At 67.0% G+C, this 110,271-nt stretch carries 116 protein-coding genes (2 of these 116 running past the window's edge); 74 read left to right on the forward strand and 42 right to left on the reverse strand.

Translation table 11 applies throughout. The features are described 5' to 3' along the window. Positions 1-314 carry the 3' portion of an SMI1/KNR4 family protein gene (locus V9K93_RS03510; RefSeq protein ID WP_295377359.1) on the forward strand. Its footprint begins 280 nt before the window's first position, so the window shows 314 of its 594 coding nt (coding positions 281-594); its start codon lies off the left edge, out of view; its stop codon occupies positions 312-314. Between the two features lie 123 nt (positions 315-437). On the opposite strand, the gene murD is transcribed toward V9K93_RS03510, so the two are convergent. From murD to V9K93_RS03525, 3 genes are all read right to left on the reverse strand, one after another. Beyond that, entirely contained in the window at positions 438-1,847 is a 1,410-nt protein-coding gene (murD, locus tag V9K93_RS03515) for a UDP-N-acetylmuramoyl-L-alanine--D-glutamate ligase (RefSeq protein ID WP_337302093.1), read from the reverse strand. Further along, the gene (gene murL, locus V9K93_RS03520; protein ID WP_046985686.1) at positions 1,828-3,180 is read right to left on the reverse strand and encodes a UDP-N-acetyl-alpha-D-muramoyl-L-alanyl-L-glutamate epimerase; all 1,353 of its coding nucleotides are present in this window, start codon (positions 3,178-3,180) and stop codon (positions 1,828-1,830) included. The genes murD and murL overlap by 20 nt, the downstream gene beginning before the upstream one ends. A gap of 79 nt (positions 3,181-3,259) precedes the next feature. Then, positions 3,260-5,854 carry a bifunctional aspartate kinase/diaminopimelate decarboxylase gene (locus V9K93_RS03525; protein ID WP_046985685.1) on the reverse strand — a complete coding sequence of 865 codons (2,595 nt, stop codon included), beginning with the start codon at positions 5,852-5,854 and terminating at the stop codon, positions 3,260-3,262. A gap of 75 nt (positions 5,855-5,929) precedes the next feature. Between V9K93_RS03525 and V9K93_RS03530 the strand changes: the two genes are divergently transcribed. Together V9K93_RS03530 and V9K93_RS03535 are read left to right on the forward strand one after the other, a co-directional pair. After that, on the forward strand, positions 5,930-6,802 hold the full coding sequence (locus tag V9K93_RS03530; protein WP_136638381.1) for a PhzF family phenazine biosynthesis protein: 873 nt from the start codon (positions 5,930-5,932) through the stop codon (positions 6,800-6,802). Positions 6,803-6,897: 95 nt separating this feature from the next. Further along, positions 6,898-7,776, forward strand: a complete 879-nt coding sequence (locus V9K93_RS03535) for a PhzF family phenazine biosynthesis protein (RefSeq protein WP_253079405.1) — start codon at positions 6,898-6,900, stop codon at positions 7,774-7,776. A gap of 46 nt (positions 7,777-7,822) precedes the next feature. Here the strand turns inward: V9K93_RS03535 and V9K93_RS03540 are convergent, their stop codons facing one another. After that, positions 7,823-8,254, reverse strand: coding sequence for an OsmC family protein (locus tag V9K93_RS03540; RefSeq protein WP_014646276.1), 432 nt, complete (start codon positions 8,252-8,254; stop codon positions 7,823-7,825). Positions 8,255-8,625: 371 nt separating this feature from the next. Here V9K93_RS03540 and V9K93_RS03545 point away from each other — a divergent pair, with 371 nt between their 5' ends. From V9K93_RS03545 to V9K93_RS03560, 4 genes are all read left to right on the forward strand, one after another. Next, a complete protein-coding gene (locus V9K93_RS03545) occupies positions 8,626-9,024 on the forward strand; it encodes an HU family DNA-binding protein (protein WP_012510328.1) in 399 nt (132 codons plus the stop codon). Positions 9,025-9,277: 253 nt separating this feature from the next. Continuing rightward, the gene (locus V9K93_RS03550; RefSeq protein ID WP_046985682.1) at positions 9,278-9,586 is read left to right on the forward strand and encodes a DUF3861 family protein; all 309 of its coding nucleotides are present in this window, start codon (positions 9,278-9,280) and stop codon (positions 9,584-9,586) included. 56 nt (positions 9,587-9,642) lie between these two features. Beyond that, positions 9,643-10,173 (forward strand): hypothetical protein, encoded by a 531-nt coding sequence (locus V9K93_RS03555; protein ID WP_046985681.1) that lies wholly within the window; start codon positions 9,643-9,645, stop codon positions 10,171-10,173. 82 nt (positions 10,174-10,255) lie between these two features. Then, a complete protein-coding gene (locus V9K93_RS03560; RefSeq protein WP_046985680.1) occupies positions 10,256-10,852 on the forward strand; it encodes a YceB family lipoprotein in 597 nt (198 codons plus the stop codon). 84 nt (positions 10,853-10,936) lie between these two features. Here V9K93_RS03560 and V9K93_RS03565 read toward each other — a convergent pair whose 3' ends face one another. Next, positions 10,937-11,404, reverse strand: a complete 468-nt coding sequence (locus V9K93_RS03565; RefSeq protein WP_010483549.1) for an SET domain-containing protein — start codon at positions 11,402-11,404, stop codon at positions 10,937-10,939. A 212-nt stretch (positions 11,405-11,616) separates the two neighbouring features. Between V9K93_RS03565 and V9K93_RS03570 the strand changes: the two genes are divergently transcribed. The 5 genes from V9K93_RS03570 (at position 11,617) to V9K93_RS03590 (ending at position 16,920) form a co-directional block, all read left to right on the forward strand. Continuing rightward, entirely contained in the window at positions 11,617-12,072 is a 456-nt protein-coding gene (locus V9K93_RS03570; protein ID WP_046985679.1) for an SUF system Fe-S cluster assembly regulator, read from the forward strand. 20 nt (positions 12,073-12,092) lie between these two features. Next, entirely contained in the window at positions 12,093-13,568 is a 1,476-nt protein-coding gene (sufB, locus tag V9K93_RS03575; RefSeq protein ID WP_046985678.1) for a Fe-S cluster assembly protein SufB, read from the forward strand. 72 nt (positions 13,569-13,640) lie between these two features. Next, complete coding sequence (sufC, locus tag V9K93_RS03580; RefSeq protein WP_004147524.1) at positions 13,641-14,405, forward strand: Fe-S cluster assembly ATPase SufC; 765 nt, start codon at positions 13,641-13,643, stop codon at positions 14,403-14,405. After that, positions 14,405-15,667, forward strand: coding sequence for a Fe-S cluster assembly protein SufD (gene sufD, locus V9K93_RS03585; RefSeq protein WP_046985677.1), 1,263 nt, complete (start codon positions 14,405-14,407; stop codon positions 15,665-15,667). Before sufC ends, sufD begins: the two co-directional genes overlap by 1 nt. Next, positions 15,664-16,920: a cysteine desulfurase gene (locus V9K93_RS03590; RefSeq protein ID WP_012510319.1), complete on the forward strand. Its 1,257-nt coding sequence runs from the start codon at positions 15,664-15,666 to the stop codon at positions 16,918-16,920. The genes sufD and V9K93_RS03590 overlap by 4 nt, the downstream gene beginning before the upstream one ends. A gap of 15 nt (positions 16,921-16,935) precedes the next feature. On the opposite strand, the gene V9K93_RS03595 is transcribed toward V9K93_RS03590, so the two are convergent. Further along, on the reverse strand, positions 16,936-17,586 hold the full coding sequence (locus tag V9K93_RS03595; RefSeq protein ID WP_337302094.1) for a transposase: 651 nt from the start codon (positions 17,584-17,586) through the stop codon (positions 16,936-16,938). A gap of 208 nt (positions 17,587-17,794) precedes the next feature. Between V9K93_RS03595 and V9K93_RS03600 the strand changes: the two genes are divergently transcribed. From V9K93_RS03600 to V9K93_RS03660, 13 genes are all read left to right on the forward strand, one after another. Then, positions 17,795-18,334: a GNAT family N-acetyltransferase gene (locus V9K93_RS03600; RefSeq protein ID WP_295377323.1), complete on the forward strand. Its 540-nt coding sequence runs from the start codon at positions 17,795-17,797 to the stop codon at positions 18,332-18,334. Continuing rightward, positions 18,331-18,663, forward strand: coding sequence for a non-heme iron oxygenase ferredoxin subunit (locus V9K93_RS03605; protein WP_010483575.1), 333 nt, complete (start codon positions 18,331-18,333; stop codon positions 18,661-18,663). Before V9K93_RS03600 ends, V9K93_RS03605 begins: the two co-directional genes overlap by 4 nt. A 201-nt stretch (positions 18,664-18,864) precedes the next feature. Continuing rightward, positions 18,865-19,269 (forward strand): hypothetical protein, encoded by a 405-nt coding sequence (locus V9K93_RS03610; RefSeq protein WP_337302095.1) that lies wholly within the window; start codon positions 18,865-18,867, stop codon positions 19,267-19,269. Positions 19,270-19,434: 165 nt separating this feature from the next. Beyond that, the gene (locus V9K93_RS03615; protein ID WP_046987138.1) at positions 19,435-21,738 is read left to right on the forward strand and encodes a TonB-dependent receptor; all 2,304 of its coding nucleotides are present in this window, start codon (positions 19,435-19,437) and stop codon (positions 21,736-21,738) included. A 69-nt stretch (positions 21,739-21,807) separates the two neighbouring features. Then, positions 21,808-22,527 carry a tetratricopeptide repeat protein gene (locus V9K93_RS03620; protein WP_046987135.1) on the forward strand — a complete coding sequence of 240 codons (720 nt, stop codon included), beginning with the start codon at positions 21,808-21,810 and terminating at the stop codon, positions 22,525-22,527. Between the two features lie 10 nt (positions 22,528-22,537). Beyond that, positions 22,538-23,215, forward strand: coding sequence for a Fe2+-dependent dioxygenase (locus V9K93_RS03625; protein ID WP_136638374.1), 678 nt, complete (start codon positions 22,538-22,540; stop codon positions 23,213-23,215). Positions 23,216-23,379: 164 nt separating this feature from the next. Then, a complete protein-coding gene (locus V9K93_RS03630; protein WP_136638373.1) occupies positions 23,380-23,781 on the forward strand; it encodes a hypothetical protein in 402 nt (133 codons plus the stop codon). 145 nt (positions 23,782-23,926) lie between these two features. Beyond that, a complete protein-coding gene (locus tag V9K93_RS03635; protein ID WP_337302096.1) occupies positions 23,927-26,347 on the forward strand; it encodes a TonB-dependent receptor domain-containing protein in 2,421 nt (806 codons plus the stop codon). A gap of 202 nt (positions 26,348-26,549) precedes the next feature. Continuing rightward, positions 26,550-27,188: a PepSY-associated TM helix domain-containing protein gene (locus V9K93_RS03640; protein ID WP_046987131.1), complete on the forward strand. Its 639-nt coding sequence runs from the start codon at positions 26,550-26,552 to the stop codon at positions 27,186-27,188. 26 nt (positions 27,189-27,214) lie between these two features. Then, a complete protein-coding gene (locus V9K93_RS03645; RefSeq protein ID WP_004147429.1) occupies positions 27,215-27,733 on the forward strand; it encodes a DUF2271 domain-containing protein in 519 nt (172 codons plus the stop codon). A gap of 125 nt (positions 27,734-27,858) precedes the next feature. Then, the gene (locus V9K93_RS03650) at positions 27,859-28,662 is read left to right on the forward strand and encodes a DUF4198 domain-containing protein (protein ID WP_046987130.1); all 804 of its coding nucleotides are present in this window, start codon (positions 27,859-27,861) and stop codon (positions 28,660-28,662) included. 54 nt (positions 28,663-28,716) lie between these two features. Further along, positions 28,717-29,688, forward strand: coding sequence for an FAD:protein FMN transferase (locus V9K93_RS03655; protein ID WP_337302097.1), 972 nt, complete (start codon positions 28,717-28,719; stop codon positions 29,686-29,688). Next, positions 29,685-31,289 (forward strand): sulfite reductase subunit alpha, encoded by a 1,605-nt coding sequence (locus tag V9K93_RS03660; RefSeq protein ID WP_337302098.1) that lies wholly within the window; start codon positions 29,685-29,687, stop codon positions 31,287-31,289. Before V9K93_RS03655 ends, V9K93_RS03660 begins: the two co-directional genes overlap by 4 nt. Positions 31,290-31,378: 89 nt before the next feature. On the opposite strand, the gene V9K93_RS03665 is transcribed toward V9K93_RS03660, so the two are convergent. The 4 genes from V9K93_RS03665 to V9K93_RS03680 form a co-directional block, all read right to left on the reverse strand. Continuing rightward, positions 31,379-31,990, reverse strand: coding sequence for a HutD/Ves family protein (locus V9K93_RS03665; RefSeq protein WP_046987127.1), 612 nt, complete (start codon positions 31,988-31,990; stop codon positions 31,379-31,381). A 34-nt stretch (positions 31,991-32,024) separates the two neighbouring features. Continuing rightward, the gene (locus V9K93_RS03670; RefSeq protein ID WP_012510304.1) at positions 32,025-32,750 is read right to left on the reverse strand and encodes a murein L,D-transpeptidase catalytic domain family protein; all 726 of its coding nucleotides are present in this window, start codon (positions 32,748-32,750) and stop codon (positions 32,025-32,027) included. An 18-nt stretch (positions 32,751-32,768) separates the two neighbouring features. Then, positions 32,769-33,854, reverse strand: a complete 1,086-nt coding sequence (locus V9K93_RS03675) for a L,D-transpeptidase (protein ID WP_136638370.1) — start codon at positions 33,852-33,854, stop codon at positions 32,769-32,771. 352 nt (positions 33,855-34,206) lie between these two features. Continuing rightward, the gene (locus V9K93_RS03680) at positions 34,207-34,533 is read right to left on the reverse strand and encodes a ComEA family DNA-binding protein (protein ID WP_253079414.1); all 327 of its coding nucleotides are present in this window, start codon (positions 34,531-34,533) and stop codon (positions 34,207-34,209) included. Between the two features lie 199 nt (positions 34,534-34,732). Between V9K93_RS03680 and V9K93_RS03685 the strand changes: the two genes are divergently transcribed. The 4 genes from V9K93_RS03685 (at position 34,733) to murU (ending at position 38,363) form a co-directional block, all read left to right on the forward strand. Then, positions 34,733-36,226 carry a M20 family metallopeptidase gene (locus V9K93_RS03685; protein WP_136638432.1) on the forward strand — a complete coding sequence of 498 codons (1,494 nt, stop codon included), beginning with the start codon at positions 34,733-34,735 and terminating at the stop codon, positions 36,224-36,226. 70 nt (positions 36,227-36,296) lie between these two features. Next, positions 36,297-36,566: a GlsB/YeaQ/YmgE family stress response membrane protein gene (locus V9K93_RS03690; protein ID WP_088024918.1), complete on the forward strand. Its 270-nt coding sequence runs from the start codon at positions 36,297-36,299 to the stop codon at positions 36,564-36,566. A gap of 64 nt (positions 36,567-36,630) precedes the next feature. Continuing rightward, on the forward strand, positions 36,631-37,656 hold the full coding sequence (locus V9K93_RS03695; protein WP_337302099.1) for an aminoglycoside phosphotransferase family protein: 1,026 nt from the start codon (positions 36,631-36,633) through the stop codon (positions 37,654-37,656). Beyond that, positions 37,653-38,363: an N-acetylmuramate alpha-1-phosphate uridylyltransferase MurU gene (gene murU / locus V9K93_RS03700; RefSeq protein ID WP_136638368.1), complete on the forward strand. Its 711-nt coding sequence runs from the start codon at positions 37,653-37,655 to the stop codon at positions 38,361-38,363. Before V9K93_RS03695 ends, murU begins: the two co-directional genes overlap by 4 nt. A 534-nt stretch (positions 38,364-38,897) precedes the next feature. On the opposite strand, the gene hda is transcribed toward murU, so the two are convergent. From hda to V9K93_RS03715, 3 genes are read right to left on the reverse strand one after another with little or no spacing between them, the layout of a single operon-like run. After that, entirely contained in the window at positions 38,898-39,605 is a 708-nt protein-coding gene (gene hda, locus V9K93_RS03705; protein ID WP_046982523.1) for a DnaA regulatory inactivator Hda, read from the reverse strand. Continuing rightward, positions 39,605-40,774: an AI-2E family transporter gene (locus tag V9K93_RS03710; protein ID WP_046982522.1), complete on the reverse strand. Its 1,170-nt coding sequence runs from the start codon at positions 40,772-40,774 to the stop codon at positions 39,605-39,607. The genes hda and V9K93_RS03710 overlap by 1 nt, the downstream gene beginning before the upstream one ends. Continuing rightward, entirely contained in the window at positions 40,771-41,910 is a 1,140-nt protein-coding gene (locus V9K93_RS03715) for a DUF2066 domain-containing protein (protein ID WP_046982521.1), read from the reverse strand. Before V9K93_RS03715 ends, V9K93_RS03710 begins: the two co-directional genes overlap by 4 nt. 99 nt (positions 41,911-42,009) lie before the next feature. Here V9K93_RS03715 and purM point away from each other — a divergent pair, with 99 nt between their 5' ends. The 7 genes from purM (at position 42,010) to V9K93_RS03750 (ending at position 46,933) form a co-directional block, all read left to right on the forward strand. Further along, positions 42,010-43,068: a phosphoribosylformylglycinamidine cyclo-ligase gene (gene purM, locus V9K93_RS03720; RefSeq protein ID WP_136640043.1), complete on the forward strand. Its 1,059-nt coding sequence runs from the start codon at positions 42,010-42,012 to the stop codon at positions 43,066-43,068. A 22-nt stretch (positions 43,069-43,090) separates the two neighbouring features. Continuing rightward, positions 43,091-43,579 (forward strand): hypothetical protein, encoded by a 489-nt coding sequence (locus V9K93_RS03725; RefSeq protein ID WP_046982519.1) that lies wholly within the window; start codon positions 43,091-43,093, stop codon positions 43,577-43,579. After that, complete coding sequence (locus tag V9K93_RS03730) at positions 43,576-43,998, forward strand: hypothetical protein (protein ID WP_337302100.1); 423 nt, start codon at positions 43,576-43,578, stop codon at positions 43,996-43,998. Before V9K93_RS03725 ends, V9K93_RS03730 begins: the two co-directional genes overlap by 4 nt. 41 nt (positions 43,999-44,039) lie before the next feature. After that, positions 44,040-44,702, forward strand: a complete 663-nt coding sequence (locus V9K93_RS03735; protein WP_136640040.1) for a DUF2238 domain-containing protein — start codon at positions 44,040-44,042, stop codon at positions 44,700-44,702. Next, positions 44,699-45,358: a phosphoribosylglycinamide formyltransferase gene (gene purN / locus V9K93_RS03740; RefSeq protein WP_136640039.1), complete on the forward strand. Its 660-nt coding sequence runs from the start codon at positions 44,699-44,701 to the stop codon at positions 45,356-45,358. The genes V9K93_RS03735 and purN overlap by 4 nt, the downstream gene beginning before the upstream one ends. 67 nt (positions 45,359-45,425) lie before the next feature. Beyond that, the gene (locus tag V9K93_RS03745) at positions 45,426-46,247 is read left to right on the forward strand and encodes a DUF3108 domain-containing protein (RefSeq protein WP_136640038.1); all 822 of its coding nucleotides are present in this window, start codon (positions 45,426-45,428) and stop codon (positions 46,245-46,247) included. Positions 46,248-46,249: 2 nt separating this feature from the next. Continuing rightward, complete coding sequence (locus V9K93_RS03750) at positions 46,250-46,933, forward strand: DUF3108 domain-containing protein (protein WP_046982514.1); 684 nt, start codon at positions 46,250-46,252, stop codon at positions 46,931-46,933. A 121-nt stretch (positions 46,934-47,054) separates the two neighbouring features. Here the strand turns inward: V9K93_RS03750 and V9K93_RS03755 are convergent, their stop codons facing one another. From V9K93_RS03755 to V9K93_RS03765, 3 genes are read right to left on the reverse strand one after another with little or no spacing between them, the layout of a single operon-like run. Continuing rightward, on the reverse strand, positions 47,055-47,384 hold the full coding sequence (locus tag V9K93_RS03755) for a hypothetical protein (protein WP_046982513.1): 330 nt from the start codon (positions 47,382-47,384) through the stop codon (positions 47,055-47,057). Then, the gene (murA, locus tag V9K93_RS03760) at positions 47,381-48,652 is read right to left on the reverse strand and encodes a UDP-N-acetylglucosamine 1-carboxyvinyltransferase (protein ID WP_136640037.1); all 1,272 of its coding nucleotides are present in this window, start codon (positions 48,650-48,652) and stop codon (positions 47,381-47,383) included. Before murA ends, V9K93_RS03755 begins: the two co-directional genes overlap by 4 nt. A gap of 21 nt (positions 48,653-48,673) precedes the next feature. Beyond that, a complete protein-coding gene (locus V9K93_RS03765; RefSeq protein ID WP_012510288.1) occupies positions 48,674-48,904 on the reverse strand; it encodes a BolA family protein in 231 nt (76 codons plus the stop codon). Between the two features lie 54 nt (positions 48,905-48,958). Between V9K93_RS03765 and V9K93_RS03770 the strand changes: the two genes are divergently transcribed. The 16 genes from V9K93_RS03770 (at position 48,959) to V9K93_RS03845 (ending at position 62,266) form a co-directional block, all read left to right on the forward strand. After that, positions 48,959-49,960, forward strand: a complete 1,002-nt coding sequence (locus V9K93_RS03770) for a KpsF/GutQ family sugar-phosphate isomerase (protein ID WP_136640036.1) — start codon at positions 48,959-48,961, stop codon at positions 49,958-49,960. A 66-nt stretch (positions 49,961-50,026) separates the two neighbouring features. Next, a complete protein-coding gene (locus V9K93_RS03775) occupies positions 50,027-50,575 on the forward strand; it encodes a KdsC family phosphatase (protein ID WP_136640035.1) in 549 nt (182 codons plus the stop codon). Continuing rightward, on the forward strand, positions 50,572-51,147 hold the full coding sequence (lptC, locus tag V9K93_RS03780) for an LPS export ABC transporter periplasmic protein LptC (RefSeq protein ID WP_337302101.1): 576 nt from the start codon (positions 50,572-50,574) through the stop codon (positions 51,145-51,147). The genes V9K93_RS03775 and lptC overlap by 4 nt, the downstream gene beginning before the upstream one ends. A 104-nt stretch (positions 51,148-51,251) precedes the next feature. Continuing rightward, complete coding sequence (gene lptA, locus V9K93_RS03785) at positions 51,252-51,803, forward strand: lipopolysaccharide transport periplasmic protein LptA (RefSeq protein WP_004147320.1); 552 nt, start codon at positions 51,252-51,254, stop codon at positions 51,801-51,803. Next, a complete protein-coding gene (lptB, locus tag V9K93_RS03790) occupies positions 51,803-52,522 on the forward strand; it encodes an LPS export ABC transporter ATP-binding protein (protein WP_004147318.1) in 720 nt (239 codons plus the stop codon). The genes lptA and lptB overlap by 1 nt, the downstream gene beginning before the upstream one ends. Positions 52,523-52,562: 40 nt before the next feature. Further along, a complete protein-coding gene (locus V9K93_RS03795; protein ID WP_337302102.1) occupies positions 52,563-53,987 on the forward strand; it encodes an RNA polymerase factor sigma-54 in 1,425 nt (474 codons plus the stop codon). Between the two features lie 58 nt (positions 53,988-54,045). Continuing rightward, complete coding sequence (hpf, locus tag V9K93_RS03800; RefSeq protein ID WP_004147311.1) at positions 54,046-54,363, forward strand: ribosome hibernation-promoting factor, HPF/YfiA family; 318 nt, start codon at positions 54,046-54,048, stop codon at positions 54,361-54,363. A 21-nt stretch (positions 54,364-54,384) separates the two neighbouring features. Further along, complete coding sequence (locus V9K93_RS03805; protein ID WP_337302103.1) at positions 54,385-54,837, forward strand: PTS sugar transporter subunit IIA; 453 nt, start codon at positions 54,385-54,387, stop codon at positions 54,835-54,837. Next, positions 54,834-55,784, forward strand: a complete 951-nt coding sequence (hprK, locus tag V9K93_RS03810) for an HPr(Ser) kinase/phosphatase (protein WP_004147299.1) — start codon at positions 54,834-54,836, stop codon at positions 55,782-55,784. The genes V9K93_RS03805 and hprK overlap by 4 nt, the downstream gene beginning before the upstream one ends. A 27-nt stretch (positions 55,785-55,811) precedes the next feature. Then, positions 55,812-56,696 carry an RNase adapter RapZ gene (gene rapZ, locus V9K93_RS03815; protein WP_136638887.1) on the forward strand — a complete coding sequence of 295 codons (885 nt, stop codon included), beginning with the start codon at positions 55,812-55,814 and terminating at the stop codon, positions 56,694-56,696. Positions 56,697-57,094: 398 nt separating this feature from the next. Further along, positions 57,095-57,487, forward strand: coding sequence for a PTS sugar transporter subunit IIA (locus V9K93_RS03820; protein ID WP_012510282.1), 393 nt, complete (start codon positions 57,095-57,097; stop codon positions 57,485-57,487). Continuing rightward, entirely contained in the window at positions 57,480-57,749 is a 270-nt protein-coding gene (locus tag V9K93_RS03825; RefSeq protein ID WP_046983647.1) for an HPr family phosphocarrier protein, read from the forward strand. Before V9K93_RS03820 ends, V9K93_RS03825 begins: the two co-directional genes overlap by 8 nt. 2 nt (positions 57,750-57,751) lie before the next feature. Continuing rightward, positions 57,752-59,521, forward strand: coding sequence for a phosphoenolpyruvate--protein phosphotransferase (gene ptsP / locus V9K93_RS03830; protein WP_046983646.1), 1,770 nt, complete (start codon positions 57,752-57,754; stop codon positions 59,519-59,521). A 187-nt stretch (positions 59,522-59,708) separates the two neighbouring features. After that, entirely contained in the window at positions 59,709-61,070 is a 1,362-nt protein-coding gene (gene mgtE / locus V9K93_RS03835; RefSeq protein WP_046983645.1) for a magnesium transporter, read from the forward strand. A 61-nt stretch (positions 61,071-61,131) separates the two neighbouring features. Continuing rightward, a complete protein-coding gene (locus V9K93_RS03840) occupies positions 61,132-61,398 on the forward strand; it encodes a hypothetical protein (protein ID WP_046983644.1) in 267 nt (88 codons plus the stop codon). A 70-nt stretch (positions 61,399-61,468) separates the two neighbouring features. Beyond that, the gene (locus V9K93_RS03845; RefSeq protein WP_046983643.1) at positions 61,469-62,266 is read left to right on the forward strand and encodes a carboxylesterase family protein; all 798 of its coding nucleotides are present in this window, start codon (positions 61,469-61,471) and stop codon (positions 62,264-62,266) included. Between the two features lie 102 nt (positions 62,267-62,368). On the opposite strand, the gene V9K93_RS03850 is transcribed toward V9K93_RS03845, so the two are convergent. From V9K93_RS03850 to V9K93_RS03865, 4 genes are all read right to left on the reverse strand, one after another. Further along, positions 62,369-62,860, reverse strand: coding sequence for an REP-associated tyrosine transposase (locus tag V9K93_RS03850; protein WP_046983648.1), 492 nt, complete (start codon positions 62,858-62,860; stop codon positions 62,369-62,371). 236 nt (positions 62,861-63,096) lie between these two features. Continuing rightward, complete coding sequence (locus V9K93_RS03855) at positions 63,097-64,047, reverse strand: aspartate carbamoyltransferase catalytic subunit (protein ID WP_046983642.1); 951 nt, start codon at positions 64,045-64,047, stop codon at positions 63,097-63,099. 15 nt (positions 64,048-64,062) lie between these two features. After that, positions 64,063-64,557, reverse strand: a complete 495-nt coding sequence (ruvX, locus tag V9K93_RS03860) for a Holliday junction resolvase RuvX (RefSeq protein WP_046983641.1) — start codon at positions 64,555-64,557, stop codon at positions 64,063-64,065. Beyond that, entirely contained in the window at positions 64,550-65,116 is a 567-nt protein-coding gene (locus V9K93_RS03865; protein ID WP_046983640.1) for a YqgE/AlgH family protein, read from the reverse strand. Before V9K93_RS03865 ends, ruvX begins: the two co-directional genes overlap by 8 nt. Positions 65,117-65,207: 91 nt before the next feature. On the opposite strand from V9K93_RS03865, the gene V9K93_RS03870 reads away from it, so the two are divergent. Both V9K93_RS03870 and V9K93_RS03875 read left to right on the forward strand, forming a co-directional pair. Then, positions 65,208-66,995, forward strand: a complete 1,788-nt coding sequence (locus V9K93_RS03870) for a DUF4153 domain-containing protein (RefSeq protein ID WP_337302104.1) — start codon at positions 65,208-65,210, stop codon at positions 66,993-66,995. Continuing rightward, entirely contained in the window at positions 66,992-67,534 is a 543-nt protein-coding gene (locus V9K93_RS03875) for a DNA-3-methyladenine glycosylase I (RefSeq protein ID WP_046983638.1), read from the forward strand. The genes V9K93_RS03870 and V9K93_RS03875 overlap by 4 nt, the downstream gene beginning before the upstream one ends. A gap of 74 nt (positions 67,535-67,608) precedes the next feature. On the opposite strand, the gene V9K93_RS03880 is transcribed toward V9K93_RS03875, so the two are convergent. The 3 genes from V9K93_RS03880 to V9K93_RS03890 all read right to left on the reverse strand — a co-directional run bounded on the left by V9K93_RS03880 (position 67,609) and on the right by V9K93_RS03890 (position 69,165). Then, on the reverse strand, positions 67,609-68,316 hold the full coding sequence (locus V9K93_RS03880) for a YitT family protein (protein WP_012510275.1): 708 nt from the start codon (positions 68,314-68,316) through the stop codon (positions 67,609-67,611). A 93-nt stretch (positions 68,317-68,409) separates the two neighbouring features. Beyond that, entirely contained in the window at positions 68,410-68,859 is a 450-nt protein-coding gene (locus V9K93_RS03885) for a GNAT family N-acetyltransferase (protein ID WP_046987979.1), read from the reverse strand. Positions 68,860-68,955: 96 nt separating this feature from the next. Continuing rightward, positions 68,956-69,165 (reverse strand): DUF4287 domain-containing protein, encoded by a 210-nt coding sequence (locus V9K93_RS03890; RefSeq protein ID WP_088481050.1) that lies wholly within the window; start codon positions 69,163-69,165, stop codon positions 68,956-68,958. 93 nt (positions 69,166-69,258) lie between these two features. Between V9K93_RS03890 and V9K93_RS03895 the strand changes: the two genes are divergently transcribed. Continuing rightward, entirely contained in the window at positions 69,259-70,158 is a 900-nt protein-coding gene (locus V9K93_RS03895) for a LysR family transcriptional regulator (RefSeq protein WP_046987978.1), read from the forward strand. A gap of 71 nt (positions 70,159-70,229) precedes the next feature. On the opposite strand, the gene V9K93_RS03900 is transcribed toward V9K93_RS03895, so the two are convergent. The 4 genes from V9K93_RS03900 to V9K93_RS03915 all read right to left on the reverse strand — a co-directional run bounded on the left by V9K93_RS03900 (position 70,230) and on the right by V9K93_RS03915 (position 74,352). Next, positions 70,230-71,213 carry an aldo/keto reductase gene (locus V9K93_RS03900; protein WP_295382325.1) on the reverse strand — a complete coding sequence of 328 codons (984 nt, stop codon included), beginning with the start codon at positions 71,211-71,213 and terminating at the stop codon, positions 70,230-70,232. 110 nt (positions 71,214-71,323) lie between these two features. Then, a complete protein-coding gene (locus V9K93_RS03905; protein WP_337302105.1) occupies positions 71,324-71,965 on the reverse strand; it encodes a hypothetical protein in 642 nt (213 codons plus the stop codon). 122 nt (positions 71,966-72,087) lie between these two features. Beyond that, positions 72,088-73,230 (reverse strand): PilT/PilU family type 4a pilus ATPase, encoded by a 1,143-nt coding sequence (locus V9K93_RS03910; RefSeq protein ID WP_005408369.1) that lies wholly within the window; start codon positions 73,228-73,230, stop codon positions 72,088-72,090. Between the two features lie 84 nt (positions 73,231-73,314). After that, on the reverse strand, positions 73,315-74,352 hold the full coding sequence (locus V9K93_RS03915; protein ID WP_004147099.1) for a type IV pilus twitching motility protein PilT: 1,038 nt from the start codon (positions 74,350-74,352) through the stop codon (positions 73,315-73,317). Between the two features lie 87 nt (positions 74,353-74,439). Here V9K93_RS03915 and V9K93_RS03920 point away from each other — a divergent pair, with 87 nt between their 5' ends. Both V9K93_RS03920 and proC read left to right on the forward strand, forming a co-directional pair. After that, a complete protein-coding gene (locus V9K93_RS03920) occupies positions 74,440-75,117 on the forward strand; it encodes a YggS family pyridoxal phosphate-dependent enzyme (RefSeq protein ID WP_295382330.1) in 678 nt (225 codons plus the stop codon). An 18-nt stretch (positions 75,118-75,135) separates the two neighbouring features. Then, complete coding sequence (proC, locus tag V9K93_RS03925; RefSeq protein ID WP_136638897.1) at positions 75,136-75,957, forward strand: pyrroline-5-carboxylate reductase; 822 nt, start codon at positions 75,136-75,138, stop codon at positions 75,955-75,957. A gap of 46 nt (positions 75,958-76,003) precedes the next feature. Here proC and V9K93_RS03930 read toward each other — a convergent pair whose 3' ends face one another. Continuing rightward, positions 76,004-76,879 carry a LysR family transcriptional regulator gene (locus tag V9K93_RS03930; RefSeq protein ID WP_046982745.1) on the reverse strand — a complete coding sequence of 292 codons (876 nt, stop codon included), beginning with the start codon at positions 76,877-76,879 and terminating at the stop codon, positions 76,004-76,006. Positions 76,880-76,978: 99 nt separating this feature from the next. On the opposite strand from V9K93_RS03930, the gene V9K93_RS03935 reads away from it, so the two are divergent. Further along, positions 76,979-77,581 (forward strand): short chain dehydrogenase, encoded by a 603-nt coding sequence (locus tag V9K93_RS03935; RefSeq protein WP_337302106.1) that lies wholly within the window; start codon positions 76,979-76,981, stop codon positions 77,579-77,581. A gap of 50 nt (positions 77,582-77,631) precedes the next feature. Here the strand turns inward: V9K93_RS03935 and soxR are convergent, their stop codons facing one another. Continuing rightward, positions 77,632-78,066 (reverse strand): redox-sensitive transcriptional activator SoxR, encoded by a 435-nt coding sequence (gene soxR, locus V9K93_RS03940; RefSeq protein ID WP_046982747.1) that lies wholly within the window; start codon positions 78,064-78,066, stop codon positions 77,632-77,634. 29 nt (positions 78,067-78,095) lie between these two features. Here soxR and V9K93_RS03945 point away from each other — a divergent pair, with 29 nt between their 5' ends. After that, the gene (locus tag V9K93_RS03945) at positions 78,096-79,517 is read left to right on the forward strand and encodes an MFS transporter (RefSeq protein WP_337302107.1); all 1,422 of its coding nucleotides are present in this window, start codon (positions 78,096-78,098) and stop codon (positions 79,515-79,517) included. Between the two features lie 46 nt (positions 79,518-79,563). On the opposite strand, the gene V9K93_RS03950 is transcribed toward V9K93_RS03945, so the two are convergent. Then, entirely contained in the window at positions 79,564-81,588 is a 2,025-nt protein-coding gene (locus tag V9K93_RS03950; RefSeq protein WP_295382339.1) for an esterase/lipase family protein, read from the reverse strand. Then, positions 81,588-82,562, reverse strand: a complete 975-nt coding sequence (locus tag V9K93_RS03955) for an Lnb N-terminal periplasmic domain-containing protein (RefSeq protein WP_337302156.1) — start codon at positions 82,560-82,562, stop codon at positions 81,588-81,590. Before V9K93_RS03955 ends, V9K93_RS03950 begins: the two co-directional genes overlap by 1 nt. A gap of 171 nt (positions 82,563-82,733) precedes the next feature. Here V9K93_RS03955 and V9K93_RS03960 point away from each other — a divergent pair, with 171 nt between their 5' ends. Further along, on the forward strand, positions 82,734-83,138 hold the full coding sequence (locus V9K93_RS03960; protein ID WP_046982751.1) for a GFA family protein: 405 nt from the start codon (positions 82,734-82,736) through the stop codon (positions 83,136-83,138). A gap of 270 nt (positions 83,139-83,408) precedes the next feature. Here the strand turns inward: V9K93_RS03960 and V9K93_RS03965 are convergent, their stop codons facing one another. Together V9K93_RS03965 and V9K93_RS03970 are read right to left on the reverse strand one after the other, a co-directional pair. Then, positions 83,409-86,510: an efflux RND transporter permease subunit gene (locus tag V9K93_RS03965; RefSeq protein WP_337302108.1), complete on the reverse strand. Its 3,102-nt coding sequence runs from the start codon at positions 86,508-86,510 to the stop codon at positions 83,409-83,411. A 4-nt stretch (positions 86,511-86,514) separates the two neighbouring features. Continuing rightward, the gene (locus V9K93_RS03970) at positions 86,515-87,693 is read right to left on the reverse strand and encodes an efflux RND transporter periplasmic adaptor subunit (protein ID WP_136638905.1); all 1,179 of its coding nucleotides are present in this window, start codon (positions 87,691-87,693) and stop codon (positions 86,515-86,517) included. 152 nt (positions 87,694-87,845) lie between these two features. Between V9K93_RS03970 and V9K93_RS03975 the strand changes: the two genes are divergently transcribed. The 3 genes from V9K93_RS03975 (at position 87,846) to V9K93_RS03985 (ending at position 92,081) form a co-directional block, all read left to right on the forward strand. Beyond that, positions 87,846-88,529 (forward strand): response regulator transcription factor, encoded by a 684-nt coding sequence (locus V9K93_RS03975; protein WP_046982754.1) that lies wholly within the window; start codon positions 87,846-87,848, stop codon positions 88,527-88,529. After that, complete coding sequence (locus tag V9K93_RS03980; protein WP_253078957.1) at positions 88,507-89,892, forward strand: sensor histidine kinase; 1,386 nt, start codon at positions 88,507-88,509, stop codon at positions 89,890-89,892. Before V9K93_RS03975 ends, V9K93_RS03980 begins: the two co-directional genes overlap by 23 nt. Before the next feature lie 98 nt (positions 89,893-89,990). Beyond that, the gene (locus V9K93_RS03985) at positions 89,991-92,081 is read left to right on the forward strand and encodes a TonB-dependent siderophore receptor (RefSeq protein WP_337302109.1); all 2,091 of its coding nucleotides are present in this window, start codon (positions 89,991-89,993) and stop codon (positions 92,079-92,081) included. Between the two features lie 157 nt (positions 92,082-92,238). Here the strand turns inward: V9K93_RS03985 and V9K93_RS03990 are convergent, their stop codons facing one another. From V9K93_RS03990 to V9K93_RS04000, 3 genes are all read right to left on the reverse strand, one after another. Beyond that, entirely contained in the window at positions 92,239-93,117 is an 879-nt protein-coding gene (locus V9K93_RS03990; RefSeq protein ID WP_295382348.1) for a LysR family transcriptional regulator, read from the reverse strand. Positions 93,118-93,155: 38 nt separating this feature from the next. Further along, a complete protein-coding gene (locus tag V9K93_RS03995; RefSeq protein ID WP_337302110.1) occupies positions 93,156-94,037 on the reverse strand; it encodes an SDR family NAD(P)-dependent oxidoreductase in 882 nt (293 codons plus the stop codon). A 158-nt stretch (positions 94,038-94,195) separates the two neighbouring features. Beyond that, complete coding sequence (locus V9K93_RS04000) at positions 94,196-95,059, reverse strand: DMT family transporter (protein WP_136638910.1); 864 nt, start codon at positions 95,057-95,059, stop codon at positions 94,196-94,198. A gap of 131 nt (positions 95,060-95,190) precedes the next feature. Between V9K93_RS04000 and V9K93_RS04005 the strand changes: the two genes are divergently transcribed. Together V9K93_RS04005 and V9K93_RS04010 are read left to right on the forward strand one after the other, a co-directional pair. Further along, positions 95,191-96,570, forward strand: a complete 1,380-nt coding sequence (locus tag V9K93_RS04005; RefSeq protein WP_046982760.1) for an aminotransferase-like domain-containing protein — start codon at positions 95,191-95,193, stop codon at positions 96,568-96,570. Positions 96,571-96,667: 97 nt separating this feature from the next. Continuing rightward, positions 96,668-97,342, forward strand: coding sequence for a class I SAM-dependent methyltransferase (locus V9K93_RS04010; protein ID WP_046982761.1), 675 nt, complete (start codon positions 96,668-96,670; stop codon positions 97,340-97,342). Positions 97,343-97,345: 3 nt separating this feature from the next. On the opposite strand, the gene smqnr is transcribed toward V9K93_RS04010, so the two are convergent. After that, the gene (gene smqnr, locus V9K93_RS04015; RefSeq protein ID WP_136638911.1) at positions 97,346-97,993 is read right to left on the reverse strand and encodes a SmQnr family pentapeptide repeat protein; all 648 of its coding nucleotides are present in this window, start codon (positions 97,991-97,993) and stop codon (positions 97,346-97,348) included. A gap of 160 nt (positions 97,994-98,153) precedes the next feature. Here smqnr and V9K93_RS04020 point away from each other — a divergent pair, with 160 nt between their 5' ends. Continuing rightward, on the forward strand, positions 98,154-98,930 hold the full coding sequence (locus tag V9K93_RS04020; protein ID WP_308517389.1) for a DeoR/GlpR family DNA-binding transcription regulator: 777 nt from the start codon (positions 98,154-98,156) through the stop codon (positions 98,928-98,930). An 11-nt stretch (positions 98,931-98,941) separates the two neighbouring features. Continuing rightward, positions 98,942-100,075, forward strand: a complete 1,134-nt coding sequence (locus V9K93_RS04025; protein WP_136638913.1) for an MFS transporter — start codon at positions 98,942-98,944, stop codon at positions 100,073-100,075. Between the two features lie 9 nt (positions 100,076-100,084). Here the strand turns inward: V9K93_RS04025 and V9K93_RS04030 are convergent, their stop codons facing one another. The 5 genes from V9K93_RS04030 to V9K93_RS04050 all read right to left on the reverse strand — a co-directional run bounded on the left by V9K93_RS04030 (position 100,085) and on the right by V9K93_RS04050 (position 104,956). Further along, the gene (locus tag V9K93_RS04030) at positions 100,085-101,584 is read right to left on the reverse strand and encodes a PepSY domain-containing protein (RefSeq protein WP_337302111.1); all 1,500 of its coding nucleotides are present in this window, start codon (positions 101,582-101,584) and stop codon (positions 100,085-100,087) included. Positions 101,585-101,595: 11 nt separating this feature from the next. After that, positions 101,596-103,734 (reverse strand): TonB-dependent receptor, encoded by a 2,139-nt coding sequence (locus tag V9K93_RS04035; protein WP_337302112.1) that lies wholly within the window; start codon positions 103,732-103,734, stop codon positions 101,596-101,598. A 119-nt stretch (positions 103,735-103,853) separates the two neighbouring features. Continuing rightward, positions 103,854-104,249: a DUF2946 family protein gene (locus V9K93_RS04040; RefSeq protein WP_046982766.1), complete on the reverse strand. Its 396-nt coding sequence runs from the start codon at positions 104,247-104,249 to the stop codon at positions 103,854-103,856. A gap of 216 nt (positions 104,250-104,465) precedes the next feature. Continuing rightward, positions 104,466-104,720 carry a hypothetical protein gene (locus V9K93_RS04045; RefSeq protein ID WP_046982767.1) on the reverse strand — a complete coding sequence of 85 codons (255 nt, stop codon included), beginning with the start codon at positions 104,718-104,720 and terminating at the stop codon, positions 104,466-104,468. Positions 104,721-104,731: 11 nt separating this feature from the next. After that, positions 104,732-104,956 carry a hypothetical protein gene (locus V9K93_RS04050; RefSeq protein ID WP_046982768.1) on the reverse strand — a complete coding sequence of 75 codons (225 nt, stop codon included), beginning with the start codon at positions 104,954-104,956 and terminating at the stop codon, positions 104,732-104,734. Between the two features lie 490 nt (positions 104,957-105,446). On the opposite strand from V9K93_RS04050, the gene V9K93_RS04055 reads away from it, so the two are divergent. The 7 genes from V9K93_RS04055 to V9K93_RS04085 form a co-directional block, all read left to right on the forward strand. Beyond that, positions 105,447-107,783 carry a VapE domain-containing protein gene (locus V9K93_RS04055; protein ID WP_136638916.1) on the forward strand — a complete coding sequence of 779 codons (2,337 nt, stop codon included), beginning with the start codon at positions 105,447-105,449 and terminating at the stop codon, positions 107,781-107,783. Continuing rightward, positions 107,783-108,058 carry a hypothetical protein gene (locus tag V9K93_RS04060; protein ID WP_136638917.1) on the forward strand — a complete coding sequence of 92 codons (276 nt, stop codon included), beginning with the start codon at positions 107,783-107,785 and terminating at the stop codon, positions 108,056-108,058. Before V9K93_RS04055 ends, V9K93_RS04060 begins: the two co-directional genes overlap by 1 nt. A 73-nt stretch (positions 108,059-108,131) precedes the next feature. Continuing rightward, entirely contained in the window at positions 108,132-108,359 is a 228-nt protein-coding gene (locus V9K93_RS04065) for a hypothetical protein (RefSeq protein ID WP_046982771.1), read from the forward strand. A gap of 42 nt (positions 108,360-108,401) precedes the next feature. Next, positions 108,402-109,040, forward strand: coding sequence for a deoxynucleotide monophosphate kinase family protein (locus V9K93_RS04070; protein WP_046982772.1), 639 nt, complete (start codon positions 108,402-108,404; stop codon positions 109,038-109,040). A 168-nt stretch (positions 109,041-109,208) separates the two neighbouring features. Further along, entirely contained in the window at positions 109,209-109,592 is a 384-nt protein-coding gene (locus tag V9K93_RS04075) for a hypothetical protein (RefSeq protein WP_253078972.1), read from the forward strand. A 92-nt stretch (positions 109,593-109,684) separates the two neighbouring features. Further along, positions 109,685-109,852 carry a hypothetical protein gene (locus V9K93_RS04080; RefSeq protein WP_253078973.1) on the forward strand — a complete coding sequence of 56 codons (168 nt, stop codon included), beginning with the start codon at positions 109,685-109,687 and terminating at the stop codon, positions 109,850-109,852. A gap of 96 nt (positions 109,853-109,948) precedes the next feature. Continuing rightward, positions 109,949-110,271, forward strand: partial view of a Mor transcription activator family protein gene (locus tag V9K93_RS04085; RefSeq protein ID WP_136638918.1) — the 5' portion only. Its footprint extends 106 nt past the window's final position; the window shows 323 of its 429 coding nt (coding positions 1-323); the start codon lies at positions 109,949-109,951; its stop codon lies off the right edge, out of view.

Below are 110,271 nucleotides of genomic sequence, written 5' to 3' on the forward strand. Positions count from 1 at the left end.
AAGACCAGCGGCAGTGGGACGACAGCATCCGCTCGATCTACGAAGAGTGGCTGGACGACGAGCCGGAGATCCTCGGCGATGGCATCGACCCCGATCTGCCGATGGACCGTCGCCTGTGCTTCTCGCACTGCATGAACAACGGCGGCACCTCGATGCTCTACCTGGATTTCGACCCGGCACCAGGCGGCACCGTCGGCCAGGTGGTGCGCTACCTGCACGATCCGGACAGCTATGCAGTCATCGCGCCGAGCTTCGATGCGTACCTGCAGCAGTTGATTGATGGCGATTACGCGTTCATCGATCAGGACGACTGAAATCCAGCCGAGCGTGGGCTCGGCTCTACAGTAGATCCACGCCATGCGTGGATGGGATGCACAGGATCCCGCTGGGGTCAGAGCCCTTTCCTGCGGAAAGGGATCCGACCCCGGACCGGTGGCTCAAACGATGCCCAACCCCGGAATCGCGCTGTTGCTGTCCGGGTCGAAGCCGGCCAGCTCGGCGAAATGGCGACCACGAGCCACGTAATCGCGGTAGGCACCAAAGCTCGGCGCGCCCGGCGACAGCAGCACCACCCCGCCCTGCGTACCCAGCGCCGCGCGTGCCAGCGCCATCGCTTCGGGCAGGTCACCGGCCGCGTGCAGGCCGAAGCGGCCGGCATCGGCCAGCGGCTGCAGCATCGCGTGGATGCGCGGGCCGTTGCTACCCATGGTCACGATCTCCACCGGCGGCACGTCGTGGGCCATGTGCTGCATGAAATCGCTCCAGTCCAGGCCGCGATCATGTCCGCCCACCAGCAGCGCGATGCGCTGGCCGGCGAAGCACTCCAGCGCTGCCAGGCTGGCATGCGGCGTGGTGCTGATTGAATCGTTGACGTAGGTCAGGCCATCGGCCACGCCGATGCGTTGCAGGCGATTCGGCAACGGACGGAAGTCCTGCACCGCCGGCGCCAGCGCCACGGCATCCAGCCCCAGCGCTTCCAGAGCGGCCAGTACCGCGCACAGGTTGCCACGGTTGTGGCGGCCCGGCAGTGGCGTGTTGCGGGTGTCGAACACCGCCTGCTCACCGCGATGCACGATGTCACCGCGCATATGCCAACCCTGCGGCTGGTTGAACCAGACCACTTCGCTGTCAGGCAGAGACAGCGCGGCCAGATGCGGATCGGCGGCGTTGAGCACGGCGATGCGCGGTGCGGCTTCAGTCACCAGCCGCAGCTTGTCGTCGATGTAACGCTGCTCGCTGCCGTGCCAGTCCAGGTGTTCCGGGAACAGGTTCAGCACCAACGCCACCTGCGGGCGGGCGCCACTGCGGGCCACTTCGCCGGTCTGGTAACTGGACAGTTCCACCGCCCAGTACTCGGGCGCGGGTTTCGGGTCCAGCGCTTCCAGCAGCGGCAGGCCGATGTTGCCGACCAGGCCGGTGCGGTGGCCGGCGGCACGCAGCAGGTGCGCGACCAGCGCGGTGGTGGTGCTCTTGCCCTTGGTACCGGTCACGCACACGGTGTCGTGCACGATGCCATCAGCACCCGCATGCTCGGCAAACCACAGAGCAGTGCCACCGATGAAAGTGGTGCCCTGCGCGGCGGCGGCCAGCGCGATTTGCTGGTAAGGGCTGATGCCCGGCGACTTGATCACCACATCGAAGGCAGCCAGCGCCTCGGCCGACGGCTCACCACGGACGTCCAGCGCACCGTGTGTTTCCGCACGCGCTGCCTCGACTTCGGCAGCTGGACAGAACAGGCTCAGGCCAAGCCCGGGCAGGCGCGAACGCAGCACCGCAAACGCGGCGCGGCCCTCGCGGCCCCAGCCCCACAGCGCAACGCGCTTTCCTTCAAGCTTCGAAATCTTCACGTACCCGTTCCCACAGCGCAGCCGGAATACGGTGTTCGCCCTGCAGCTGCAACAGCGGTGCCAGTTCCAGTTCGGCGGCATCCAACTGCGGCTGGATCTCATTGCAGAAGCGCTTCACCAGCACGTCTTCCTTCCACTCGGCGCGCTGCGCCAGGGTTGCCATCGCTGCGCGCGACTCGCGGCCTTCGCCCACGCACTCGAACGGCTTGTGGTCCTGGAATTCCAGCAGTGCGTCGAAGCCGCCAGCCTGCTCGATGTCATCCAGCAGGTTGCGGCCGAAGATGCGTACCAGGCGCGTCTTGGGCATGAACGGGGCCAGTGCCAGGAACACGAAGTGGCACTTCGGGCAGACACCGCACCAGCGGTTCACCGGGCGCTCGCCGAGGATGTGGAAGTTGCGGTTGCAGCTGGAGAAGTGCGCGTCGTAGAAATCGGTCTTGGCGAACTGGCGCGCAACCGCCAACTCGGACATCGGCCGCAGCAGCGAGTAGTACTGCAGATCGGCGGCCAGCTGCTTCTGCACATGGCTGCCGAACGCCTGCTCGAACGCCCAGCCCTTGGACCACTGATGGTTGACTTCACCGGTGCCCGGAATCTGGCTGCCGTAGCTGGCCGAACGTTCGTTGGAGAACACCACCTGGTCCACGCCCTGCAGCAGCGCGGCCAGCACCATGATCGCCGAGTTCACCGCGGTAACCGGGATATGCCCGTTCCAGGCGCCCTGGCGGTTGAGCTCGAACAGTTCCGGCGCCAGCGCGCGGCCCAGGTTTAGCGTCGGCAGGCCAGTGCGCTCGGCACAGGCGCGGATCAGCTGCGAGCCACCGATCCAGGTCACCGTCTCGTCCACGCCGGCACGGCGCAGCGCTTCGATGCTGACCAGCGAATCCTTGCCGCCGCCAATTGCCACCAGCGCGTGCGGCTGCAGGCCCAGCACCGGTGCCTGCACCGCTTCGCCCTGTACCGGCAGGCGGAAGCGCCCGCGCAGGTTCAGGCCGTTGCGGTAGGCAAATTCGCCCAGGCCATTGAGGTAGACCGTCTCCACCAGCGCAGCGGTTTCGGCATCAATGTTGTAGCTGTCGATGCTGACCGTCTCCGGCACGCCCGCCTTGTAGTAGCTGACACCGGCAATCAGGTGCAGCAGCTGCAGCGCTCGCTGCACGGCGGCGGCACGCGCCTGGTCCAGTACGAACGGCGCGCCGGGAACGGTGATGGTTTCCACCATTTCCGGGCCGTCGTCGAAGGCGTAGACCAGCTTGGCCACGCCAGTGTCCGCGGCGAATTCGCAGCGGACGAAGCGGAAGCGGGAAACCTGGTGTTTATCGAAAGCAGTCATGGTGTATCCGGTCAGGCACCTGCCCGCGCGCAGGCGCGGGAGGTGTCGGTGGGCGGGTGCAGGGCGCGGAAGGCAGCGATCACTCGATCACGTCTTCGCGCGGCATCGCCCGCTGGTTGTAGGTGTTGGACATCACGTAGCCGTAGGCACCGGCATCGGCGATCAGCATCACATCGTCCGGCGCGGTTGACACCGGCAGCTTGCGGCGCTTGCCGAACACATCGCTGGATTCGCAGATCGGGCCGACCACATCAAACGCCGCTTCGGCATAACCGCCCTGGCGGCTGAGGTTCTCGATGTCATGCCAGGCGTCGTACAGCGCCGGGCGCATCAGGGTGTTCATGCCCGCATCCAGGCCGACCCGGCGCACGCCATCCTTCTCCACCACCTGGGTGGCATGGGTCAGCAGCACGCCCGATTCGGCCACCAGGAAGCGGCCCGGTTCGATCGCCAGACGGAACGCCGGATGCAGCGCCTTGACCTCGGCCAGACCCTCGGCCCAGGCCTCCAGGTCGAACGGCTCGTCTTCGTCGCTGTACGGAATCGGAAGGCCACCACCGATGTCGATGGTCTGTACGCTGCCGATGCGGCGGGCGAAACCGGCCAGCTCATCGCACATCAGGCGCCAGTGCTGCGCGGTTTCCACACCGCTGCCCAGGTGCGCATGCAGGCCGACCACGCGGGTGCCCAGTTCGGTAGCCGCGCGCACGAACTCGTCGACGCGGGCGATCGGCAGGCCGAACTTGGAATCCTTGCCACCGGTACGCACCTTGGCGTGGTGGCCCTCGCCACGACCCAGATCAACGCGCAGCCACAGCTCGCGGTTGCGGAACAGGTCCGGCCAGCGCTGCAGCGCCTCGACATTGTCGACGGTGACGGTCACGCCCAGCGCGAATGCCGCTTCGTATTCCTCGCGCGGGCAGAAGCTGGGGGTGAACAGCACGCGCTTGGGCGACAGTTCCGGCAGATGCTGGAACACGTGCTTCAGTTCGCCATGCGATACGCACTCCAGTCCAAAGCCCTCGGCTTCCAGCAGCTGCAGGATGGCCGGATGGCTGTTGGCCTTGATCGCGTAGTAGCGCTGGTCGATCGGCTTGATCGCCGCCAGCGCGCGGGCACGGGCACGTACGGTCGGCAGATGATAGACGTAGCGTGGCGTACCGGCATCGGCCAGCTGCAGCAGGTGCGCACGCTGGCCACGCCACCAAGGCGTACCACGCGGGCGCACCGTACCGGCAATCTCGCGCCAGCGCGGGCCGAACACTTCGGTCTCTTCCACCGGCATCGCGCCGCTGTCGATCAGTTCGGCGTGCAGGATCGGCAGCAGGCCATCGGCATCGGCTTCGTCGATGACGAAGGTCAGGTTCAGGTCGTTGGACGACTGCGAGATCATGTGCACGCGTTCGCGGCCGAAGGTCGCCCACACGTCCGACAGCTTGTGCAGCAGCGAGCGCATGCCGAGACCGACCAGGGTGATCGCTGCGCACGGCACGATCACCTTCACCTTGCAGATCTGCGACAGGTCGGCCGACAGCGCGGCCAGCACATCGGTGTTGACCAGGTTCTCGGAGGGATCCAGCGACACGGTGACATTGGTCTCGGCCGAGCCGATCAGGTCTACCGACAGGCCATGCTTCTTGAACAGATTGAACACGTCGGCCAGGAAGCCGACCTGCTGCCACATGCCGATGCCTTCCATCGACACCAGCACGATGCCGTTGCGACGGCTGATCGCCTTCACCCCCGGCACCGGCGCGGCATTGCCGTCGATGCTGGTGCCCGGCAGTTCCGGACGCTCGGTATCGAGGATCGCCATCGGCACGCCCGCATCGCGGCACGGCTTGATCGAACGCGGGTGCAGCACCTTGGCACCGGTGGTGGCGATTTCCTGCGCTTCGTAATAGTCCAGCCGGGTCAGCAGCCGCGCATCCGGAACGTCCTTGGGATTGGCGCTGAACATGCCCGGCACGTCGGTCCAGATCTCCACGCGGCTGGCGCCGAGCAGCGCACCGAAGTACGCCGCCGAGGTATCCGAACCACCACGACCGAGGATGGCGGTGCCGCCGTCGGCGTGGCGCGAGATGAAGCCCTGGGTAATCAGCAGCCGGGTCGGCTGCGCGCGGAAGCGCTGCGCCCAGGCTGCGTCCGCACGCCACTGGCAATTCACCGACAGGCGCTGCGACCAGTCGCTCTGGTTCGGCTGTGGCGGCAGTGCATCCAGCCACTGGCGGGCATCCATCCAGCCGAAATCCAGGCCGCTGGCACGCAGGTAGGCCGCACCCAGGCTGGACGACAACAACTCGCCCTGGCCCAGTACCTCGGCCTGCCAGTCCAGCGGACGAGCAGCGGCGCGCGGGTCATCGAGCAGGCCCTGCAGCACGGCCAGTCGTTCGGCCAGCACCTCGGCGCCCAGCTCCAGTTCCTGCAGGAAGCCCTGGTGGCGCTCGACCAGCGCGGCCACGCGATCACGGCTGTCCGGCGCGCCATCGGCAATCGCGGTCAGTTCGTTGGTGACCCCGGACAGCGCCGACACCACCACCAGCACGCGCGAGCCGGTCTCTTCCGCGCGTTTTTTCGCCAGCTTCCCGATCGTGTCCCAGCGGTGACGACGCGACACCGAGGTGCCGCCGAACTTCAGTACGATCCAACGATCGACAAGGGGGGAAGCTGACATGGATTGGCTATGTAGAATGTGGGGAAGCCGCCCTCGGGGGCGGAACCTTTGATTCTAAGCGCAATATCCCCGTAGATGGCCGTCCTCCGTTACCTCCAGCTCGATGTCTTCGCCCCCCGCCCCGGTACCGGCAACCCCCTGGGCGCCGTGCTGGACGCCGACGATCTCTCCGGCGAGCAGATGCAGGCTCTGGCGGCCTGGCTGAACCTGTCCGAGACGGTGTTCTTCCTGCGCCCCAGCGCGCCCGACGCCGACTACCACATCCGCATCTTCACCCCGACCCGTGAGCTGGCTTTCGCCGGCCACCCCAGTGTTGGCGCGGCCTGGACGGCGGTGACCTGCGGCCTGGCCCAACCGCGCGAGGGTGCGCTGGTACAGCAGTGCGCCGCAGGGTTGCTGCCGGTACGGGTGAGCGGCCCGGCTGAGGCGCTGCAGATCCAGCTGGCCAGTCCGCCGGCGCGGCAACGGGCGACGACAGCCGACGGGGTGCCCGAAACGCTGCTGGCCCTCGCCGCCAACGGGCATGCGCCGGAACTATGGGACAACGGCGCGCGCTGGTGGCTTCTGCCGCTGCGCGATGCCACCACCGTACGCAACCTGGTGCCGGACATGGCCGCCCTGCGTGACTGGAGCCTGGCCACCGACGCAACCGGCGTGGCCGTGTTCGCTGACGAAGCCGGTACTGACCATTCCCGCGTGGTGCGCGCGTTCTGCCCTGCGGATGCGGCCAGCGTGCCCGAGGATCCGGTGACCGGCAGCGCCAATGCCCTGATCGGCGCCTGGCTGCGGCAGCGCAACGCCCTGCCCGGCCGCGAGGGCTGCTACGAGGCCAGCCAGGGCCGCGAAGTCGGCCGCGATGGCCGCGTACAGGTAAAAGTCGATGCAGAGGGCACGGTCTGGATCGGCGGCCAGGTGCAGCCGGTCATCGACGGCAACATCCGCTGGTAGCGCCGGGCCATGCCCGGCGGCCTTGCCGCGCTGCGCACTCGCGGGGCATGGCCCCGCGCTACCGTATTCCCCTTCATTCCTGGAGTTTCAACCCGATGACCACCCGCCGTTTCCTGCAGCTGGATGTGTTCTCGCCGCGCCCCGGCGCGGGTAATCCGCTGGCCGTGGTACTCGATGCCGAAGGCCTGGACGACGCCAGCATGCAGGCCATCGCGCGCTGGACGCGCCTGCCGGAAACCACCTTCGTGTTCCCGCCGCAGGCCGCCGGCGCCAGCTATCGGCTGCGCATGTTCAGCCCGCAGAAGGAAGTACCGTTCGCCGGCCACCCCAGCGTCGGCACCGCGCACGCGGTACTGCAGGCAAACCTGGCCGCGCCGGTCGACGGCGTCCTTGTGCAGGACGGCATTGCCGGCGCGCTGCCGCTACGCGTCAGTGGCGAGGCTGCGCAGCAGCGCATCGCCATACGCACCCCGCGCGCGCAGCTGGCCGAGACCGCCGACGCCACCGATCCACGCCTGCAGGCAGTCCTGGAAGGCTGGCCGCTGGGCACGCTGCCGCCGGCACGCATGCAGGGCGGGCGCAGCTGGTGGGTGGTGCAGGTAGCCGATGAGGCCGCGTTGCGCGCGCTGCAGCCGGACTGGGATGCGGTGGCCGCACTGGCTGAGTCCACCGACAGCATGGGCGTGTTCGCCTATGCCTTCAGCGATGGCAGCGAGGGGTTCGACCTGGCGGTGCGCGCCTTCGTCGGCAACGGCCGTCGCTTCGAAGACGCCGCTTCCGGCGCCGCCAACGCCGTGCTCGCCGCATGGCTGGACCTGCGCGACGCCTTGCCCAAGGGCCGCGCACCGTTTGAAGTCAGCCAGGGTCGCGAAGTCGGTCACGATGCGCGCTTGACCCTTTTCGTCGATGAAGACGGGGAAGTCTGGTCCGGTGGGCAGGTTCAGACTGTGATCAGCGGCACCATTGATTGGTGATCCCGTACGGCGTGGTGGCGCCGGGCCATGCCCGGCGCTACCGACCTCAACCCAGCTCGGCTTCCAGGCTGATCGGCACCGCGCTCAGCGCCTTGGACACCGGGCAGTTCTGCTTGGCGTCATCGGCAATGGCACGGAACTGTGCCGCATCGATGCCGGGCACCACGGCCTTCACTTTCAGCCGGATCTGCGACAGCTGCGGGCCGCCTTCCAGTGACAGATCGACCTTGGCCTCGGTATCCAGCGAGGTCGGGGTGAAGCCGGCTTCGCCGAGCTTGGCCGACAGCGCCATGGTGAAACAGCCTGCATGTGCAGCAGCGATCAGCTCTTCCGGATTGGTGCCTTTTTCGTCGCCGAAACGGCTGTTGAAGCCATAGCGCGTCTTGTCCAGCAGGCCACTCTGCGGCGTGCTCAACTGTCCCTTGCCGGACTTCAGATCGCCTTCCCAGTGCGCGGTGGCGTGTCGCGAGATTCCCATGTGCTGCTCCTGCGTGGCGGTGGTGAACGTTTACCCTCGCACGGCATGCGTTAGCCCTGCGTCGCTCCGCTGCACGCCGGACGTCACCCTGGACGCAGGCACGTGGACACTTCCTCGCCATGAGAACGCGCATTTTTCCCTTGTTTTCAGTAATTTCGCGCATCCCCGTGCGACCGGGACGAGCATTGCCGGCCGCACCGCGGTACCCCCAGCCCCCACCACCGGCCATGTACTGAATCGGCCTGGATATGAAAAAACATGCACTTTCCGCACTCCAGGCTATTGGCGGCGCCCGAGAGTTGCCCTACATTGCGCTTGCCGACGGGGTTCGGCGCCGACCAAACAACCAACCGTTCACGGAACAGGAAACCATGGCAAAGACCGCTAAGAAGGCTGCCCCGAAGAAGGCAGTGAAGAAAGTCGCGACGAAGGCAGCCGCCAAGCCGGCCGCTCCGAAGCCGATCAAGGAAGTGCTGACCAAGTCCGGCCTGGTTGCACACATCGCTGAAGCCTCCGGCGTCATCGCCAAGGACGTCCGCGCTGTGCTGGCCTCGCTGGAAAGCGCTGTCGCCTCCTCGGTGCACAAGAAGGGCGCTGGCTCGTTCACCCTGCCGGGCCTGCTGAAGATCAGCACCGTCAATGTGCCGGCCAAGCCGAAGCGCAAGGGCATCAACCCGTTCACCAAGGAAGAACAGTGGTTCGCCGCCAAGCCGGCCACCACCAAGCTGAAGGTGCGTCCGCTGAAGAAGCTGAAGGACGCTGCGCTGTAAGCGCGCGCCCCAACGCGGATTCCGACGGGACGGCTCAGGCCGTCCCGTTTTTTTTGTCCGAACCGCAGGCCGCAACACAGCGTTGCCGCAGCCAGCGGATTGCCCGCACAGGCCCGCCGCCATTGGATGAGCGTGTTACCTGCCGGCACGGAACCTACCGGGTGGAACACTGCGTGCAGCGCCGGCCATCGCCGCCGGCCGTGGCCTTGCCTATCGTGGGCACATCCTCCACAGCTACGGCGAGCACACCCTCATGGCCAGCCCCTCCACCCGCTACCGGATCTCGGTGACCCCCATCGAAAAGGACGGGGTGCAGTGCACCGGGCGCTGCACCATCGAACTGGAGCACCGCGCCAGCCGCGACCTGATGCGCCTGCTGGAAGCTGCACCGCGCACCGCTGGGCTCAGCGGCGACGAGCGTGCGACAGTCGTGATCGCCACCCAGCTGCTGCGCGATATCGTGCAGCGCCATGCCGAAACCGAAGGCCACGCACTGGGCGCGATCGCCACGCAGGTGCTGCCGGCGCTGGATGCGCTGGAACAGCTGCCGTCCTCCCGCTGAGACCGGCGCAGTCGATACACTGCCCTCCTTCACGTCGCCCCGGGGAGGAGGCAGGCATGCGCAGGTTCCTGTTGTTGATCGCGCCGCTGGTGCTGTTCGGCTGTTCGCGGCCGGAGGCGCAACCGGATCCAACCAGCGCTCCTGCGCCGCCGCCGGCTCCGGCCGCTGCCAGTGCAGAGGGCGAAGCGCCCGCACTGCAAGCCACCGCGGTCGACCCGCTGTTTGCCGCCGTCGCGGCCGAAGCCGAGCTCCCGGCCGCAATGCTCAATCGCTATGTCATGGCACTGCTCAACCGGGACCGCAAAGGCGCCGATGCCGCCTGGACCTTCCCGCCCAGCGATGCACGACGCGCGGACGACGCCGCGTTGCGCCAGCTGGAGGACGTCCGCAGCCTGCGCCTGACGACCGGGTCGCCGATAGCCCGCGATGGCCACCAGCCACCACAGTTGCTGGAGATCCCGGTACAGATCCGTGCAGCGACCCCCCAGGGCACGTTCCGCTTCGGCGGCTGGTACCGGGTGCACCCCAGCAGCGATGGCCGCGCCTGGCAGATCCAGTCGGCGCAACTGCGGCCAACGCTGGACTGAACCGTTGCAGCGGCATGCACGCACGATTCAGCCGGCAAGGCTACTCTTTGATCCATCCATTCCGCATTCACCGGTCACCGCCATGCGCCTGCGTTCCCTGATGACCCGCCTTGCCGCCTCCACCGTACTGATCGCCGCGGCGATCGGCGCGCAGGCCGCCCCTTCCATTTCCGGCCGCGAACTGTCGGTCGGCGCCAGCGATGTGCAGCAGTACCTCGATGGCAGTTTCCCCCGTACCCAGGACGCCCTGGGTGGCCTGATCGCGCTGACCATGAGCCATCCGCAGCTGAGCCTGCCGGCCGGCGAACGACTGAACCTGGGCATGGATGTGGCACTGGCGACCGCTGGCGGCAACCCGGCCAAGCTCGGTACGGTGAAGCTCAGCAGCGGCCTGCGCTACGACGCACAGACCCAGGGCTTCCATCTGCAGCAGCCCAGCGTCGATGACTTCACTCCGGCCAACCAGGGCGGTCGCCTCGACTCGCGCACCCGCGGCCTGCTCAATGCCTGGCTGAGCGACTACGCCCAGCGCGAGCCAATCTACAAGCTGGACCCGGCCATGGCCGGCGTGCTCGGTGCACTGCAGGTGCAGTCGGCACAGGTGAAGAACGGCAAGCTGGTGGTCACCTTCAACCAGAACCTGGGCAACCTGGTACCGGCAGGCGTGCTCGGAAAATAAAACAAGGCAGCGCCGGGCCATGCCTGGCGGCTTCTGATTCTCCCGCGCACCGCGATCGCCGGGCATGGCCCGGCGCTACCGCAATCAGCGCTTGGGCTGCAGCATGGTGCCGGTGCACTTGGGCGAACCGCAGCGGCACTCCCAGATCTTCTTCAGCTTGGCCGTATGGCGCTCGGCCAGGGTGATGCCGTAGTTGTAGGTCAGCTCTTCGCCCGCCTTGATATCGCGCAGTGCCTCGATGAAGACCTTGTCGCCGCGGCTGTCGCCGTCCTCGTCTTCCTCGATCACCGCCTCGCAGTTCGGGTCGCAGCTGTGGTTGATCCAGCGCGCGTCGTTGCCCTTGTAGTTGGCATCGATCACCCAGTCGTCGTTGAGGGTGAACAGGAAGGTATGGCCACTTTCAACATCGCCGCTGTCATCGGCATCGACGTCGCCGTGGCTGCGCAGCAGGCCCTTGTACTGGATCACGCGCTCGCCCTGCTTGATCGGGGCCACGGAAAACACACCGTTGCCGTGGATGGCGGACTTGCGGGCTTGGATCTTCTTGGGCATCGGCAAGGGAGGTCTGCAGCGAAAGGAACGTTGATTCTCGCCCATTCCGGGTGATTGCGAAAATCATCCCGTTGGCTCAGCATTGGCGCCCTGGCAACGGCCCCGGTGAGTGCTCCCGGCCCGGCCCCCCGGCGCCAGCTGAATGCCCGGCTTGGATGGTGGCGAATAAAAGCGTACAATTTCAGTCCGCTTTAAGAACCGCTCGCATCCCCATGTTGCGCGTCACCAAACTCACCGATTACGCCACCGTGGTACTGACCGTACTCGCCGCCCGCCCGGGCGAGGTGCTCAGTGCCACCGAGCTGGCCGAATTCACTGGTCTGGAACCGCCGACCGTCAGCAAGGTACTCAAGCCGCTGGCCCAGGCCGGCCTGGTCGAGGGCCTGCGGGGCGTCCGTGGCGGCTACCGGCTGACCCGCGCGGCCGTCGAGATCTCGCTGTTCGAAGTGGTCGAAGCGATGGAAGGGCCGCTGGCCCTGACCGAATGCAGCCACGACCACCACCAGTGCGGCATGGCGCCCAAGTGCGGCGCGCGCAGCAGCTGGCGGCTGATCAACGACGTGGTCTCCGAGGCCCTGCGCGACGTCACCCTCGCCCAGATTCTCCCCCCTCTCCCCCTTGCCGATGACGAACAGCGCCGCACCATCGCTGTCGACGTCGTCTCCTGATCCGTAGGCAGCCCCCCCCCATGGCCACCGAAACCATCGAAAACGTCGCCCACGACGACACCCCCAACCGCGAGATCCACGAGCAGCTCGGCCGCAAGTATTCGGCCGGCTTCATCACGGACATCGAATCAGACTCCCTTCCCGCCGGCCTGGACGAGGACACCATCCGTGCCCTGTCGGCCAAGAAGGAAGAGCCGGAATGGATGACGCAGTGGCGCCTGGACGCCTACCGCCACTTCCTGACCATGCCGATGCCGAACTGGGCCAAGCTGCAGATCGCCCCGATCGATCTGCAGGCGCTCAGCTACTACTCCGCGCCGAAGGGCCCGAAGTACGCCTCGCTGGATGACGTGCCCAAGGAACTGCTCGACACCTACGACAAGCTGGGCGTGCCGCTGCACGAGCGCGCCAAGCTGGCCGGCGTGGCGGTGGACGCGGTGTTCGACTCGGTGTCCGTCGGCACCACCTTCCGCAAGGAACTGGCCGAGAAGGGCATCGTGTTCTGCTCGATGTCCGAAGCGATCAAGGAACATCCGGAGCTGGTCAAGCAGTACCTCGGCACCGTGGTGCCGGTCGGCGACAACTATTTCGCCGCGCTCAATTCGGCGGTGTTCTCCGATGGCAGCTTCGTGTTCATCCCCAAGGGCGTGCGTTGCCCGATGGAGCTGAGCACCTATTTCCGCATCAACGCCGGCCACACCGGCCAGTTCGAGCGCACGCTGATCATCTGCGAGGACAAAGCGTACGTGTCCTACCTGGAAGGCTGCACCGCGCCGATGCGCGACGAGAACCAGCTGCATGCGGCGGTGGTCGAGCTGGTCGCGCTGGAAGATGCGGAAATCAAGTACTCCACGGTGCAGAACTGGTACCCGGGCGACGAGAACGGCGTCGGCGGCATCTACAACTTCGTCACCAAGCGTGCCGAATGCCGCGGCGCACGCAGCAAGGTCACCTGGACCCAGGTCGAGACCGGCTCGGCGATCACCTGGAAGTACCCGTCCTGCGTGCTGCTGGGCGACGACTCCGTCGGTGAGTTCCACTCGGTGGCGCTGACCCACCACCGCCAGCAGGCCGACACCGGCACCAAGATGATCCACATCGGCAAGCGCACCAAGAGCAAGATCATCAGCAAGGGCATCAGCGCCGGCCGCGGACAGAACACCTACCGCGGCCTGGTCCGGGTCGACCGCAACGCAGATGGCGCGCGCAACTACACCCAGTGCGATTCACTGCTGATCGGCAAGCAGTGCGGTGCCCACACCTTCCCCTACATCGAGGTGAAGAACCCCGGCGCCACGGTCGAGCACGAGGCCACCACCTCCAAGATCTCCGACGACCAGCTGTTCTACTGCCGCGCTCGTGGCATCAGCCAGGAAGACGCGGTGTCGATGATCGTCGACGGCTTCTGCAAGCAGGTGTTCCGCGAGCTGCCGATGGAGTTCGCGGTGGAAGCCAAGAAGCTGCTGGAAGTCTCGCTGGAAGGCTCGGTGGGCTGACCGCCTGCCGCCCCTCGCACAACGCATTCTCTTTACCGGCGGGCCACGGCCCGCACCACGGAAACCCCCACCATGCTGAAGATCGAAAACCTCCACGCCCGCATCGGCGACAAGGAAATCCTCAAGGGCCTGTCGCTGGAAGTGAAGCCCGGCCAGGTGCACGCCATCATGGGCCCCAACGGCGCCGGCAAGTCCACCCTGGGCAATGTCCTGGCAGGCCGCGACGGCTATGACGTGACCGAAGGCAGCGTGCAGTTCGAAGGCACCGACCTGCTCGACCAGGATCCGGAAGCGCGCGCCGCCGCCGGCCTGTTCCTGGCGTTCCAGTACCCGGTGGAAATTCCGGGCGTGAACAACACCTACTTCCTGCGCGCGGCACTGAACGCCCAGCGCAAGGCACGCGGTGAGGAAGAACTCGATTCCATGCAGTTCCTCAAGCTGGTGCGCCAGAAGCTGGCCGTGCTGCACCTGAAGGACGAACTGCTGCACCGTGGCGTCAACGAAGGCTTCTCCGGTGGCGAGAAGAAGCGCAACGAGATCTTCCAGCTGGCCGTGCTGGAGCCGAAGCTGGCGATCCTGGACGAGACCGATTCGGGCCTGGACATCGACGCGCTGAAGAGCGTCGCCGACGGCGTCAACGCACTGCGCAGCGCCGACCGCTCGTTCCTGGTCATCACCCACTACCAGCGCCTGCTGGACTACATCAAGCCGGACGTGGTGCACGTGCTGGCCGACGGCCGCATCGTCAAGAGCGGCGGCCCGGAACTGGCGCTGGAGCTGGAAGCGCACGGCTATGACTTCCTGAAGGATCGCGTGGTGCGCGAGGCGGCGGTCTGATGAGCGCCCTGCTCGACTCGATGGCCCAGGCCTTCTGCGGCAGCGATGCGCGCCGCGAAGTGTTGGATGCGGCCCTGCGCGATGGCCTGCCGGCCGCCCGCAACGAAGCCTGGAAGTACACCTCGCTGCGCCAGCTGGAGCGCCGCGCGTTCGCCGCGGCACCGCTGCAGGGCCCGGCCCTGGACGTCGCGCTGCTGGAAGACATTCCGGCGCCGCGCCTGGTGTTCGTCAACGGTCGCCTGGATGCCACGCTGAGCGACGTGCAGGCGTTGCCGGCCGGCGTGCAGCTGCAGCCGCTGTCGGCCGCGCTGGCGGCCGGTGAGGATGCCGTTCGTTTCCTCGGCCGCCGTTACGAGCGCAGCGAAGAAATCTTCGCCCGGCTCAATGCCGCCCTGGCCGATGAAGGCGTGGTGCTGCGCGTGGACGAAGGCGTGCAGGTCGAAGCCCCCCTGCAGCTGGTGTTCGCCAGCGTGGCCGGCGACACCGACCTGGCCTGGCATCACCGTCACCTGATCGAACTGCGTGCCGGCGCACAGCTGGGCGTGGTCGAGCACCGCTTCAGCGTCGGCGATGCCGCCCATCTGGACAACACCGTGCTGCATGCCCACGTCGCCCGTGACGCAGTGCTCCAGCATGCCCGCGTACAGGCCGGCAGCGCGCGCCAGACCAGCTTCCTGCGCACCGATGCGGTGCTGGCCCGCGACGCGCAGTACCACCGCGTCGACCTGGAACTGGGTGCCGCGCTCAGCCGCCATGAACTGAACGTGCGCCTGGAAGGCGACAACGCCCACCTGACCGCCAATGGCGTGCTGCTCGGCAACGGCCGCCGCCACGTCGAGACCCGCCTGGGCATCGACCACATCGCGCGCGATACCAACTGCGAGCTGCTGTGGCGCGGTGTTGCGGCCAACCGCAGCCGCGTGGTGTTCCATGGCGGTATCCAGATCCGCGAAGGCGCCGACGGCACCGATGCGAACCTGTCCAACAAGAACCTGCTGCTGTCGCCCGACGCCGAGATCGACACCCAGCCGACTCTGGTGATCGACGCCGACGAAGTGAAGGCCGCACACGGTGCCACCGTCGGCCAGCTCGATGCCAATGCGCTGTTCTACCTGCGCACGCGCGGCCTGCCGCAGGCGCAGGCGCAGGCACTGCTGAGCGCCGCGTTCTGCCACGAGCCGCTGAAGGTGCTGCCCGAAGCGCTGCGCGCGCAGTTGGCACGCCGCCTGGACAAGGCGCTGGCCGAGGCAGGTGTGGCATGAACCTGTCCTCGCCGCGACCGATCGAAGAACGCACCGGCAGCCCCGACTGGGACCGCGTCCGCCTCGACTTCCCGCTGCTGATGCGCGAAGTGCACGGCAAGCCGCTGGTCTATTTCGACAATGCCAACACCGGCCAGAAGCCGGTGCAGGTGATCGGCGCGGTGGACGAGTTCTACCGCCGCTACAACGCCAACGTCAGCCGCGCAGTGCACGCACTGGGCAGCGAAGCCACCGATGCCTATGAAGGCGCACGCAACAAGCTGGCGCGCTTCCTCAACGTGCGCCCCAGCGACCTGGTGCTGTGCAGCGGCACCACCTTCGCCATCAACCTGGTGGCGTACTCGTGGGCACTGCCACGGCTGAAGGCCGGTGACGTGATCCTGATCACGCGCATGGAGCATCACGCCAACATCGTGCCGTGGCAGCTGGTTGCGCAGCGCACCGGCGCGACCATCCGCGTGGCCGAGATCACCCCCGATGGTGCGCTGGACCTGGACGCGCTGCGCGCGGCGATGACCCCCGAGGTCAAGCTGCTCGCCGTCACCCACGTGTCCAACGTGCTGGGTACGGTCAATCCGGTGCGCGAGATCTGCCGTGAAGCGCGCAAGCGCGGCATCATCACCGTGGTCGACGGCTCGCAGGCCGTGCCGCACCGCAAGGTCGACGTCGCCGCGATCGGCTGCGACTTCTACGCCATCACCGGCCACAAGATGTGCGGACCGACCGGTACCGGCGCACTGTGGGCCCGTCGCGAGCACCTGGACGCGATGCCGCCGTTCCTCGGCGGCGGTGAGATGATCAAGGAAGTCAGCTTCGACGGCACCGTGTTCAACGATGCCCCGCACAAGTTCGAAGCCGGCACCCCGAACATCGCCGGTTTCATCGGCCTGGGCGTGGCCGCCGACTACCTGCAGCAGCTTGGCCAGGAGAACGTGGAAGCGCGTGAAGCCGAACTGCTGGCGCATTTCACCGAAGAGCTGCGCCGCGTCGACGGCCTGCGCATCATCGGCGAAGCGCCGGAGAAGGCCGCCGTGGTCTCGTTCCTGATCGACGGCGCGCATGCGCATGACCTGGCGACCCTGCTCGACCTGGAAGGCGTGGCCGTGCGCTCGGGCCAGCACTGCGCGCACCCGCTGCTGCAGTACTTCGGCGTCGCCGCCACCTGCCGTGCCTCGCTGGCGTTCTACAACACGCACGCCGAGATCGAGCGGTTCATGACCGCGTTGACCAAGGTGCGCAAGCTGTTGGGGTGAGCCCGCAGACCGGGGTCAGATCCCTTTCGCCTGGCGAAAGGGCTCTGACCCCATCAACGTTGCCGCCATCCGCCGCTGCGATTGCACCGCCTTCCGTATCGAAGAGAGATCCTGCGCAGGGATACCCTGCTCGATGAACTCGGCGTAGCACCTGCACCGCTCATCCGCATCGGTGGCAATCAACTCAAAGGCCGGATGCGGCACGAGCAATGCGTTCACCCTGCCCTGCGCATTCGCGCGATAGCTCGACCAGCGATAGTCACCAGGATGCGCCACCTTCCCCGCCCGAACCGGGTTGAGCTCGATGTAGCGCTGGCAGGCCAGCAGATAGCGATCCGTATCCACCAGCGTGGAGTGGAAGCACCCTTCCCATAACGTGCCGGTGCGGCCCTGCCGATCATTCACCCGACGTACGTAGGTCCGGCTCACGGCCTGCATCATCCGTGACAGCCCGCCGCAGACATCAGGCGTTGCCAGAAGATGGACGTGATTGTCCATCAGCACATAAGCGTGGACCCGGCAGTGCTGCTGGTCTGCGTGATGACACAGCAGACGCAGGTAGGCCACGCGGTCGTCATCCGTGAAGAACACGGGCTGGCGATTGTTGCCACGTTGAATGGCATGTTGCGGGTATCCGGGCGCATCGATCCTTCGGGGGCGTGGCATGAGCGTTTCCTGGGGCTGAGGGGTCAGAGCCCTTTGCTGCACAAAGGGATCTGACCCCGAGCATCTGCCAATTCCGAACCTGTGCCAGTCGGTCCATGGCCTGCCGTTGGGTCAGTAGACGTCGGGGTCAGATCCCTTTCGCTTTGCGAAAGGGATCTGACCCCACCTCCCCATTTGCGCCCGCCCACGCCCCACCTAGAATGGGGCAATGAGCACCCTGACCTACCGGGCCGCCACGTCGGCCGACATCCCCGCCCTGATCACCCTGGTCACCTCCGCCTACCGTGGTGACGCCAGCCGTGTCGGCTGGACCACTGAAGCCGACCTGCTGGACGGCGCCCGCATCGACGCCGAAGGCATCCAGGCCGACCTGGACCGCCCGCGCTCCACCATCCTGCTGGCCGAGCGCGGGAACCAGCTGGTGGCCTGCGCCCACGTTGCCGATGTCGATGGCAAGGGCTACTTCGGCATGTTCTCGGTCGACCCGGCCCAACAGGGCGGCGGTGTCGGCAAGCAGATGATGGAGGCTGCCGAAGCGCATGCCGCGCGCGAATGGAGCGTGCCAGTGATGCAGATGACGGTGATCGACGTGCGCGACGAGCTGATCGCCTTCTATGAACGCCGCGGCTACCAGCGTACCGGCATCAAGAAGCCGTTCCCGTATGGGGACGAACGCTTCGGCATCCCCAAGCGCGACGACCTGCGCTTCGAGATCCTGGAAAAGCCGTTGGCCGGAGCCGCCACGTGAGCGAGGCCTGGACCTTTGTCTGTGCCGGCGCCGAGCTGTTGCCGGGTGAAATGAAGAGTGTGTTCGACGAGGTGACCGGAACGCCGATCGTGGTGTTCAACCTCGACGGCGAGCTGTACGCCCTGGAAGACCAGTGCACGCATGAAGAGTTCGAGCTCTCCTCGGGCGAGTTCAACACCACCGAGGGCAGCGTGGAGTGCGTGCTGCACGGCGCGCGCTTCGACGTGCGCGATGGCCGTGCCCTGTGCGCCCCGGCCTACAGCCCGGTGCCGAAGTTCCCGGTAAAGCGCGAGCACGACGCGATCTGGACCCGCGACGACCGCGATTGAGGCGGTGCCGCCCGGCAGGGACCCGCCCATGCGCGCGCCTGCCGGGGAGCACACCCATGGGGTGGATCTACCGGATCGCCCTGAGCGGCCTTCCAGGGCCTTTCGGGGGCATCGAGATCGCACGCCCGATTGCGCACATGCGAATCATTATCGTTGATGTTATTCTACGTAACATCTTCGTAACGACTCCGCCTCCGCGCCATGGCTTCGCCCGCGCCCACCGCCACGCTGCGCCAGCTCGCCCGTCAAAGGTGGCCGCTGCTCGTGGCCGCGCTGCTGACGCTGTTGCTGGGCTGGTCGGCACTGCACGAAGGACGCGGCAACGGCCCTGCTGCCCACGGCTGGCAGGCACACGCTGACGATCTGCAGCAGGTCATGCCGATGCCGGCCCCGCCGGCGGACGAATGCCCGCACCATGCCGCGCCAGCACCGGAGCCGCCGCTGGATGGCGAGGGCACCACGCCCTGTACCGGACTGGCTCCCCCGCGCGCCGCCCTGGTCGCGCATGTTCCGCTGTGGCGTTCCGACGCCCTGCGCTGGCAGCTGCATGATCCCGCGCTGCGGTTGAACCCCGGCCACGCACCGCCCGCACCGCACGCCAGCTGAGGCGCCCTGCGGCCGTTGGCGTGTGCCTGAGGTCGTTCACCGCGTAGCCGAGCATCGGCTCAGCTCTATCGGCTCAGCTCTACAGAAACCGCTTTCTACGTGCCGTCGCGCTGTCTGCGCTTCGGCCCTCGCCCTTTCCTGATCCAAGCCACCGCCACCCAGACCATGACCCACATCACGTCCCGCAAGCACGCCCCGCGCGTTTCCCTGCTCGCTACCGCCACCCTGGCCGCCGGCTTCGCACCGCTGGTCGCACAGGCCGCCGACAACGCCGATGCCAGCTCCCGCAAGGCCACCGACCTGGACAAGGTGCAGGTGCGCGGCAGCTGGTTCAATCCGTCCTCGCCGAAGTTCACCGCTGAACTGCTGAACACTCCGAAGTCGGTGTCGATCGTGTCGGAGAAGCTGATTGCCGAAACCGGCGCGACCAACCTGCAGGATGCGCTGCGCATGGTCCCAGGCATCACCTTCGGTGCCGGCGAAGGCGGCAACCCGACCGGCGACCGCCCCTTCATCCGTGGCTTCGATTCGCAGAGCAACATGTTTGTCGATGGCTTGCGCGACGTCGGCTCGCAGACCCGCGAAATCTTCGACCTGGAGCAGGTGGAAGTGGTCAAGGGCCCGAGCTCGGCCTACGGCGGCCGTGACTCCGGTGGTGGCAGCCTGAACCTGGTGAGCAAGACGCCGAAGCTGAAGAACGAGACCAGCGCAAGCATGGGCATCGGCACCGACAGCTACGCGCGCGGCACCGTGGACGCCAACTACGTGCTGGGCGATGGCATCGCCGCCCGCCTGAACCTGATGAAGCACGAGTCGGACATTGCCGGCCGTGACGCTGCCAATGTCAGCCGTTGGGGTATCGCACCGTCGATCGCGTTTGGCCTGAACGGTCCGGCGCAGCTGATCGCCAGCCACTACCACATGCAGAGCGATGACCTGCCGGATGCAGGCGGTTTCCCGTACAACAATCCGTTCGCCAGCGGCCCGAACGTGGCCAAGAACGGCGATGGCCGCCCGATGGTGCCGGACCGCAACAACTACTACGGCCTGGTCGACCGCGACTTCCAGCGCACCCGCGCCGACATCAGCACCCTGGACGCCAGCTACGACTTCGGCGGCCACAAGCTGCGCAACATCGCGCGCCTGGGCAACACCAGCAACGACTACCTGTGGACCCAGCCGGACGACAGCAAGGGCAACCCGAACAATTACGGCACCTTGTGGCGCCGCACCAACAGCCGCGCCGTCGACGTCAAGAGCTTCGCCGACCAGCTCGGTCTGACCGGCGCCTTCCAGACCGGCGCGCTCAAGCACAGCTACAGCGCCGGCGTGGAATACAGCGACGAGAAGATGACTCGCGGCAGCTACCTGATGACGCCGGGCACCGCCAACCCGCTGGAAACCGCCGCCAACAGCTCCGTGTGCCGGGTGTCCGGCGCCGCCACCAACTACAACTGCACCGACTTCAACAACCCGAATCCGAACGATCCGTGGGCTGCCGGTCAGATCGTCTATCGCAGCAACAAGGCGCTGGACGTTGAACAGCGCACCAAGACCAAGTCCGCCTATCTGTTCGACACCATCGAGCTCAATGCACAGTGGAGCTTCAACGTCGGCCTGCGCTATGACGATTACAGCACCACGCTGACCACGCCGGTGCTCAACGCAGCGCCGACCCGCCTGCGCAACGACAACGACTTCGTGAACTACCAGGCCGGCGTAGTGTTCAAACCGGCGGCCAACGGCAGCATTTACCTGTCGTGGGGCACCTCCTCGACCCCGCCGGGCATGGACGGTGGCGATGGCTCCGACGGCCTGACCGGGCTGGTGGCCGACCTCAAGCCGCAGGACACCAAGAACCTCGAATTGGGTACCAAGTGGGACCTGCTGGACAACCGCCTGAACCTGACCGCGGCGATCTTCCACACCGTGATGAACAATGCACGTGTGACCATCGACAACGGCACCAGTCAGAACGCCGGCAAGAAGGAGATCAACGGCTTCGAGCTGGGCTTCAACGGCCAGCTGACCGACGCCTGGAGCCTGTATGGCGGTTACACCTACCTGGACTCGGAACTGAAGGACAACGGCTTCGTCTGTGCCGTGTCCGGCCGCACCTGCCCGTCCAACGTCTACGTGCCGTCGCCGAACAACGGCAACGAGTTCCCGAACACCGCCAAGCACAGCGCCAACCTGTGGACCACCTACCGCTTCCCGATCGGCCTGACCGTCGGTGCCGGTGCGTTCTACTCGGACAAGCAGTACGGTGATGTGGCCAACACCAAGTGGATCGCCAGCTACACCCGCTTCGACGCGATGGCCAGCTACGCGATCCAGGACAACATCAGCCTGCAGCTCAACGTGCAGAACCTGACCGACAAGACCTACTTCACCAAGGCCTATGCCTCGCACTACGCGAGCATCGCCCCGGGTCGCTCGGCCACCCTGGCATTGAACGTGAAGTTCTGATGTAACTTGGCTCCACCACGGCGGCAGGCTCTCCTGCCGCCGTTTTTGTTTCCGGCGATACTCACCCCCATGGCAACCCTTACCCCCATCGACAGCGATGCTCTGGCCGAGCTGCTGCAGCACGACCCGCAGGCTGCCTTCGCGCGCGTGCGCGACGCCGCGCAGGCCGGACAGGTCGAGGCACAACTGCTGCTCGCGCAGATGCACATGGAAGGCAAAGGCACCGCACAGGACGCCCCGGCGGCACTGCTCTGGTACGAAACCGCCGCCAACAACGGCGCGCCGATGGCGATGAACATGCTTGGCCGCTGCCACGAACTGGGCCAGGGCACCGCCCCCGACCCGACACTCGCCGCAGTGTGGTACCGGCGCGCGGCCGACACCGGCCTGGACTGGGGCCTGTACAACCTGGCCAACCTGCTGGCCACCGGCCGCGGCGTGACCCAGGACCGCGCGCAGGCACTGGCCCTGTACACCCGTGCCGCACACCTGGGCCATGCCAAATCGATGAACCTGCTGGCCCGCCACCTCGAAGACGGACTGGATACCGCGCCCGATCCACAGGCAGCGCTGGCCTGGTACCAGCGCGCGGCCGAGGCCGGTGATTTCCGCGGCCAGGCCAACTACGCCTCGATCCTGCTGCAGGCCGGCCAGATCGAGCAGGCCGTGCACTGGCTGCGGCTTGCACTGGCCCACGGCAGCCCGGCGTTCATGGCGCACATCGTGCCGGAACTGGCCGCGTCGCCGCATCCGCAGGTGCGCGCACTGGTCGCACCGCCGTCCCTCTGAGGAGTCCCGCATGCTGCTGCACATCCCCGACATTCTCAGCGCCGACCAGGTCGCCGACTTCCGGCGCCGCCTCGACGCCGCCGACTGGACTGATGGCCGCGAAACCGTGGGGCATCTGGGCGCACAGGCCAAGCACAACCAGCAGCTGCCCGAGGCCTCGCCGCTGCGCCGCGAACTGGGCGAGATCATCCTCGTCGCGTTGGCCCGGCACCCGCTGTTCTTCAGCGCCGCGCTGCCGCTGAAGTACCTGCCGCCGCGCTTCAACCGCTACAGCGGGGGCGGCACCTATGGCTTCCACGTCGATGGTGCGGTGATGAACCTGGCCAACGGTGAGCAACTGCGCTCGGACATCTCCTGCACCCTGTTCCTGTCCGCGCCCGAGGAGTACGAGGGCGGCGAGCTGATCATCAGCGACACCTACGGCGAGCACGAAGTGAAGCTGCCCGCCGGCGACCTGATCGTGTATCCGTCCAGCAGCCTGCACCAGGTGCGGCCGGTCACCGGCGGCGCGCGCGTGGCCTCGTTCTTCTGGGTGCAGAGCATGATCCGCGACGACGTGCAGCGGCGCCTGCTGTGGGAAATGGATGGCTCGATCGAGCGCCTGCGGCAGACCGGCGGCGACGCCGAGGCGGTGCTGCAGCTGACCGGCGTGTACCACAACCTGCTGCGGCGCTGGAGCGAAGTCTGAGCCCCGTCGGGGCGGCCTGCGACATTTTGGCAATCATTCTCATTTGCAACAGCTAACAGCTCTCATTACAATCACGCCCCGTTGATGCCGCCCGCTGCCGGCAGACCCTTGGGGACCCCCGCTTGCTGCGCCCGCTTCGCCCTCGTCCACTCATCCATCGCAAGATGGGCACCGCCATGCGCGGCCAGCGTCCCGCGCTGGCCAGCCTGCTGGCGTGGGTGGCGATGCTGGCCTTGCTGCTGGGCACCCTGCCGCTGCTGCCACACGGCCAGGCCGGAATGGCCGTGCAGATGCCGCTGGAAGAGCGCGGTGGCGAAGCGCCGCTGCAGGAAGAGGCACCGGCCAAGCTGCGCCGTTGTGCTGCCGCTCCGGTGAAATCAGCCGAGAAGGCACGCCCGCCGTTGCTGCTGGCCAGCCACTGGCTGCGCACTGAGCTGGAACTCGTACCCGCCACGCCGGCCATGCCCGGCGTGCGCCTGGACTGGCCACTGGCCGCTCCGGACACGCCCTGGGCCGATGCGCCCGGGCGTCGCCAGCAACGCGGCCAGGCGCCGCCGCTCGCCTGATCCACGGCCCGACGTGACCGCCCGCGCGGTCGCGCCTGCACGCCGCTGCCTGCTTCATCCCTGCCGCCCCTGACCGGGCCTTCCGTGCCTGCCGCGCCCTTCGCGCACGGCGTCGCACCACCCTGCATCCTTCGAGGTTACTGCCATGGCCCAGCGCCATCGTGTCCGTTCGTCCCTGTCCCGTACCCTGCTGACCAGCGCCGTGCTGGCGGCCATGGCCACCCCTGCCCTCGCCCACGGTGACGCTTCCGGCGCGCCACAGACGCTGGACAAGGTGGTGGTCACCGCCTCCGGCTTCGAGCAGAAGGTGGTCGATGCACCGGCCAGCATCAGCGTGGTCAGCCGCGAAGAACTCAGCAAGCGCCCGTACACCAACCTGGTCGACGCGCTGCGCGACGTCGAAGGCATCGACGTCGGCCTGGAAGCCAGCGACAAGAACGGTCGCGCCACCATTTCCATGCGCGGCCTGCCGTCCGAGTACACCCTGGTGCTGATCGACGGCCGTCGCCAGAGCAATGTCGGCCAGCTGTATCCGAACAACTTCGGTGGCGGCCAGTTCGCCTACCTGCCGCCGCTGGACGCGATCGAACGCATCGAAGTCGTGCGCGGCCCGATGTCCACGCTGTACGGCTCGGATGCGATGGGTGGCGTCATCAACATCATCACCCGGCGCAACCAGGACAGCTGGCACGGCGCGGTGACCCAGGGCTTCACCGTGCAGCAGGATGACCAGTTCGGTGATGCACGCACCACCGACCTGTACCTAAGTGGCCCGCTGCTGAAGGACCGCCTGAGCCTGGCGGTGCGCGGCAGCTACTATGACGCCAAAGCCTCCAATCCGGAATGGGAGGCGCTGACCCTGCCCGACGGCAGCCTGTGGGAACGCAGCATCGGCTTCGGTGGCGGCGGCAAGTCGGTGGCCAACACCAACTGGAACACCGGCGTACGCCTGGACTTCCGCGTCAACGACGATCACGAACTGTGGCTGGACTACGACGTGTCGCGGCAGAAGTACGACAACAGCGAGGGCCAGACCGGCACGCTGGACAGCCTGGCCAGCCTGTGGCGCGTCGGCAACGCAGTCATCCCCAACCCGAACGGCAGCGGCACCGTCACCCGCCGCGTGGTGCAGCCGCGCGTGGGCTACACCGCCTACCAGCGCTACGAGCGCGACCAGTTGTCGCTGACCCACCAGGGCCGCTACAGCTTCGGTACCTGGCAGACCTCGCTGACCCACAGCAAGAGCAGCAACCTGGGCCGTTCGCTGCCGCTGACCCTGGACGAACGCGCCAACCTGCAGACCCTGTGGAACGACGTCTGCCGCCGCACCGGTGCCGCCAACAACTGTGCGGCTGGCCGCGGCAATGCGCTGACTGCCCTCAATCCAAGTGAAATGGCACGGCTGCAGGCGTTCCTGCCGCGTCCGCTGCGCACCATGGAACTGGAAGGCTACGTGCTCGACACCATGCTCGACCTCGACTTCGGCGCGCACAAGCTGACCGTTGGCGGCCAGTACAACGACACCGACATGATCGACGGCGTGTTCGGCATGGATGGCGCCGGTTACCGCAGCAACACCAAGCAGAAGCACCGCATGTGGGCCCTGTTCGCCGAGGACAACTGGTCGCTGACCGATACCCTCACCGCTACCTTCGGCCTGCGCTATGACGACCACAACGTGTTCGGCAGCCACGTCAGTCCGCGCGGCTACCTGGTATGGAACGCCAGCGACGCGTGGACCTTCAAGGGTGGCGTCAGCACCGGCTACAAGACCCCGCGTCCGGACCAGCTGTTCCCGGGCATCACCGGCTTCGGTGGCCAGGGCGTGCTGCCGCTGGTGGGCTCGCCTAACCTGAAGCCTGAAACCAGCACCAACTATGAGCTGGCCGCCTACTACGAAGGCCAGCGCTGGGGCTTCAACGTGACCGGCTTCTTCAACAAGTTCGAGGACAAAATCGCCAGCGGCGGCACCTTCCCGAACTGCGAAGTGGCCCGCGCCGGCAGTGGCTACTGCGTAGACATCGGCCCGGGCTGGGCGGCGCTGGGCTACAGCACCTTCACCCAGAGCGTGAACATCGACAAGGCCGAGACCCGCGGTACCGAACTGGCCGCGCATGTCGACCTGCTCGACACCCTGCAGCTGCGCGGCAACTACACCTGGACCAAGAGCGAGCAGACCAGCGGCCCCGACAAGGGACGCCCGATCTCGGGCACCACGCCGGCAAAGCACATGGCCAACGCCAGCCTCAACTGGCAGATCAACGAAGCGGTCAGCCTGTCGCTGATCGGCGAGGGCCGCTACGACCGCTATCGCGACACCCTCATCGACAGTGCCGGCACCCGCCACGTGCGCTATTACGAGGACTACACGATCTTCCACCTGGGCGGCAGCTGGAAGGCCACGCCGTGGCTGACGGTCAACGCACGTGTCAACAATTTGTTCGACAAGGACTTCGTTTCACAGTCGTGCCTGCTGCTCAATCCCAGCGAGTTCAGCTGCGTGGACGACTACGCGACCAAGGACCAGCGCCGCAGCTACTGGATTTCGTTGAACGCGAAGTTCTGATCGCCGCGCACCGGTAGTGCCGGTCGCTGGCCGGCATTGCCCCGGTGGGTGCCGATCTTGGTCGGCACCACTTCATCCACGCATGGTGTGGATCTGCCGTATCCCGCCGTCGATCCGGCGGTGGGATACAGAACGACACGCAATTGCGAGCTATTCTCATCAATGATGTAATGGGCAGTCCCCGTCCGCCTCGAACCGTGCCGTGAGTCGTCCTGCCTCCTCCACCGTGCAGCAGCAACAGAACCGTGGCTTCTGGCTGCGGACGCTGCACCAGTGGCACTGGATCAGCTCGGCGGTGTGCCTGATCGGCATGCTGCTGTTCGCGGTGACCGGCCTCACCCTCAACCACGCAGCGAAGATCGAGGCCAAACCCGAGGTGCAGAACCAGCAGCTGGAACTGCCGGCTGATCTGCTGGGCCAGCTGGGCACGCGCGAGGAGGGCAACGCACCGATTCCGCGCCCGGCCAGGCAATGGCTGGACACGCAGCTGGGCATCGCCATCGGTGGGCGTCCGGCCGAGTGGTCGGCCGAAGAAATCTACCTGTCATTGCCGCGCCCCGGTGGTGACGCCTGGCTGAGCATCGATCGCGAGACCGGCGCGGTGGAGTACGAATCGACGTCGCGCGGCGTGGTGTCCTACCTCAACGACCTGCACAAGGGCCGCAATGCCGGCCCGGCGTGGGGTTGGTTCCTGGACCTGTTTGCCGTGGCCTGCCTGGTGTTCTGCATCACCGGCCTGTTCCTGCTGCACCTGCATGCGCGGCAGCGGCGCATGACCTGGCCGCTGGTCGGCCTCGGCCTGATGATCCCGCTGCTGATCGCCCTGCTGCTGATCCACTGACTTTCCTTCGTTTCCGGAGCCGCCCCATGCGCGTCACCCTGACCATCGCCCTCAGCGGCCTGCTGGCCACCTCGCCGGCTTACGCCACCACCCTCGACATCAACGTCGAAGTTCCCAAGCTCAACGTGGCCGAGTATCACCGCCCGTATGTGGCGGTGTGGCTGGAAGGCGCCGACCAGAAGGTCGCGGCCAACCTGTCGGTCTGGTATCAGCAGACCAGCAACAGCGAAGGCCATGGCACCAAGTGGCTGCCCGACCTGCGCCAGTGGTGGCGCAAGAGCGGCCGCACCCTGCAGGTGCCGGTGGACGGCGTGACCGGCCCGACCCGCCCGGCCGGCAAGCACGCGCTGTCGTTCAACGACAAGCAGCCGGCACTGAAGCAACTGGCCCCGGGCAACTACACCCTGGTGGTGGAAGCGGTGCGCGAAGTCGGCGGCCGTGAACTGCTGAAGATCCCCTTCACCTGGCCGGCCACCGCCGCACAGAACGGCAAGGCGCAGGGCGCCACCGAACTGGGCCAGGTCACCCTCGCCGTCAAACCGTAATTGCCTGAGCCGGGGTCAGAGCCCTTTCCGCTGGAAAGGGATCCGACCCCATCGCAGCACCCTTGGGGTCGGATCCCTTCCGCAGGAAGGGCTCTGACCCCACCACCACCCCTGGAGTCTTCCGCATGAAGCGCACGCTCGTCCTCGCCGCCGCTCTGGCCGCTGCCCTTCCTTTCTCGGCCCTGGCCCACAAGGCATGGCTGCTGCCCTCGCAGACCGTGATCGCCGGCAACGCGCCGTGGATCACCGTCGACGGTGCGGTCTCCAATGACCTGTTCTATTTCAATCACGTGCCGCTGCGCCTGGAGTCGGTGGTGATCACCGCGCCGGATGGCAGCACCGTGCAGGCGCAGAACGCCGCCACCGGCAAGTACCGCAGCGTGTTCGATGTCGAGCTGAAGCAGCAGGGCACTTACCGCATCGCGTCGGTCAATGACGGCCTGTTTGCCACCTACGAGCAGAACGGCGAGCGCAAGCGCTGGCGTGGTACCGCCGCCACCTTCGGCGAACTTCCCAAGGATGCGAAGAAGCTGGAAGTGAGCCAGTCGGTGGGCCGCGTGGAAACCTTCGTCACCAACGGCGCGCCGAACGACACCGCGCTGAAGCCGACCAATCGTGGCATCGAGCTGGTCGCCGTCGGCCACCCGAATGATCTGTTCGCCGGCGAGGAAGCCACCTTCCGGGTACTGGTCGACGGCAAGCCGGCCGCCGGCCTGGAGTTCGAGATCGTGCGTGGTGCCACCCGCTACCGCAACGCGCAGGACGAGCTGAAGGTCACCAGCGATGCCAAGGGCGAGATCAAGGTGACCTGGCCGGAAGCCGGCATGTACTGGCTGGAAACCGGCACCGAGGACAACAAGACGTCGGTGAAGCAGGCCGCCAAGCGCCGCCTCAGCTACGTCGCCACGCTGGAAGTGCTGCCGCAGTAATGACGTGGACCGCGATGCCGGGCAGACCCGGCATCGCATCTACAGCACACCACCATGACCGATCTCCTGCTCGACATCGCCCGCCTCGGTGGCACCACCATGGGCACCACCTGGAGCGTGTCGCTGGTCGCGCCGCCCCAGCGCGACCTGCATCCGCTGCATGCCGGCATCCAAGCGCGGCTGGATGAGGTGGTCGCGCAGATGAGCACCTGGGAACACGGTTCGGATCTGAGCCGCTACAACCGCGCCGACGCTGGCCAATGGTGCGTGCTGCCGGCCGAGACCCGCCACGTTCTGGCCTGCGCACAGGCTATCGCTTCCGCCAGTGGCGGCGCCTTCGATCCCACCATCGGCCCGCTGGTGGCGCTGTGGGGTTTCGGCGCACACGCCGGTGAACGCACTCAGCCCGATCCCGCACGCCTGCAGGCCACGCGCGATCGCTGCGGTTGGCAGCGCTTGCAGTGGCAGGACGATGCGCTGCTGCAACCGGGCGGGCTGGAACTGGATCTCTCTGCTATCGCCAAGGGCTTCGGCGTCGATCACGTCGCTGCCTGGCTGCGTGGACAGGGTATCTCTGCTGCGCTGATCGAAGTCGGCGGCGAACTGGCCGGCTACGGCCGCAAGCCGGACGGCCAGCCGTGGCGGGTGCTGGTGGAGTCCGCACCCGAAGAAGACGCGCACACTGATACCCCGCCACGGGTGCTGGCGCTGGACGGCAAGGCGGTGGCCACCTCCGGCGATCGCTGGCATCAGTACCAGGCCGATGGCGAGGCCTACAGCCACAGTCTCGACCCACGTGCCGGCATACCGGTGCGCCAGGTTGCGGCTGCGGTAACCGTGGTGGCCGACGATGCGATGCACGCCGATGCCTGGGCCACGGCACTGACCGTGCTCGGCCGTGACGCGGGCATGGCACTGGCCGAGCGCGAAGGACTGGCTGCGCGCTACCTGCAACGCGCAGCGGATGGTCCACGCGAATTCCTCAGCAGCGCCTTCCAGCACCTGCTCGACGAGCAGGGCGCATGAGCACCCGTCCGTCGCGCGCGTGGCTCGGCAACGCTCTGGTGCTGTTCCTGCTGGCAGTGATCGGCTGGGTGCTGTTGCGCCTGCACCTGGGCGAGGCCTGGTGGCAGGGCGCGCCGCCGGCGCGGCAATCGCAGATCGCAGTGCTCGCCACGGCGCTGTATGCGCTGGCCTGCGCGGCCCTGTGGTGGCGCGGGCGCGCGCGCGACGATGCCGCAACCGGAGACACCCCACCGATCTTGCTGGTCTGGTCCAGCCAGACCGGCTTCGCGCGTGAGCTGGCCGAGCGAAGCGCCGAGGCCCTGCGCGCTGCCGGCCTGCCGGTACGCGTGCGCGGCCTGCACGAAGTGGACACGGCGCTGCTGGCCAGCAGCCAGCGCGCGCTGTTCATCGCCAGTACCACCGGCGAAGGGGACCCGCCCGACCATGCCCTGCCCTTCCTGCGCGGGGTGATGACCATACCGCCGCCGCTGCAGCACCTGCACTACGGCGTGCTGGCTCTGGGTGATCGCAGCTATGGCCACTTCTGCGGATTCGGCCACCAGCTCGACCAGTGGCTGCGCCAGCACGGTGCGCATCCGCTGTTCGATGCGATCGAAGTCGACAACGCCGATCCGGCGGCGCTGCGTCATTGGCAGCAGTTGCTGGGTCAACTCGGCGGTGGCGCCAGTGAACTACCCGACTGGAGTCCGGCCGAATATCAGCCGTGGTCGCTGCTGCAGCGCCAGCATCTGAACCCGGGCAGCCCTGGCGGCCCGGTGTACTGGTTGCGTCTGCAGCCACCCGTTGGTGTTGATGTGCAATGGCAGGCCGGCGACATCGCCGAGATTGGTCCGCAGCATGCATCGCACACCGTGCGTGCCTGGCTGGACGCACAACGATTCGATGCGGACACCATGCTGGATGACGGGCAGACACTGCTGGCCCGTGTCGCACGCTCGCACCTGCCTTCGCTGGTTCCACCGGGCGACCTGCCTGCGTTGCTGGCGACCCTGCAGCCATTGCCGCATCGCGAGTACTCGATCGCCTCGGTGATGACCGACGGTGCGGTCGAGCTGCTGCTGCGCCGTCAGCTGCGCGCCGATGGCACGCCCGGCATCGGCAGCGGCTGGCTGTGCGACTACGCAGCCATCGGAGAAGCGGTGCAGCTGCGCCTGCGCCGCAACGACAATTTCCACGGCGTGGCCGCCGACGTGCCGCTGCTGCTGATCGGCAATGGCACCGGCATCGCCGGCCTGCGCGCGCACCTGCACGAACGCACGCGCAATGGTGCACGGCGCACCTGGCTGCTGTTCGGTGAGCGCACCGCCGCGCACGACTTCCACTTCGGTGAAGAACTGCAGGCGATGCTGGCCGACGGCAGGCTGGCGCGGCTGGATGCGGTGTTCAGCCGCGACGGCGACGCGCACCGCTATGTACAAGACCGGCTGCTGGCCGAAGCGGCAACGCTTCGCCAGTGGGTCGATGAAGGCGCGACGATCCTGGTCTGCGGCAGCCTGCAGGGCATGGCCCCGGCGGTGGATACAGTGATCGAGCAGGTGCTGGGTGCCGCGGGCAAGGAAGCGCTGCTGCTGGCCAGTCGTTACCGGCGCGATGTGTATTGAGGTCGCCGCCTTCTGGTGGGTGCGAACCTTGGTTCGCACCGTGACGCGGTGTCGGTGGCCGCATTCACGCACGGCTCGGCTCTACACGGTCATGCCGCCATTGCCGCGCTGACCCGTATCGCCAACAACTCGCCGCCTCCCTGCAGCGCATGCCGTTGCCGCTCACCGGCCGCCAACCACGCGGTATCGCCCGCCTGCAGCGCCGGCAGGCCACTGTCGGCACCAAACTCCGCCTGACCTGCCAGCAGATGCAGCGCCCAGGCCACACCCGGTTCGCAGAAGAAGAACATGGCGCCCACCAGCGGCCGGTGCAGCAGCTCGGCCTGCAGCAGCTCGCGCTTCCACATCAGGTTGAAGTCGTGGGTGGTGCCATCGACCAGTTCGCCGTGCAGCGCTTCCTCACCGGCAAAACGCACGCGCCCGTGCGGTGGCAGCACCTCGGCCACACGGCCAGCGTCGAAGCGAAGACGCACACCATTGCCCTGCAGCAGCACCAGCTCACGCTCCACGCCGGGGAAGGCAGAGAACGCGGCATCCTGCTCGATCTCGGCCACCGACAGGCGCAGCGCCCAGTCATCGCCCTGCGCCGGCAGGCGCAGGATCTCGCGGGTCCAGCCAAGTCCATTCCGCCAACGTTCGCGGCGGTAGTCCAGGCTGGAGATCACCTGGCTCGGAGTGTGCAGCAGGGAGTCGATGTTCATCCGCGCATTGCATCATGCCGCGCGCCGTCGTGCATCACCGCGTGGCGAGCGTGCCCTGGCCACCGCACTCGCCGGCCAGCAGCTGCGAGTGCTTCAACCAATCCTGGTCGGGGTAGTAAGCAAACACCATCGTGCCGCCACGCAACGCATCGATCAGCGGCTTGGCCACCGACAGCCGCACCGCCGGGCAACCCAGGCTGCGGCCCAGCCGCCCCTGCAGCTGCGCGGTAGCCGGGTTCACGTACGGCGCACCATGGATGACGATGGCTCGGTCACGCGCGCGGTCGTTGAAGCCCGGTTCCAGCCCGGCCAGGCGCAGCGAATAGCCGTTGCCGCCCATGTAGGTCTCCTGCGCGGTGAACGCGCCGAGGCTGGACATGAAACTGCCATCGCGGTTCGAGAAGTGCTCAGTGCGGTTCTCGCCGCTGTTGCGGCCATGCGCCACCCATTCCTCGAACAGCAGGCGCTGGTGGGCCAGGTCGAACACCCACAGGCGCGGCTCGGTGGACGGCCGCGAATAGTCGATCACGCTGAGGCGATCGCCATTGATGCCCAGCTCCGGCCGCTGCAGCGCGCAGCGCATGGCGTGCGCCGCCAACTGCAACACGTGGCGGTCGGCCTTGGGCGCACTGCGCGACAGCAAGGCAGCCAGATCATCGGCGCTGGTGGCAAGGGCGGGCGTCTGTGCCAGCGCCGGGGCGCTGGCCGAGGTCGCCAGCAGGCCGAACGCGGCCAGCCGGCACAGGCGGGATGCAGTCATGGGCACAACAGGGGGGACTCAGTTGCCCTTGAGGGTGGACCCTGGCGGCTCGGATTCCAAGACCGGCTGCATTCCGGATTCAGCCGGGCTTGGGCGGACCGCCGGCAGCGAGGTCACCAGCAGGGTCGTGCCCGGCACCAGCACCTGGTACAGCTGGCGGGCGAAATCGGCCGGCAGCGCCATCGGCAGCGAGGGCGTGGCCAGCAGGTCCGGGGTGGCCTGGGCACGGTCCTGGCCCAGCAGCGGATAGGCCGTCCACTGGTGCAGGCGCTGGTTCACGTCCAGCGGGCTGGGTGTGTCGCTGTAACCCTGCCCCATCACGAACAGCGTGGTGCCCTGGAAGGCCGGCAGGGCGTCGGCCTTCAGTGGCGACTCGCCGATCATCACGCCATCGCGCAGCACGTACAGGCGCTGGTCGTGCAGGCTGACCAGGATGCCGACCTGCCCCGCCGGCGCCGCGCTGTCGTTCCACCAGGCCTGCACCGGCGCCCCACCCTCGGTCTCCGGCAGGGCCTGGCCGCGCGCGTTGACCGGCGCCAGCACCGACGGATAGGCCAGGGTCATCGGCGAGCTCTTGGCATCGGCCACGACCACGGTGTCGCCGCGCTGGGTTTCACTGAACAGCTTCTGCGCGAAAGCCTGCGGCAGCCGCACGCAGCCGTGCGAGGCCGGATGCCCGGGCAGGCTGCCGCCATGCAGGGCGATGCCGTCCCAGGTCAGCCGCTGCATGTACGGCATCGGCGCGCTGTTGTAGAGGTTGGACTTGTGGTCCTTGTCCTTCTGCAGGATGGTGAACACACCCGTTGGCGTCTCGTGCCCGGCCTTGCCCGAGCTGATCGTGGTCAGGCCGATGGCAATGCCGTTGCGGTACACGTAGGCGCGCTGTTCATCGAGGCTGACCACCAGCACGATCGGTCCGGTCGGCGAGATTTCCGGATGCCACAGGTACTCGCCCGGCTTCAGGTCGGTCGGTCCGCGCACTTCGGCGGTGCTGGCTGCGGCAGCTGCAGGTTTGGCAGCCGACGCCGGCGCAGCGGCATGGGCCAGCAGCGGCAACGCCAGTGCAAGGGCGAGCATCAGGGTGGTGGGGCGGTGCAGAAGCATCCAGCGGGTGTCCTTTCCATGCGGAGCGGCCACCGTACACCATCGGCCTGTGGTGGCCGCGGCAAAACCAGGCGCCGGAAATGAAACTGCCCGGCGACACAGCCATGTGTCGTACCGGGCAATCGTTACGTCCTTGTCGGCCTGCTGCCGCCCCCTCGCATCCTGCGCTGTGGGGGTAGCGTTGCATCCTGCACGCGGCCGCGTCTGTCCTGCTTGTATCTCAGCCCCTTCCACAGGTCTGTGATGCCACCATCCTGGTGATTGGTGCCGCGTCCTGCGGCGGTCGGTGGTCACGGCCTTCCTGTCCGCGACCGGTGAACCAGCTTCCTGCCGGTTCCGACGATTCCTGCTGTCAACGCCTGGGTACGGTTCGCACCGGTACCGATCCGGGTACCGGATCCGCCGGCAACAACCTGTTGCCTACGGTGATCCGCTGTCGATTCCGTTCGACGATTGCTTTCCCTATCCCCTTCACCTGCGTCAGGTCCTCGACGCGATGAAACGGGCCGTGTCTGCGCCGGTGCTCGACGATCGCCTCGGCCTTGGCGGCTCCGACCATCGTCAATCCCTGCTGCAGCGCCTGGACATCGGCGCGGTTGATGTCGATCGGTTCGGCGGCATGCGCCCCAGCGATCCACATGACCAGCACCAGTGCCCTCAACACGACACTCCAAGGCACGACGTGTATCTCCTTGTGATTCTGGCCGTCCCGACCGGCAATCCCGTCGGTAGGAACAGTGTCCGTCACCACATGCACACAGCCTATCGGTTTCCTGGATTTCTAAAAGCCAGCCAAATACCCGACGTGATGTAGGAAAAACCCTACCCGGGCCACAGGCGTAGAATGGCCGGATCAGCCCATGCAACCGGAGTTTCAGATGGACAGCGCCAAGCTCGGCCAATTCGTCAATGACAAGTGGGACAGCGAAATCGTCCCGCAGTTGGTCGACTACATCCGCATTCCCAACAAGTCGCCGATGTTCGACGCCAATTGGGTGCAGAACGGCTACATGGAACAGGCGGTCACGCTGATGGAGAACTGGGCCAAGGCCCAGCAGCTGCCCGGCCTGAAGGTTGAAGTGGTCCGCCTGGAAGGCCGTACCCCGCTGATCTTCCTGGAAATCCCGGCTACCGGCGCCGAAACCGGCGACGACACCATCCTGCTCTACGGCCACCTGGACAAGCAGCCGGAAATGACCGGCTGGGACGACGACCTTGGCCCGTGGACCCCGGTCCTGCGCGGCGACAAGCTGTATGGCCGCGGCGGTGCGGACGACGGCTACGCAATCTTCGGCTCGCTGGCCGCCGTGCTGGCGCTGCAGGCCCAGGGCCTGCCGCACGCCCGCTGCGTGGTGCTGATCGAAGCCTGTGAAGAGTCGGGCAGCTACGACCTGCCGGCCTACGTCGACCACCTGGCCGACCGCATCGGCAAGCCGTCGCTGGTGGTGTGCCTGGATTCGGGCTGCGCCAACTACGACCAGCTGTGGTGCACCACCTCGCTGCGCGGCCTGACCGGCGGCAATTTCACCGTGAAGGTGCTCAACGAAGGCGTGCATTCCGGCGATGCCTCCGGCGTGGTGCCGTCCAGCTTCCGCCTGCTGCGCCAGCTGCTGTCGCGCATCGAGGACCAGGACACCGGCCGCATCCTGATCGACGGCATGAACGTTGAAATTCCGGCCGAGCGCCAGGCGCAGGCCAAGCGCGCCGCTGAAGTGGTCGATACCGAGATCTTCGAGAAATTCCCGATGGTCGACGGCCTGCGTCCGATGAACGAGGACCTGACCGAGCTGGTGCTCAACCGCACCTGGCGCCCGGCGCTGTCGGTCACCGGCGTGGGTGGCATGCCGGCACTGGAATCGGCCGGCAACGTGCTGCGCCCGCAGACCTCGGTAAAGCTGTCGCTGCGCCTGCCGCCAACCGCCGACGGCAAGACCTGCGGCGAACTGCTGAAGGAAGCCCTGCTGCGCGATCCGCCGAACGGCGCCCAGGTCACCCTGGACCTGGAAAAGGCCTCCACCGGCTGGAACGCCCCGGCCATGGCACCGTGGCTGACCCAGGCCATCGACGACGCCAGCCAGGCCTTCTTCGGCAAGCCGGCGATGTACATGGGCGAAGGCGGCTCGATCCCGTTCATGGGCATGCTGGGTGAGAAATTCCCGGGCGCCCAGTTCATGATCACCGGCGTGCTCGGCCCGCACTCCAATGCGCACGGCCCGAACGAGTTCCTGCACATCCCGATGGGCAAGAAGGTCACGTCCTGCGTGTCCAAGGTGATCAGCGAGCACTATGCCGCCAGCCTGCGTGGCGAGACCAGCGGTTCGCCGGTGGCTGCCGACAGCGGCACCCGCCACGGCGACCACGGCTGCTGCTGAATCCGGCACACCGTGACGGACGCAGCCTGGCCTTGCTAGGCTGCGTCCACTCTTGGTGGAAATCGCACGCATGAATGGTCTGTTCGGCAGCAGCAGCTGGCTCTACATCATCCTGGTCGGCTTCTTCGTCGGCCTGCTCGGGCGTTTCTTCATGCCCGGCAACAACCGCATGGGCTGCCTGCTGACCATCGTACTGGGCATCCTCGGTGCGCTGCTGGCCGGCTGGTTCGGCCAGTACATGGGCTGGTACGCCGCCGGTGAGCCGGCCGGTTTCTTCGGTGCGGTGGTGGGCGCCGTCGTCGTGCTGGCGATCCTGCGCCTGTTCAGCGGTCGCCGCTGACCCTGCCCCTCCTTCCTTTCCTGTTGCCGACGTTGGCGCGCCCGGCGCGCCCGGATATGCCTGCATGACCGAACCCGCCTCCGATCCCCAGCGCAGCGCGCAGCGCCTGCAGTGGGCCCGTACCCAGCTCGATGATTCCAGTGCGGTGGTCGAACGCGCTTCGGTCGATGCCGGCATGCGCAGCTACTGGCGCACCACCAGCACGCGCGGCAGCCACATCGTGATGGACGCCCCGCCGGGGCTGGAAGATCCGCGCCCGTGGCTACGCATGCGCGGCCTGCTGCACGACAACGGCCTGCGCGTGCCCGCGCTGCTGGCACAGGATCTGGATGCCGGCTTCCTGCTGCTGGAAGATCTCGGCGGCCCGACCCTGGCGAAGATCCTCGACGAGCGCAACGCTGACGAATGGTTCGGCCGTTCGATCGAACAGCTGCTGCGCCTGCAGGCGATCCCGGTGCCGGCTGACTTCGGCCAGTTCGGTGAAGCGCTGCTGCAACGCGATGCCGGCCTGTTCGACGAATGGTTCCTGCAGCGCCACCTCCACCTGGAGCTGGACTGCGGCGAGATCGAAGGCCTGCAGCTGGTACACCGCCGGTTGATGGATAACGCCCTGGGCCAGGCGCAGCTGCTGACCCATCGCGATTACATGCCGCGCAACCTGATGCCGGTCGACGACGGTCCGGCGGTGCTGGATTTCCAGGACCTGGTGCGTGGTCCGATCGCCTACGACGCGATGAGCCTGTTCAAGGACGCATTCCTGAGCTGGCCACTGCAGCGCGTGGACGAGTGGCTGGCGCAGTACCACGAGCGTGCGCGCAGCGCTGGCCTGCCGGTGCCCGACCGCGCCACCTTCCTGCGCGATGCAGACTGGATGGGCATCCAGCGCCACGTGAAGATCCTCGGCCTGTTCTGCCGCCTGCGCTATCGCGACAACAAGGGCCATTACCTCGACGACGCGCCGCGCTTCATCACCTATCTGGATGAAGTGCTGCCGCGCTACCGCGAACTGGCGCCGCTGCAGCAGCTGCTCGAAGACCGCATCAAGCCGGCGCTGGCCGAGCTGGCGGCACCGATGCGCGTGGCCCGATGAAAGCACTGGTCTTTGCCGCCGGCCTGGGCGAGCGCATGCGCCCGCTGACCCTGCACACGCCCAAGCCGCTGCTGGAAGTGGCCGGCAAGCCGCTGATCGTCTGGCACCTGGAGCGCCTCGCGGCATTGGGTGTGCGCGAGGTGGTGGTCAACACCGCATGGCTGGCCGAGCAGTTCCCCGCGACGCTGGGGGATGGCAGCCAATGGGGCCTGCAACTGCATTTCCTGTACGAAGGGCCGACCCCGCTGGAAACCGGCGGCGGCATCCTCAACGCATTGCCGGTGCTGGGCGACGCCCCGTTCCTGGTCGTGAACGGCGACATCTGGACCGATTTCGATTTCGCCACGCTGCCGCGCGAGCCGCAGGGCCAGGCGCACCTGGTGCTGGTCGACAATCCGGTTCAGCACCCCGAAGGTGACTACCGCCTCGATGCGCAGGGGCTGCTGCACCACGACCGCGAAGGACCGTGCCTGACCTATGCCGGCATCGGCGTGTATCGCCCTTCCGTCGTGGCCGACTGGCGCACGGTGATCGGCGATGCGCCGGGCAGCGAGCGGATGCCGCCGAAGTTCTCGGTGGTGCCGCTGCAGAAGCATTTCATGGCGCAGGGGTTGATGAGCGGTCAGCACCATCGCGGGCGCTGGACCGATGTCGGCACCGTTGATCGCCTGCGTGCGTTGGATGTTGAGTTGGCTGCGAACGGCTGAGCCCCTCGTGGTTGGCCGCATCTGAAGCAGAAGCCTTGCTTGGCCGGGCGGGATGGGCTGCGCAGGGGACGCTGCAAGTACGTCCATGTAAGCTCGGTCGCCGCATCCATGCGGCTCACGCCCCTGCGCAACCCACCCCGCCCGGCCTCTGACAGTTTCCGTGTGCGTCCAACCACGGAAAAGAAAAAGAAAAGCAAAAGCGGGTCGCTTCGCTGCGCTTGCTCTGGTGACGACCAACGGTCGTCACCCACCACAAGCAAGACACGTGTCGACCAAGGTCGACACCCCCCAACAACAGTGCAGAACGCCGACACGGCAGATCGCGGGAACCTGTCGAAGGCGGGGTGGCTCAGGTTGCGGGGGCGTGAGCGCCATGGATGGCGCGACCGAGGCTACAGGGACGTACTTGCGCCGTCCCCCGCAACCTGAGCCACCCCGCCATCCCACGGATAGCGAGCTTTTGCTGTTGACGTTGAAGTTGACGTTGCCCTGGCTTCGGCGGGTGCAGGGCGCAGCCCTGCCGAACCACACCCCTCAGTAACGCGGCCGGCCTTCTTCCAGCACCTGGCGCAGGAACGGCACGGTGATCCGCCGCTTCGCCGCCAGCGACTCCCGGTCCAGCCAGTCCAGCAGCGTGATCAACCCACCCAGCTCGCGCCCGGTGTGCGACAGCAGCCACTCGATGGACGCTTCGTCGATGGCCAGGCCACGCCGCAGCGCACGCTCGCGCAGCACCGCTGCCCGCCCTTCCTCGTCCAGCGGCTGCAGCAGCACACGCACGCACTGGCCCAGCCGCGAACGCAGGTCGGGCAGTACCAGGCCCAGTTCTTCCGGCGCCTTCTGCGCGGTGTACAGCACGGTCACGCCCGCAGCGCGCGCGCGGTTGTGGAAATCGAACAGCGCGATCTCGTCCTCGCGGTTGCCGGCGACCTCGTCCAGGCCGTCCAGCGCCACCAGCTCGCGCGCCTCAAGCCCATCCAACGCCGCGCGTACGCGGCCGGCGGCGCTGGCCAGCGGTACGTAGGTCGGCAGTCGCCCGGCCTGCTCGGCGCTGGAGCACATCGCCAGCGCCTGGTGGGTCTTGCCCGTGCCCGCCGCGCCTTCCAGGTAGATCCAATCGTGGCTGGCGCCGACCGCGATCGCACGCAGCTGCGCCAGCGCGCCATCCGGCGCGCCGATGAATGTCTCCAGGCGCTGGTCCCTCGGGTAATGCAGGGCCAGCGGCAGTTGCGGCACACCCATCACTTCAGGTCGGGGCCCTTGTCGTTCGGAATGATGATATGGGGGGCATCGACCACGCCATCAAGCACGATCGCCGGCTTCTCACCCACGTACAGCTCGCTCTGGCGATAACGCTGGTGCGCGTAGCGCAGCAGCACGTTGGTCACCGCTGCCACCGGCAGCGCCAGCAGCATGCCAAGGAAGCCGAACAGCTGGCCACCGGCCATCACTGCGAAGATCACCGCTACCGGGTGCAGGCCGATCTTGTCGCCGACGATGCGCGGGGTCAGCACGTAGCTTTCCAGCAACTGACCCACGGTGAACACCACGCCGACCAGGATCAGCAGCTTCAGGTCGAAGCCCTGCGCCTGCACCAGCGCGGCCACGATGGCCATCAGGATGCCGGTGGTCGCGCCCAGGTAGGGAATGAAACTGATCAGGCCGGCGATCAGGCCGATCAACAGGCCCAGCTTGAGGCCGACCAGCGACAGGCCACCGGCATAGATCACGCCCAGCGCCAGCATCACCAGGAACTGCCCGCGGATGAATGCACCGAGCACTTCGTTGGATTCGCGCGCCAGCGCGGAGATGGTGCCGATCTGGTTGCGCGGGATCACCGACGCGACACGCTCGACCAGCTTGTCCCAGTCACGCAGGAAGTAGAACGCCAGGATCGGCAGCAGCAGGATGTTGACCACCCAGGTCACCATCGCAAAGCCCGAGCGCGAGACGTAACCCATGAACGTGGTGGCAAAGCCGCCCGCCTGCTGCCAGTGGCTGCGCACCCATTCGATCAGGCGGTCCGGATCCATCCACTGCATCACTTCCAGACCGGTCTTCTGCTCGAACCAGGGAATGCCCTTTTCCATCAGCCACGCCTGCGCCTGCGGCGCAACCGCGATCAGGGTGGTGATCTGGCGCTCGATCATCGGCACCAGCACCAGCAGCAGCGCCACGATCACCAGCACCATCGCCGCGAACACCAGCACCACGCCGGTCATGCGCGAGCGGCCGGTGGCCTCGATGCGGTCCACCAGCGGGTCGCCCAGCCAGGCCAGTGCCAACGCCAGCACGAACGGAGTCAGGATCGGGGCCAGCAGCCAGACGATCCAGCCGATCAGGCCGGCGAACAGGATGTACTTCAGCCGGCGCAGGAACTGCGCGATTTCCGCTTCCGGGGTCAGGGTCATCGCAGGCGGTACTCGTTGCTGACAGGCGGGGCCACCGGGGTACCGGTGGTGTCATCGATGGGCGTCGGCAGCGCCGGCAGCGGTGCGCTCGGCACCAGCACGCCACCGTCGCCGAGCATGCGGTTGAAGCCGGCCAGGCCGGTGGTCATCTCCAGGCTCAGCTCCAGCTGGCCGGCCGAGGCATGCAGCGGGGTGACGTTGCGCACCACCGGCACCTCGCGCAGGCCAGCGGCCAGGCGCAGGTAGTCGTCGGCGCTGTTGATGCCGGTCACCACCACGCGGTAGGTCCCGGCCTGGCCGGTGGCCACGCCGGCCTTGGCATAGCGCTTGACCAGCGCATCGGCGGCGCCGTCGGCACCAGCGGCCATCGCGCGCATGGCGTTGGCGTCCTTGCTGGTCCACTTGTTCAGTTCACGGCCGTTGTCGACGAACACCCAGTCCGCCTGCCAGCCGCCATTGGCGCGGTACAGCTTGCCGATCAGCTGCATCGGCGGCGAGTAGCGCGAGGAGGCGCGGGCCACCGCGGCGCTGTCCTGGCGCCAGATGGCACCGGCCAGGGCCTGCTCGGCGGCACCGCCGCTGGGCAGGCCCAGCTTGTAGCCGCGTTCTATGGCGCGGTTCAGCAGCGGGCGCGCGGCGTTGGCCTGCTGCACGCTGACCAGGCGCGGGCCGCTGCCGTCGTCGACGGCCAGCCACAGCACCGGCTTCGGCCGCGGCTGCGGCCACAGCGGCAGGCCCAGCGCCGACACCAGCGAATCAACATCATCCTCGCGGAAGCGGGCGACCAGCAGCGTCCGGAAGCTTGGGGCGCCGCCGGCGCCCACGCTCTGGTCCTGCTTGTAGTCGTAGCTGGCCACGTAATCCTTGGCATTGCGCAGCGCCTGCACCACGCCGGGGCGGGACATGGCGTTGCGGTCGCCGGACAACTTGCCCAGCACCACGCTCAGGGCGCGGGCCAGGGCGCCGTTGCGATCGGCCTCGGCTTGGCTGTTGACGGGCACTTCGGCCTCGTACGCGCCACTGGCGGTGGCGACATCACCCTCGGTGCGAAGGCCGCTCTGGGCCATCGTGGCCACCGGCAGGCTCAGCGCAAGGAGCAGGGTCAAAATCAGGCTGCGGCGCATCAGGACATCCATTGGCTCGACGTATCCGGGGGAATTGTTGCCCGAATACGGCCTTTGCGCCAATGCGGCCTGTTAAAATCGCCCGTTCAACCCCTGCCAGCGCCGACGCCCGTGACCAACACCCCGTCTTCCGCCCCTTCCCCCCTCACCTACCGTGATGCGGGTGTCGACATCGACGCCGGCAACGAGCTGGTCGAGCGGATCAAGCCCCTGGTCAAGCGCAGCTTCCGCCCGGAAGTGATGGGCGGCCTGGGTGGCTTCGGCGCCCTGTTCGACCTGTCCAACAAGTACCGCGAGCCGGTACTGGTGTCGGGAACCGACGGCGTGGGCACCAAGCTGAAGCTGGCCCACCAGCTGAACCGCCACGATACGATCGGCATCGATCTGGTCGCCATGTGCGTGAACGACGTGCTGGTGCAGGGCGCCGAGCCGCTGTTCTTCCTGGACTACTTCGCCACCGGCAAGCTGGACATCGACACCGCCGCGGCGGTCGTGGGCGGCATCGCCAACGGCTGCACCGAGGCCGGTTGCGCGCTGATCGGCGGCGAAACCGCTGAAATGCCCGACATGTATGCCCCGGGCGAGTACGACCTGGCCGGCTTCACGGTGGCCGCGGTCGAGAAGAGCGAGCTGAAGGACGGCGCCAGCGTCGCCGCCGGTGACGTGCTGATCGGTATCGCCTCCTCCGGCCCGCACTCCAACGGCTACTCGCTGGTCCGCCGCATCTATGACCGCGCCGGCCGCCCGGCCGAGCTGGAGCTGGAAGGCGGCGTGAAGCTGGTCGACGCGCTGATGGCGCCGACCCGCCTGTACGTCAAGCCGATCCTGTCGCTGCTGAAGTCGCACGGCGCGGCTATCCACGGCATGGCCCACATCACCGGTGGCGGCCTGACCGAGAACATCATCCGCGTGGTACCTGAAGGCCTCGGCCTGGACATCCAGGCCTCGTCCTGGACCCTGCCGCCGGTGTTCCAGTGGCTGCAGAAGGAAGGCGCGGTGGCCGACAGCGAGATGTGGCGGACCTTCAACTGCGGCATCGGCTTCGTGCTGATCGTCGCAGCGGACCAGGTCGATGCCGTATCCGAGGCTGTCCAGGCCCAGGGCCTGGACCACTGGACCATCGGCCAAGTGGTCACCGCTGACGGCGCCGAGCGCGTCCACATCGGCTGATCCCGGCAACCCAGGAGCCCGCATGGACGCAACGCCCCCCTTGTCGCCCGCTCCGGTGCCGCCGCCGCTGGCGACGGTACCGGTGTTCAGTGCGCAGGATGCCGACCACCTGCGCATGCTGGCCATCGCGCACTATGTGGTCGGCGGCCTGATCGCGCTGTTCTCGCTGATCTTCATCATCCACATCGTGCTGGGCATCGCCGCGCTCACCGGCAACCTGCCGATGAATTCCAGCGGCCAGCCGTCGTCGCCTGCGGAGCAACGCCTGTTCGGCTGGATGTTCACCATCATCGGCTGCGTCATCGTGTTCGGTGGCGTCACCCTGGGCGCGTTCGTGGCCTATGCCGGCCGCTGCCTGACCCGTCGCCGCCGCTACCTGCTGTGCCTGATCGTGGCCGGCCTGGCCTGCCTGTTCGCGCCAGTCGGCACCGTGCTGGGGGTGTTCAGCCTGATCACCCTGCTGCGCCCGCAGGTCAAGGCCGCCTTCGACCTGCCTGCCGCGGCCGCATGACCGCCTCCGGCAATCCGCCGCCGCTGCCGCGGCAGACCCTGGCGCAGCTGCAGCTGACCAGCCATCTGCAGACGCTGAAAGTGCTGTTCTACGCGCTGGCCGGCTTCCATTGGGTCGCCACAGTGGCCTTCCTCGGCCTCAGCGGCTGGGTGGCCCACTCGCGCGGGCTGGACGATGCCTGGATGCTGACCACGGTCTATGCCTCGATGGCCGTGCTGGCCATCGTGCTCGGCTTCGTGCAGCTGCATACCGCGCGTCTGTTGACGGCCCGCACCGGGCTGGTCTGGTGCCGGCGCGCGGCGTGGCTGGCGGTGCTGGCCGGTCCGCTGGGCATAGCGCTGGCCGCCTATGCATGGGTGTTCCTCGGCAAGCCGGAAATGGCTGCGCTGTTCGACCGCGGCGACCACCTCAGCGTCTGAGCCGGCAGGCAGACGAACCATCCCCCTTCGATCGACCCGACATGTCCTCGCCTGCCATCGCTACCACCGCCGCTGCAAGCGCCTACCGTTTCTCCGGCCCCAAGAAGCTGGCCTTCGCCGCCGTACTGGCGGTGTTCGCGATCAGCTGGATCCATCCACTGTGGCCGATCGAGCAAGCCCTGCACAGCACGCTGACCGTGATCGGCCTGGCCGCACTGCTGTGGGTCGACCGTCGTGGCGGTTGGCTGGGCAATGGCGCCTTCATCGCGATCTGCGGCTTCATCGCCCTGCACTGCGTGGCAGCGCGCTGGCTGTATTCCAACGTACCCTATGACGCGTGGTCGCAGGCGTTGTTCGGCTGGTCGCCCAACGCGGCGTTCGGCTGGCAGCGCAATCACTTCGACCGCCTCATCCACTTCCTGTTCGGCGTCTGCTTCACCCCCGCCCTGCTGCAGCTGGCCCGCCACGCCTGGCCGGCGCTGCGGGTGGGCCAGGCCTTCACCCTGGCGGTGATGACGGTGATGTGTGCCAGCCTGGTCTACGAGTGGTTCGAGTGGGCCATCGCGCTGGCCCTGTCGCCGGATGCCGCCGAGGCCTACAACGGCCAGCAGGGCGACATGTGGGACGCGCATGCCGACATGCTGATGGCCACCGTGGGCAGCCTGCTGACCTGGCCGCTGATCCGCCGGAGTTCGCTGCAATGACCACCCCTACCCGTATCGCCGTGCTCGCCTCTGGCCGCGGCAGCAACCTGCAGGCCATCCTCGATGCCATCGGCAGCGGGCGCCTGCCGGCTGAAGTGGTCGGCGTGTTCTCCGATCGCCCCACCGCGGAGGCGCTGCAACGCGTGGCACCGGCACTGCGCTGGGCGCATGCACCAAAGGAATTCAGCGACCGCGACGCCTACGAGCAGGCACTGAGTGATGCGCTGGCCGCGGTCGCACCGGACTGGATCATCTGTGCCGGCTACATGCGCATTCTCGGCGCTGGCTTCGTGCAGCGCTTCGATGGCCGCCTGGTCAACATCCACCCGTCGCTGCTGCCGCTGCACAAGGGCCTGGACACGCATGCACGGGCCCTGCAGGCCGGCGATGCCGAGCACGGTGCCAGCGTGCACCTGGTGGTGCCAGAGCTGGACGCCGGCGCCGTGCTGGCCCAGGTGCGTGTCCCGGTGCAGCCGGGCGATGACGCGGACAGCCTGGCCGCGCGCGTGCTGGCGGTGGAGCATCCGCTGCTGATCGCCACGCTGCAGCTGCTGTGCGGCGGCCGCCTGGCTGAACGGGAGGGACAACCCTGGCTCGACGGTCACCCCCTGTTTAGTCCATTGGCCCTAGATTCCGCCGGTAACCTGAACCGGTAAGCCCTTTGCACACGCCCCGCTGACTGCGGGGCTGGCATCCTGCCTCCTCCTGCGGTCCCTGTCCTCCATGAAGACCACGACCCTGTTGTCCACTTCACTGCTGTTGTCGCTTGCCGTGCTTCCCGCCGTGGGCTGGAGCCAGGCGCAGGCGCCTGCCGCTTCGCCAGCACCAGTGCCCGTGGTGCAGCCGCCCGCCGAACCGGCCGTACCGATGCCGGCGGCGCTGGCCTGGGAGCCGCCGCCGCTGCAGCCGTTCAGCGCCACTTACCAGGCCTTCTACAAGGGCAAGGAGGCCGGCGATGCCAGCATGCAGGTCACCCATACCGGCGGCAGCCAGTGGCGGGTGGACATGCAGGTGGTCGGTCGCCGCGGCTTCGCCAGCGTGCTCGGCCTGAACATCGAACAAAGCACGGTGTTCGAGGAGCGCGGTGGCATCTATGCACCGCTCAGCCAGAGCACCGTGCGCAAGGGCCTGTTCCTCGGCAAGAAGGCCGTGGGCACCTACAACTGGCAGGCCGGCACCGCACAGTGGACCGGTGACGTGAAGAAGGAACGCGCGCAACCGATCCCGCTGCAGGCCGGTGACCAGAGTGCGCTGCTGATCAATCTGGCGATCATGCGCGATGCCCGCCCGGGTGCCGCCATGCACTACCGCTACGTGGACATGGGCAAGGTCCGCCAGCACGACTACCAGGCCGCAGCGCAGACCGAGAACGTCGAGGTCGGCGACCTGTCCTACAACGCGCTGCGGGTCTACCGGACCAACGGCGGCAACAACGAAACCATTCTCTGGATCGCCAACGGTGTCCCCACCCCGGTGCGCATCCTGCAACGCGAAGACGGCGAAGATCGCGTCGATCTGCGCCTGATCGAATACCAAGGAGTCTGAGCATGAACACCCTGACCCGCCCCCTCACCTGGATCGCAGCGGCCGCACTTACCGTGGCCAGCCTGCCGGCCATGGCGCTGGAACCGTTCAAGGCCGATTACCTGGCCAGCTACATGGGCATGCAGGCCAACGGCACCATGACCCTGGCCAGCGAAGGTGCCAACAAGTGGCGCTACAGCCTGCAGGTGAAGAACCAGCTGGCCGATCTCAGCCAGAGCACGGTGTTCGAGGAAGTGCGTGGCCAGCTGCGCCCGCTCAGCAGCCAGGACCGTTCTGCGCTGCTGGTGAAGAAGCGCAACGTGCAGGCCAACTACAACTGGAGCAGCAACCAGGCCACCTGGACCGGCGACATCAAGCCGGACCGCGCCGGACCGATCGCATTGAAGGCCGGTGACATGGACGCGTTGCTGATCAACCTGGCGATCGCCCGTGACCTGGCTGCTGGCAAGCCGCTGACCTATCGCATGGTCGACGAAGGCCGCATCAAGAACATGACCTACCGCGTGATCGGCAAGGAGTCGATCACCGTGGGCGGCAAGAGCTATGAAGCCACCAAGGTCTCGCGTGCCGACGGCAACAAGGAACTGATCGCCTGGATCGTGCCCGAGTTCCCGGTGCCGGCGCGCATGCTGCAGCGTGAAAGCGGCCGCGATGCGCTGGACCTGACCATCAGGGCGATGAACTGACCAGCAATCCGGTAGTGCCGGCCGCTGGCCGGCATTTTCGCGATGCTCCGCGAGGTTCATGGGGTTGCCGGCCAGCGGCCGGCACTACCGAAAAGAAACGCCCGCTTTCGCGGGCGTTTTCTTATTTCTTCGCTTCAGCCGGCTTCTGTTCCTCGGCCGGCTTGAACTCGGTCCGGCAATCCACCCGGATCTGCTCGCCGGTGCTGCGCCAGACGAAGGTCCGGCAATGGCGGCTGCCGTCCTGGTTGTCATTGACCGACACCGCATAGAACGACTGGATGATCTCGTCACGCGAGACCGTGCCGTCGCCGTTCCAGTCCATATCTTTCTGCTCGATGCCCTGGGTGATGGCCAGGTTGGCGTACCAGGCATAGCCCAGCCACGCCAGCACGATCAGCACCAGCACCAGCAGCGCCTTGCGACGCGGGCTGAACCTGCCGCGCAGGATCATGGCACGCGCCGGATGGTGGCACCGAGCGAAGACAGCTTCTCTTCGATGTTCTCGTAGCCACGATCAAGGTGGTAGATGCGGTCGATGGTGGTGTCGCCGCTGGCCATCAGCCCGGCCAGGATCAGCGAGGCCGACGCACGCAGGTCGGTGGCCATCACCGGCGCGCCGCTCAGGTGTTCGTTGCCACGCACGATGGCGGTATGCCCTTCGACCTGGATGTCCGCGCCCAGCCGCAGCAGTTCGTTGACGTGCATGAAACGGTTCTCGAAGATCGTTTCGTTGATCACGCCGACGCCGTCGGCCACGCAGTTGAGCGCCATGAACTGCGCCTGCATGTCGGTCGGGAACGCAGGGTACGGCGCGGTGGTGAGGTTGACCGCCTTCGGTCGCTTGCCCTGCATGTCCAGGGTGATGGTGTCTTCGGTGGTCTCGATCTTCGCGCCCGCCTCGACCAGCTTGGACAGCACTGCGTCCATGGTGTTCGGGCGCGCACGGTTGACCGTGACTTTGCCACCGGTCATCGCCGCGGCCACCAGGAAGGTGCCGGTCTCGATGCGGTCGGGCAGCACTTCGTGGCGGCCACCGGACAGGCGCTCGACGCCTTCGATGACCAGGCGGGCGGTGCCCAGGCCTTCGATCTTCGCGCCCAGCGCGATCAGGCAGTGCGCCAGATCGGTCACTTCCGGTTCCATCGCGCAGTTGTCGAGGATGGTGGTGCCTTCAGCCAGCACCGCGCCCATCAGCACGTTCTCGGTGCCGGTGACGCTGACCATGTCGAAGGTGAAGTGCCCACCCTTCAGGCGCTTGGCGGTGGCCTTGATGAAGCCGTTCTCGACCACGATCTCGGCACCCAGGGCCTGCAGGCCCTTGATGTGCTGGTCGACCGGACGCGAACCGATCGCGCAGCCGCCCGGCAGCGATACTTCCGCCGCGCCGAAGCGGGCCAGCAGCGGGCCCAGCACCAGGATCGAGGCGCGCATGGTCTTGACCAGCTCATACGGTGCCACGTGCTGGTTGACCGAACGCGGGTCGACCACGATCGCGCTGCCGCGCGACAGGGTGCCCTGGTCGATGGTCACTTTCGCGCCCAGTTCGCCCAGCAGCTTCACGGTGGTGACCACGTCGTGCAGGTGCGGCACGTTGGTGATCTCCACCGGCTCGTCGGCCAGCAGGGTCGCGCAGAGAATGGGGAGGACGGCGTTCTTGGCGCCGGAGATGCTCACTTCACCGTGCAGCGCAGCGCCGCCGGTCACAACGATCTTGGCCATGTATTCGGGATCTTCTGCGGTTCAGCCGGCTTCGGCCGGGGTCACGGTTTTCAGTGCCAGCGCGTGGATCGCGCCGCCCATCAGGTCGCCCAGAGTGGCATACACCATGCGATGGCGTGCCAGCGGCATCTTGCCGGCGAAGGCGTCACAGACCACGGTCGCTTCGAAATGCACGCCATCGTCGCCCTGCACGTCGGCGCGGGCGCCGGGCAGGCCGGTTTCGATCAGATTGCGGATGGTGTCGGCGTCCAACGGGCTTTCCTAATAAAATGTACGTCCATTCTACTTCCGCTGCGTGGCGTCCGCATGGCCGAATCCCTGTTGCCCCCCCGTTCCGTCGACCCTGCCGGCCTGGTCGCCAGTGGCCGCCGCGTGTTCGAGATCGAGCGGCAGGCGCTGGATGCCGTGGCCGACCGCCTCGGCGAGGCCTTCCAGCAGGCCTGCCAGGCGATCCTGGGCAGCCGCGGCCGGGTGGTCGCCACCGGCATGGGCAAGTCCGGGCATATCGCCCGCAAGATCGCCGCCACCCTGGCCTCCACCGGGACCCCGGCCTTCTACGTGCACCCTGGCGAGGCCGGTCATGGCGACCTCGGCATGATCACCGAGGACGACGTAGTGCTGGCGCTGTCCTATTCGGGTGAGTCGGACGAGGTGCTGATGCTGCTGCCGGTGCTCAAGCGCCAGGGCAACGTGCTGATTTCCATGACCGGGCGCCCGCAGTCCAGCCTGGGCACCGCCGCTGACATCCATCTGGACGTCAGCGTGCCGGCCGAGGCCTGCCCGCTGGCGCTGGCCCCGACCTCCAGCACCACCGCCTCGCTGGCGATGGGTGATGCGCTGGCTGTGGCCCTGCTCGACGCGCGCGGCTTCACCGCCGATGACTTCGCCCGCTCGCACCCGGCCGGCAGCCTCGGCCGCCGCCTGCTGCTGCACATCACCGACGTCATGCACACCGGCGAAGACCTGCCCAGCGTCGGCGCCGACGCCAGCCTCAGCGAAGCCCTGATGGAGATGAGCCGCAAACGGCTCGGCATGACCGCCGTGGTCGACGCGGACGGCGTGCTGATCGGCCTGTTCACCGATGGTGACCTGCGCCGTGCGCTGGACAGTGCACTGGATGTGCGCACGGCGAAGATCGCCGATGTGATGACCCGCAACCCGCGCACCATCGGTGCCGACCAGCTGGCAGTCGAGGCCGCGCGCCTGATGGAGACCCACAAGATCACCGGCCTGATCGTGGTCGATGGCCAGGGCCGGGCGGTCGGTGCCCTGAACATTCATGACCTGTTGCGGGCCCGGGTGGTTTAACCGACAGTCCGTAGACCCCATTCAGTCTGTAACGCCGCACCCGCCCCCACCGAGCCTGTCGCCCTGATGCCCTGGTCCCCCCTGCCCGCCTTCCCTGCCCACCTGCATGCCGCTGCGGCCCGTATCCGCCTGGCCTGCTTCGACGTGGACGGCACCCTCACCGACGGTCAGCTGTACTACGACAAGGACGGCAACGAGAGCAAGGCGTACTTCGTGCAGGACGGCCTGGGCCTGAAACTGCTTCAGCAGCACGGCATCCACCCCGTGCTGATCACCGCGCGCAACAGCCAGTCCGCGCTCAGGCGCGGCGCCGACCTCGGCATCGATACCCAGATCGCCGTGGGCGACAAACTGGCCAGCGTGCAGGCCCTGTGTGCCCAGCACGGCATCGGCCTGGAACAGGTGGCGTTCATGGGCGATGACCTGCCCGACCTGGCACCGCTGGGCGCAGTCGGGCTGGCGGTGGCGCCGGCCAACGCGCACCCGTGGATCGCCGAGCGCGTGCACTGGCAGACCCGCGCCGACGGTGGCCGTGGCGCTGCACGCGAACTGTGCGACGTCCTGCTGGCCGCTCAGGGCCATGTCGATGCGGTGCTGGCGAGGTTCGGCGCATGAATGCTCCTTCGCTCAACTGGCGCACCCTCCTTAGTATCGGTCTGCTGCTGGCGGCCCTGCTCAGCAGCTGGGCGGCGCTGCGCAACCGGGACAAGGGACCGGCCAATGACGGCAAGGAAGTCGGCGTGGACTACATCCTGCACGACTTCCAGATCGTCGCCCTGGATGAGCACGGCAAGGAGTCCACCACCCTGCGTGCGCCGCTGCTGGAGCGCCAGCGCGGCGACCAGACCATCAATATCGCCACCCCGCTGTTCGAGATGCCGGACAAGGATGGCAAGCACTGGACCCTGCGCGCCGAGACCGGCTGGCTCAGCGCCAAGGGCGACGAGATGAAGCTGCGCGGCAACGTGGCCGGCGACAGCCCGGCCGCACCGGGCACGGTGCCGACCACCTTCCGCACCGATCACCTGGACGTGTTCCCCAAGGAGAACCGCGCCCGTACCGACGCTCTGGTGACCATGACCCGCCCCGGCATGGAACAGTCCGGCGTGGGCTTCGAGGTGGATTCGAAGAACAACACGTATCATTTCCTCAGCCAGTCCAAGGGCCGCTACACGCCCAAGCACTGATTCCGCCGCCAGCCTGCGACGTCTCCGGACAGGCGCAAGGCCGGCAGCCCCACCCGCACGCCCCCGGTCCACCCGGGAGGCCCCCACCGGTAGAACGGACCCCGATGAAGATTCCCTTTGCAGCCGTACTCGCGCTTGGTCTTCTTGTCCCCAGCGCCGCCTTCGCCAAGTCCACCGATCGCAACGAAGACATGCACATCGATTCCGGCGCGCAGTCGGGCATGCTCACCGGCGACGGCAAGACCGTGCTGTCGCAGGGCGTGGTCATCACCCAGGGCACGCTGGACCTGCGCTCGTCCGAGGCCGAGATCTACCTCAAGGACGGTGAAGCGGTGCGCGTGGTATTCACCGGCAAGCAGGCCAAGATGAAGCAGCAGCTCGACGATGGCACCTGGATGGACGCCCTGGCCGACCGCATCGACTACGACATCAAGACCGAGATCATCACCCTGACCGGCAACTACAAGGTCACCAGCGCGCGCGGCACCAATGCCGGCCAGCGCATGGTCTACAACACCCGCAGCGGTGAAATGAATTCCGGCGGCGACGGCAGCCGCGTGCGCACCGTCATTCCACCGAAGAACAAGACGCCGGCGGCGCCGGCTGCACAGCCCAAGGCCAGCACGCCGGCGGCACCGGCCGGGAGCAAGAAGTAATGCTCGTCGCCAAGGGCCTGCGCAAGCGCTACAAGCAACGCGAAGTCGTCAAGGATTTCGGGTTGACCCTCGACGCCGGTGAAGTGGTCGGCCTGCTCGGCCCGAACGGCGCCGGCAAGACCACCTGCTTCTACATGATCGTCGGCCTGGTCGCTGCCGATGCCGGCAGCATCGTGCTTGACGGCAAGGACATCACCGGCGACCCGATGTACACCCGCGCCAAGCAGGGCGTGGGCTACCTGCCGCAGGAACCGTCGGTGTTCCGCAAGCTGAGCGTGGCCGACAACATCCGCCTGGTGCTGGAACTGCGCGAGGACCTTGATTCGAAGGGCCGCGAGCGCGAATTGAACAGCCTGCTCGACGAACTGCAGCTGGGCCACGTGGCCGACCAGCTCGGTGCCAGCCTGTCCGGCGGCGAGCGCCGCCGTTGCGAGATCGCCCGTGCACTGGCGGCACAACCGCGCCTGATCCTGCTCGATGAGCCCTTTGCCGGCGTGGACCCGATCTCGGTCGGGGAGATCCAGCGCATCGTCACCCACCTCAAGCAGCGTGGCATCGGCGTGCTGATCACCGACCACAACGTGCGCGAGACCTTGGGAATCTGCGACCGCGCGTATATCCTCGCCGAGGGCAGCGTGCTCGCCCAGGGCTCGCCGGAAGCGATTCTGGACAACGCCGACGTGCGTCGCGTCTACCTTGGGGATTCCTTCAAGCTGTGACGGCAAGCGCCGGGTCCCTCTCCTTCCTTTCGGCACAGGCATGAAGACTCGGCTGCAGACATCGTTGGGACAGCAGCTGGTGCTCACGCCCCAGCTGCAACAGGCGATCAAGCTGCTGCAGATGTCCAGCACCGAACTGGAACTGGAAATCGCGCAGGCAGTGGAAAGCAATCCACTGCTGGACTGGGCCGACAGCAGTGACAGCAGCAGCGCCGCCAACGAGACCAGTGACAACCCCGACGGCGATGCAGCGGCCGAACGTGCCGACAACGGCGACGACTGGGCGCCGGCCGAACTGGACTGGAGCGCGGCCGGCAGCGGCGGCAGCTTCGACGATGACGACGATAACGGCAGCGCCGCCGAACGCGTGGCCGAAACCGAAACCCTGGCCGATCATCTGCTGTGGCAGCTGCACCTGTCGCACCTGTCCGCACGTGATCGCAGCATCGGTGCCGCACTGATCGATGCACTGGACGACGATGGCTACCTGCGCGAACCGCTGGCAGGCATCGCCGAAACCCTGCTGCCGGCCATCCATGCCGACCAGGACGAGATTCTTGCCGTGCTGCACCGGATCCAGCGTTTCGATCCGGTCGGCGCGGCCGCGCGCACCCTCGGCGAATGCCTGCAGCTGCAGCTGGAGGTGCTGGACGACACCACACCGGGCCTGGCATTGGCGCGACAGATTGCCGCGGGCCCGCTGGAACGGTTGCCGCGCAGCGGCGTGGCCGGGCTGGCCCACGAGTTGAAACTGCCGCTGGCCGAGGTCGAGACTGCAGTGACCCTGCTGCGTTCGCTGGATCCACGGCCGGGCACGCAGATCGCCCCCCTGTCGCAGGACACCTACGTGGTACCCGATGTCGTGGTGTGGCGGCAGAACGGCGTGTGGCGCGCTGCACTGGCCGCGCATGCCGGGCCAAGGGTGGTGATCCACCGCGGCTACGAACAGCTGATCCGCCGCTGTGGCGAGGCCGATGCCGGCTACCTGCGTGCACAGCTGCAGGAAGCGCGCTGGCTGCTGAAGGGCCTGCAGCAGCGCGGCGAAACCCTGCTGCGGGTGGTACGCAGCCTGATCCTGCAACAGGCTGGCTTCCTTGAGTTCGGCGAACAGGCGCTGCGGCCGCTGACCCTGCGCGAGATCGCCGCCGAGCTCGGCCTGCACGAATCGACGGTGTCGCGCGCGATTGCCCGCAAGCACGTGCGTACGCCACGCGGCACCCTGCCCCTGCGCGCCTTCTTCGCCTCGGGCATCGATACCGAAGGCGGCGGCGAGGCATCCAGCACGGCCATCCAGGCGATGATCCGGCGCCTGATCGACGACGAGAATCCACGCAAGCCGCTTTCTGACGCCAAGCTGGCTGACCTGCTCAAATCGTCGGGAATTCCAGTAGCGCGGCGCACCGTGGCGAAGTATCGTGAAGCCATGAACATCTCCGCCTCGCACGAAAGGGTCAGAATCGCTTGACGCGCCGCCGCGCCCGGCGGAGAGGTTCATTGGCACATCCGAACACAGGAGAAACCCGATGCGCATCGAAACGTTTGGCAAAGATGTCGAAGTCACCCCGGCCCTGCAGTCCTATGTAGAGGAGAAGCTGGCCCGGATCGGCAAACACTTCGACCAGCACTGCGAAGCGCGGGTGACCCTCAAGCTGCAGAAGACCGAACACCACGTCGACGCCAGCCTCAACATTCCCGGCCAGACCCTGCACGCTGAGGCCAATGCCCAGACCATGTATGCCGCGATCGACCTGCTTGCGGACAAGCTTGACCGTCTGGTGATCAAGCACAAGGAGAAAAAACAGCAGCACGCGCCACTGCCGGTGGGCGACAATGGTGGCTGATCGCCACCGTTCCCCGCAGACATGCCCCTGACTGACCTCCTGGCGGCCGTGCAGACCCAGCTCTGCACGGTCACCGACCGCGACAGCGTCCTGAAGGCCGCCGCCGGGTTGCTGGCCTGCCGCCAGGCCAACGCTGAACAGATCTACCTGAACCTGTGCCAGCGCGAAGCGCTGGGCAGCACTGCGATCGGCCACGGTATCGCCATCCCCCACGGCCGCGCGCCGACCCTGGACCGCCCCCGTGGCGCGCTACTGCGGCTGGCCACCCCGGTCGACTTCGGTGGCGATGAGCCGGTGGACCTGGTGTTCGCGATGGCCGTCCCTTCCCACTACACCCACCAGCACCTGATGCTGCTGTCCGAGCTGGCCGAGCTGTTCTCGACGCCCGCCATCCGCGATGCCCTGCGCGCGGCCGGCGATGCGCGGGCCCTGCGCCAGGCCCTGGAGCTGACCCCACCTGCGAGCGCCGCATGAATACCAGCATCACCGCCCGTGAACTGTTCGAACAGCAGCGCGAGCGGTTGGGGTTGCGCTGGGCCGCAGGCAAGTCCGGCGAGAAGCGTGAGCTGGAGGCTGGCAACACGGTGTCGCGTCGCCCTTCGCTGGCCGGATACCTCAACGCGATCTATCCCAACAAGGTGCAGATCCTGGGCACCGAGGAACTGTCCTGGCTGGATGCGCTGGAACCGCGCCAGCGCTGGGAGACCATCGAGAAGATCATGCAGTCGCATCCGCTGGCGCTGGTGCTGACCCGCAACCAGCCCTGCCCGGAAGACCTGCGCGCGGCGGCGGACGAATCCGGTACGCCGCTGTGGCTGTCGCCCAAGCGCGGCCACGAACTGCTGAACCATCTGTCCTACCATCTGGCGCGCACACTGGCGCCGCGTGTGATCCTGCATGGCGTGTTCATGGAGATCTATTCCATCGGCGTGCTGATCACCGGCGAGGCCGGCTCGGGCAAGAGCGAGCTGGCACTGGAACTGCTCAGCCGTGGCCACCGCCTGGTCGCCGACGATGCGCCGGAGTTCACCCAGATCGCCCCGGACGTGCTCGACGGCACCTGCCCGGAGCTGCTGCAGGACCTGCTGGAAGTGCGCGGGCTGGGCGTGCTGAACGTGCGCGAGATGTTCGGCGACACGGCTGTAAAGAAGAACAAGTACCTTCGGCTGATCGTCCACCTGACCAAGCCGATGACCGAACCCACCCCACATGGCTACGAGCGCCTGACCGGCGATTCGGGCACCCGCCATGTGCTGGACCTGGATGTTCCGCTGATCACCCTGCCGGTGATGCCCGGCCGCAACCTGGCCGTGCTGACCGAGGCGGCCACCCGCCTGCACATCCTTCGCACCAAGGGGATCGACCCGGCGGCCATGTTCATCGCCCGCCACAGCAACCTGCTGGAACGGCGAACACCCTGATTCCCCCGTCCCTCGAAGAGCCTGTCCATGAGCACCGCAATCCCCTCCGCCCCGACCCTGATCATCGTCAGCGGCCTGTCCGGCTCGGGTAAATCCGTCGCCCTGAAGACCTTCGAGGACCAGGACTACTACTGCTCGGACAATCTGCCGATCAACCTGCTGCCCGATTTCGTGCGCAGCCTGCTGGCCAACCATGACGGCAGTGCTCCGCGCCGCCTGGCGGTGGGCATCGACGTGCGCGGCCAGTCCGACCTGAGCCAGCTGGACAACTGGCGGCAGCTGGCCACCGATGCCGGCGTGGAAGTGAAGGTGCTGTTCTTCGAAGCCAGCGACGAAGCGGTGCTCAAGCGCTATGCCGACACCCGCCGTCGCCACCCGTTGAGCCAGTTGGGCCTGTCCCTGCCCGAAGCGATTGCCCGCGAGCGCGAGCTGACCGCGCCGTTGCGCCGCGAAGCCGATGCGGTGATCGACACCAGCGCGCTCAACGTGCACCAATTGCGGCGGCGGATCATCACCGAGTTCGCACTGGACCACGCCACGCGCCTGTCGCTGCTGTTCGAATCGTTCGCCTACAAGCGCGGCGTGCCGGCCGAGGCGGACTTCGTGTTCGACGCGCGCGTGCTGCCCAATCCGCACTGGGATCCGGACCTGCGCGCGCTGAGTGGCCGCGAACCGGGCGTACGTGATTACCTGGAAGCGCAACCGGACGTGCAGCGCTACCTGGCCCAGCTGATGGACTTCCTCGATACCTGGCTGCCGAAGCTGGGGGATGGCACGCGCAGCTACGTGACCGTGGCGTTTGGCTGCACCGGCGGCAAGCACCGCTCGGTGTTCCTGGCCGAGCGCATGGCCCGGCATGCCCGCGAGATGGGCTGGGAAGACGTGGCGACCTACCACCGCGAACAGGATTGAGGGGGGGCGGCCGGGCTGCGCCCGGCACCCGCAGAGACCACGGCAACGTCAACGGCAAGAGCCGGATTACGTGGGATGGCGGGGTGGGTCCGGTTGCGGGGGACGCCGTAAACCCATCCATGGGGGCTTGGCCGCGGCATCCATGCCGCGGACACCCCCGCAACCGGACCCGCCCCGCCTCTGACAGATTCCGTGTGCTGTTGGTGGGTGTCGACCTTGGTCGACACGGTAGATCCACGCCATGCGTGGATGAATCTCTGTCAGGCATCGAAAAAACGGATGGAGTCGGATCCCTTTTCAACGGAAAAGGGCTCTGACCCGAGCAACACTGAATACGGGACACTGTGCCCCTCTCCTGCTGCTATCGCCAATTCACCTTGACCTGTTAACGTGCAGTAATGACCTGTGGCATTCTCCTCGTAACACATCCCGGGGTCGGGACCGCCCTGCTTGACGTGGCGACCCGGCTCCTGCGGCAGTTGCCGCTGAAAACAGAAGCTTTCGAAGTACCGTTCGACGCAGACCTGGACGCCCTGCTTCCGCTCGCCTCGGCCGCCCTGCGGCGGGTCGATGGGGGAAATGGCGTGCTGATCCTGACCGACCTGTACGGTGCCAGCCCCGCCAACCTTGCCGGGCAGCTGGCCCGGCTGGGGACCCCGGTTCGCCGGGTGTCGGCGCTGAGCCTGCCGATGTTGCTGCGGGTGATGAATTATCCGGAACAGGGACTGGATCAACTGCCCGCCACAGCCGCGGCGGGTACCCGTAATGGAGCGATAGTCGACGATGCTTGAACGAGAACTCACCGTCAGCAACCGCCTGGGCCTGCATGCCCGGGCCACCGCCAAGCTGGTGCAGACCCTGGCGCCGTTCCGCTGCAACGTGACCATGGCCGCCAAGGGCCGTGAGATCAACGCCAAGAGCATCATGGGCGTGATGCTGCTGGCCGCCGGCCAGGGCACCCCAGTCACCGTGCGGATCAACGGCGAGGACGAAGCCGCCGCGATGGAGGCGGTGGTAGGCCTGTTCGAGCGCCGCTTCGACGAGGACAACTGAGCGTGCCACGCGCACGCGCCGGTCAGGTCAGTTCCGGCCAACGGCCGGTACAGCTGCTGGCCGGCCATGGTGCGGCCCGTGGCACCGCGATGGGCCGCGCCCGGGTGCGCCTGCCGCATGCACTGGAGGTTGCCGAGCAACGGGTCGCCGTCCACCAGGTCGAGGCCGAACTGGCCCGCCTGCACCGTGCCGTGGATGCCGCACGCACGGAAATGCACGAGCTGCGACAGCGCCTGCAGGGTGCACTGAACCAGGAAGTGGGTGAGTTCCTCGACCTGCATGCACTGCTGCTGGACGACCCCGAGCTGCTGTTCGGGCTGGACGAGCTGATCCGCAGCGGCCCCTACAGCGCCGGCTATGCGCTGCGCCTGCAGCGTGACCGCCTGGCCAAGGTCTTCGATGGCATGGACGATGCCTATCTGAAGAGCCGCATGGACGACCTCGACCATGTGATCGGCCGCATCCACGCCTTCCTGCAGCCCGAGCGGCCGCCAGCGATGAAAGGCCTGGCCGGTGAAATCCTGGTCTGCGACAACATCGCGCCCTCCGAGCTTGCCCAGTTGCAGGCGCAGGGCGTGGTCGGCATCGTCACCGCCGCCGGCAGCGCGCTGTCGCACAGTGCGATCCTGGCGCGCAGCCTGCACCTGCCCTTGATCGTCAACGTGCCGCAGCTGCTCAGCCGCATCGCCGATGGCGACGTGCTGATCATCGACGGCGCCGACGGCAGCATCACCGCCAACCCGCAGGCCGACAACCTGCGCGATTACCGTGCACGGCTGAAAGAGCACGCACGCGAGCAGCGCGAACTTGGCCGCCTGCGCAGCAAGCCCAGCCGCACCCGCGACCAGGTCGACATTGCTCTGCTGGCAAATGCCGAATCGCTGGAGGACGTGACCCAGGCGCATGCGCTGGGCGCACACGGGCTGGGCCTGTACCGCACCGAATTCCTGTTCCTGCAGCGCAACGAGCTGCCGGACGAAGAAGAACAGTTCCAGACCTACCGTGATGCCGCACTGGGCATGAGCGGGCGACCGGTGACCATCCGCACCCTCGACCTCGGTGCGGACAAGGCCGATCGCACCGGCCTGACCCTGAGCAACGAGGAAAACCCGGCACTGGGCCTGCGCGGCGTGCGCCTGTCGTTGGCGCGGCCGAAGGTGGCCGATACCCAGCTGCGCGCGATCCTGCGCGCCTCGGCCTACGGCAAGCTGCGCGTGCTGGTGCCGATGGTCAGTACCCGCGAGGAACTGCTGGCGGTGCGCCGGCGCATGCTCAAGCTGACCGAACAGCTGCGCGGCGAAGGCCACATGGTGTCCGACCATGTGCCGTTGGGGGCAATGATCGAGGTACCGGCCGCTGCGCTGGCGCTGGAGAGCTTCATCGATCTGGTCGACTTCCTGTCGATCGGCACCAACGACCTGGTGCAGTACCTGCTGGCGGCCGATCGCAACAACGAAGCGTTGGGCGAACTGTACTCGCCGCTGCATCCGGCGGTGCTGCGGCTGCTGCAGATGGTGATCGAGACCGGCGTGCGCCATCGCATCCCGGTGGCGGTGTGTGGCGAGATCGCCGGCGATGCACGGATGACCCCACTGCTGCTGGCGCTGGGCCTGACCGAATTCAGCCTGCACCCCGGCACCCTGCTGGAAGTACGCCGCGCGATCCGCGACGCCGACCTGGGCGCACTGCGCGCACGAGCTCCCAAGCTGCTTGCCGCCCGCGACCGCCGTGCCATCGAGCGCTGGCTGGCGCTGGTGGCGGATACGGCCTGACACCACCCGCTCGCCGGGCATGCACGCCCGGGGTCAGATCCCTTTTCCGTGGGAAAAGGGATCTGACCCCGTCTCGTCGCCGCCGGGGTATCCGGTGAAACATCCCCTTGCGATAATGACGCGCTGAACACCCCTGTTGCCGCATCCTTGCCGGGATCGCGGCTTTTCTTATCCCGCGGGAGCTGCGATGGCTGAGGCTGTACGCCACGACAAGACTGCGCGCCAGTTGCGGATGCTGTCCGATGCGCTGGACAGCGGCCGACTGGGCCCGGTGCGCCGCCTGGTCAATACCCTGGCGCCGGCCGAGATCGGCAACCTGCTCGAATCGCTGCCGCCCGGCAAACGCGAGATCGTCTGGGGCCTGGTCGATCCGGAAGATGACGGCGAGGTGCTGGTCCACGTCGGCGACGACGTGCGCGAAAGCCTGCTCGCCGACATGGACCCGGACGAGATCATCGCCGCGGTCGAAGACCTGGACATCGACGATCTGGCCGATCTGGTCGAGGATCTGCCGGACACGGTCATCGACGAAGTCCTCAAGTCGATGGACCGCGAGAACCGCGAGCGCCTGGAGCAGGTGCTGTCCTACCCCGAGGACAGCGCCGGCCGCCTGATGAACCCGGACGTGGTGACCGTGCGCGCCGACGTCAACGTCGACGTGGTGCTGCGCTACCTGCGCCTGCGCGGCGAACTGCCCGACCACACCGATCACCTGTTCGTGGTCAGCCGTCGCCACCAGTACCTGGGCCGGGTTTCACTGGCCTCGCTGGTGACCCATGAGGACACCACGCCGATCAACCGCCTGATCGACGATGAGCAACCGGCGATCGATGTCGGCGAAAGCGACCAGGAAGTGGCGCGGCAGTTCTCCGACCATGACTGGATCTCCGCGCCGGTGGTGGATGACAACAACATCCTGATCGGCCGCATCACCATCGATGACGTGGTCGACATCATCCGTGGCCAAGCCGAGCACCAGGCGCTGGGCGCCGCCGGCCTGGACGAGGACGAGGATCTGTTCAGCCCGGTCTGGCGCGCGATGCGCCGACGCCTGATGTGGCTGTCGGTGAACCTGTGCACCGCCTTCCTCGCCTCCAGCGTGGTCGGCCATTTCGAAGGCACCATCGACAAGCTGGTGGCGCTGGCGGTACTGATGCCGATCGTTGCCGGCCTCGGCGGCAACGCCGGCACCCAGGTACTGGCGCTGATGGTGCGTGGCCTGGCGTTGGGCCAGGTCGGCAGTTCCAACGCACGCACGCTGTTGTGGAAGGAAGTACGGGTGGCCCTGCTCAACGGCGTGGTGCTCGGCTCGATACTGGGCCTGATCGTACTCGCCTGGTTCCATTCGCCTGGCCTGTCGGCGGTGATCGCCATCGCGCTGACCTGCAACCTGCTGTTCGCCGCGTTGGCCGGCGTGCTGGTGCCACTGACGCTGAAACGCTTCGGCTTCGACCCGGCGCTGGCCAGCGGCATCTTCCTGACCGCCGTGACCGACTCGATGGGCTTCTTCACCTTCCTCGGCCTGGCCACCCTGGTGCTGCTGCACTGACCGTATCAAGGGTCGGATCCCCGCCGCGCGGGGCGCTGACCCGATCCCCACTGGAACACCCATGGCAACGACGATCGAAAATTACTTCCAGCCCGGCTGGCGTGACCAGCAGTACACCTGCACGGCCTGCGAATGGAAGGGCAGCTCGCGCGCCATGGTGATGGAGTTGGACGAAGACGCCACCGAGTACGACTGCCCGGTCTGCGAGAACCCGCTGCTGGTGGTGCTGCATCCGGACATGGCGCAGGTGCAGGCAGCCGCCGCCGAAGGCAATACCGAAGCACAGGAGCAGCTGGACATCATCGCCAGCTTCCCGCGCCCGGAGTGACGCAGCGCACGATGCCAGGCTGATCGCGGCGGACTACGATGCAGACGATCCTGCCGCTACGGGAAAGCCCATGGTCCGTTCGCTGTCGCGCTGGCTGCCACTGCTGGCCATTCTGACGATGACCGCTTGCACATCGCTTCCAGACAGCGCGCGCGGGCGCTTCGAAGCCCGCGCGGTGAAGGTGGATGGCGAGACCGCCTACTACCAGGTGTTCATTCCGGCCGGCGTGCAGGCCGCCGCTCCCACCAACCTTCCGGTCATCCTGTTCCTGCACGGCTCCGGCGAACGCGGCAGCGATGGTGTCAAACAGACCTACTCGGGACTGGGCCCCTATCTGCGCGAGCACCCCGACTTCCCTGCGCTGGTGGTGTTCCCGCAGGTGCCAGGACACGAGGAATGGAGCAGCCACAACAACCGTGTCGCGCTGGCGGCACTCGATGCAGCGATCGCCGAATTCGGCGCCGACCCGGCACGGCAATACCTGACCGGCATGTCGATGGGCGGCTACGGCAGCTGGAACATCGCCCTGGACGACCCACGCCGTTTTGCTGCGATCGTGCCGGTGTGCGGTGCCGTGCTGGCACCGCGTGCGAAGCGGCCGACCCTGTTCGTCGAGCAGGTCGCGCAGGAAACCGATCCGTATGCCGTGATCGCGCAGCGCTTGCAGCACACGCCGATCTGGATCTTCCACGGCGCGCTGGACGACGTGGTGCCACCGGACGACGACCGCAGGCTGCACGTCGCATTCCAAAGCGCCAACGCACGCGATGTGCGCTACACCGAATACCCCGAAGGCAACCACAACGCCTGGGACGCCACGTATGCGGATCCCACGATGTGGGCATGGTTGTTCGCGCAGAAGCGCTGAACCCCAACTCATGGTAGCTGCCAACCTTGGTTGGAGCCTGGTTTTGGTAGGTACCCACTAAGGTTGGAACCTGCTTTCGGTGGGTGCCAACCTTGGTTGGCACTATCTGTCCGCCCCCATAAACTCCGCCTTGGCACAGGAACCTTCGAGTTCCCACTCACACCACGCATGCGGGTACTCGCCAAGCTGCGTTGCCAGCCCCGCCCTGATCGGATTCGCCATCAAATACATTGCATGCCGGAACAGCGATTCATCAGAGCGGATCGCGTGATCGTGATAGCAGGACTGCCAGAAGCGCCCCACCCTGCCCAGTACCCTGTTTGCGTGCACGGCCGTACGCGACTTGAAGCGCCTCATGACAACGTCGAGCGATGCCGCGCGCAGCTGCATCAACCAGTGGACGTGATCCGGCATGACAACGTAGGCGATCGAATGGGTCAGACCTTCCAGATCCAGACGCTGGAACTCCTGCATGGCGGTAACCGCAACGGCGTCATTGGCGAACAGAGCCGCCCGGCCATCCACGTTCGTGGTGAGGATGTAGCTCTGGCCGATACGGGAATGACGGCCTAGCAGGAGGCGGGTGCTGTTCATGCAGAAGAGCATGGGCGGGCGCATGTTCCTTGAACATCGGGAAATCACCTTCGCCCGGGTAGGCCAATGCCAACCAAGGTTGGCACCCACCACACCAGCAGTACCAACCAAGGTTGGCACCCACCACACCAGCAGTACCGACCAAGGTTGGCACCCACCACACCAGCAGTACCGACCAAGGTTGGCACCCACCACACCAGCAGTACCAACCAAGGTTGACACCTACCAGAGCGGGGTCAGCCCAGCAGGGTTTCCAGCACGGCCATGCGCACGGCGACGCCGTTGGCGACCTGGCGCAGCACCCACGACTGCGGGCCGTCGGCCACTTCGTCGGTCACTTCCACGCCGCGGTTGATCGGGCCTGGATGCAGCACGGCTGCGTCCTTGCCGGCGCGGGCCAGGCGTTCGTTGGTCAGGCCGTACTGCGCGTGGTATTGCTCCAGCGACGGCACTAGGCCTTCTTCCATGCGCTCGCGCTGCAGGCGCAGCATCATCAGCGCGTCGACGCCTTCCAGCATCGCGTCGAAATCATCACCGACCACGCAGCCCTTCAGGGTCTCGTCATCCGGCAGCAGCGACTGCGGGCCGCACACGCGGATCTCGCCCACGCCCAGCGTACGCAGCGCATGCAGGTCGGTGCGGGCCACGCGCGAATGCTTCACGTCGCCGACGATCACCACCTTCATCTTCGAGAAATCCGGGCCCTTGGCCTGGCGCAGGGTCAGCATGTCGAGCAGGCCCTGGGTCGGGTGCGCGCTGCGCCCGTCACCGGCGTTGATCAGTGCAGTGCCCTCGCCCGCCGCTTCGGCCAGTGCGGCCACGGCGCCGTCATCCGGGTGGCGCACCACGAAGCCGCGCACGCCCATCGCTTCCAGGTTGCGCAGCGTGTCGCAGGCGGTTTCGCCCTTGCGCGTGGACGAGGTCGAGGCATCGAAGTTGAGCACATCGGCGCCCAGTCGCTGCGCCGCCAGCTGGAACGAACTGCGGGTGCGCGTGGACGGCTCGAAGAACAGCGTGCATACCGCCGAACCGGCCAGCACGTGGCGCTTGTTGCCGACGCGGCCGACTGCGGCATCGCGGATCTGACCTGCGCGGTCAAGCAGCTGCAGCAGGGTCTCGCGCGGCAGGCCCTCCAGGGTCAACAGGTGGCGCAGGCGTCCGGAGGCATCGATTTGCTGAGCGGTCATGGCGGTGTCGGGCAGTCAGGGAATGGGAGTGGCGTCGTCCGGCGACGACAGCCAGCGGTCGATGATCACCGCCGCGGCCACCGCATCGAGGGCGGCCGCATCACGGCGGCGCTTGCGCCCTTCGGCGCGCTCGACAGCGAAGCGGCGTGCGGCCTCGACCGAGCTGGAACGCTCGTCGATCATCACCACCGGCAGCTTGAAACGTTCCCGCAGCTGGCGGGCAAAGCCCTGCGCCCGCTTGCGGTTGGGCTGGTCCTGGCCGTCCAGCGTGAGCGGATCGCCCACTACAAGGCCATCGGGCTTCCATTCCTTGATCAGGCGTTCGATCGCGGTCCAGTCCGGGCCGTTGCCGTGCACATCGACCACAGCCACCGCGCGCGCATGCGCAGCGAAGGCACTGCCGATGGCTACGCCGATACGCCGCGAGCCGACATCGAAACCCAGAACGGTGCCGTCACGGCGGATGGCCGGAGCAGGAGAAACCGGTGCGGGCGCCGCCGGCTCAGACATGGCCGCTGTAGTCGGTCAGGCGGAACAGGTCCACGCCGATGCGCGAGGCCGCGCCCTGCCAGCGCTGCTCCAGCGGCAGCTGGAACACCAGCTCGGCGTCGGCCGGTACGGTCAGCCAGCTGTTCTCGGACAGTTCGCTTTCCAGCTGCCCTGCCCCCCAGCCCGCACAGCCCAGCGTGACCACGGCATTGGCCGGGCCTTCGCCACGTGCCATCGCTTCGAGGATGTCGCGCGAGGTGGTCAGGTACAGGCCTTCACCCACGATCAGGCTGGAATCCCATGCCCGCGCATCGTCATGGATGACGAAGCCACGTTCGGGATGCACCGGGCCGCCGTTAAGCACCATGCGCGCCTGCAGGTCGCCATCAACGGTGGTGATGTCCATCTGTGCCAGCACTTCGCCCAGCGTGTACTCGGAAGGCTGGTTGACCAGCACGCCCATCGCACCGTTCTCGTCGTGCTGGCAGATCAGCGCGACGCTGCGGGCGAAGGTCGCGTCGAGCAGCGAGGGCAGCGCGACGAGCAGGTGATCGGCAAGGGAAGTCGGCGTAACAGGCATGCCCCCATTCTACCTGCTGGGGGCGGGATGGTCGCGCGATGGACGCGTGCGGCGATCGGCTAGGATGGTGCTTTGCCATGGAAGGTCGTCGATGCAGTCTTCATCGCCCCTGACCCTGCCGGCACGCAGCGCCATCGTTCTGATCGCGCTGCTGCAGGGCCTGATGCTGTATGCCGCGCAGGAGCTGTCCGATGCGTGGCCGTTCCGCGATATCGGCTGGCGCTACTGCTGGTACGCCTGGGTGCTGGCCATTCCCAGCGCGGTGGCGCTGAGCCTGGTCGAGCTGGGCCAGCGCCGCCTGTGGCTGCAGGCCGCGCTCGGCTCGGCGGCGGTGCTGGCGCTGGCCGCCTGGATCGGCTGGAACCTCAACGGCGAGACCGCGCTGGATTCGGGCGCGCTGCAGTTCCCGCTGACCCTGGGCATGGCCGTGGCGGTGTTCGTGGCTCTGCCCTGGTGGCAGTTCCAGCTGCAGCACGGGCATTGGCGCGCCAGCTATCCGGAGCTGTTCGAGCGTGCCTGGCAGAACGGCCTGACCCTGGCCCTGGCGGCGCTGTTCACCGGGCTGACCTGGCTGCTGCTGTGGCTGTGGGCGGCCCTGTTCCAGCTGCTGGACGTGACCTTCTTCCGCGACCTGTTCCGGCAGGACGCGTTCATCGCGCTGGCCACCGGCAGCCTGGCCGGGTTCGGTGTGCTGATCGGGCGCACCCAGCACCGCGCGATCCAGATCACCCGCCAGGTGCTGTTCGCGATCTGTCGCGGGCTGCTGCCGCTGCTCTCGTTCATCGCCGTGCTGTTCGTGCTGAGCCTGCCGCTGACCGGGCTGGAACCGCTGTGGAAGACCCGTTCGGCCGCCAGCCTGCTACTGGTGCTGTCGCTGCTGCTGGTGTCGTTCACCAATGCGGTCTACCAGCAGGGAGACGACACCGCGCCCTACCCCGTCGTGCTGCGCCGGCTGGTCGAGGCCAGCCTGCTGGCGCTGCCGGTCTATGCGGTGCTGGCGCTGTATGCACTGGGCCTGCGCGTGGTGCAGTACGGCTGGACCCTGGACCGCTTCTGGGCGGTGCTGATCGCGTTGGCCGTGGCCGGCTATGCGCTGGGCTACGCGCTGGCGGTAGTGCGCCGGCAGGGCCGCTGGCTGCAGACGCTGGAGCCGATCAACCGTTGGATGTGCTGGGCCGTGCTGGCACTGGCATTGCTGGGCAACTCGCCGCTGCTGGACCCGGTGCGGCTGACCCTGTCCAGCCAGTTGGCACGGCTGCGTGCAGACCCGCCGGCGATCACCAGCAGCGACGTCAACGTGCTGCGCTTCGACCTCGGCCGCCGCGGCGTGCAGGCGCTGCGCGGACTGCAGGACGATCCGGCGATCCGCGCCGATGCCAACGCGCCGCAGGTGATCGCCGATGCGCTGGCACGCACCTCACGCTGGGACGGCGGCACCCGCCTGGACAAGGGCCCGCAGGATGTCGCCGCCCTGCAACGCGCGCTGAAGCAGGCCAAGGGATCCACCTCGCCGCCCGCCGACTGGTGGCAGGCGCTGGCCACGCGCGCGATCAACGGCGAATCCTGTGCCGAGAGCGAGCGTGACTGCCTGATCGTGCATCGCGACCTGGATGGCGACGGCAGCACCGAGGTGCTGCTGTGCGAGCTGTACACCCACCGTGGGCCGGACTGCGTGCTGTACGCACGTGGCAGGGATGCCCAGTGGTACCGGGCCGGTTCGCTGTTCGGCACCGTCAGCGGCCAAGCCGAGACGATCAACCAGGCCCTGCGTGACGGCAAACTCACTCTTGTGCCACCGCGCTGGCCGATGCTGTCCATCGGCGGGCGCCCCGCGCTGGCCATCGATCCCGAACCCGAATCCAACGAGTCTTCCCCATGAGCGGCTACTGCCTCATCGCCCCGGGTCATCCGGTGCACGACTACTACCACGCCAACGAGTACGGCTTTCCGCAGCGTGAGGAGCGCGAGCTGTTCGAGCGGCTGGTGCTGGAAATCAACCAGGCCGGGCTGAGCTGGGAGACGATCCTGAAGAAGCGCGAGGGCTTCCGCTCGGCCTATGACGGCTTCGATGTGGATCGGGTTGCAGCCTACGCCGAGCAGGACATCGAGCGGCTGCTGTCGGACGGGGGCATCATCCGCAACCGGCTGAAGGTGCTGGCGGCGATCCACAACGCGCAGGTGATCCAGCAGCTGCGGGCCAGCCACGGCAGCTTCGCGGGCTGGCTGGACGCGCACCATCCGCGCAGCAAGGCCGACTGGGTGAAGCTGTTCAAGAAGACGTTCCGCTTCACCGGCGGTGAGATCACCGGCGAGTTCCTGATGAGCCTGGGCTACCTGCCCGGTGCGCACGCCGAGGACTGCCCGGTGCACGCGCGGCTGCTGAAGCTGTCGCCGCCGTGGTTGCAGGCCTCCCGGTAGTGCCGGCCGCTGGCCGGCAGCCTCCGGAATGCTGCAGGTGTTGCCGGCCAGCGGCCGGCACTACCGTCGAATCGTCACACGCCCATGTAACGGCCCGGGCGGTGGTTGAACATCAGCACCAGGCTGAGCACCACCGCGCCGATGGCCGAGTACAACACCTTCGACGGCGACAGCACGAAGAACGCAGCCACCATCAGGCAGGCGTCGTAGGACATCTGCACCTTGCCGGCGCTCCAGCCACGGGTGCGCTGCAGGTACACGGCAAGAATGCCGATGCCGCCGAGGCTGGCGCGGTGGCGGATGAAGAACAGGATGCCCAGGCCAGACAACGCACCACCGACGATCGCCGAATACAGCGGGTTGATGTGCGAGAAATCGATCCAGCGCGGCAGCAGGTCGGTCAGCACGCCACAGGCGGTGACCGCGGCGAAGGTCTTCAGGGTGAATTCCCAGCCCATGCGCCGCAGCGCCACCCAGTAGAACGGCAGGTTGACCAGCACGAACACCAGGCCGAAGTTCCAGCCCATCGAGTAGTGCAGCAGGAAGGCCATGCCGGCCATGCCGCCGATCATCAGCCCACCTTTGGCGAAGATGGCCAGGCCCAGCGAGGCCACCATCGTGGCCAGCACCATGCCCTGCACGTCCTCGGCAATCGAGTGGCGCAGCGCTTTTTCGTCGGCGGTGGTGCCGGCGCTGTCGGGCGGTGGGGTCAGCGGACCAGCGGTGACCAGGTGGCCGTCAGCGTCGTCGCACGGCGCGGAGCCATGGGCGGGAAGGGACATACGGGCGGGGGAACAGCAGGTGGGGAGCGATATTAGACACGATCTGCATGACAGTTGCAGATGAAATCGTTCAGCTGCGCTCGCCCATTCAGGTTATTTCGGAGGCGTCACCGGCAGCACGGCCAGCATGTCCTCGCCATCATCGTCCATGCCGGTCTCTACGAAACCGAAGCTGCCATAGAAAGCTCCCGCCACCGGATTGTGCGGGTTGTAGCAGATCTCGATCTCGACCAGGCCGGGCGTATCCCGGATCTGCTCCAGCGCCAGTTCCAGCGCGCGGCGCCCGATGCCACGCCCCTGCCAGCGCTGATCGACCATGAAGCGCCATATCGAGATGCGCTGCGGCGTCTCCGGCACCCACATGAAGAATCCGACCAGCTCGCCGTCGGCCTGGATGGCACGGGTCTGGAAGCCGGGATGGAACGCGGCCTGCACCAGCGACCAGGTGTTGCCGGCGACGAAATCCTGCTGCGCCTCACTGACGTCGAGATCGCACACGGCTTCGTAGTTGTCGACGGTGATCGCGTCCAGCGTGACCTGCATATGGGCGTCCTGCCTCGGGATGGACGCCCAGTCTGCCTGACTCTGGATGCCGTGTGGCCTGACCCCACACGACCGTTCAGCGCAGCGTTGCCTGCCTCATCCCTTCCCGGCCAGATGGTGCGCCACCAGCGCGTTGGCGTGGCCATGGCCCAGCCCATGCTCGCTTTTCAGGAAACTGACCAGCTCCATGTGTTTCAGGCCAGGCTGCTTCGCCAGCAGCCCGAACCAGTGCGCCACCGGCTGCCCGTAGGTCTTCTCGATGGAGGGAAAGTACGAGGCCGGGCCCTTGGGCTTTTCAGTGCTCATGCGGAAGCTCCTTGCGATGGATGTACCGGTACGACGAACCGCGGAGCAGGAAATCGACAGATCCGTTCAATCCGGGAGCCGTATCATCCCGTCATGCCCCGTGAAAACCTCAATGACCTGCAGGCCTTCGTCCACGTCGCCCGCGAGGGCAGCTTCACCAGGGCCGCCGCCCAGCTGGGCGTTTCACAGTCCGCACTCAGCCATGCCATGCGCGGCCTGGAAGAGCGACTCGGCGTGCGCCTGCTGACCCGTACCACCCGCAGCGTGTCCACCACCGAGGCTGGAGCCCGCCTGCTCGAGACCCTCGCTCCGCGCCTGGCCGAGATCGAGGACGAACTGGCCGCGTTGGCCGAGTACCGCGACCGACCAGCCGGCACCATCCGCATCAATGCCACCGGCCATGCCGCCGAGTACATCGCCTGGCCGCGGCTGGCGCCATTGCTGCAGCAGTATCCGGACCTGAAGGTGGAACTGGCTGCCGACTACGGGTTGGCCGACATCGTCGCCGAGCGCTACGACATCGGCATCCGCCTCGGCGAACGGCTGGCGCGCGACATGGTCGCCGTGCCGGTCAGCCCGCCACTGCGCATGCGCGTGGTCGGTGCACCCAGCTACTTCCGCCAGCATGTGGTGCCACGGCATCCGGACGAGCTGGCAGATCACAACTGCGTCACCCTGCGCCTGCCCACGCATGGCGGGCTGATGCCGTGGGATTTCGGCCAGGACGGCAACGAACTGAGCGTGCGCGTGAGCGGACAGTGGATCTTCAACAGCATGGGCATGACCCGTGCTGCCGCATTGGCCGGCAGCGGCCTGGCCTGGCTGCCGGAAGACCAGGTGCAGCCGATGCTGGACGATGGCCGCCTGCAGTCGGTGCTGGACGACTGGTGCCCGCACTTCGATGGCTATTACGCGTACTACCCGTCGCGCCGCCATGTCACCGTGGCGATGCGGACGGTGCTTGACGCACTGCGTGGGCCGATGGCTGGATGAGCTGAGGAGTGCGGACCAACGGCCCGCACCCACTTCCGTCCGCACCCACCAGAGGCAAGATGGCCCGGCGGTCAGCCCTTGGCCTGCGCGGCGCGCTGCGCGTTGTAGCGCTCGCCGACGATGGAGATTTCTTCCAACGTCTGCGCGATGCGCTGCAGCTCTTCCGGTGCCAGCTGCAGGTCGGCCGCACCCAGGTTCTCTTCCAGGCGATGGATCTTGGTGGTGCCCGGAATCGGCACGATCCACGGCGCCTGCGCCAGCAGCCAGGCCAGCGCCACCTGCGCCGGACTCGCGCCACGTGCTGCAGCAATCGTACTGATACGGTCGACCAGCGCCTGGTTGGCACGACGCGCCTCCACTTCGAAACGCGGCACGGTGTTGCGGAAGTCGTTGGCGTCGAAGGTCGTATCGGCGTTGATCGCGCCGGTCAGGAAGCCACGCCCCAGCGGGCTGAACGGCACGAAGCCGATGCCCAGTTCCTGCAGCGTCGGCAGCAGCTCGCGCTCCGGCTCACGCCACCACAGCGAGTACTCGCTCTGCACGGCGGCGACCGGCTGCACCGCATGCGCACGGCGCACGGTGGCGGCACTGGCCTCGGACAGGCCGAAGTGGCCGACCTTGCCTTCGGCGATCAGGTCGCGCACGGTGCCAGCGACATCTTCGATCGGCACGTTGGGATCGACGCGGTGCTGGTAGAACAGGTCGATATGGTCGGTGCGCAGGCGCTTGAGGCTGGCTTCGGCCACCGCACGGATGTTCTCGGGACGGCTGTCCAGCCCGGTATCGACGCGCGCATCCTTGAAGCCGAACTTGGTGGCGATCACCAGCCTGTCGCGGTATGGCGCCAGCGCCTCGCCGAGCAGATCTTCGTTGGTGTAGGGGCCGTACACTTCGGCGGTGTCGAAGAAGGTCACGCCGCGCTCGACGGCGGCGTGCAGCAGAGCGATGCCCTGGCTGCGCTCCACCGGTTGGCCGTAGCCATGGCTCAGGCCCATGCAGCCCAGGCCGAGGGCGGAAACCTTCAGGCCACTGCGGCCGAGTTCACGTGTCTGCATCGTCGTGCTCCAGAGGGGGAGCGCTGACGATACGCCTGCAGCAGGTGAGGATTGAACCGACTGGATGGCAGTCGGTCATGACTGGAATTCATCAATCGGCAGCACGCCGGTCATTCCATGGCCTGCAGCGTGTCAGTGCAACCCGCCAGTTCCACCATCATCCTGCCAGTGTTGCGGAACGCCGGATCCCGCGGCACCCATCGCGCGAACCAGCGTTGTTGGCCGTCCACCACGGACTCGAAAATCCACGATGAGCCATCAAGCCCAGCGCTCGAGTCTTCGCCCTGCAACAGCGCAAACGCGGCGGCGATGGCCTTCCATTCCTCCGCACTCAGCGCGCGCGGTGGAGAGCACGTACCGCCCTTGATGACGGTGGATGGACGCCCGGGTGACGATCCGGGAATCTCGAAATCGCGCACACTGCGCCCGACGATCCACGCCTGGCCCGCTGCATTGCGCTGGGTGCGTACTACCACGCCCGGGAAGAATGGGGTATGCCAGACGAAGCGATACGCCTGGACCGGTACGCTGCCACAGCGGAACGACGGCTCCGGCAAGCCATCGAGATCCCGCAACGCGTCTCTGTAGGATGCCCTCGCAAACCCGGTGAAATCGAGGAACGGAAGCGGGTCCCTGCTACGCCTCTGTGCAGGCGGTGGCAGCAGATACCAGGCATGCGCCTGCGGATCGTCGCAGTCCTCGGCCGGGGCAGCCGGTTCGGGGGTACGGGCACAGCCGGCCTGCAGCAGCATGGCGATGGCCAGTATCACGCTCACAGTCGCACGCATGCAGGCCTCCCTGGCAGGTTCACGCCGGCGTGCATCCGGCGCTGTAGTCATCCCGGAGCAGAGGGCGCCCGCAGGCGCCCGTCCGGTCATCGGATCTCGGAAATCTCCACGCCATCCAGCCCCTGCGACAGGGTGCGGGCATCGCCGCCCTGGCTGAGCTTGATGCGCAGGCGCACTTCGTTCTGCGAATCGGCGTAGCGCAGCGCGTCCTCGTAGCTGATCTCGCCAGCCTGGTAAAGCTCGAACAGGCTCTGGTCGAAGGTCTTCATGCCCAGCTGGACCGAATCCTTCATCACTTCCTTCAGCTTGTGGATCTCGCCGTCGCGGATGTAGTCCTGCACCAGCGGCGTGCCCAGCAGGATCTCCATCGCCACCTTGCGCGAACGGCCATCGGGCGACGGCACCAGCTGCTGCGCAACCACACCCTTGAGGTTCAACGACAGGTCCATCAGCAACTGGTTGCGACGGTCTTCCGGGAAGAAGTTGACGATGCGGTCCATCGCCTGGTTGGCGTTGTTGGCATGCAGGGTGCACAGCACCAGGTGGCCGGTTTCCGCGAACGCGATGGCGTGGTCCATGCCTTCGCGGGTACGCACTTCGCCGATCATGATCACGTCCGGTGCCTGGCGCAGGGTGTTCTTCAGCGCTGCTTCCCAGCTGTCGGTATCGATGCCGACTTCGCGCTGGGTGATGATGCAGCCTTCGTGCTTGTGCACGAACTCGATCGGATCTTCGATGGTGATGATGTGGCCGGTCGAGTTCTGGTTGCGGTAGCCGATCATCGCCGCCAGCGAGGTCGATTTACCGGTACCGGTGGCGCCGACGAACAGGATGATGCCGCGCTTGGTCATCGCCAGCGTCTTGATGATCGGCGGCAGGCTCAGTTCTTCCACCGTCGGAATGCGCGTCTCGATACGACGCAGCACCATGCCCACCTGGTTGCGCTGGTAGAAGCAGCTGACACGGAAGCGGCCGACACCGGACAGGCCGATGGCGAAGTTGCACTCGTGGGTCTTCTCGAATTCCTCGCGCTGCGCCGGGGTCATCACGTTCAGCACCAGATCGCGGCTCTGCTGCGGGGTCAGTGGTGTCTGCGTGATCGGCGAGATCTTGCCGTTGACCTTCATCGCCGGCGGCATGCCTGCGGTGATGAACAGGTCCGAGGCGCGCTGGTGCGCCATCAGCTTGAGGAACGATGTGAAATCGATGGTGGTGGCAGTGGTGTTCACGAAAGGCTCCAGGAATCGGTCGGTGGAGGGAACATCGCGGGGACAGCCGCGCCTTGCTGCGCGCTGCCCCGCCATTGCCTCGCCTTACTCGAACAGACGCTTGTCCTTGGCGTACTCGCGGGCCTGGTTGCGGGTGATCAGGCTGCGCTTGACCAGGTCCTGCAGGTGCTGGTCCAGGGTCATCATGCCGTACTGCTGGCCGGTCTGGATGGCCGAATACATCTGCGCCACCTTGTCCTCGCGGATCAGGTTGCGGATGGCCGGGGTGCCGACCATGATTTCCCACGCAGCGGTACGACCGCCGCCGACCTTCTTCAGCAGCGCCTGCGAGATCACTGCACGCAGCGACTCGGACAGCATCGAACGCACCATCGGCTTTTCGCCGGCCGGGAACACGTCGATGATGCGGTCGATGGTCTTGGCGGCCGAACTGGTGTGCAGGGTGCCGAACACCAGGTGGCCGGTTTCCGCCGCGGTCAGCGCCAGACGGATGGTTTCCAGGTCACGAAGTTCGCCGACCAGGATGATGTCCGGATCCTCACGCAGTGCCGAGCGCAGCGCTTCGTTGAAGCCATGCGTGTCGCGGTGCACTTCGCGCTGGTTGATCAGGCACTTCTGCGAGGTGTGCACGAATTCGATCGGATCCTCGACGGTGAGGATGTGGCCGTATTCGTTCTTGTTGATGTAGTCGATCATCGCCGCCAGCGTGGTCGACTTGCCCGAACCGGTCGGGCCGGTGACCAGGATCAGGCCCTGCGGCTGCTGGATCACTTCGCGGAACAACGGCGGGCAGGCCAGGTCCTCGAGGGTCAGCACTTCGGACGGAATGGTACGGAACACCGCACCAGCGCCGCGGTTCTGGTTGAACGCATTGACACGGAAGCGCGCCAGCGACGGGATCTCGAAGGAGAAGTCCACTTCGAGGAATTCCTCGTAATCGCGGCGCTGCTTGTCGGACATGATGTCGTACACCAGCGCATGGACCTGCTTGTGGTCCAGGGCTGGGATGTTGATCCGGCGAACGTCGCCGTCCACGCGGATCATCGGCGGCAGGCCTGCAGACAGATGCAGGTCGGACGCTTTGTTCTTTACGGAAAACGCCAACAGCTCGGCGATATCCATGAGCGGCTACTCCCCAATAACGGCTTCGACTGGAAGGATCTTTCCCCGGGCGGCAGTATAGCCTCCTGATTCAACGGAACGCGTTACGTGGCCACTCCCCTGCCCCAGATCCTGAGCAACCTGCATGCCGCCGCCGAGGCCGCTGGCAGGCCCGATCCACGCCTGCTGGCGGTGTCCAAGACCCAGCCGGCCGAGGCCGTGGCCGCGCTGGCCGCACAGGGCCAGCACGCCTTCGGCGAGAACTACGTGCAGGAAGCACTGGCCAAGATGCAGGTGCTGCAGCACCTGGAACTGGAATGGCACCTGATCGGCCACCTGCAGTCGAACAAGGCCGAGGCCGTGGCCAGCCACTTCGACTGGGTACAGAGCGTGGACCGGCCCAAGCTGGTGACCGCACTGGCACGCCATCGCCCGGCCGCGCGCGGCCCGCTGAACGTGCTGGTCCAGGTCAACATCGACGATGAGTCCAGCAAACACGGCTGTGCGCCGGAGGCGGTGGACGCATTGGCCACTGCGATCGCCGCCGAACCCCAGCTGCGCCTGCGTGGCCTGATGGCGATTCCCGCGCCGTGGCCCGAGGCCGAGCGCCGCCGGGATGCATTCGTGCGCATGCGCACACTTTTCCAGTCGCTGGCTGCCCAGCACGCGCACGTCGACACGCTGTCGATGGGCATGAGCAGCGACTACGCCGAGGCCATCGCCGAGGGCGCCACCCTGGTGCGCATCGGCACCGCTCTGTTCGGCGCGCGCCCGCGCCCGGCCTGATATTCCAAGGAGACTTCCATGGCAGTTGATTCCATCACCTTCATCGGCGGCGGCAACATGGCCCGCAGCCTGATCGCCGGCCTGATCCGCCAGGGCGTACCCGCCGCGCACATCCACGTGGCCGAACCGGTGGCCGCATTGCGCGAGTCACTGGCCACCGATTTCGGCGTGCAGGTGCACGACAACGCCGCCGATGCTGCCACACAGGGCAATACCTGGCTGCTGGCGGTGAAGCCGCAGGTACTGCGCGATGTGTGCCAGTCGCTGCAGGCGCTGGCGCAGGCGAACCGGCCGCTGGTGGTGTCCATTGCCGCCGGCATCACCAGCGCCCAGCTGGAACGCTGGCTGGGCGGCAACCTGCCGGTGGTGCGCGCGATGCCAAACACCCCGGCCCTGCTCGGCGCCGGTGTGACCGGGCTGTACGCCACGCCATCAGTGGATGCGCAGCAGCACGCGCGCGCCGAACAGGTACTGGCCAGTGCCGGGCGCACGGTGTGGATCGATAGTGAGGCGCTGATGGATTCGGTGACTGCTGTATCCGGCAGCGGGCCGGCCTATGTGTTCCTGCTGGCCGAAGCGATGGAAGCAGCGGGTATCGCCCAGGGCCTGCCTGCAGAAGCAGCGCGCACGCTGGTGGTGCAGACACTGCTGGGTGCTTCGCGCATGCTCGATGAAGCCGGCGAAAGCCCGGCCGAACTGCGCCGCCGAGTGACCTCGCCGAACGGCACCACCCAGGCGGCGATCCAGAGCTTCCAGGCCGGTGGTTTCGAGGCGCTGGTGGACACGGCGCTGCGCGCCGCGCAGGTGCGTGGGCAGGAGCTGTCTGCGGCGAATGATTGATCCAGGTCGGTGCCGACCAACGGTCGGCAACCACCCACGCTTGTGATCAGTCCGCCAATGTGGCCATGACGAAATCGACGAAGCACTGCAGGCGCGGACGCGGCCGTCGATCCGGCAGGTAGATCAGGTGCATCGGCCGCGGTTCCGGCAGGTAGTCGCGCAGCAGGGGCTTCAACCGCCCGGCCGCGATCTCGCCGGCCAGCAGCGCGGTCGGTTGCAGCACCAGCCCTGCGCCGGCCACGGCGGCCTCGCGCAGTGCAACACCATCGTTGCAGGTCAGCCGCGCCTCCCAATCAACCTGTTCACCGTTGGCCAGCTGCCAACCATGGCCGCCGCGCCAGGCCAGATGGCTCAGGCAGTCATGCCCGACCAGATCCCCAGGGGTGTGCGGCGTACCACGCCGACGCAGGTAGGACGGTGCCGCGCACAGGCTCATCGCGTACGGCGGCAACGGCCGCGCCACCACTTCCTGTGACGGCAGCGGCCCGACGCGGATTGCCACGTCGAAGCCGTCCTCGATCAGGTCCACGCGGCGGTTGCTCAGGTCCAGCTCGATGTTCAACTGCGGCTGCGCGCGCAGCAGGCCGGCAAGCTGCGGTGCCAGCACGCAGCTGCCCCAGGTAGTCGGCGCGCTGACCCGCAGCAGGCCACGTGGCTGCACCTGCAGGCCGGCGACATCGGCCTCGGCCTGCTGCACCTGCTCCAGCACCTGCCGGCACCCGGCCAGGTAGGCGCTGCCGGCTTCGGTCAGGCGCTGGCGGCGGGTGTTCCGTTGCAGCAGCGCGGCCCCCAGGTGCGCCTCCAGCTGCTGGATGTACTTGCCCACCATCACCGCCGAAACCTGCAGCTGATTGGCGGCGCCAGTGAAGCTGCCGCGCTCGGCCACCGCGACGAAGGCCTGCATGCAGCGAAGCGTATCCATTGCTAACCCTTAGTTAGGAATCTTCGAAGCATACGCCCCTTACCGAACCCATATGTGAGGGCGCAGACTGCGCTCATCCCCCTCTCGCAAGGAACCGCCATGAAGATTCTCCTTGTGGGTGCCAGCGGCACCCTCGGCCAGGCAGTCGCGCGCCAGCTTGGCCAGCAGCACCAGATCCTGGCCGCCGGCCGCAACAGCGGCGATCTGCGCGTCGACCTGACCGACGACGCCAGCGTCGCCGAACTGTTCGCGCGCACCGGCCCGGTCGATGCGGTGATCTCCACCGCCGGCAAGCTGCACTTCGGCCCGCTGCAGGACATGACGCCCGAGCAGTTCAACGTCGGCCTGCAGGACAAACTGCTGGGCCAGGTGCGGCTGGCACTGACCGCGCAGCACCATCTCAGCGCCGGGGGCTCGATCACCCTGACCAGCGGCATCGTCAGCGCACAGCCGATCAGAGATGGCGCCAACGCCACCTCGGTGAATGCCGCGCTGGAAGGCTTCGTGCGTGCCGCTGCGCTGGAACTGCTGCCGCGCGGCCTGCGCATCAACGTGGTCAGCCCGAACGTGCTGATCGAATCGATGGCCGCCTACGGGCCCTACTTCCCCGGCTTTGAAGCGGTGAGCGCACAGCGCGCGGCACTGGCCTTCCAGCGCGCGGTGGAAGGCATCCAGAGCGGCGAGACGATCACGGTCTGGTGATCCGCCGGGCATGGCCCGGCGCTACCCGGAGCCGGGCCCTTTCCCGTGCGTCATTCCCAGCGCATCGGGCCGTCGCCGCGTTCGCCGAGGACGTCCCCCGGGTTGGCCAGGCGGCAGTGCTGAAGCGACAGGCAGCCACAGCCGATGCAGCCGGTGAGTTCGTCGCGCAGCAGCTGCAGCATGTGGATGCGCTCCTCCAGTTCGGTGCGCCAGCGTGCGGACAGCTTGGCCCAGTCGGACTTGGTCGGTGCGCGGCCCTCGGGCAGGCTTTCAAAAGCGCGGCCAACGGCTTCCAGTGGCATGCCCACCCGCTGCGCCACGCGGATCACGGCCAGCCGGCGCAGCACGTCACGACTGTAGCGGCGCTGGTTGCCCGAGGTGCGCAGGCTGCTGATCAGCCCCTTGCGCTCATAGAAATGCAGCGCGGAAATGGCCACGCCACTGCGCTGGGATACCTCGCCAACGCTCAGATCCTGGGACACCATTGCTTGACCTCAACTGCAGTTGAGGTGTCATGCTGCTATCTTCGCCGCCAGTTGACAAGCACGGCCCGCACCTGACCTGTATGACCCCCACTGCCTCTTCCGTCGACGCCAGCACGTCGGCCGACACTTCGATCCTGTCAGCACGCTACCGCGCCACCACCGTCGGCATGGTCGCGCTGGTCGCGCTGCACGCCTTCGAGGCGTTGGCGGTAGCCGCAGCCATGCCAACCGTAGCCGAGGCGCTGGATGGCCTGCGCCTGTATGCACTTGCGTTCGGTGGAACGCTGGCCACCAGCGTGATCGGCATGACCCTGGCCGGGCGCTGGGCCGACCGCCAGGGGCCGGCGCGGCCGCTGTGGTATGGGCTGGCCTGCTTCGTGCTGGGCCTGCTGCTGGCCGGCTTCGCGATGCGCATGGGCATGCTGGTGGCGGGCCGACTGCTGCAGGGCCTGGGCGCAGGGGCGATCTCGGTGTCGCTGTATGTGATGGTCGGGCGCAGCTACCCCGAGCACCTGCGGCCAAAGGTATTTGCCGCGTTCTCCGCAGGCTGGGTAGTGCCGTCGATGATCGGCCCGGCACTGAGCGGCCTGATCGTGCAGCACCTCGGCTGGCGTTGGGTGTTCCTGGCGGTGCCGCTGCTGGCGGTCCCGGCCGCGCTGCTGCTGCGCCCGGCACTGGCACGCATGCAATCCACTGATGCTGCCAGCAGCGACGATGGACGCGGCAACGTGGTGCGCTGGGCCGGCGGTGCCTCGCTGGCGGCCCTGCTGCTGTACTTCGGTGGCCAGCAACGCGGCGTGCCGGCCCTGCTCTGCATCGGCGTGGCGCTGCTGGCGCTGCTGTTCTGCGTGCACCGCCTGTTGCCGGCCGGCACGTTGCTGCTGCGCCGCGGCCTGCCCAGCGTGATCGCCCTGCGCGGCATCGCTGCAGCAGCATTCTTCGCCTGCGAGGCCTACCTGCCACTGCTGTTGCAGCGCGAGCGCGGACTCTCGCCCAGCTGGGCCGGTGCCGTGCTCAGCCTCGGTGCGCTGGGCTGGTTCGCGGGCTCCTGGCTGCAGGGCCATCAACAGCGCGGATGGTCGCGCCAGCAGCTGCTCCGCGTGGGCTCGCCGCTGATGACGATCGGTATCGCCGCCACCCTGGCGGTGCTGTTCAATGCGGTGCCGTTGCCGGTCGCACTGGTCGGCTGGGCGTTGACCGGCTTCGGCATGGGCATGATCTACGCCAGCCTGTCGGTGCTGACGCTTTCGCTGTCGGCGCCGCATGAGCAGGGCGCCAACACCTCGGCGCTGCAGCTGAGCGAAGCGTTGTCGGTGACCACCGCACTGGCGGTGTCCGGTGCGCTGTTCGCGTTGTTCGTGGAAACCGCACCACACACCGGCTACTTCCTGTGCCTGGTGATTACCTTCGGCCTGGCACTGCTGGCCACGGTGATCGCGCGGCGGGTGTAGCGCCGCCGGACGGATTCCGCCGGGCATGGCCCGGCGACCGCAGCGGTCAGGGTCTCGCGCCGGTCCCCACATCATCGACGTCGCGATGCAGGATGCGCCGCACCTCCAGCACCGCCTGCGGGGTTTCCTGCACGCTGTGGCCGGAAATGATCACCTTCTCGGACAATGCACCCGGCAGGTGCGCGCTCCAGTACGGCACCAGCCCATCATCGGACTTCTCCACCGGCAGCTCCGGCTTGCGCTGGGCGATGATCGAGTGGTACTTCAGGCCGGCTTCAATCGGCAGCTGCGCGGCGGCCTTCACGAACGGGTCGCTGGCCTTGAGGTTGTCGATGCTGTTGGGAATCTTCGGCTTGGCGGTACCGTCGACCTGCTGCTCGGCCTGCGCCAGCGCCAGGAACACATCCTCGAACTTGCCGAGGATGGTCAGCGGCAGCCGCACCAGGCGACCGATCAGGCGCCCGACCTTGTTGCCTGCGATGTCGGTGCCCTGGTGCGGGGCAGCGATGAAGATCGCACGCTCCACGTTCGGCTGTGCCTTGAAATGCAGCAGCGGCCCCAGCTTGTTCTGCACCCGCTTCAACCGTTCACCCTTCAGATCGTAGTTGGCCAGCAGGTCGTTCCACAGTACATCGCCGGAATCGCTCACCAGCAGCCGCGCCAGTACGCCACCCATGCTGTGGCCGATGTAGACCATGTCCTTCGACGCACGCGTGCTGCCATTGGGATCAAAATGCTTCAGCGTGTCGTTGAACGCGTTGGCGATCTCGTACCGGTTCAACGCAATCGGCGCATTGGTCGGGTAGTAGACCTGCCACACCTGGAACTGCTGGCGCAGCTCGGGATCACCCATGATTTCGTTGGCCAGGTTCACCCACGCTTCCGGGCTGCTGGCCAGGCCGTGCAGCATGAAGATGATGCGGCGGTTCGGATCCCACGGCTGCATCAGGTAGATGTGCGGCTCGCCGATGCCCTCGCTCATGCCGAACAGGGTGCGCAGCGACTGCCGGGCGAAGCCACTCTGCGCCAGCCACAGGCCGTAGGCGGCAGTGAAGTTGCCGGCCAGCGGCACCTGCTCGCCGTGCAGGGTGATGCGCTCGGTGGCTTCCGGCGAATAGGCATCGAGCTCGACCCGGCGCGTGCGCATCACGTCTTCCAGGCTGCTGCCTTCGAACCGCAGCAGCGCAGTGACGTTGATTGAGGACATCTCACTGAACTCGGGCACCGAATCGTCATGGCGATGACGGCGGCCACGACGCTCGTCGTTCTCGTCGTCCTGCGTGGTTTCGGCCTTCGGGCCATCCGGCGCGATCACCGGTGCGACCAGCTTCGGCGGATCCATCACCATCACCAGCTCGGCACCGAAGCCATCGCGGCGATAGGTGCTGCGCAGGCCGACAAAGCTGACGGTGCCGGCCGGAACCAGCTGCGCGGGAATGCTCTTCAGACCCAGCTGCTGGTAGTTGGACGCCAGCGACCAGGTGCCAACCGTGATCGGCTTCGTATAGTCCTCGCCGGCCAGTGCAGCGGCACGCGCGCGCACGAACAACACCACTGCCGCCTTTTCGGCCGCGTAGTTGTAGTAGTCACGCACCTGTGTCTGCCGGTCCTCGAAGGCACGATCGGACGGCGAGCGGCCGCTGTAGAACAGGTACGCGTACGCATAGCGCGCGGCCTCCAGCCACGCATCCAGCGCCGCATCGCTCATCGGCGGATCACCGGCAGCGGTCTTCTTCGGCGTCAGCGCCAGCGCGGCCTTCACCCACAACTCGGACAATGCTGACAGGCGCTGTTCGACGTTGAGGTCGTCGGTCATCAGCAGTGTGCTGCGGCAGACCAGGAAGTCCTTCTCGCACTGCGATTCGTCCAGGCCCGCTGCGCTGAGCGTTTCACGCGCGGCCGGGCTGAGCTTGCCGGTGTTGAGCACATCCGCGCGCTTGTTGACCAGCGAATCGCTGGACTTGACCTGCTTGACGGTGACCATCGCGCAGCCGCTGCTTCCCAGCAGCAGGAAGGCGGCGAACAACACCGGCAGCAGGCGCTGCCAGCGGGTCAGAAAGAGTTGGGTCATTACTGCGGGTCCTGCTCGGTGCCGGGCACGCCCTGGCGGATTACGGTGGAGAAATTGGCGCCATCACCGAGATCCAGCGCGCGCTGGGTGATGCGGCCCTTGGCATGCAGTTCGGTGTACGGCACACCCGGCGTGAGCGCACCGACCTCCTGCGCGTACTCGGCCAGGTAACCGGACAGCAGCAGGCGGTAATCCAGCGGCAGGCGCGGTGCGATATGCCGGGCCAGGTCGAAGACGATGGTCGTGCAGTTGCTGGTCAGCGTGTTGTAGAAGCCCGGCTTCGCATCCAGCTCGCGCGCCTGCGCGATATACGCAGCGAACAGTTCCTTCAGCTGCGCGCGGTCCATGCCGTGCAGGCGGTACAGGTAGACATCTTCGCCACGGGCGTTGGTGCGGGTGCGGATGATGTCGGTCTCCTCCGAAGCCACCAGGGTCATCTCGAACTTGCGGAAGAAGCCGCCCAGAGCGGAGAACGACTCACCGCGCTCCTTGCGGATCTCCAGCGAAAACACCACGTGGCGTCCATCCTCGAAGCCGAACGAGATCAGGGTGTGGGCAATCGCCGGGCCCATCCAGTACGACAGCACCAGGTCGGCCGAGCGCAGCTGGTCCAGGTCGTATTCGCGGCGCACCCAATGCGCGTCGTAGTCGGTTTCGCTGCGCCAGGTGAAGTCACGCACGTTGTCCAGCACCACGTGGCGCCCGTCGAAGGACACCACGTGCAGGCGTTGGGCCACGTCATCGGCCCACACGCGGTCCTGGCGCGGGGTCAGCAGCAGCCACCACAGGCCGGCCAGTGCCAGCGATGCCCAGAAGGCCAGGCCCAGTCGGCGCGAGGCACGGCCCCGCGCGACCCGCCACGATGCCCACAGCGCAACCAGCAGCCACAGCACGGCCACGCCGTTGGCCAGCCAACCCGGCCCCGGCAACTGGTAGGCCAGCAGCCCGCTCACCCACAGCGCCAGCAGCACCATGGCACTTCCTGTCATCCAACGTCCTGCGGCTTTCACTGGCATCCTGTCGCGGTCTCGAAGCCGCATAGTTAGCCACAAGCGGGTTCACCGTGGCATCTACGGTCCGTTCAGGCAGGCTGGCGCAGCGTCGGCAGCGGCCCTGCGGTCGCGTTCCATCCCCGAGGAGAAACCATGGGCATCACTTCCGTGGCCGGCGTTCCGGTCCAACCCCGGCACCGCGCCAGCTGTCATTGCGGCACGGTCGAACTGCTGCTGGACCTGCCGGACGGTATTGTCGAACCTCGCCGCTGCGACTGCTCGATGTGCCGGCGCCGCGGCGCCATTGCCGCCAGCGTCACCCGCCAGGGCCTGCAGGTGGTACGTGGGCAGGACCACCTGCAGCTGTACCAGTTCAACACCCATGTGGCCGAGCACTATTTCTGCGGTATCTGCGGCATCTACACCCACCACCGGCGGCGCTCCAACCCCGACCAGTACGGCTACAACGTGGCCTGCCTGGAGGGCATCGACCCGTTCGCGCTGGGCGTGATACCGGTCAACGACGGGGTCAACCACCCGGCCGACCGCCGCACCTAGTGGCGGGTGCGCCGAGGCGGTGCGGCGACCTTCTGCCACGGTGCCATGCCACTGCGCCCGGCGCGCACCGGGCGCTTCAGCCAGGGCCGTCGCGGCGCGGCCTGGGGCTGCGCTTCAACCGGGGCAGGTAACGGCCTGCGGCCAGGCCAGAGATGGTCGAGCAGCCACATGGCGGGTCTCCGTGGGGGACGGGGACCTGTACGCTAGCGATGCCTGGGCAAAGAACCGGTGAGGGCCCTGCGGCAGTCAGATGACAACCGCGGCCCACTTTCAGTGCTGCAGCCGTGATCGTCCCAGACGCCGTACCAGCACGAAGAACAACGGCACCAGCACCACCGCCAGCACAGTGCCGGAGAGCATGCCGCCGATCACGCTCATGCCGATTTCACGGCGGCTGACCGCACCGGCACCGGTGGCCAGCGCCAGCGGTATCACGCCGGCCACGAAGGCCAGTGAGGTCATCACGATCGGGCGCAGGCGCAGGCGCGCGCCCTGCAGTGCCGCTTCCGCCGCTGAACTGCCGGCGCGGTAGCGTGCTTCGGCGAACTCAACGATCAGGATCGCGTTCTTCGCCGACAGGCCGATGGTGGTCAGCAGACCGACCTGGAAGTAGATGTCGTTGACGAACCCGGCCGCGGTGGTCGCCAGCACGGTACCGATCACGCCCAGGGGAATCACCAGCACCACCGCCACCGGCACCGTCCAGCTCTCGTAAAGCGCGGCCAGGCACAGGAAGATGAAAGCAATGGAGGCGGTGTACAGCCACAACGTCTGGTTGCTGGCCAGTTGTTCCTGGTAGGACAGGCCACTCCACTGCAGGTCGAACCCGGGTTGATCGGCAACCAGCGCCTGCATGCGCTGCATCGCTTCACCCGAGCTGCGCCCCTCGGCTGCGCTGCCCTGGATCTGCATCGCCGGCAGGCCGTTGAAACGCTGCTGCAGCTGCGGCCCACGCGCCCAGTGGCTGCTGGCAAAGCTGGCGAACGAAGCCATCTGGCCGTTGCCGCCGCGCACGTACCACTGGCCAATGTCGTCGGGCACGCTGCGGTAGGGTTGGTCGCCCTGCATGTAGACACGCTTGACCCGGCCGCGGTCGAGGAAGTCGTTGATGTAGCTGCCACCCCAGGCGGCAGACAGCGTGGAATTGATGTCGGCCTGTGCCAGGCCCAGCGCACTGGCCTGGGCGTGGTCGATGTCCAACCGCAGCTCGGCCTTGTCGCCCAGCCCGTTCAAGCGCACGGAGGTCAGCCCGTCGTCTTCGCCCGCCGCGCGCACCACCTGCTCCTGCGCAGCCTGCAACGCCACGCGTCCGGCCGCGCTGGTGTCCTGCAGCCACAGTTCGAAACCACTGGACTGGCCCAGGCCGCGCACTGCCGGTGGCGCCAGCACGTTGACCTTGGCATCGGGCAGCTTGCGGAAATAGGCATTGGCGCGCGCGATGATCGCCGCTGCGGTGTTGTCGCCCTTGCGCTCGTCCCATGGCTTGAGTGCCAGGAAGCCCTGCCCCGCATTCTGGCCGGTACCGGCGTTGTTGCGACCGACCACCACGAACACCACGTCCAGGTTCTGCTTCTCGTGCTCCATGAAGTAACGGCTGATCTGCTCGCCCAGCGCCTCGGTGCGCGCCATCGGCGTGCCTTCCGGCGTGGAGAACTGGAAGGTCACCTGGCCCTGGTCCTCCACCGGCAGGAAGCCGGTGGGCATGCGTGCGTACAAGGCAATCATGGCGATCACCAGCAGCAGGTAGAACGCCATCCAGCGGCGCGGACGTGACACCACGCCACCGAGCTTGCCCTGGTAGGCCGACTGGCTGCGTTCGACGCCGCGGTTGAACGCGGCGAAGAAGCGCCCCGGTGGCTTCTGCGCCGACGAGGGCTTGAGCAGGGTCGCGCATAGCGCCGGTGTCAGGGTCAGCGCGACCAGCGCCGACAACGCCATGGCCGATGCAATCGTGATCGAGAACTGCCGGTAGATGATGCCGGTGGAACCGCCGAACAGCGCCATGGGCAGGAATACCGCACCGAGCACCACGGTGATGCCGATCAGCGCACCGGTGATCTCGCCCATCGACTTCTCGGTTGCCTCGCGTGGCGGCAGATGCTCTTCGTGGATGATGCGTTCCACGTTCTCCACCACCACGATCGCGTCATCGACCAGCAGGCCGATGGCCAGCACCATCGCAAACAGCGTCAGGGTGTTGATGGTGAAACCGGCCACCGCGAGGACGCCGAAGGTACCCAGCAGCACCACCGGCACCGTGATCGCAGGAATCAGGGTGGCGCGCAGGTTCTGCAGGAACAGGAACATCACCACCACGACCAGTACGATCGCCTCGATCAGGGTGTGGATGACCCCTTCGATGGAGACCCGTACGAACGGCGTGCTGTCGCGTGGATAGGCCACCTGCAGCCCGGGCGGGAACGTAGGCCGCAGCCGTTCAAGCTCCGCGCGTACTGCATCGGCAGTGGCCAGCGCGTTGGCGCCGGAGGCCAGGGTCACCGAGAAACCCGCAGCCGGATAGCCGTTGAGGAAGCTGCTGGTCTGGTAATTCTCCGCGCCGATCTCGACCCGCGCCACGTCGCCCAGGTGCACCGCCGCGCCGCTGGGCAGCGTGCGCAGGATGATCGCGCGGAACTGTTCCGGAGTCTGCAGGCGCGACTGCGCGGTGACGGTGGCATTGAGGCTCTGCGTCGCACTGGACGGCAACGCCCCCAGCTCGCCGGCAGTCACCTGGGTGTTCTGCGCCTGGATCGCGCTGCGCACGTCCGATGGCATCAGGTCATAGGCGCGCAGCTTGTGCGGGTCCAGCCACACGCGCATCGCGTAGGCCGAGCCGAACACGTTGATCTCGCCGACACCGGGAATGCGGCTGATCGGGTCCTGCACGTTGCTGACCAGGAAATCGGAAACATCCACCCGCTCCATGCGCCGGCTGGTGTCGTACAGCGAGACCACCATCAGCGAATCGCCCTGCGACTTCGCGACCGTCACACCCTGCTGCTGCACTTCCTGAGGTAGCCGGTTGATCGCCTGGTTGACGCTGTTCTGTACCTGCACCTGGGCGATATCCGGGTTGGCGCTCTGGTCGAAGGTGACCGTGATGCGCGCCTGCCCGGACGAGGAACTGGTGGACGAGAAATACAGCAGATGGTCGATACCCTTGATCTGCTGCTCGATCACCTGGGTGACGCTGTCTTCCACCGTCTGCGCCGAGGCCCCGGTGTAATTGGCGGTGATGTTGACCTGCGGCGGTGCGATGTCCGGGTACTGCTCCACCGGCAGCTGGGTCACCGCGATGGTGCCGAAGGCCATGATGCAGATCGCCAGGACCCAGGCGAATACCGGGCGATGGATGAAGAAGCGCGGCAGCATGCGCTCAGTCCTTCGCGGTGGAAGCTGGCGCAGGCTTCACCCGCACCGTCATGCCATCGGCCAGGCCCTGCGCGCCGGCTACCACCACCTGCTCGCCGGCAGCCAGGCCATCGAGCACCAGCCACTGGTCGCCGATCGCACGCGCGGTGCGGAACAGCCGCAGCCGTGCCTTGCCGTCCTTGTCCACCAGCCATGCCTGCGCCTCACCCTTGGGGCTGCGATCCACCGCAGCCTGTGGCACCAGCAGCGCCTGCTGGCGGGTCCCCTGCCCCACCAGCGCGCGCACGTACATGCCTGGCAGCAGTTGCCCATCGGGGTTGGGGAAACGCGCACGCAGGGTGATGCTGCCGGTTTCCTGCTGCACGTCGATGTCGGCGAACTCCAGCGTCCCCGGCAACGGGTAGTCGGTGCCATCGGACAGGCGCAGCCGTACCGGCGCAGTATCGGCCTGCACACCACCGTCGGCGATGGCGCGGCGTAGTGCCAGATACTCATTGCTGGACTGGGTGATGTCCACGTTCATCGGGTCCATCTGCTGCACCCGTGCCAGTGGATCGGCCTGGCCGGAGGTAACCAGCGCACCCGGCGTGAACAGCGCGCGGCCGATGCGGCCTGCGATCGGCGAGGTCACCGTGGCAAACCCCAGCCGTGTGCTGGCCGTGTCACGCGCGGCCTGTGCGGCCTGCGCGGCGGCGGCGGCCTGCTGGTCGCCGGCCACCGCATCATCCACGTCCTGGCGCGCGGCCAGCTGGTCCTTGCCCAGCGCCTGCATGCGCTGCGCCCGCAGGCGCGCGGTCACCGCAGCGGCCTCGGCAGTTTTCAGGTTGGCCCGCGCCTCGTTCAGCGCAGCCTGGTACAGCGCGGGCTCGATCTGGAACAGCGGCTGCCCGGCCTTCACCCACTGGCCCTGCTCGAACAGGCGCTTCACCAGCACGCCATCGACCTGCGGGCGCACATCCGATTCCTGCGAGGCGACGCTGCGCCCGGGCAGTTCCTGCTGCAGTGCCAGCGGCTGACTGCGCAGGGTCAGCACGGTCACCTCCGGTGCCGTGGCGCCCGGCTTGGGCGCGTCCTTGCCGCAGGCGCTGAGCAGGCCGGCCAGGGCAAGCGCCAACAGCGGCAGGCCCGCGGTTCGCGGCAGCCGCCAGGCGCGGTACGGACGGGAGGGGTTCGGAGGGATCATCGGCTGCAGGTTCCACGCGTGGGGGAGCGTTCGGCGCCGAATATAGAAGACGCGGCGGCACGATCCTGCTAAATCACGCATGAAACATTTTTCATTTGCAGTCGCTGCCCACGATTGCGAGGATGCCCCTGTCCCACTCTGCACACTGGCCCATGCCGCGCGTACTCACCATCGAGGACGATCTTGTCACCGCAGAGGAAATCGCCACTGAACTGCGCAGCCACGGCTTCGACGTGGACCTGGCCAGCGACGGCGGCCGTGGCCTGGCGCTGGCACGTGCAGGCGACTACGCGGTGATCACCCTGGACCGCATGCTGCCCGGCATCGACGGGCTGGCCCTGGTCACCACGCTGCGCCGTGAAGGCATCACCACGCCGGTGCTGATGATCAGCGCGCTGTCGGACGTGGATGAACGTGTGCGTGGCCTGCGCGCCGGTGGCGACGACTACCTGACCAAGCCCTTCGCCTCCGATGAGATGGCTGCACGCGTGGAAGTGCTGATCCGGCGCCAGGGCCCGACTGGCGCCATCGACAACGTACTGCGCGCCGGTGACCTGGAACTGGACCTGATGACCCGTTCGGCGCGACGCGGCGGGCATGAAATCGCGCTGCTGCCGACCGAGTTCAAGCTGCTCGAATTCCTGGTGCGCAACGCCGGCCAGGTGGTCACCCGCACCATGTTGTTCCAGGAAGTCTGGGGCTACCACTTCGATCCGGGCACCAACCTGATCGACGTGCATATCGGCCGCGTGCGCAAACGCATCGAACAACCCGGCCGGCCGCAGCCGATCCTGACCGTACGTGGAACCGGCTATGTCTTCGACGCGCAATCCTGACCATTGGCGCTCATCCAGCAGCCGCCTGCTGGGCCTGTACTGCATCCTGTTCGTGGCCTGGTCCAGCCTGCTGCTGGGGGTGATGTACTGGCGCATCTCGGACTACCTGAACGACCTGACCGAATCGGGCCTGCAGCAGCGCGCCCATCTGTTCATGAGCTTCGACGGGCCGGCGCTGGATGACGCGCTGCGCGACAGCCAGCGCTTCGACCTGCACCAGGTGTATACGTACGGGCTGTTCGACAAGGCCGGCGTGGCGATGGCGGGCCCGCTGACGGCCATCCCCGAAGGACTGCCGCTGGATGGCAACTCGCATCAGGTAGCGGGTTGGACGCTGGTCGATGGCCGCCACGAGAGCGGTGGCAGCGCGCTCGGCGTGGTGACCCGGGATGGCCGGACACTGGTGTTCGTGCGCCAGAACGGCAAGCTGATGGCGGTCAACAGCATCATCCTCGATGCACTGCTGTGGGGCGTGTCACTGACTGTCATCCCCGGGCTTGTGGGCTGGCATCTGCTGCGCCGGCGCCCATTGAAGCGGATCCAACAGATCGAAGCGGCCACCAACCGCATCATTGCCGGCGACCTCGGCCAGCGCCTGCCGGTGTCCAACCGCCGCGATGAAATCGACCGGCTGTCGAGCATCGTCAACGCGATGCTGGAACGCATCGAACAGCTGATGACCGAGGTCAAAGGCGTGTGCGACAGCATCGCGCATGACCTGCGTACACCGCTCACGCGCCTGCGTGCACACCTCTACCGCATGCGCGTGGGCCTGGACGAACACGACCCGCATGCGGACCCGCTGGACAAGGCGCTGGCGGAGACCGACATGCTGATGGCGCGCTTCGCCGCCTTGCTGCGCGTGTCCGAGCTGGAAAGCCACCAGCGCCGTTCGGCCTTCGACGAGGTCGACATCGCCGACCTGCTGCAGGAGCTGCACCAGTTCTACCTGCCGTTGGCCGAAGAGAAGCAACAGGATCTGCAGCTGCAGGTGGCGCCGCAGATCGGGATGCTGCGCGGTGATCGCGAACTGCTGTTCGAAGCGGTGGCCAACCTGCTGTCCAACGCCCTGCAGTTCACGCCTGCGCACGGGCGCATCCTGCTGCGCGCGGTGGAGGACCACGGCGCGCCCCGGATCGATGTGATCGACAACGGGCCGGGCATCCCGCCGCAGGACCGCACCTTGATCTACCAGCGCTTCTTCCGCGGCAGCAGCAGTGCCGGGCAAGGGCCCGGCTTTGGCCTGGGGCTGTCGATCGTGGCCGCCATTGCCGGTCTGCACGGCTTCCGTGTCCGCGCCGGCAGCGCCCCCGACGGCGGCGCCTGGATGAGCATCCGCGGCGCCGCAGACGGCCTGCCCTGAAGCGGGCTCATCACCGGCAAGTGCATTTGGGAATCATTTGTATTTGAGGACGAGCATCCGGATAATCCGCCGTCACCGCCCTTCCCGGATCATTCCCGATGCCCGCCCTGCCGTCGCGTCCGCTGCTGTACACGCTCGCCCTGCCCACCCTGCTGGCCTCGGCCCTCGCCCAGGCCCAGGACAACCCGGCGGCGCGCACCCTGGACAAGGTAACGGTGGTGGCCGAGCGGGCCAGCACCGCGACCAAGACCGACACCGCCCTGACCGAGACGCCGCAGGCAATCAGCGTGGTCACCCAGCAGCTGTTCACCGATCGCGGCGCACACAACCTGCAGGAAGTGCTGCGCTACAGCGCCGGCGTCACCGCCGATGCCTGGGGCCTGGATACCCGCAACGACGCCACCTCGGTGCGCGGGCTGGACCCGGTGCAGTACCAGGATGGCCTGCGCCGCAGCTACGGTTTCAGTCCCCTCGCCCGCCCGGAGATCTACGGCCTGGAACGGGTGGAAGTGCTGCGCGGCCCGTCTTCGGTGCTGTACGGTGCCGGCGCCACAGGCGGCATCATCAATGCGATGAGCAAGCGCCCGACCTTCGGCGCCCTCAACGGCGAGGTCGGCGTGCAGCTCGGCAGTTTCGACCGCAGGCAGCTGCAGGGTGACATCAGCGGCGCATTGAACGATGCCGGCACGCTTGCCGGCCGCTTCGTCGGGCTGGTGCGCGAATCGAACATGCAGACCGATGTATTGAAGGATGACCGCGTCTACCTGGCACCGTCGATCAGCTGGCGCGGCGAACGCAGCACCTTGACCCTGCTGGCCAGCTACCAGCATGACAAGACCGGCTCCAGCCAGCAGTTCCTGCCGCTGGCCGCGACCCTGCTGGCCCCGCCCGGACGCCGCCTCGACCCGTCCACCTTCATCGGCGATCCCGGCTTCGACCGCATCGACTCGCGTGTGTACAGCCTGACCGCGCTGTTCGACCACAGCTTCAACGACATGCTCAGCCTGCGCTCGGCAGTGCGTTACATCGATGGCAGGACCACCCTGCAGCAGATGTACGTGGACAGCTACAACAATCCGACCAACCCCTTCATCGACGCCGAGCGGCGCGTGGTCAACCGCACCGCCTACGGCACCCGCCCCGACGTGCAGATCTTCAGCGCCGACAATGCACTGCAGTTCGACTTCGCCACCGGTGCCTTCCAGCATCTGCTGCTGGCCGGCGTGGACTACAGCCAGTACAAGGAGCAGCTGCAGCGGCTGGACGCCACCGGCACGCCGATCGACATCTACACCCCGGTATCGGTAGCACCGATCGTGCGTGGCTGGGATCGTCAGCCGGACCAGACCTCCACCCAGCTGGGTGTCTATGTGCAGGACCAGATCCGTTGGGCCGACCGTGTCTCGCTGGTGCTGGGCGCGCGCCGCGACCATGCCCGCTCGAAGACGGAAGGCCAGCCCAGCCAGACCGACAACGCCACCACCTATCGCGCCGGGCTGATCGGCGAACTGGGTGCGGGCGTTTCGCCCTACCTGAGCTACAGCGAATCGTTCCTGCCAGTGTCGGGGCAGGATCTGTTCGGCAGCGCCTTCAAGCCGATGCGCGGCCGCCAGTCCGAGGCCGGCATCAAGTGGCAACCCGCGCGCAACCTGCTGCTGACGCTGGCGGCGTACCGCATCACCGAAACCAATCGCCAGACCAACGATCCGGACAATGTGTTGAATGTGGTGCAGACCGGCCAGATCCGCTCCAAGGGCGTGGAGCTGGAAGGCCAGTTCCAGTTTTCCAACGACCTGACGGTTACCGCCGCCGTTGCGCGCAACGAGGCTGAGGTCAGCCGCAGCAATTTCGCATTGGAAGTGGGCCAGCGCCTCAACGACACCCCGCAGGACCTGGCCTCGGCCTGGGTGTCGAAGGGTTTCCAGCTGGATGATGCCGCACGCCTGCGGCTGGGCCTGGGCGTGCGCCATGTGGGCAATACGGTGTCGCTGGGCAATGGCGGGCGCATCATCACTCCGAGCTACACGCTGGCCGATGCATTGATGGAAGTGCAGGTGACCGACTGGACGATGGCGTTGAACATCACCAACCTCACCGGCAAGCGCTACTACGCGCCGTGCCGCACCTTTGGCGACTGCTTCGCCGGCTACCCGCGCGTGGTGAGCGGCACCATCAGCTATCGGTTCTGATGGCGACCAGCGCGGGCCGCCGCAGCAGCAGGTGCAACAGCACAGCGCAGGCGGCGGTCAGGTCCCGGCGCGTTGGCCTGGCGCACGCCTGCAGGTGTAATCGACGATGCCGTTGCGCATCTGCTCCGCAGCGCTCAGGACCAGCTGATCCACCGGATCAGCGCGCGGCCGCGGCATCCAGGAAATTGCGCAGCACCGGCGACGGTGCTTCCGGCCGCGTGCAGAACTGCAGCGCGAAGCGCGCTGCTTCATCGGCCAACAGCCGATAGACGATTTCCTGCGAACGGAAACTGGCCATGCTGGCCGGCACGATCGCCACGCCGGCGTCAACCGCCACCAGCGAAAGCACCGCGTGCATGCCATGCACTTCCTGCACCACGCGCGGGGTGAATCCTGCCGCGGTGCACAGGCCCAGCACCTGCGCATGAAAGCCGATGCCCTCGCCCGCCGGCCATGAAACGAACAGCTCATCGGCGAGCATCGCCACACTGACCTCTGGTGCGTCGGCCAGCGCATGTGCACGCGGCAGCGCAATCGCGAGGCGGTCGTGGTCGAAGTCGTGAAGTACCAGCTCGGCCGCGGGAATCGGTGGAATCAGCACGCCGACATCGATGCGCTGCTCACGCAGCCACAGCTGCTGCTGGCGCGAGGTCGCTTCCTGCAGATGCAGCTGCACCTGCGGGTACTGCTGGCGGAAGCGGCGGATCAGGCCTGGCAGGCGGCCATACAGCGCACTACCCACATGGCCCACGCGCAGGCTGCCAGACTGCCCGGCGGCGGCTTCGCGCGTGCGCTGCAATGCCTGCTCGGCCTGCTGCAGCGTTGCTCGCGCCTCAACCAGCAAGGTCTGCCCGGCCGTGGTCAGGCCCAGGGTACGATTGCCGCGCACGATCAGTTCACTGCCCAGTTCGTCTTCCAGCCGCCGGATCGCCGCCGTCAGCGGTGGCTGCGACATGTGCAGGCGGGCCGCGGCGCGGTGGAAGTGCAGCTCTTCGGCCACGGCCACGAACTGGCGAAGCAGGCGCAGGTCGATCATCTCGATGCAGGCAGTGGGAACCCGCCTAGAGTACGCCTTCAGCCGCGCACGTCGACGCTGGCGCGGGCGATGGCCGACCACTGCAGGGCCACCGACTCGATGCTGTCGGCACTGACCGCGCGCAGATCCCGCGGATACGCCACATGCTCGGCCTCCTGCAGGCGCAGTGCGTGGAACTGGCCATTGCTTGCGCGCAGCACCCATCCGCCGTCCTGGCAGCGCGTGGACGCCAGATAGGCCACGCCCTGTGCGACCGCGTCCGGATGCAGCTCGTCGGGCTCGCCGTCGACGCCCCACATGCGGGTCTTCGCCACCGGCGAAACGGCGTTGGCCACGATGCCGTGCTCGGCGCCTTCCAGTGCCAGCACATTGACCAGGCCAAGCGCGGCCAGCTTGCCCATCGCGTAAGCGGACAGCCCGCGCTGTGCGTACTGCGGATACAGCGCGCGATCGGACGTGGTGATGACGATGCGCCCACCGCCCGCCGCGCGCATCGCCGGCCACGCCGTCTGCGCCAGCCACAGCGGCGTCTTCGCGGCCAGGCACAGCATCTGCTCCAGCGCCTCGTCCTCGATCGCTTCCAGCGTCTGGTACTCGACCCAGCCGGCGTTGTGGATCAGGAAATCGATACGGCCGTGCTGCTGCAGCAGATCCTGCACCAGCCCGTGGCAACCCGCGCGATGGTCGATGGGATCACTGACGGCCTGCACCGATAGCCCCCGCGCCTGCAACGCTTCGGCACTGTGCTGGATGCGCAGCGGATCAGTACCACGGCCATCGGTGCCGGCACCGACGTCATGCATCACCACATGCGCGCCACGCTCGGCCAGCAGGCGACTGTAGGCCAGGCCCAGTCCACCGGCGGCGCCGGTCACCAGGCCCACCTGGCCTTCGAAGGAAATACGCGAGATCGGCTTCATCCGCACAGCTTCAACCAAACACGCGGGCCGCAGCCAATACCGTTCGCCGCCCTCCACGATACGCGCACGCTATCGTCGAAAAGGGGACGGAGAGGATTAAGTCGTTTCAGGCACAGTGTGGCAAGTTACGGCTTGATCCCCTCCGCCCCCTTTTTCGCTCAGCGGCTGAAGCGGCGCGCGCCTGCCACGCAGATCACCGCGACCACGGTCACCAGCACCATGCTGAGGCTGACCGATTCGTGCAGCAGCAGCGCAGCCAGAGCCAGCCCGAAGAACGGTTGCAGCAGCTGCAGTTGGCCAACCGCGGCAATCCCGCCCTGGGCCAGCCCGCGATACCAGAACAGGAAACCGATCAGCATGCTGAACACCGCCACGTAGCCCAGAGCCCACCACGCCGAAGCACCGACTGCCGCGAACGAGGCCGGGCGCATCAGCACCGCCAACGGCAGCATCACCGGCAGTGCCAGCAGCAGCGCCCAACTGATCACCTGCCAACCGCCAAGGTGACGGGCAAGCCGACCACCTTCGGCATAGCCGAGCCCACACACCACGATTGCCGCCAGCATCAGCAGGTCAGCCTGAAGCGAGGCCTCGATGCCGTTGCGTACCGCATAGCCGACCACGCAGGCACTGCCCAGCAGCGAGAACAACCAGAATGCGGGACGCGGCCGATCGCCACCGCGCAGTACACCGAACACAGCAGTACTCAGCGGCAGCAGGCCGAGGAACACGATGGTGTGTGCCGATGAAGCGTGGCGAAGGGCCAGTGCGGTCAGCAGTGGAAAGCCGACCACCACGCCGAAACTGACCACGGCCAGGCCCGCCAGATCGGTGCGCTGCGGACGCGGCTGGCGCAGCAGCAGCAACAGGCTGACGCCAAGCACGGCGGCGATGGTGGCACGCGCAGCGGTGACGAATCCGGCGTCCAGCTCCAGCACTGCCAGACGGGTTGCCGGCAACGAGCCCGCGAAAATCACCACGCCGATGAAGCCATTGATCCAACCACTCGCCGACCGTTCCACGCCTGTACTCCTGTCGTGCCGGGCAGCACCCGGCGGGATCTCCATGGAAGCACCCGAGACGGCGCGGCCCCAGCTACAATCCAGTACAGTCGCAAGTAACTGTACTGCCCACACTTCCACTACAGTCCGCCATGCCACGCCCCCTCACCCGCATCGAATCCGTCATCCAGGCGGTGCGCACCCGCATCAGCGCGCGCATCGATGGCCCCGGCTCGCGCCTGCCCTCGGTCCGTGCACAGGCCAGCGCAATGGGGGTTTCCGTCTCCACCGTGGTCGAGGCCTATGAGCGCTTGGCCGCCGAGGGTGTGATCAGCGCGCGCGCGGGCTCGGGCTTCTACGTCAGCGGGCCTGCTGCACCACTCGCCCTTGCCGAAATGGAGCCCCGGCTGGATCGCGCGGTGGACCCGCTGTGGGTGTCGCGGCAATCGCTGGAAACACCGGCCGGCCATCTCAAACCGGGCTGTGGCTGGATGCCCAGCGATTGGCTGTACCACGACGGCATGCGTCGTGGCCTGCGCCGGCTTGCGCGCGCCGATGCGTCACAGCTGGTCGACTACGCCGGCCCGCTCGGCCTGCCCGCGCTGCGCCAGCTGCTGCAGCGGCGTTCGGCTGCCGTGGGCATCGATGCGCCCATGGAACAGATCCTGCTGACCGAATCGGGCACCCATGCGGTCGAGCTGATCTGCCGTTTCCTGCTCAAACCCGGCGACTGCGTGCTGGTCGATGACCCCAGCTACTTCAACTACCACGCGTTGCTGAAGGCACACCAGGTGCAGGCGATCGGCGTGCCCTACACTGCCACCGGCCCGGACCTTGAAGCATTCGCACACGCATTGCAGGCGCATTCGCCGCGGCTGTACATCACCAACTCGGGGCTGCACAACCCAACCGGCGCCGTATTGTCGGCCAGCACCGCCCATCGTCTGCTTGGCCTGGCCGAACGCAGCGAGCTGATCATCGTCGAAGACGACATCTTCGCCGACTTCGAGCTGAGCCCCGCGCCACGGCTGGCCGCACTCGATGGGCTGTCACGGGTGATCCACGTCGGCAGCTTCTCCAAAACACTGTCGGCAGCGTCGCGATGCGGCTACATCGCCGCACGCCATGACTGGATCGAAGCGCTGACCGACCTGAAGCTGGCCACCAGTTTCGGCGGTGGACACCTCGCGGCACAATTGATGCACATCGCGCTGACCGACAGCGGCTACCGCCGCCACATGCAGTCGGTGCGTTCGCGGCTGGCCGATGCGCGCCGGCAAACGCAGCGGAAACTGCAGACTCTGGGCATCACGCCGTGGCTGCAGCCGGAAGCCGGCCTGTTCCTGTGGTGCCAGCTGCCAGACGGTCGCGATGCCGCCGCACTGGCCCGGCGATGCCTGCGCGCAGGCATCGTGCTGGCCCCGGGCAATGCCTTCAGCCAGTCGCAGCGCGCGGCCGACTATGTACGTTTCAACGTCTCGCAGTGCCAGGACCCGCGGATCTGGCAGGTGCTGACGCGGGAACTGCGCTGAGCTGGTTGCGAACCGGCCAGCGCAGGCGGGAGCGTCCAGCCGCAAAGGCACTTGCACGGCGCGCTACAGTGGTATGTCCCTCCGCAGGAATCCGCGCATGTCCACGTTCTCCGACCCGCAGGCGGTGGCCCGCTATGCCGAAGCGCCGCAGCGCCAGGTGCCGGGCTTCCTCGCGTTGCAGCAGATGAGCCGCCTGCTGCTGGCCGAACGCGTCCCGACGGAGGGCCGCGTGCTGGTGCTGGGTGCGGGTGGGGGGCTGGAGCTGAAGGCCTTTGCCGTGGCGCAGCCGGGCTGGCAGTTGCTGGGCGTGGACCCGGCTGCGCCGATGCTGGCCCTGGCCGAGCAGACACTGGGCCCGTTGAACGCACGCGTTGAGCTGCTGGAAGGCTACATCGACGATGCCCCGGACGTGCGCTTCGATGGTGCCAGCTGCCTGCTGACCCTGCACTTCCTCGACGCCACGCAACGCCTGCATACGTTGCGCGAGCTACACAAGCGACTTCGCCAGGGTGCCCCTCTGGTTGTCGCCCACCACAGCGTGCCGCAGGATCCGGTCGGCAAGCTGCGCTGGTTGCAGCGCTACGCGGCGTTCGCGGAAGCTTCGGGGGTTGCCCACGCCGATGCGCAGCGCGCGATCGAAGCGATTGCCGAGCGGCTGCCGCTGCTGGCGCCCGAGCAGGAAGTCGCGCTGCTGCAGGAGGCCGGCTTCGACGACGTGGAGCTGTTCTATGCCGGCTTCAGCTTCAAGGGCTGGGTGGCGTACGCCGGATGAAGCCTACGGCACTACGGTGATACCGATGCGCTGCATCAACAGCGCCACCTGCTGCACGTCCAGCGTGGCGCCACGCAGGTTGGTGCTGCGCAGGTCCAGCTCGCCCAGCTCGGAGTTGGTCAGGTCGCAGTCGGTGAAGTTGGCACTGTTCCAGTCGATACCCTCGAACTGGCCGCCGGACAGGTCCGATCCTGCGAAGCTGGCACCGTTCACGTTGGCGCCGTCCCAGCGGTTCTCCCACAGTTCGCACTTCTCCAGAGTCACCCGCGAGAAATTGGCGTAGCGCAGGTTCGACTTCTTGATGAAGGCGCTGCAGAACCAGCTGCGCGTGGTTATCTGGTTCATGAAGCTGGCGTTGCTGAAATCCGCACCCTGTGCGCGGCACTCGCTGATCTCCAGCCCCAACGCCTTGATGAAACTGAAATGGCACATGCTGATGTCACAGCTGCGGAAACTGGCTTCCTTCAGCGTGGCACCATTGAAGCGGCAGCCGGCGCGGCTGTCGGCATCGTAGAAACTGCAGTTGATGAATTCGGTGGCGGTGAGGTCCGCGCCGGAAAAGTCGCATTCGTGGAACTGCTGGTCGACCACTTTCTGGCCGGTGTACTGGTCCGCGCCGATGCGCAGCTTGCGGTGAACGGTGGGGGACATCGGGGATTCCATGCCGGTGGCCCCGTCATGATGCCGGGCCACGAAGGTGATCCATAGACCCGGACGCGGGCGGGTTCACCGGCAGTCCAGCCGGCGTGCGTCCACCTATCCCGGATCACACGTTGTTGCACGTTAATGCACGAACATGCACACTCCCAGCATGAGTTCCGATCCCAGCCCCCTTCCCGCCCAGCGGACCCAGCTGATCCTCGACGAACTGCACCAACAGGGCCGTGTGGTGGCCGCTGAACTGGCGCGCCGTTATGCGGTTTCCGAGGATTCGATCCGCCGCGACCTGCGCGAGCTGGCTGCCCAGGGGCTGTGCCAACGCGTCTACGGTGGTGCCGTGCTGCCGCCGCCCAAGGAGCGCCCGCTGCGCGAGCGCCTGACCCGCGACCGTGGCGACAAGGCCGAACTGGCCGCCCGCGTCTGTGCCCTGCTGCAGCCCGGCCAGGTAGTGCTGCTCGATGCAGGCTCGACCAATCTGGCCATCGCCCAGCAGCTGCCAGCCGCCCTCGGTCTGACGGTGATCACCAACGCCCCGCAGATCGCCACCGCCGCCAGCCTGCACGAGGGCACCTCGGTACAGCTGATCGGCGGCCGCCTCGCCCGCGGCGGCGGCGCGGTCGGTGCCGAAACACTGGCCCAGGTGCAGCGCCTGCGCGCCGACGTGTACCTGCCCGGCCCATGCGCGGTGGATGGCGACACCGGCGTGTGGGCGATGGATGCGGAAGAAGCCACACTGAAGCGCGCGATGGTGGCCTGCAGCAGCCGCGTCATCGTCGCCGCCACCACCGAAAAACTCGGTGCCCGGGGCAACTGGCAGATCGCCAGCCTCGACGAGATCGACGATCTGGTGTTGACCACCTCGGCACCGCCCGCACTGGCCGCGCGCTTCCGCGCCGCCGGTATCGCGGTACACCCCACCCCGCCCTGACCGTACCGCTCATGTCCCTCGCCAACCGCCCACGTGCCGAACAGCACGCGACCCGCGCTGCATTCTTCATTCCCGGTTTCGCCACCGCGTTGTGGGCCACCCTGGTGCCGTTCGCCAAGGCGCGCACCGACATCAACGACGCTACGCTGGGCCTGGTGCTGCTCTGCCTCGGTGCCGGTTCGCTGCTGGCCATGCCGTTGTCCGGCGTGCTGGCTGCACGCCTGGGCTGCCGCCGGGTGATGGTGGCCAGCAGCCTGCTGATCTGCCTGACGGTGCCCGGCCTGGCACTCGCCGGTTCGGCCTGGGCGCTGGGAATGGTGCTGTTCGTGTTCGGCGCAGCTGTCGGCGCGATGGACTGCACGATGAACGTGCAGGCCGTCATCGTCGAGCGCGAAGCGCGGCGGGTGATGATGTCCGGCTTCCACGCGTTCTTCAGCATCGGCGGCTTCCTCGGCGCGGCAACGATGACCGTGCTGCTCTCCGCACAGTTGCCGCCACTGGCATCGGTGCTGATCGGTGTCGGCGCCATGCTGCTGGTGATGCTGCTGTCGGCGGCGTACTGGCACAGCGAGCGCATGCCGCACGACACACCGATGCTCGCCATTCCGCACGGCATCGTGCTGTTCATCGGCGTGCTGGCGTTCGTCGCTTTCCTCGGCGAAGGCGCGATGCTGGACTGGAGCGCGGTCTTCCTCAGCGATGTGCGCCGCGTCGATGCCAGCATTGCCGGTATCGGCTATGTGACCTTCACCCTGACCATGACCGTCGCACGCCTGTTCGGCGATGCGCTGGTAGCGCGTATGGGCCGTGAGCGCGCGATCGTGTTCGGTGCTCTGCTTGCCGCCGCTGGCGTGCTGGTGCTGACGCTGGTCACGCCGTGGCAGGCGTCGCTGATCGGCTATGTGCTGGTCGGCCTCGGCTGCGCCAACATCGCGCCCGCGCTGTTCTCGCTGGCCGGCCACCAGACCCGCATGCCGGGTGCGCTGGCGATTACTGCCGTGTCCACGCTAGGCTTTGCCGGCATCCTTGCTGGCCCGGCACTGATCGGTTTTGCTGCCAACCACTTCGGCCTGATCGCTGCGTTCATCGGCGTCGCCGTGGCGCTGCTGATGGTCGCCATGTCGACGCGCTGGCTGCGGGTGTGACTGGCAGCATCAGCGCCGCCGCACCTTCATCCGCAACCGGCGGTAGCCGATCACCGTGGCCGTCCCGCACAACGCCGTGCCAGCAGCGCTCAGCAGCAGCAACACAGCCAGCCTCGCACCTTCCTGACGCAGCATCGCTGGCAGATCCCAGCTGTGCAGGAAGTAGAACAGCCAGCGCCCCACCCGTTCCCGATGCCCCATCGTCAGCAACGGATCGCCGGTGGCCAGATCGAGATAGACGCGCGTCGCCTCGGCATCGCCGAAGTCCGCCACTGCCACCGGGAAGCGGCGCACCGCCGCACCATTCATGGCCTCCGGTGCACGCGGATAGAAGTACGCATCCGGCGCCTGCCGGATCACGAATCCCTGCACCGGTGCATCGGACATGGCTCGCACCTTCTGCAGCAGCCATGCCGCTGGCAGCTGGCGCGCAACCTGCAGCTGCCCTTCAACCTGGGACACGATGCGGGTATCGCCTTGTCCATCCAGCAGCACCGCAAACAGTTCACCTCCGATGCGCCGCCACTGGACCTCCACCGGCTTGAACCGCGTAGCATCGACCGTCGCCAGCAGCGCCGCCGGGGCACCCAATGCGCCATCCACCGTCGCCGCACCACCGCGATAGCGGCCGCTGTCGATCGCCTCGCGTGTGCTGCTGAAAACCCCCAACGGGTTCATCGACATCAGCCCGCTGAAGATCCAGGTGAACACGAAGGCGGATACCACCAATCCGATCAGGTGGTGCCAGCGCATCCACGGCTCGACGTACGGTGTCTTCGCGCCGGAACGGTAGTGACCACGGAAACGCCAACGCCACACCCCGACCACGATGCCGCTGACCGCCGCCACCGTGCACAGCGCGGACAACACGATCACCACCCACGTCCACACCGGGTCCACCGACTGCATGCGCAGGAAGTACAGCCAGTGCAGCCATGCGCCCACGTAGTTCCAGCGCTGCTGCACATGCGGGGCATCCAGCACCACTTCGCCGGTACGCGAGGACACATACAGGTCGCCCGGCTGCGCGCCACCCACTTCCACCCGGTACAGCGGTCGATGCGCGTCCAGCGCTCGCGAATGCGTCCAGCGGTCCTCGTCCACGCGCGTCGCCCCCACGAACGCCTGGCCGCCGGCGAACTGTGCGGCTGATGCTTCGGCGCGCTGTGCCGACACCGGCAGCAGGGCCTGGCCGGTGACGGCTGACCACGCCCCGACGTTGCTTCCCGTGCGCACCACATACGCCGGCGCGCCGCGCAGTGTGGTCAGTGCCACGGCCTCCGGCTCGGCCTGCACGGCAGCAGGCAGTACCGACAGCCCCTGCAGGCCACCGGCATCACCCAGCACCGGCAACACCGCCAGCCGCTCACCCGGCGTCAGCTTCGGGTAGCCAATGAACAGCATCACCATGCCGCTGACGAACCACAGCAGCATCAGCAGGCATCCGCCGATGCCGAGCCAGCGATGCACCAGGTAGGTCCAACGCTTGGCAGTGGATCGCAGCGACATGGTGCGCGTCCTCAGAAGCGATGATCGACGGTGAACTCGACGCGGCGATCCGCGCCCAGCAGCCACTGTGTACTGGTGTAGTACGCGGTGGCGTAGTACGCCTTGTCGAACACGTTGAACATGCGAGCGGTCAGCCGCGTGCGCGGTGCTGCCTGCCAGGCCAGCGCCAGGTCGGTGGTGCTGTAGCCGGGCAATTCCAGCGTGTTGGCATTGTCGGCGTAGCGCTTGCCGACATAACGCACGCCAGCGGCTGCGCTCCAGTCCGGCAGGAACTGCCAGCTCAGCCATGCGTTCGCCAGCCGCTCGGCCACGTTCGGCGGCACGTTGCCATCACGCGACACCAGTATCGCCGGCGAGCCTGTGGTTTCCAGGAAGTCCTCGAACTCGGCCTTCAACACCGTGGCATTGGCATCGAGCGACCACTTCGGCGCGAAGTTCCAGTTCAACGACGCCTCGATGCCCCGGGAAGTCTGTGCTCCCACCTGCACCCGGCGATCCGGCACCAGCGGGTCGCGGCTGAGCAGGCCAGTCTTGCGGATGCGATACGCGGCCAGCGTCCACTCCCCGCCCTCGAAGGCCTGCTTCAGGCCGACCTCGATCTGCCGCCCCTTGGCCAGGTCGAATGCTCCGTTGGCCGGGCTGATCATCAGCAGGCCGCTGACCGGATCCGCCGCCTGCGAGTACTGCGCATACAGGCTCAGCGTCGGCCGAAGCGCGAATACCGTACCTGCACGCCAGCCGGTGCTGCTGTAGGTCTTCGAAAACGCGTTCTGGCCGCTGATCAGATCAGTACGATCGATACGTGCACGGTCGTGGCGCAGCCCACCCAGCACCGACCAGCGCTCGCTCAGCGCCAACCGGTCTTCCACGAACAGCGCGAACTGCTCGACACTGTTGCGGTAGCGCGGCAGGTTCGGCGCATCGCTGGCGAACTGGCCCGGCACCGGATCGAACGGATCGACCGGGCCCGAGCTGCCGGCATAGGTGTTGTTGGTGTGCTTGAAGTGCGCGCGGTTGGTGTCCAGGCCCACCGCGAAGCTGTTCTGCAGGCCACCCGCCGTTCCCTGCACGCGCAGCGTGGAGGTCAGCCCGGTCTGGTCCTGGTTGTGAGTGATCTCGGTATTGCCCGATCGATCGATCAAGCCAGTGGCGCGGTTGTAGACATAGGCCTCGGCATTGCGCCAATCGCGCTGGCTGTCGATCTGGTAGAGGCGCGTGCGCCATTCCACATTCGCGTTCGGCGTCCACAGCGCATCGAGCTGGGTCCAGCGATCGCGGTAGCGGATGTCGCTGTCTTCCACGTTGTAGTTGCGGTGGCGCAGCGCCTCCAGCTGTCGCCCCTCGACCAGCGGCGTGCCGAAGTAGCGCATCGGTTTCTGGTAACCCTGCGCGTGGGTAAGGGTCAGCTGCAGGTCCTGGCGCGCCTGCCACAGCAATGCACCGGAGAAAGTGGCATCGCTGTTGCGGCCGCGGTCGACCCAGCCACCGCCGTAGTTCCCGCTCACATCCAGCCGGTAGGCCAGCTCCGGGGTCAGCGCGCCACCGCTGCCGAAGCCCAGGCGCGCGGTGTCTTCGCTGCCCATGGTCACGCTGATCTCGTTCTCGATGGCACCGCGCGAAGGCTTCTTCGGCACGATGTTGATCACGCCGCCAATCGCCCCATCGCCATGGATCACCGAAGCCGGTCCACGCAGCACTTCGATGCGCTCGATCGACCAGGTGTCGAACGGGAAGGTGATGCCCACGCCGCCGTACTGGCGTAGCCCGTCATACAACCGCATCACCGAGGCGCCGTCGGTGAAGCCACGGCTGGACAGTGCACTCAGGCCGTTGCCGGGGTGCGGCATGGCACTGATCGCGCCGGCGCGGCTGATCGCCTCGCTGAGGTTGCTGTCACCACGTTGCTCCAGTTGATCGCGCGAAACGATGGTCAGGCTGGCCGGCGTCTGCAGCACGCTCAGGCCCAGCGCAGAGCCGGCGCTGGCGGCAGAAGACAGTTCACCGCTGCGGGTGTCGACCACGCGCACCGTATCCAACGTGGTGGGGGGAGCCGTGTCGGCGGCAAGCAGGGGAGCGGTGTGCAGCAGCAACGCGCACAGGACAGGCAACGCCGCCCTGCGCAGGCGCACGGAGTTGGGGCTCGTTTTCATTTGTTCACGGCATGCAGGGCCGCCCGGTCGGCCGGGCAGCAGAAAGAAATGTGCACGCGGTAGCGCCGGGCCATGCCCGGCGACTTCAATCGAATCGAATGAATGACCGCGTGTTCGGCTCAGACAGCCGCAGCCACCGGCGGTCCCCGTGCACCCAACGTTCCTGCAATCCGCTGCGGCAACGTCCGCACCGCACCACGCAGCGCGCGGCACACCGGTGCCATCGGCGCCAACAGCAACAGCGCTGCCACCAGCAGGGTGATCAGCCGGCCGGCGATCAGGCAGTAATCGCAGTCCACGCCCATCTCGTGATCAGCATGTGGATCGACACGTGCCTTTGGCGCGGCCTCACCGTGCTGCATTGCCGTCGCGTGATGGTCGTGGTGCCCTTCCATCGCCTGCTGCGCATGCTCTGCGTGCATCGCGTGATTCATGGCTGCCACCGGTGCGGTGGCCGCAACGTGACCACTCGCCAGCCAGCGGCTCACCAGCGGGGCGAGCAGCACCAGCAGCATGGCAAGCCATGCCAGGGCCTGGAACCGGCGGTGGAAAGCAGAACGTCGCACGCCGCCATTCTACGGGGCTGCAGCCAACCTTGGACCACGTTCAGGGTTGCTCCGCAGGTGGTGCGACGTTATGACGCAGCCTCGCTCGCGAGGCGCACTGATCACCCCGGAGGGGACGGAAGGGCGCCCAGCCTGGCCGGCCCCTTCCGCCCCCGATCGGCAACGCTAGAACCGCACCGGCTGCTGCACTGCGCGCTCCAGGAACATGACACCCGCCTGCAGGCTGTTGCGGGCGTTCTCCAACCAGCGCTCCGGGTCGGCCATCGCGAATCGCTCCTGTGCATCCACGTCCCCCGCATCCGCCAGATCGGCCAGCTGCAGATGGATGTGGTTCTCAACCAGGCTCACCAGCATGGCGAGCTCGGCCGACAATCCGGCGATGCGTTCGGTGAAGCCAGCGTCGTTGCTGTTCAGAGACATGTCCCCTGTTCCTATGCGTTGCGGTGTTGATGGATGGCTTCGAAACGCTCGGCACAGGCAGGCCCACAGAACAGCCTGGCCGGATCGTTGTCGAAGTCTTCGCTGCAGTCCGGGTTGTGGCATTCCCCAATGGGCGTGAGAGGGGCAACGCTGCTGGCCCGCGTTGCGTGCTGGGCCAATGCGCGTTGCAGGTGGCGCGCTTCCAGTTCCTGCGCTTCGTCGATGGTGTCCGTCATGCCAGTCGTATTTTATCGAGGGGTGGTCGCACCGAATGAGAACGCTGCGGCGGCAATGCACGACGCGCGTGTTTCATCGGATCGGTGTGCTTCGGCGAGGTCGGTTTCAGGCATGCAGGCTCCTTGTGCATGGGCGCCCGGACAGGGCGATTGAGAGAGGAAAAGCGGCCGTGCGGAACGGCCACGCCATCATCGGAAAACCGGTTCTCGCCAACTGCGACGGAACACGCTGATGAAGGCGATCTGCGATCGCCATCGCATCTCCCACGCGAGCTTCCACACCCCGCAAGCAATTGGGGATGAAAGGTAATGGAAGGGATTGCAAAAGGCGAAGTGATCCGACACCATGAGCGCCTCAGCACATCCCACCACCTACTGACCACCTCGCGTCGGGCAGCCGCCGCATGGCCTGCGCACGGCAGGCAACGCACAGCACCCTGCCGCCACGGATCGCTGTGAATCGAACCATGTTTCAAGGGGACTCCGCCCAATGCACACACCGCACCCAGCACAGAACGTCGTTCCCGCGTTCCTGCAGGCCATGCATGCACACGGCATCGTGCCGGACGCACGCGGACGCGATGCACTCAATGCCGACGGCACGCTGGTGCGCTTCCACGTGGAGGGCGACCGCCGCGGCACCCGCAACGGCTGGGCCGTGCTGTTCGGTGACAACGTCCCGGCCGGTGAGTTCGGCAGCTGGCGTACCGGAACCCGCCATGCCTGGTGCGCGAAATCACCGACCATGCTGAGCGCAGCCGAACAGCGCGCGATCCGCCAGCGCCAGGAACGGGCCCGCGCCGAGCGCGAACAGCAGCAGCGCGAGCGCGAGGATGCGGCGGCCAAGGCCGCCAACGTTCTGTGGAACCGCGCCGTGCCCGCCGATGGCAGCCATCCCTATCTCGTGCGCAAGGGCATCCAGGCGCATGGCCTGCGCGTGGCAGCATGGCCGGTACGCAACAGCGACGGGCTGGTGTTCCGTCACATCGACAACGCGTTGCTGGTGCCGGTGATGAACACAGCGGGCCGGATCGTCTCGCTGCAGGCGATCTTTCCTCGCGTGGATCCCGCACTCGCACGCGACAAGGACTTCCTGCCGGGCGGCCGCAAGCAAGGCTGCTTCCACGTCATCGGCAAGCCACAGCCGGGGCACCCCATCGCCATCGCCGAGGGTTATGCCACCGCAGAATCGATCCGCCAGGCCACCGGCTGGTGCGTGGTGGTCGCCTGGGACGCGGGCAACCTTGCATCGGTGGCCCGCGCTTGGCGCAATGCCGTGCCCGACGCCACCTTCGTACTCTGCGCCGACAACGACCAATGGACCCGGCAGCCACTGGACAACCCCGGCGTCACCCAGGCCACCCATGCTGCGGCGGAGATCGACGCACGCGTGGTGTGGCCGGAGTTCGCCATTATGCATGGCGCTGATGACCGCCCCACCGATTTCAACGACCTGCATCTGCGCGAAGGCCTGGAGGTACTACGCGCCCAGCTGCTGCCCCTGCCAGCGACGGCACCGGAGGTATGCCCGGCAGAGAACGAACCGCAGCGGGCGCACGCCGCGCGCTACCTGGTGCCCGGCAATCTGTCCGCATTCGACACCTTTACTCCGTTCCCGGACATCAGCGCGCGTGGCCGTCCGCTGCCGACCGCGCGCAACCTGGCCGAACTGTGCCGGCGTACCGGGGTGACCGTGCGCTACAACGTCATCCGCAAGGACCTGGAGATCCTGGTACCGGGCCTGCAGGCCACGGTGGACAATGCCAAGGAGGTCGCCGCCGGCGAAGTGATGGACTGCATGCACCGTGCCGGCATGGCAACGGCCAGTTTCGAGACCAACCTGTGCCAGGTGGCCGAGGCAAATCCCTACAACCCGGTCGCCAGCTGGATTACTTCGCAGCCATGGGATGGCCAGTCACGCCTGCAGGACTTCTTCGATACCGTGCAGGAGGCCCAACCGACCCGCATGGCCGATGGCCGCATCCTGAAAGAGGTGTTGATGCGGCGCTGGTTGATTTCCGGTGTGGCCGCGGCGTTCGAACCGGACGGCGTGGTCGCCCGTGGGGTACTTACTTTCGTGTCGAAACAGAACCTGGGCAAGACACGCTGGGCGCGGCAGCTGGCACCCGCCGGGCTGCAGCTGATCGCCGACGGCGTGGTGCTTGATCCGGCCAACAAGGACAGCGTCAAGCAGGTCATCTCCAAGTGGATCGTCGAACTGGGTGAGGTCGACGCGACCTTCCGCCGCACCGACATCGCCGCGTTGAAGTCGTTCATCTCGCGCAGCCACGATGAGATCCGCCGCCCCTATGCGCGCACGGAATCGCGCTATGCGCGGCGTACCATCCTGTTCGCCAGTGTCAACGATGAGCGCTTCCTGCGTGATGCCACCGGCAACACCCGCTGGTGGACCGTACATGCCGTGGCACTGGGCGAACCGGCGCGGATCGACATGCAGCAGGTCTGGGCCGAGGCCCACGCGCTGTACTGCGACGGTGAGACCTGGCACCTGTCCAGCCAGGAACTGGATGCGCTCAATGCCACCAACAGCGAGCACGAACCGATCTCGCCGATCGCCGAGCTGATCGACCGCCACTTCGACTGGTCCCTCCCCGCCGAGCACTGGAGCGCACAGTACCGCGCCACCGAGATCGTCATCGCCGTAGGCATCGACAAGCCGAACCGCCGCGAGGTCAACGAGGCCGCCGCCTACGTGGTCAAGCGTCATGGCGTGCATACCAAAGTGGTGGGCAAGGAGCGCGCCAAGGTCTGGCTGATGCCGCTACGGAAGCTCACCCTCGCCGAACACGCGGCGGGCCCGTTCTGATGCCACGCACCCACGATGGTCGCGAGGCCGGCACCGACACCACGGACTGGCGACTCGCCTGCGAAGCACGCCGCCTGCTGCAGCTTGGGGGCTACCGCTGCATTGATGCCTGTGGCCGCTGGAGGATGGTCAGCCCGCGCCGGCATCGTCAGCAGTATCTGGAACGTGTGCAGGCAATCCGTGGCCATGCCGAGCGCGACCGTCTTGCGGCGTTGGCACTGCGGATATGGGCCTCCGCCCATCCGGACAATGCACACAAGGATACAAGTAGATGAAAGGTGTTGACTAAAGTTATCCCGGCGGGCAAGATGCATGCACCGGCTACGCCACCTTCCAGGAGCACACGCCATGCCTCGCGCCCACCTGCATGCCTTCGAAGGCGAACAGCTGACCGTGCAGCAGATCCATCAACGCGTTCCCATCCTGTCCGAGCGCACCATCCGCGACCATCTGGCCGCCGGCCGTCGCACCCGCTCCGCCATGCTGTGCTTCGACCCGATCGCCGCTGCCGCACGTGGCGGACGCATCACCCAACGCATGCTTCGCGCCCGCAGCGTGGCCAGCCGCGATTCCTGATCGCCGCCGCGCCTGTCGCATCCTCCCAGGAGTAGATACCGCATGATCCCCACCTCGCTCGACAACGGTCACCGCATGATCGCCGCCACGCTGGCCGCATTCCGCGCCGGCCCCGCACTCGGCCGCGTGCCGCTGCGCAGCGCATCACTGGCGCGGCCACCGCTCTATATCGGTATTGCAGGCGGCAAGCGTGCCGGCAAGGACACCCTTGCCAATGGCCTCGCCTCGGCGTTGGCCCTGCCGTGCGACAGCTTCGCCGCACCGCTGCGGCAGTTCGTCGCCTCCATCCTCGGCCTGTCCCTGCGCGAACTGGACAGCCGCAAGGAGGATGCCATCGACTGGCTGGCCGACCTCACGCCTCGCCACATGATGCAGAGTGCCGGCACTGAATGGGGGCGCGATCGCGTCCACCCGGAGCTGTGGGTGCGCTCGCTGTTCTCGCGCCTGCCGGAAGGTGGCCTGGTTCCCGATGTCCGTTTCGCCAACGAGGCCCGCGCGATTCGTCGCCGCGGGGGTGTCGTGATCCGCGTCGTCCGCCCCGGCCAGCACAGCAGCGACCTGCACGCCAGTGAACAACCACTACCGGACGAACTGATCGACATCGAGGTATGCAACGACCGTACGCCAGCCGACCTGGTACGCAATACGCTGGACCAGCTGATGCGCCACGGGTGGATCTGAACGCATGGCGCAGATGCCTGCATGATGAAGCGCGCAGCGCTTCCTGATCCCGGCCTGATGCCGGCCTGTGGCCCATCATCGGCGAAAATGCGGTAAGGTCGTCCCCCAACACCGACGGCACCTGCCGTCACCCTGCATCCCCAACCGCTTTAGAAAAGAGGAAATGTCATGGAGGTCGAACAGTTCACGTCGACGCGCCAGAAGGCCATCGAATTGTTCAAGTCGCAGCCCAAGGGTGGCAAGGACATCGTGAGCCTGGATGCGATCTTCATTTCGCTGTGCTCGCTGGCCAATGCCCAAACCGGGACCGGCAACGCCCTGCAGCCGCGTACCGCCGCCCGTCCGGGCAGCCAGCAGCCGCCTGCGCCATGGTTCACCGAAACCCTGGCTGCTCTCAAGGGCAAGGGCGAGTCGATCACCGTTGCACGCTTCCTGATGTTCGCCAACCGCTTCCCGGTCAAGCGCATGGACCAGGTCAACGCGGCGCGCTGGCTGCGCGATGCCGGCTACATACCGCGCAAGACCGGCGGCAACCTGGTGTTCGATCTTTGATCCAGCCTGACCTGCAGTCCTGAAGCCCCGGCATCGTCCGGGGCTATTTCGTTTCAGGGGTCACGCACCATGAGGATGGGCCGTCCTGCGTCATGCTCACCCTGTACCTGCCGCCTGCCCTTGCCCTGCCGTTGTTTTCTCGCGGTGAGGACAAGGAGTACTGCAAAGCGGCAGAAGTCCGGACACAGCGGGACAACCTGAAAAAGCGCTTCAGAGACCTGCACCTGGAGGCACTCACCGATCCTCACCGCCGGCCCTGAACGCCTTCAGCACGTCGCGCTGAAAGTAGATGAAAGGTGTTGACGAAGGCCTCGGGATGGCAACAGTGGATATCCATGCCACTGAACAGTCTTCCCATGAACGCCTTGCCCGACAGCATCCAGACCCTGGCCGAGGTCATCGGCGAATCCGCAGCCCTCACGCTTGTGCGTGCGTGGCCGCCGACCACCTCCAGTACCACCGGACGCCATCGCGTCATCGTCTACGTCCCCTCCAGCCTGCCCGACCAGCACCGGCTGATCGACATCCTTGGCCTTGAGGTCGCGCAGCGACTGGTTGCTCACTTCGGTGGCGAGCTGCTGTTCCTGGCATCGTGCTTCGCCGCCAGTGCACATGAGCGCCGCGAGCAGATCGCACGCGCGGTGGCCAGCGGCACGCCCCGCGAGCATGTCGCGCGCGA

Source organism: Stenotrophomonas sp. CCNWLW162 (assembly GCF_037203745.1).
Classification (GTDB): Bacteria; Pseudomonadota; Gammaproteobacteria; order Xanthomonadales; family Xanthomonadaceae; genus Stenotrophomonas; species Stenotrophomonas maltophilia_AQ.

Coding starts and splice junctions, on each gene's coding strand:
- V9K93_RS03650 (WP_046987130.1), top strand. CDS start 27,859: ATGAAGCGCACGCTCGTCCTCGCCGCCGCTCTGGCCGCTGCCCTTCCT.
- V9K93_RS03645 (WP_004147429.1), top strand. CDS start 27,215: ATGCGCGTCACCCTGACCATCGCCCTCAGCGGCCTGCTGGCCACCTCG.
- sufB (WP_046985678.1), top strand. CDS start 12,093: ATGGCCACCGAAACCATCGAAAACGTCGCCCACGACGACACCCCCAAC.
- V9K93_RS03685 (WP_136638432.1), top strand. CDS start 34,733: ATGGACAGCGCCAAGCTCGGCCAATTCGTCAATGACAAGTGGGACAGC.
- V9K93_RS03865 (WP_046983640.1), bottom strand. CDS start 65,116: ATGCCTGTTACGCCGACTTCCCTTGCCGATCACCTGCTCGTCGCGCTG.
- V9K93_RS03655 (WP_337302097.1), top strand. CDS start 28,717: ATGACCGATCTCCTGCTCGACATCGCCCGCCTCGGTGGCACCACCATG.
- V9K93_RS04075 (WP_253078972.1), top strand. CDS start 109,209: ATGGAGGTCGAACAGTTCACGTCGACGCGCCAGAAGGCCATCGAATTG.
- V9K93_RS03985 (WP_337302109.1), top strand. CDS start 89,991: ATGCCCGCCCTGCCGTCGCGTCCGCTGCTGTACACGCTCGCCCTGCCC.
- V9K93_RS03935 (WP_337302106.1), top strand. CDS start 76,979: ATGAAGATTCTCCTTGTGGGTGCCAGCGGCACCCTCGGCCAGGCAGTC.
- V9K93_RS03805 (WP_337302103.1), top strand. CDS start 54,385: ATGCCCCTGACTGACCTCCTGGCGGCCGTGCAGACCCAGCTCTGCACG.
- V9K93_RS04040 (WP_046982766.1), bottom strand. CDS start 104,249: ATGCTGCTGGTGCTGCTCGCCCCGCTGGTGAGCCGCTGGCTGGCGAGT.
- V9K93_RS03750 (WP_046982514.1), top strand. CDS start 46,250: ATGAACACCCTGACCCGCCCCCTCACCTGGATCGCAGCGGCCGCACTT.
- V9K93_RS03525 (WP_046985685.1), bottom strand. CDS start 5,854: ATGTCAGCTTCCCCCCTTGTCGATCGTTGGATCGTACTGAAGTTCGGC.
- V9K93_RS03545 (WP_012510328.1), top strand. CDS start 8,626: ATGGCAAAGACCGCTAAGAAGGCTGCCCCGAAGAAGGCAGTGAAGAAA.
- V9K93_RS04050 (WP_046982768.1), bottom strand. CDS start 104,956: ATGACGGACACCATCGACGAAGCGCAGGAACTGGAAGCGCGCCACCTG.
- V9K93_RS03990 (WP_295382348.1), bottom strand. CDS start 93,117: ATGATCGACCTGCGCCTGCTTCGCCAGTTCGTGGCCGTGGCCGAAGAG.
- V9K93_RS04055 (WP_136638916.1), top strand. CDS start 105,447: ATGCACACACCGCACCCAGCACAGAACGTCGTTCCCGCGTTCCTGCAG.
- V9K93_RS03715 (WP_046982521.1), bottom strand. CDS start 41,910: ATGGATGTCCTGATGCGCCGCAGCCTGATTTTGACCCTGCTCCTTGCG.
- V9K93_RS03980 (WP_253078957.1), top strand. CDS start 88,507: ATGTCTTCGACGCGCAATCCTGACCATTGGCGCTCATCCAGCAGCCGC.
- V9K93_RS03960 (WP_046982751.1), top strand. CDS start 82,734: ATGGGCATCACTTCCGTGGCCGGCGTTCCGGTCCAACCCCGGCACCGC.
- V9K93_RS03965 (WP_337302108.1), bottom strand. CDS start 86,510: ATGCTGCCGCGCTTCTTCATCCATCGCCCGGTATTCGCCTGGGTCCTG.
- V9K93_RS03690 (WP_088024918.1), top strand. CDS start 36,297: ATGAATGGTCTGTTCGGCAGCAGCAGCTGGCTCTACATCATCCTGGTC.
- V9K93_RS03535 (WP_253079405.1), top strand. CDS start 6,898: ATGACCACCCGCCGTTTCCTGCAGCTGGATGTGTTCTCGCCGCGCCCC.
- V9K93_RS03695 (WP_337302099.1), top strand. CDS start 36,631: ATGACCGAACCCGCCTCCGATCCCCAGCGCAGCGCGCAGCGCCTGCAG.
- mgtE (WP_046983645.1), top strand. CDS start 59,709: ATGGCTGAGGCTGTACGCCACGACAAGACTGCGCGCCAGTTGCGGATG.
- V9K93_RS03840 (WP_046983644.1), top strand. CDS start 61,132: ATGGCAACGACGATCGAAAATTACTTCCAGCCCGGCTGGCGTGACCAG.
- V9K93_RS03915 (WP_004147099.1), bottom strand. CDS start 74,352: ATGGATATCGCCGAGCTGTTGGCGTTTTCCGTAAAGAACAAAGCGTCC.
- V9K93_RS03635 (WP_337302096.1), top strand. CDS start 23,927: ATGGCCCAGCGCCATCGTGTCCGTTCGTCCCTGTCCCGTACCCTGCTG.
- V9K93_RS03730 (WP_337302100.1), top strand. CDS start 43,576: ATGACCGCCTCCGGCAATCCGCCGCCGCTGCCGCGGCAGACCCTGGCG.
- V9K93_RS03970 (WP_136638905.1), bottom strand. CDS start 87,693: ATGATCCCTCCGAACCCCTCCCGTCCGTACCGCGCCTGGCGGCTGCCG.
- murA (WP_136640037.1), bottom strand. CDS start 48,652: ATGGCCAAGATCGTTGTGACCGGCGGCGCTGCGCTGCACGGTGAAGTG.
- V9K93_RS03570 (WP_046985679.1), top strand. CDS start 11,617: ATGTTGCGCGTCACCAAACTCACCGATTACGCCACCGTGGTACTGACC.
- V9K93_RS04025 (WP_136638913.1), top strand. CDS start 98,942: ATGTCCCTCGCCAACCGCCCACGTGCCGAACAGCACGCGACCCGCGCT.
- V9K93_RS03735 (WP_136640040.1), top strand. CDS start 44,040: ATGTCCTCGCCTGCCATCGCTACCACCGCCGCTGCAAGCGCCTACCGT.
- V9K93_RS03825 (WP_046983647.1), top strand. CDS start 57,480: ATGCTTGAACGAGAACTCACCGTCAGCAACCGCCTGGGCCTGCATGCC.
- V9K93_RS03675 (WP_136638370.1), bottom strand. CDS start 33,854: ATGCTTCTGCACCGCCCCACCACCCTGATGCTCGCCCTTGCACTGGCG.
- V9K93_RS03590 (WP_012510319.1), top strand. CDS start 15,664: ATGAACCTGTCCTCGCCGCGACCGATCGAAGAACGCACCGGCAGCCCC.
- V9K93_RS03930 (WP_046982745.1), bottom strand. CDS start 76,879: ATGGATACGCTTCGCTGCATGCAGGCCTTCGTCGCGGTGGCCGAGCGC.
- soxR (WP_046982747.1), bottom strand. CDS start 78,066: ATGGTGTCCCAGGATCTGAGCGTTGGCGAGGTATCCCAGCGCAGTGGC.
- V9K93_RS03550 (WP_046985682.1), top strand. CDS start 9,278: ATGGCCAGCCCCTCCACCCGCTACCGGATCTCGGTGACCCCCATCGAA.
- V9K93_RS03975 (WP_046982754.1), top strand. CDS start 87,846: ATGCCGCGCGTACTCACCATCGAGGACGATCTTGTCACCGCAGAGGAA.
- V9K93_RS03620 (WP_046987135.1), top strand. CDS start 21,808: ATGGCAACCCTTACCCCCATCGACAGCGATGCTCTGGCCGAGCTGCTG.
- V9K93_RS03615 (WP_046987138.1), top strand. CDS start 19,435: ATGACCCACATCACGTCCCGCAAGCACGCCCCGCGCGTTTCCCTGCTC.
- V9K93_RS03670 (WP_012510304.1), bottom strand. CDS start 32,750: ATGACTGCATCCCGCCTGTGCCGGCTGGCCGCGTTCGGCCTGCTGGCG.
- ruvX (WP_046983641.1), bottom strand. CDS start 64,557: ATGTCTGAGCCGGCGGCGCCCGCACCGGTTTCTCCTGCTCCGGCCATC.
- hda (WP_046982523.1), bottom strand. CDS start 39,605: ATGGGTGTGCCGCAACTGCCGCTGGCCCTGCATTACCCGAGGGACCAG.
- V9K93_RS04065 (WP_046982771.1), top strand. CDS start 108,132: ATGCCTCGCGCCCACCTGCATGCCTTCGAAGGCGAACAGCTGACCGTG.
- V9K93_RS03600 (WP_295377323.1), top strand. CDS start 17,795: ATGAGCACCCTGACCTACCGGGCCGCCACGTCGGCCGACATCCCCGCC.
- V9K93_RS03885 (WP_046987979.1), bottom strand. CDS start 68,859: ATGCAGGTCACGCTGGACGCGATCACCGTCGACAACTACGAAGCCGTG.
- V9K93_RS03610 (WP_337302095.1), top strand. CDS start 18,865: ATGGCTTCGCCCGCGCCCACCGCCACGCTGCGCCAGCTCGCCCGTCAA.
- V9K93_RS03755 (WP_046982513.1), bottom strand. CDS start 47,384: ATGATCCTGCGCGGCAGGTTCAGCCCGCGTCGCAAGGCGCTGCTGGTG.
- purN (WP_136640039.1), top strand. CDS start 44,699: ATGACCACCCCTACCCGTATCGCCGTGCTCGCCTCTGGCCGCGGCAGC.
- V9K93_RS04035 (WP_337302112.1), bottom strand. CDS start 103,734: ATGAAAACGAGCCCCAACTCCGTGCGCCTGCGCAGGGCGGCGTTGCCT.
- V9K93_RS03540 (WP_014646276.1), bottom strand. CDS start 8,254: ATGGGAATCTCGCGACACGCCACCGCGCACTGGGAAGGCGATCTGAAG.
- smqnr (WP_136638911.1), bottom strand. CDS start 97,993: ATGTCCCCCACCGTTCACCGCAAGCTGCGCATCGGCGCGGACCAGTAC.
- rapZ (WP_136638887.1), top strand. CDS start 55,812: ATGAGCACCGCAATCCCCTCCGCCCCGACCCTGATCATCGTCAGCGGC.
- V9K93_RS03890 (WP_088481050.1), bottom strand. CDS start 69,165: ATGAGCACTGAAAAGCCCAAGGGCCCGGCCTCGTACTTTCCCTCCATC.
- V9K93_RS03770 (WP_136640036.1), top strand. CDS start 48,959: ATGGCCGAATCCCTGTTGCCCCCCCGTTCCGTCGACCCTGCCGGCCTG.
- lptC (WP_337302101.1), top strand. CDS start 50,572: ATGAATGCTCCTTCGCTCAACTGGCGCACCCTCCTTAGTATCGGTCTG.
- V9K93_RS03745 (WP_136640038.1), top strand. CDS start 45,426: ATGAAGACCACGACCCTGTTGTCCACTTCACTGCTGTTGTCGCTTGCC.
- V9K93_RS04060 (WP_136638917.1), top strand. CDS start 107,783: ATGCCACGCACCCACGATGGTCGCGAGGCCGGCACCGACACCACGGAC.
- V9K93_RS03850 (WP_046983648.1), bottom strand. CDS start 62,860: ATGAACAGCACCCGCCTCCTGCTAGGCCGTCATTCCCGTATCGGCCAG.
- V9K93_RS03950 (WP_295382339.1), bottom strand. CDS start 81,588: ATGACCCAACTCTTTCTGACCCGCTGGCAGCGCCTGCTGCCGGTGTTG.
- V9K93_RS03955 (WP_337302156.1), bottom strand. CDS start 82,562: ATGGTGCTGCTGGCGCTGTGGGTGAGCGGGCTGCTGGCCTACCAGTTG.
- V9K93_RS03630 (WP_136638373.1), top strand. CDS start 23,380: ATGGGCACCGCCATGCGCGGCCAGCGTCCCGCGCTGGCCAGCCTGCTG.
- murL (WP_046985686.1), bottom strand. CDS start 3,180: ATGACTGCTTTCGATAAACACCAGGTTTCCCGCTTCCGCTTCGTCCGC.
- hprK (WP_004147299.1), top strand. CDS start 54,834: ATGAATACCAGCATCACCGCCCGTGAACTGTTCGAACAGCAGCGCGAG.
- sufD (WP_046985677.1), top strand. CDS start 14,405: ATGAGCGCCCTGCTCGACTCGATGGCCCAGGCCTTCTGCGGCAGCGAT.
- V9K93_RS03855 (WP_046983642.1), bottom strand. CDS start 64,047: ATGACCGCTCAGCAAATCGATGCCTCCGGACGCCTGCGCCACCTGTTG.
- V9K93_RS03725 (WP_046982519.1), top strand. CDS start 43,091: ATGGACGCAACGCCCCCCTTGTCGCCCGCTCCGGTGCCGCCGCCGCTG.
- V9K93_RS03595 (WP_337302094.1), bottom strand. CDS start 17,586: ATGCCACGCCCCCGAAGGATCGATGCGCCCGGATACCCGCAACATGCC.
- V9K93_RS03625 (WP_136638374.1), top strand. CDS start 22,538: ATGCTGCTGCACATCCCCGACATTCTCAGCGCCGACCAGGTCGCCGAC.
- lptB (WP_004147318.1), top strand. CDS start 51,803: ATGCTCGTCGCCAAGGGCCTGCGCAAGCGCTACAAGCAACGCGAAGTC.
- V9K93_RS03995 (WP_337302110.1), bottom strand. CDS start 94,037: ATGAAGCCGATCTCGCGTATTTCCTTCGAAGGCCAGGTGGGCCTGGTG.
- V9K93_RS03820 (WP_012510282.1), top strand. CDS start 57,095: ATGACCTGTGGCATTCTCCTCGTAACACATCCCGGGGTCGGGACCGCC.
- sufC (WP_004147524.1), top strand. CDS start 13,641: ATGCTGAAGATCGAAAACCTCCACGCCCGCATCGGCGACAAGGAAATC.
- V9K93_RS03905 (WP_337302105.1), bottom strand. CDS start 71,965: ATGCTGCTGCAGGCCGGCTGTGCCCGTACCCCCGAACCGGCTGCCCCG.
- V9K93_RS03565 (WP_010483549.1), bottom strand. CDS start 11,404: ATGCCCAAGAAGATCCAAGCCCGCAAGTCCGCCATCCACGGCAACGGT.
- V9K93_RS04045 (WP_046982767.1), bottom strand. CDS start 104,720: ATGTCTCTGAACAGCAACGACGCTGGCTTCACCGAACGCATCGCCGGA.
- V9K93_RS03880 (WP_012510275.1), bottom strand. CDS start 68,316: ATGTCCCTTCCCGCCCATGGCTCCGCGCCGTGCGACGACGCTGACGGC.
- lptA (WP_004147320.1), top strand. CDS start 51,252: ATGAAGATTCCCTTTGCAGCCGTACTCGCGCTTGGTCTTCTTGTCCCC.
- V9K93_RS03795 (WP_337302102.1), top strand. CDS start 52,563: ATGAAGACTCGGCTGCAGACATCGTTGGGACAGCAGCTGGTGCTCACG.
- proC (WP_136638897.1), top strand. CDS start 75,136: ATGGCAGTTGATTCCATCACCTTCATCGGCGGCGGCAACATGGCCCGC.
- V9K93_RS04010 (WP_046982761.1), top strand. CDS start 96,668: ATGTCCACGTTCTCCGACCCGCAGGCGGTGGCCCGCTATGCCGAAGCG.
- V9K93_RS03710 (WP_046982522.1), bottom strand. CDS start 40,774: ATGACCCTGACCCCGGAAGCGGAAATCGCGCAGTTCCTGCGCCGGCTG.
- V9K93_RS03870 (WP_337302104.1), top strand. CDS start 65,208: ATGCAGTCTTCATCGCCCCTGACCCTGCCGGCACGCAGCGCCATCGTT.
- V9K93_RS03895 (WP_046987978.1), top strand. CDS start 69,259: ATGCCCCGTGAAAACCTCAATGACCTGCAGGCCTTCGTCCACGTCGCC.
- V9K93_RS03945 (WP_337302107.1), top strand. CDS start 78,096: ATGCTGCTATCTTCGCCGCCAGTTGACAAGCACGGCCCGCACCTGACC.
- V9K93_RS04080 (WP_253078973.1), top strand. CDS start 109,685: ATGCTCACCCTGTACCTGCCGCCTGCCCTTGCCCTGCCGTTGTTTTCT.
- V9K93_RS03900 (WP_295382325.1), bottom strand. CDS start 71,213: ATGCAGACACGTGAACTCGGCCGCAGTGGCCTGAAGGTTTCCGCCCTC.
- V9K93_RS03530 (WP_136638381.1), top strand. CDS start 5,930: ATGGCCGTCCTCCGTTACCTCCAGCTCGATGTCTTCGCCCCCCGCCCC.
- V9K93_RS04005 (WP_046982760.1), top strand. CDS start 95,191: ATGCCACGCCCCCTCACCCGCATCGAATCCGTCATCCAGGCGGTGCGC.
- V9K93_RS03560 (WP_046985680.1), top strand. CDS start 10,256: ATGCGCCTGCGTTCCCTGATGACCCGCCTTGCCGCCTCCACCGTACTG.
- V9K93_RS03665 (WP_046987127.1), bottom strand. CDS start 31,990: ATGAACATCGACTCCCTGCTGCACACTCCGAGCCAGGTGATCTCCAGC.
- V9K93_RS03845 (WP_046983643.1), top strand. CDS start 61,469: ATGGTCCGTTCGCTGTCGCGCTGGCTGCCACTGCTGGCCATTCTGACG.
- murU (WP_136638368.1), top strand. CDS start 37,653: ATGAAAGCACTGGTCTTTGCCGCCGGCCTGGGCGAGCGCATGCGCCCG.
- V9K93_RS03555 (WP_046985681.1), top strand. CDS start 9,643: ATGCGCAGGTTCCTGTTGTTGATCGCGCCGCTGGTGCTGTTCGGCTGT.
- V9K93_RS04020 (WP_308517389.1), top strand. CDS start 98,154: ATGAGTTCCGATCCCAGCCCCCTTCCCGCCCAGCGGACCCAGCTGATC.
- V9K93_RS03660 (WP_337302098.1), top strand. CDS start 29,685: ATGAGCACCCGTCCGTCGCGCGCGTGGCTCGGCAACGCTCTGGTGCTG.
- V9K93_RS04030 (WP_337302111.1), bottom strand. CDS start 101,584: ATGTCGCTGCGATCCACTGCCAAGCGTTGGACCTACCTGGTGCATCGC.
- V9K93_RS03875 (WP_046983638.1), top strand. CDS start 66,992: ATGAGCGGCTACTGCCTCATCGCCCCGGGTCATCCGGTGCACGACTAC.
- V9K93_RS03775 (WP_136640035.1), top strand. CDS start 50,027: ATGCCCTGGTCCCCCCTGCCCGCCTTCCCTGCCCACCTGCATGCCGCT.
- V9K93_RS04070 (WP_046982772.1), top strand. CDS start 108,402: ATGATCCCCACCTCGCTCGACAACGGTCACCGCATGATCGCCGCCACG.
- hpf (WP_004147311.1), top strand. CDS start 54,046: ATGCGCATCGAAACGTTTGGCAAAGATGTCGAAGTCACCCCGGCCCTG.